Source organism: Stenotrophomonas sp. 116085_Sma (assembly GCF_056479585.1).
Window position 1 is genome coordinate 737902 of the sequence record NZ_CM151057.1, and the last position, 113390, is coordinate 851291.

A 113390-nucleotide genomic window follows, 5' to 3' on the forward strand; every position below is an offset into this window, starting at 1 on the left:
CGAGCGCCGCCTGCCGCAGGATGGGCGCATCATGCTGCGCGTTCAGGGCAAAGAGCTGGACCTGCGCGTGAGCACGGTGCCGACCGCGCACGGCGAGAGCGTGGTGATGCGCCTGCTCGACCGCGAAACGGTAGTGTTCGATTTCCATCGGCTCGGCTTTACCGATGCGTTCCTGCCGCAGTTCCGCAAGGTGCTGGAACAACCGCACGGCATCCTGCTGGTCACCGGCCCGACCGGTTCGGGTAAGACCACCACGCTGTACACCGCGCTGAGCCAGCTCAACACCGCCGACGTCAAGATCATCACGGTGGAAGATCCGGTCGAGTACCAGATCGAGGGCATCAACCAGATCCAGGCCAAGCCGCAGATCGGCCTGGACTTTGCCAACGCACTGCGCAGCATCGTGCGCCAGGACCCGGACATCATCATGATCGGCGAAATGCGCGACCTGGAAACCGCGCGCATCGCGATCCAGTCGGCGCTGACCGGCCACCTGGTGCTGTCCACCCTGCACACCAACAATGCGGCCGGCGGCATCACCCGCCTGCTCGACATGGGTGTGGAGGACTATCTGCTCACTTCCACCATCAACGGCATCCTGGCCCAGCGCCTGGTGCGCCGGCTGGAACCGACGCACGCCGAGCGCTATGAAGCCTCGCCGGAGGAGATCGAGCGTTTCGAGCTGCGCCGTCTGCAACCGGAAGGGCCGATCCACCTGTACCGCCCGAAGCCTTCGGCACTGGCGCCGACCGGCTACCTGGGCCGCACCACCATCATGGAATTCCTGGTAATGAACGACGCGCTGCGGCGTGCGGTGATGCGCCGCGATGGCATGGGCGAGATCGAACGCATCGCCCGCGAAGCCGGCATGCGCACCATGTACGAGGATGGCCTGGCCAAAGCGCTCAGCGGCCAGACCACCATCGAGGAAGTGCTGCGCGTGACCGAGGAAAGCTGATGCGCGCAGGACGCCGGGGCTGACATGCCGAACTACCGCTACAAGGCGCTCAATCCGCACGGCGAGATCTTCGACGGGCAGATGGAAGCAGGCAGCGAGGCCGAACTGATCGCGCGCCTGCAGGATCAGGGCCACCTGCCGATGGAGACCCAGCTGGCCGATGGCGGCGTGGTCGGCGGCAGCAGCTGGCGCACGCTGCTGCGCCAGCGCCCGTTGCAGGGTGCGGCGCTGCTGCAGTTCACCCAGCAGCTGGCGACCCTGCTGGGTGCCGGCCAGCCGCTTGACCGTGCGCTGTCGATCCTGCTCGGCCTGCCGGAAGACGAGCGTTCGCGCCGCGCGATCACCGACATCCGCGACGTGGTGCGCGGTGGTGCGCCGCTGTCGACCGCATTGGAGCGCCAGCACGGCCTGTTCTCGCGCCTGTACGTGAACATGGTGCGTGCCGGCGAGGCGGGTGGCAGCCTGCACGAGACGCTGCAGCGGCTGGCCGACTATCTCGAACGCAGCCGCGCGCTGCAGGGCAAGGTGATCAACGCACTGGTCTATCCGGCCATCCTGCTGGTGGTGGTGGGCGGTGCGCTGCTGTTCCTGCTCGGTTACGTGGTGCCACAGTTCGCGCAGATGTACGAAAGCCTGGACGTGGCGCTGCCGTGGTTCACCAATGCGGTGCTGCAGCTGGGCCTGTTCGTGCGCGACTGGTGGGTGCTGCTGCTGGTGGTGCCTGCAGTGCTGGCACTGTTCTTCGAACGCAAGGTACGGCAGCCGGCGTTCCGGCTGGCGCTGGATGGATGGCTGCTGCAGCGTCGCGGCATCGGCCGCCTGCTGGGCGAACTGGAAACCGCACGGCTGGCGCGCACGCTGGGCACCCTGCTGCGCAATGGCGTGCCGCTGCTCGGGGCGCTGGGCATCGCACGCAACGTGCTGGGCAACCGCGCGCTTGCCGCTGACGTGGAAGCGGCCGCCGATGAAGTGAAGAACGGTGCCGGCCTGTCGCTGGCGCTGTCACGTGGCAAGCGATTCCCGCGCCTGGCGCTGCAGATGATCCAGGTCGGCGAGGAGTCCGGCGCGCTCGATACCATGCTGCTGAAAGCTGCCGACACGTTTGAACAGGACAGCGCCCGTCGCATCGACCGCCTGTTGGCGGCGATGGTGCCGGCGATCACCCTGGTGCTGGCCTCGGTGGTCGGTGCGGTGATCGTGGCCGTGCTGGTGCCGTTGTACGACCTGACCAATGCCATCGGCTGATGATGGCTCCCTACGCAACCTCGACACTCCGCAACTGAAAGGACCGACCATGATTGCTTCCCGTCGACCGATCCGCCTTTCCTTCACCGCCGCGCGCAGCCAGTCGGGCATGAGCCTGCTGGAAATCATCATCGTCATCGTGCTGATCGGCGCGGTGCTGACCCTGGTCGCCAGCCGCGTGCTGGGCGGCGCCGATCGTGGCAAGGCGAACATCGCCAAGGCCCAGGTGCAGACCGTTGCCTCCAAGGTCGACAACTACCAGATCGATACCGGCAAGCTGCCGGGCTCGCTCAACGATCTGGTGACCGCACCGGCCGGTGTCGGCGGCTGGCTGGGCCCGTACGCCAAGCCGGCCGACCTGAATGACCCGTGGGGCCACGCGCTGGAGTACCGCGCGCCGGGCGAAGGCCAGCCGTATGAACTGATCAGCCTGGGCAAGGACGGCAAGGCCGGTGGCAGCAGCGTCGACGCTGACATCCGCTACCAGCCGTAACCGGGCATGACGCATTTCCTGCCGCGCCGGCTGCCTCGCCCGCGCCTGCACGACAGGCGCGCAGCGGGCCTGTCGTTGCTGGAAATGCTGCTGGTGATCGCGCTGATCGCCGCGATCGGCCTGATCACCGCCGCGGGTCTGTCGCGCGGCTTTGCCGGCATGCAGCTGCGCAGCGCCGGCAAGGACATCGCCAACCAGCTGCGCATGGTGCGCGCCCAGGCCATCGCGCGCGGTGAACCGCAGCGCTTCGTGATCGAACCGGCGCGTCGCCACTGGCAAGGTGCGAACCAGCGCCAGGGCGACGTCCCGGCGCAGCTGCAGGTGCAGTTCGAAGGCGCCGCGCAGCTGGCCACCGCACCGGGGCAGGGCGTGATCGAGTTCCATCCCGATGGTGGCTCCAGTGGTGGCCGCATCCGGCTGCAGCGTGAGGGCGCCGAATGGCGCATCGATGTCGGCTGGTTGACCGGCGAGGTCCGCTCCGGCCCGTGGCAGGCGCCATGAAGCGGCGGGCGCGTGGTTTCACCCTGCTGGAAGTGATCATCGCCTTCGCCCTGCTGGGCCTTGCGCTGACACTGCTGCTGGGCAGCCTGTCAGGTGGCGCGAAACAGGTCCGCGAGGCCGAGCTGCGCACGCGTGCGGTGCTGCATGCGCAGTCGTTGCTGGCCGAAGCCGGTGTCGCCTCGCCATTGCAGGTCGGCAGCCAGCAGGGCGACTGGGAACAGGGCCGATACCATTGGGAGCTGCAGGTGCAACCATGGGTCGAGCCGCGTGCCGGCAACGTGGCACAGGTACAGGCGCAATCGCCGGGGGCTCCCTGGCTGGCCGAGCTGCAGCTTCAGGTGCGCTGGGGCGACAGCGAACGCGAACAACTGCGCTGGCGCAGCCTGCGCCTGCTGCCACCGGACCTGGAGAGCGCGCGATGAAGCGACGCGCCGCAGGCTTCACCCTGGTGGAAGTGATGCTGGCCACGGTGCTGTTGGCCGGTGGCCTGGCGTTGGCGTTCGCCAGCGTGCGCTCGGCGATGGCGGTGAGCCAGCGTGGCGAGCAGATTGCCGCCGAGAGCGAACGCATGCGTGCGGTTGAGACCTTGCTGCGGCGACAACTGGCGGGTGCGCTGCGCACGCCGCTGGAAGTGCCCGATCCCACCCGCGAACCGATCTTCTTCCAGGGCGAAGAACAACGCATGCTGTTCGCGGCTGATCTACCCGGTTATCTCGGCCGCGGTGGGGCGTACCTGCATGCATTGCAGGTGGACGGCCGCAGCGGCCAGCAGCGCCTGCTGCTGGACCTGGTGCTGCTGCAGGAAGGCGAGCGCATTGCCGAGAATCCGCCGCGCCCGCCGGAGGTGCTGGTGGAGAACCTCAAATCGGTACAGCTGCGCTACCGCGGCATCGATGCCAGCACCGGCCAGGTCACCGACTGGATGCCGCGCTGGGACGATACCCGGCGCCTGCCGATGCTGGTGGAGATCCAGATCGTGCCCGCCAAGGGCGCCCCCTGGCCTGCACTGGTGGTCGCTCCGCGCGCGGGCGGCAGTGGAGGTGCACGGTGAACCGGGAACGCGGCGCGGCACTGGTGCTGGTGCTGTGGCTGATCGCGCTGATGACGGCGCTGGTGGGGGCGTTCGCGTTGAGCGCGCGGGTCGAGCATCTGCAGCAGCGGGTGCTGGACGATGATGCGCGTGGCCAGGAGCGTGCACGGGCGGGACTGGAGTACGCGCTGACGCGCCTGTCCGCCGATCCGCAGCGAGCGCCCTGGCGCGCCGATGGCCGTGCCTATCGCTGGCAGTTCGATGACGCCAGCATCGAGATCAAGGTGCTGGACGAGAACGGCAAGATCAACCTGAACCTGGCCGACGTGGCCCTGCTGAGCGCCTTCCTCAAGGCGCTGGGTGAAGACGAAATGCAGGCCCGCCAGCTGGCCGGCGCGATCGTCGACTGGCGTGACGAGGACAGCCTGCTGCAGCCCGGCGGTGGTGCCGAAGCGCCCGACTATGCTGCGGCAGGCCTGCCCTATGGCCCTCGCAACAAGCGTTTCGAGACCCTTGGCGAGCTGCAGCGGGTGCTCGGCATGCGTGGGCCGTTGTATCAGAAGATGCTGCCGCACCTGACCCTGTACAGCCGCCAGGCGCGGCCGGATCCGCAGTTCGCCAGTGCGGTGGTGTTGACCGCATTGGGCCTGGACGCCGATACCGTGCTGGCCCAGCGTGCCCAGCAGGAGCGTGATGCCGATTCCGCTGCGGGTGCGTCAACCCTTGCCAGCAGCAGTGGCACCTATAGTATCGAGTCCCGTGTCACCGACGGCAGTGGACGCCGGTCGGTGTTGCAGGCGGTGGTACGCAATGGCTCGGGCGGGGTTCCCGGGCGGTCCTACACAGTGCTTCGCTGGGAGCAGGGAATGACAGCAAGATGACGGCTTGGCAGGACAGTGTGCGGCAGGTGCAGGGCCGGATCGGCCCGGGCGTCGGCCGTTTCCTGCGCTGGTGGCGGCAATCGTTGCTGGCGTGGGTGCCGGCCCGTTGGCAGTGGGCGCTGGGCTGGGCGCAGGCACGCCTGCTGCTGCAGCGTGAAGGCGACCAGCTCCAGGTCTGGCGCGAGGCCGGTGAGCGCCGCGAGCCGGTGGTACGGCTGCCGTGGCCGCTGTCCCCGGCCGAACTGGATCGCGTGCTGGAAGCCCGCCTGCGCAGCTTGCCGCGGGTGTGGCTGCTGCCGGCCGCCGATGTGCTGCGCCGGCAGCTGCGCCTGCCAGTGGCGGCGGCTGACCGCCTGCGTGCGGTGGTCGGCTTCGAGATCGACCGGCAGACGCCGTTCGAATCCAGCCAGGTCAGCTATGACGTGCGTGAACGTGGCGCGGCAGGCGAGGGCCAGCTGCAGGTCGAACTGGTGGCTTGGCCGTTGCGGCAGCTCGAGGCCTGGCGCAGCAATGTGGGCCAATGGGCCGATGTACTGTCCGGTGTCGATGCCATCGATGCGCAGGGCAACATCCTGCAGGTGAACCTGCTGCCGCCCGCGCAGCGTCAGCAGCAGGCCGACCCGATGCGGCGCTGGAACCTTCTGCTGGCGGTGGCCGCGGTGGTGATGCTGGTGCTGGCTGGCCTGCAGCTGCTCGACAACCGCCGCGCGGCAGCTGACGAACTGCGGGCCCAGGTGGAGCGCAGTGCGCGCAGTGCGCGTGGCGTGGCCAGCGAACGTGCGCAGCTGCAGGCGCTGATCGACGGTGCTGCGTTCCTGGAAAAGCAGCGCGGCCAGCGCGCCGGTACGGTGGAGATCTGGAACGAACTGACCCGGCGCCTGCCGGAGGGGACGTACCTGGAAAAACTGGCCATCGAGAACAACAACCTGCAGCTGATCGGGCTCAGCCGCGAGGCATCGCAGCTGGTGCAGCTGCTGCAGGATGCGCCGCAGTGGCGCAAGGTGAACCTGACCGGCGTGCTGCAGGCCGATGGTGCCGCCAGCGGCCGCGACCGCTTCACCATGACCGCTGAACTGCAGCCGTTGCCGACGGCAGCCCCGACCCGGGAGGCGGCCGATGCCGATGCCAAGCGCACGCCGTGACCGCTGGCTGGCACTGGCACTGCTGCTGGCAGTGCTGGGCCTGGCCTATCTGCTGCTGGTGCACCCGTGGTTCACCCAGCCGCTGCGCGAGATCGATGCCGATGTGGCCGCACTGCGCGAGCGCGAATCGCGGGTGCAGGCACAGTTGCAGCAGAAGCCGCAGATCGAGCAGCGCCTGCGCGCCACCCGGGAAGCCCTGCAGCAACGGCCGGGCTTCCTGCGCGAAGCGACCGCCGAAGCGGCTGCCGCTGCGCTTGGCGCCAAGCTGCAGGATGCGGTGGCGATGGCCAGCCCGGGCAACCGCAGCTGCACCATCAGCAACCGCACGCCGCTCACCGACAACCGCCGGGACGCCGAGTTCGTGCGCGTGGCCATGCAGGTGCGCCTGCGCTGTGGCGTGGCCGAGCTGGCCACGGTGCTGCACAGCCTGGAAACCGGCAGCCCGCGCTTGTTCGTCGACAATCTCAACCTGATCGCGCAGCGCTTCCAGCAGTCGCCGAATGAATCCGGGCTTGGCCTGGATGTGTCGTTCGAGCTGGCGGGCTACCTGCTGCCGGGCGCTGCTGCCGATGGCAGTGCCCCGGCACCTGCCGCCGAACCGGTGTCCGCGCCGCAGCCGCCTTCGGCGGCCCCCGCCCCCGCACCGGCTGCGCCGGCCGAGGGACAGGAGGTGGCTGATGAAACTTGAGCAGATCAGCCTGCGCACCGGTTTCCTGCTGGCCCTGGCGGGTTGGGCCGCGGCGGTCTGGTTGGCCACCGGCTTCGGTCTGGGCAGCCAGCTACCCGTTGCAGACGGCGATGCCGATGCGGCGCCTTTGCTGCCGGTGCTGCCGCCGTTGGCCGCAGAACGCATGCCCAGCGCCGACAGCTACAGCGCGATCGGTGAGCATCCACTTTTCGCTGAGGACCGCACGCCGAAGCCCTACCTGCTCGGTGGAAGCGAGCCTGCCGCCAGCGCCGCGCTGCGCTTGACCGGCGTGCTGCTGACCGGCGACTTCGGCATGGCCACCTTCACCACCGAACAGAATCGTTCGCTGCGGCTGCGCCTCAATGGCGAAGCGGTGGAAGGCTGGCAACTGGTGGGGCTGGCGCCGCGCCAGGCCACGGTGATCGGCCCAAGTGGCAGCCAGGTGCTGGAACTGGCCGTGTTCAACGGCCAGGGCGGCGAGCCACCCACCGTACTACGGGGTGCCAATGGCGCGCCGCCGGCGGGTGCGGTCGTTGTGCCGCCGCCGGCGGGCGCACCGCCGATGCCATCCCCACCTCCGGCTGCTGCAACCGCAACCGCGCAGCCGCAGCCCGCCAGCAGCGTGCCACCAGCCGCCGCCGCGGCACCGCCTGCCAACAACAACGGCCCCAGCGAAGCGCAGATGCAGGCCATCCGCGAACGCATCCAGGCCCGTCGCCGCCAGCTGCAGCAACAACAGCAGCAACAACCGTCGCCGCCCCCGGGCGATGGCACCAACCGATAGAGTGAATGCATGAGCCTGCGTTTTCTTCCCTGGTCCTTTGCCCTCGCGCTGCTGGTTGGCTGCAGCACCGTGTCCGCGCCGCATGTGCAACGCAAGGGCAACCTGTCGCCCACTGCCGAGGCCGGCCAGGCGGCCGAGGTCGCCGCCGATGCCGCCCGTGACGCCCAGGGGGCTCCACAGGCCGTGATCCGCCGCGGTACCGGTACCATGATCAACCGCGAAGCCGCACGCGCACCGGCACCGGCGTTGCATGGCGCCAGCACTGGCGAGGCCACCTTCAACTTCGAAGGCGAGTCTGTGCATGCGGTGGTCAAAGCCATCCTGGGTGACATGCTGGGCCAGAACTACGTGATCGCACCGGGCGTGCAGGGAACGGTCACCCTGGCCACGCCCAAGCCGGTGTCGCCGGCACAGGCGTTGAACCTGCTGGAAATGGTGCTGGGCTGGAACAACGCCCGCATGGTCTACAGCGGCGGCCGCTACAACATCGTCGCCGCCGACCAGGCCCTGGCCGGCACCGTCGCGCCGAGTACCGCACCGGCGGCCAGCGCACGTGGCTTCGAAGTGCGGGTGATCCCGCTGCAGTTCATCTCCGCCACGGAAATGAAGAAGGTGCTGGAGCCGTATGCGCGGCCCAACGCCATCGTCAACGTCGACAGCGGCCGCAACGTGATCACCCTCGGTGGCACCCGCGCCGAGCTGGAAAACTACATGCGCACCGTCGAGATCTTCGACGTCGACTGGCTGTCGGGCATGTCGGTGGGCGTGTTCCCGATCCAGTCGGGCAAGGCCGAGCAGGTCGCTGCCGATCTGGAGAAGGTGTTCGGCGAGGAGAGCAAGACCCCCAGTGCGGGCATGTTCCGTTTCCTGCCGCTGGAAAACGCCAACGCGGTGCTGGTGATCACCCCGCAGGTGCGTTACCTGGACCAGATCCAGCAGTGGCTGGACCGTATCGATACGGCTGGTGGCAGCGCCCGCCTGTTCTCCTACGAACTGCGCTACATCAAGGCGCGCGACCTGGCCGAGCGCCTCAGCGAAGCCTTCGCCAGCAGCGGCAATCGTGGCGGCTCCAGCCCCGCATCGCTGGCGCCCGGCGCGATTCCATCGCAGCTGGGCAGCGACGGCGAGCGCGGCATGGACAGCAACAACAGCAGCAGCTTCGGTTCGACCCCGGGCAGCAGTTCCGGCAGCGGCAACAGCGGCAGCATGAACCTGCCGCAGCGCCAGTCCGGCAACGTCAGCGTCAGCCTGGAAGTGGAAGGCGACCGCGTGGGCGTGTCGGCGGTGGAGGAAACCAACACCCTGCTGGTGCGCTCGACCCCGCAGGCCTGGCGCTCGATCCGGGAAGTGATCGAGAAGCTGGATGTGATGCCGTTGCAGGTGCACATCGAAGCGCAGGTGGCCGAAGTCGCGCTGACCGGAGACCTGAAGTACGGCGTCAACTGGTTCTTCGACAATGCCGTGCTCGGGCAGAAGCTGACCGGCGCCCTGGGCGGCGTGACCCTGCCTGCCGCCGCTGGCGGTTCCTGGAGCAGCTTCGCCGGCGCAGTGACCGGTGGCGAAGGCCTGGGCTGGGCGTTCACCGGCCACAACGGCGCGGCGGTGGTGAGCGCGCTGGACAAGGTCACCGACGTACGCCTGCTGCAGACTCCCTCGGTGTTCGTGCGCAACAACGCGGAGGCCACACTCAACGTGGGTGACAAGGTACCGATCAACACCACCACGGTGAACACCGGCCTGGGCACTGGTACCTACAGCTCCGTGCAGTACATCGATACCGGCGTGATCCTGAAGGTGCGCCCGCGCGTGACCCGCGACGGCACGGTGTTCCTGGACATCGTGCAGGAAGTGAGCAGCGCCTCCGAGGTGCCGGAGAACTGCAACCCGACCGAGCGCAACTGCAACCCGCGCATCTCCACCAAGAAGCTGTCGACCGAAGCGGCGGTGCAGAGCGGCGACACCATCATGCTGGCCGGCCTGATCACCGATTCGGCGACCGATGGCAGCAGCGGCATTCCCGGCCTGAGCCGGATTCCGGTGGTGGGCGCCCTGTTCGGGCAGAAGACGCGCACCAGCCGTCGTTCGGAAGTGATCGTACTGCTGACCCCGAGCATCGTGCGCAACGGGCAGGAAGCACGCACGCTGACCGACGAGTACAGCCAGCGCTTCCGCGCGATGGAACCGCTGAACCAGCCGCGCGCGAAGAAGTAAGGGGTATCGGCCGGGCTGCGCCCGGCACCCGCAGAGGCCGGAGCTGGAGCAACAGCAACAGCAACAGCAACAGCAACAGCGGGTTTTACTGAGGGATGGCGGGGCGGTGTGGGTTGGCAGGACACGCCGTAAACCCGTCCCAGGGGGCTCGATGGCGCCATCCATGGCGCCAACGGTCCTGCCAACCCACACCGCCCCGCCTCTGACAGATTCCCGTGGCTGTTGGTAGGTGTCGACCTTGGTCGACACGGTAGATCCACGCCATGCGTGGATGACTGTCTGTCAGATTTCGAAATCAGGAAATGGGGTCAGATCCGTTTTCCGAAGGAAAACGGATCTGACCCCCAGGAGCCATTCCGGCAGATCGCAGAAATCTGTCGAAGGCGGGGTGGGTCCGGTTGCGGGGGCGTGAGCGCCATGGATGGCGCGACCGAGCCTACAGGGACGTATTCACGGCGTCCCCCGCAACCGGACCCACCCCGCCATCCCGCGGATGGCTGGCTTCTGCTGTTGCTTCGGCTTCGGCTTCGGCTCTGGCCTCTGCGGGTGCCGGGTGCAACCCGGCCGATACCCTCCCAGTGCTAGGCTGTGGCCACCGACAACCACGGAGGCGGGATGGGGGCGATCGTGTTGTTGCCGCTGTGCGTGGACGATGCCGCGCTCGACCGCTGCCTGGCTGCACTGGATGCCGGCACCGCGCCGGGCACCGCGGTCTGGTTGGCCGACGATGCGCAGACCGGTCCGCGTGCGCAGGCGGTGGTGGAACACTGGTTGGCGCATACGCCACTGCAGGCCGAATACACCCGCCGCGCGCGGCCGCTGGGGGAAGTGGCGCATCTGGACGAGATGCTGCGCGCCTGCGATGGCATGGACGTGGTCGTGCTGGCCCCGGACAGTGTGCCGGCACCCGGTTGGCTGCAGCAGCTGCAGGATGCCTTTGCCCGCGACGCCGCGATCGCCACTGCAACCCCGTGGTGCAACGCGGGTGAAACTGCGGCCTGGCCGCGCTTGGGCGAGATCAATCCCGAGCCCGATGACGCAGAACTGCTGGCTCACGTCTGTAGCGGGCTGCCGACGCTGCACCCGGAACTGCCATCGGCGGTCACCCATGCGGTGCTGGTGCGTGGCAATGCACGCCGTCGCGCCGGTGGCCTGGATGTGGACAGCTACGCCGGCTGGAACGCGGCCCTGGTCGACCTCAGCCTGCGCATGGCCGGCCTGGGCTGGCGCAACGTGCTGTGCGAGACCGCCTTTGTCAGCCGGGCTGGCGAGGCGGTCAGCCGTGATGGCGACCTTGAGGCGCTGGCTGCGCGTTGGCCCGGCTGGGTGCCGCGCCTGGCAGATTTCCTGATGCACGATCCATTGCACGGGCTGCGCGCCGACCTGCAGCAGCGCATGCGGCAGGCGATAATGCCCAGGGAGCAGGGCGACCTGTTCGTTCCTTCCGCACCGGAGCCCCCCGTTTGAATGCTGCCATCGCCGCCATCGTCGTCACCTACCAGAGTGGCAGCACCATCGATGCCTGCCTCTCGCGCCTGCGCCAGGCGCAGGACGTGGCCGAGATCCGGGTGATCGACAACGGCTCGCTGGATGGCACGCTGGATATCGTGCAACGGCACGCCAGCCACGACCCCCGCGTGCGTTTTGTCGGCAATCCGGACAACCCTGGCTTCGCCGCTGCCAACAACCAGGGGGTGGCCGACTCGCACAGCCCGTGGCTGGCCTTCATCAACCCGGACCTGATGGTGGAGCCCGATACCCTGGCCGAGCTGCGCAGCCGTTCCGAAGGGTTGGGTGATTGCCTGCTGGGTGTTGAGCAGCTGGACGAGCATGGTCATGCCGACGAGGCGGTGCGCCGTCGTGATCCGGATTTTCTGTTGATGCTGCGTTCGCCGGGTAGAGGCTCGAAGCTGGCGGTTCCGCGCGACCCCCAGCAGCCGCTGCAGCGGGTGCCGGCACTGTCCGGTGCGCTGCTGATGATGCCGCGTGCGCTGTTCGACCGCATCGGTGGCTGGGACGCTGGCTACCGCCTGCACGCCGAAGACCTGGACCTGTGCCGGCGCGCACGTGAGGCTGGCGCGGTGGTGGCGATCGCCAACGACCTGCAGGTCACCCATGTGCGTGGTGTCTCCAGCCGCTCACGACCGTTCTTCGTTGAATGGCACAAGCACAAGGGCCTGTGGCGCTATTTCCAGAAGTTCGAAGCGAAGCAGCGTTCGCTGCCGGTGCGGGTGGCGGTGTGGTGCGCGATCTGGGCCCACGCTGTGATGCTGGTGCCGCGCCTGTTGCGCCGGTCCCTGTAGAGCCGAGCCCACGCTCGGCCACACGAGATCCGTCGGTAGATCCACGCCATGCGTGGATGGGGTGCCCGATCGGTAGCGCCGAGCCCGCGCTCGGCTGCATGGATAGGGGCATCCATGCAGGGTGTGGATCCACGGGCGGCGCCCCCGGTTCACCCGTCCGGGCGCATAATCCGCCCCATGCCTATCATCCAGTCCCTGCTCGACACCGACCTGTACAAGTTCACCATGATGCAGGCGGTGCTCCACCAGCACCCCGGCGCGCAGGTGCAGTACCGGTTCAAGTGCCGCACCCCCGGCATCGACCTGGCCCGTTACATCGACCAGATCGACGAAGAGATCAACCACCTGTGCAGCCTGCGCTTCAGTGACGCGGAACTGGACTACATGCGTGGCCTGCGCTTCGTGAAGCCGGACTTCGCCGATTTCCTCGGTCTGTTCCACCTGGACCGCAAGTACATCCAGTTGCGTGCCTCGAAAACCGTGCCCGGCGAGATCGAACTGGACATCACCGGCCCGTGGCTGCACACCATCCTGTTCGAAGTGCCGCTGCTGGCGATCATCAACGAAGTCTGGTTCCGCAATACCACCACGGCTGACTTCGCCGAAGGCGAGCGCCGCCTGCAGGCCAAGGCCGCGCTGCTGCGCGATACCCCCGGTTTCGAACAGTGTCGCATCGCCGACTACGGCAGCCGCCGGCGTTACTCGCGCGACTGGCATGCGCGCCTGCTGCCGCTGCTGCGCGATGCGCTGGGCCCGCAGCTGGTGGGCACCAGCAACGTGCACTTCGCCCGCCTCTACGGCATGACCCCGCACGGCACGATGGCGCACGAGTACCTGCAGGCGTTCCAGGCGCTGGGCCCGCGGCTGCGTGATTCGCAGGTGGCGGCACTCGAGTCGTGGGCGCGCGAGTACCGCGGCGACCTGGGGATCGCGCTGTCCGACGTGGTCGGCCTGGACGCGTTCCTGCGCGATTTCGACATGTACTTCTGCAAGCTGTTCGACGGTGTCCGCCATGACTCCGGCGATCCGTTCGACTGGGGCGACCGCATGCTGGCGCACTTCCAGCAGCGCCGGGTCGACCCGCGCAGCAAGGTACTGGTGTTCAGCGATGGGCTCGACATCGCCAAGGTCATGCGCCTGTACGACTACTTCCGTGGTCGCTGCCAGGTCGCGTTCGGCGTCGGCACCCACCTGACCAATGATCTGGGTCCGACGCCGCTCAACATCGTCATCAAGATGGTCCGCTGCAACGGCCAGCCGGTGGCCAAGCTCAGCGATTCGCCGGGCAAGAGCATGTGCGACGACCCGGGTTACCTGGCTTACCTGCGCCAGGTCTTCGAGCTGCCGCAGCCGGCGTAACCGCGCCGGCCTTCAGTGCTGCTTACAGGTAGTCGACAACGACCAGGTAGGCGCCCTGCAGCGGCTGCTGCTTCGAGGCCTGCACGCTGTAGCGCTCTGAGAAGGCGATATCGCCGGCGCGCATCGCGCTGGCCGACACCGACAGCTTCTGCCCCTGGCGCTTGCCATCGCGCAGCGTTGCGGCCTGGCCATCGGCCAGCGCCTTCACAGCCACCGTCGAGCCCTTGGCCGACGGCGGGCAGGCCGCCAGGCTCAGCTCGCCCTGGGACAGGTTGGTCGTGCAGCCCGGTTCGACGATGCGGCCGCTGAAGCGGATGCTGCCGCTGCTGGCCTGGGCCACGGCACTGATGGACATCAGGGCCACGCACAGCAGAAGGGAGGTTCTCATGACACGTTCTCTGGTTCGGTGTGTCCTAGTTAGCGACAGCTTCGATCAGCCTTTAATAGGACGATTCCGAATCTGCTAGGCCCATCACCAAGAAAGAGTGATGCGCATCAAAGAAGCCGATTTCCACCTGAAAAAGGCCTGTTTCCGTGCATGCCGAACGCGCCACCTGAAGCGTCATCCAAGGTCGTTTCCGACCTGATCCGGCGACCGTCAAATCCCCGCACCTTTGAGGTCATCATTTCGCCTAGCACGTAACATTTGCAGCGTCAATGAATTGACGTTCAGAAAAATAATGAGACGTTCATCACACTTGTGCATATACTTGCGTCACGGATTCAGGGGAACGTATGTCCGAATCCGGCCACAGGTGAGACGCAAGGATGGGTCTTGTTCGCCCGGCAGTGCTCCTTGCTTCCTCCTCTACTTCCATCTCTTCAGTAGGGTTAGGTAAAAGCGAATGCACAAGATCAACCTCATCGCCGCTCTGATGCTGGCCGCCGCTCCGCTGGCCGCCAACGCCGCCGACGGCACCATCACCTTCACCGGCAAGGTGACCGACAAGACCTGCACCATCTCGACCCCGGGCGGCAAGGACTTCGCCGTCAACCTGCCGACCGTGTCGAAGAACACGCTGGCCGCCGCCGGCAACGTTGCGGGCCGTACCCCGTTCGCGATCAACCTGACCAAGTGCAGCGCCGGCAACGTCGCTACCTACTTCGAGCCGGGTTCGACCGTTGACTTCAACACCGGCCGCCTGCTGAACCAGGCCTCGGCCAACGCTGCCACCAACGTGCAGCTGCAGCTGCTGGGCTCGAACAACCAGGTCCTGCCGATCAAGGCTGCAGGTGCTGGCCAGGCCCAGACCAACTCGCAGTGGGTCACCGTCGGCACCGACGGCTCGGCCGACCTGAACTACTACGCCGAGTACTACGCCACTGCCGCCGCCACCCCGGGCGACGTCACCAGCAGCGTCAAGTACACGATCATCTACAACTGATCGCAGCCGTACCCGCATTGGCCGGCGTACGCGCCGGCCAGTGCCTCGCGGCCTCTGGCCCCATACCTCGAGCGTAGTACTTCCGATGAAAGCATTCTTTCCCCGGGCGCTGCTGCTGGCAGCGTTCACGCTGCCCTTCTGCCAGGACGCACTGGCCGGCGTGGTGGTCAATGGCACGCGGGTGATCTATCCGGCGCAGGCGCGCGAAGTCACCGTGCAGGTCGACAACGTCGGCGACTCGCCCGCCCTGGTCCAGGCCTGGATCGACAGTGGCGACGCCAACCAGACCGCCGATACCAGCGACGCCCCGTTCGTACTGACGCCGCCGATCGCGCGCGTTGAACCGGGCCGCAGCCAAGCGCTGCGCGTGATCTTCTCCGGCGCGCAGCTGCCGACCGATCGCGAGTCTGTGTTCTGGCTCAACGTGCTGGACGTTCCGCCGTCGCCGGACAACGCCGACAGTGGCGACCAGAACTACCTGCAGGTTGCGTTCCGTTCGCGCCTGAAGCTTTTCTACCGGCCGCAGGGCCTGAAGGGCGTCGCCAACGACGCGCCGGCAGCGCTGCGCTGGACGCTCGCCGGCGATCGCCTGCGGGTGGAAAACCCGAGCCCCTTCCACGTCACCCTGGCTGAAGTGCACGCCGTGACCGGCGGCACCGAAAAGGCCGTCGAGGACAAGGGCGCAATGGTTGCACCGAAGCAGAGCCTGGAGTTTGCCGCACCGGCGGGCACCAGCCAGGTCCGCTTCATCACCATCAACGACTACGGCGGCCGGGTGGAACACACGATCCGCCTCGGCAGCACCGGGGGCTGAACGCGCCGCGCTGGCCCACGGCCCGCGCATCCCGCCACCGCCGCCGTGCGGCGAACTGAAGGAATGTCAGTGTGATCGGAAACAGATTGACATTGTCGATCCATCAGGCGCTTTGCCTGCTGGTTGCTGGCGTGGCCTGCCCAGGATGGGCGCTGGCTGCTCCGGCCAATCTCGGCGAACAGGCGCTGATGGCGCAGAGTGGTGCGGCCAATGCGCGTGCCCCGGAGTCGGCCCAGTTCAACTCCAGCTTCCTGTCTGGCCAGGCCAAGCAGGTCGATCTGGCGGCCTTCAGCAACGGCAACCCGATGGTGGCCGGCAACTACCGTGTCGACGTCTATGTCAACGGAGCCTGGCAGGGCCGCCGCGACCTGCAGTTCAAGGCCGATGCGCAGGGCCGCGTAGACGCCTGCCTGCCGCTGCCGATGCTGGAAGAAATGGGCGTGGACAGCGAGGCTGTGCTGCTGCAGCAGGACCCGTCCGTGCCGACCGACACGACCAGCTGCGTGCCGGTGCAGCAGCGCATGGCCAATGCCTATGGCATCTATGACAGTGGCAACCTGCGCTACGACCTCAGCATCCCGCAGGTGTTCCTGCGCCGCGAGGCGCGCGGCTACGTCAATCCGTCGCTGTGGGACCGCGGCATCAATGCCGGCTTCGTCGGCTACAGCTTCAATGCCATCGACAGCGACAGCCGCGTCGAAGGCGGCCAGCGCAACCGCAGTGCCTACCTGGGCCTCAACGCTGGCCTCAACCTGGGCGGCTGGCAGTTCCGCCACGATTCGAACCTGACCTGGTCCGAGGGCGACGGCCGTCATTGGCAGAGCATCGCGACCTACGCCCAGCGCGGCATCCCGCAGGTGCGCGGCATGCTCACCATCGGTGAGGCCTACACCACCGGCGAGCTGTTCGACTCGATCGGTTACCGCGGTGCCAGCCTGGCCAGCGACGACCGCATGCTGCCCGATTCGCTGCGCGGTTACGCGCCGGTCGTGCGCGGCATCGCCGAGACCAACGCGCGCATCGAAGTACGCCAGAACCAGCAGCTGATCTATTCCTCGACCGTATCGCCGGGCAGCTTTGTCATCGATGACCTGTACCCGACCGGCTACGGCGGCGACCTGGAAGTGAGCGTGATAGAGGCCGATGGCCGTCGCCGCGAGTTCAAGGTGCCGTTCGGTTCGGTGCCGCAGATGCTGCGCGAAGGCGTGTCGCGTTACTCGCTGACCGCCGGCCAGGTGCGCAACAAGCTGCTGGCCGATGAGCCGTGGCTGGTGCAGGGCACCTACCAGCGTGGTATCGGCAACCAGCTGACCCTGTACGGCGGCAGCGCACTGAGTGACGGCTACCTGTCGCTGCTGTACGGCGTTGGCCTGTCCACGCCGGTCGGCGCGTTCGCCGCCGACGTCACCCATGCGCGTACCTCGTTCGATCACTACGGCAACCACACCGGTGCCAGCGTGCGCCTGAGCTACAGCAACATGATCGGCGAGACCGGGACCAACCTGACCCTGGCCGCCTACCGCTATTCGACTGAAGGCTTCTACAGCCTGCAGGACGCACTGTACGGTCGTGATTCGGACAAGCGTGGCATCGATCCGACCACCCGCGGCCGCCAGCGCAGCCAGTTCCAGGTGACGCTGAACCAGCCGCTGGGTCGTCGCGGCGGCGCGCTCTACCTGACCGGTTCGGTGCGCGACTTCTACGATCGCCCCGGCACCTCCAAGCAGTACCAGGTCGGCTACAACAACGCCTGGCGCTCAGTGAACTATGGCTTCTCTGCGCTGCGTACCGAAGAGGGCGTTCTGGGCCGTTCCGATACCCAGTACCTGCTGTCGATGAGCGTGCCGCTGGGCCGTGGTACCCACCCGGTATCGTTCAGCGCCGACCTCGGCGTGCGCGATCGCGGTGGCTACGACAACAGCCGCGTCGGCATCACCGGTTCGGCCGGCGTCGACAACAACTTCAGCTATGGCGCCGCCCTGTCCGACTCGCGCGAAGGCGGCACCACCGCAGTCGGCAACGTCGAATACCGCAGCCGCTATTCGGCATTGAACGCCACCTACAGCCACTCGCGTGATTTCCGCCAGGCCTCGGTCGGTGCCAACGGCAGCGTGGTCGTGCATCCAGGCGGCTTCACCTTCACCCCGCAGCGTGGCGACACCATGGTGCTGGTGGAAGCGCCGGGCGCACGCGATGCCATCGTCAGCAACGCCCCGGGCCTGCGTGTCGATGGCCGCGGCTACGCGGTGGTCCCGTACGTGTCGCCGTACCGCCTCAACACCGTCACCCTCGACCCGCAGGGCATGGCCCACGACGTCGAACTGGAGAGCACCAGCCAGGCGATCGCACCGTTCGCCGGTGCCATCAGCTACCTGCGCTTTGATACCCGCAAGGGCAACGCGCTGCTGATCCAGGTACGCAACCCCGATGGCCGCAGCATGCCGTTCGGTGCACAGGTCAAGGACGAGCAGGGCCAGCCGGTGGGCATGGTCAGCCAGGGCGGCCGCCTGTACGTGCGCAGTGAAAAGAACCAGGGCCGCCTGCTGGTGGAGTGGGGCGCGGGCGCCGATCAGCGCTGCACCGTCGATTACCAGGTTCCGGCGGACGCCGATGCGTCCAAGACCGGCTTCATCCCGCTGGAGGCAGCATGCCGATGATTTCTTCCCGTGGCCGCAAGGTGCTGGCTGCAATGGCGCTGCTGGGCGGTGTTCTGCTGGCGCAGCAGGCCAGCGCAGCCTGCCGCATCCAGATCAATGGTTTCGTTGCGCAGGACGTGCAGATGGACATGGGGCAGATCGTGATCCTGCCCAGCACCCCGGTGGGTGGCGTGATCAAGGAAATCAGCGTGCCGATCAACCAGCAGAACAGCGTCGCCCGCTGCGACTATTGGTATGGCGGCAGCTCGACCGGCGAGTACGTCAACGCACCACAGAAGCGGCCGGTGGCCGGCTTTGCCAACGTCTACGAGACCGGTGTTGCTGGCGTAGGTATTCGACTGTTCCGCGACTCCGGCGCGATCCAGACCTACTACCCGCATTCCATCAACTTCGGTGCCAACTCCACCATCTCGCTGATCGGTGGCCAGTTCCGCATCCAGCTGATCAAGACCGCCGCGCAGACCGGTTCGGGGGTGATCGCACCCAATGGCCGCTTCACCACCTATTACTTCGATGGTGATGGTCCCAGCCGCCCGGTACTGACCTCGACCTTCAGGGGCTCGGGCACCACCGTGGTCAGCCCGACCTGCGAAGTGCAGGCCGGCAGCCGCAACATCGCGGTCGATTTCGGCAGCGTGGCCAACACCACCTTCACCGGCGTCGGCTCGCGCGCGGTCGACCGTGACTTCGAGATCCGCCTGAACTGCCAGGGCAGCAACGTGGCCGCATACCAGAGCAAGATCGGCATCCGCCTGGATGCCGATCAGGACAGCTCGAACATGCCCGGCGTGCTGAAGCTGAGCGCAGCCACCAACAGCGCTACCCGCATCGGCATCCAGATGGTCCAGCGCGACGGCAGCAGCGAGCGCGAAGTGCGCTTCGGCCAGACCATCAGTGTCGGCACCACCACCACCGGTACCAGTGTCATGAGCCTGCCGCTGCGGGCCCGCTATGTGCAGACCCAGGCCGGCACCGTCGGTGCCGGCACCGCCAACGGGCAGGCGACGTTCACGATCCAGTACGAGTAGTACGCGCTTTCCATTGCTGAGTTTCGAGCCTCACGTCGCCCGTTCCGCGGGCGGCGTTGACTGCGTCTTGATCCCGCAAACGTGAAGATCAGGGCTATCATTGCCGTACAGAAACATGAATGTGATGTACGTCATGAAAGTGACCTCCTTTTCACCGCAGCGCCTCCACTGCCGGGCTTTCCGCCCGGTTGAGGGGCAATGAAAGGATCCGGCGTGCCTGCGACCCACCTTGCCATTGCCGGATTGCCCGCCGAGTTCGTCGAGATGCGCAGCGGAGGCCTGTACTGGGTGGTGGCCGCCGGCAGCGCGCCGACGGACCTGCTCGGTGCCGGCGTGCTGGCCACGGCCGAGGCACTGGATGAAGCCGTGCTGGTCACGCTGGGGCGGGGGGCCGAATCGATGCTGGCGCTGCTGGCTGCCGACCAGGGGCCGGCCCGCCTGCGGCTGTTCCAGCGTTCGCACCATGGCATGCAGCAGGCGCTGCGCGGGCTGACCGGCGATCTGCCGCGCACCGCCTCGGCGCGCACCCGGCTCAGCCTGGTGCAGTTTCCGGTGGCGGCGCTGGACGGCTGGGATGATGCCCGGCTGGCGCGCTGGTGCCAGCAGCTGCAGGAATGTGCCGTGCAGGCGCAGCAGGTGCTGCTGTTGCTGTGCCACGGCGAAGTGGCGACCCTGGCCCCGCGCCTGTTGGCATTGAACCGGATCTGCGCCGGTGTGGCCCAGCTGCATCCGCATCGTGGTGCCCTGCAGCTGCTGCTGCATTACTGGTCCAACAGCCATGGCGTGGTGGCCCAGCGATCGTTCGGCGTCGAGCAGGAAAGCTGCGGGCTGCGCCACCTGGCCGAGGCCGGTGCCGCCGAGACTGGGATCGATGCGACCAGTGGCAGCGACCGCGATGTCTTCCTGGCCCAGGCCGAAGTGCTGGAAGGTGCGCCGCCGTTGTCGGCGGCCTGGCGCCTGTATGACGGCTGGGCCGGATTGCTGCCGGCCGCGCTGCAGGCGCGCGAGGCCACCGTGGTGCTGGCCATCGACGAGAATGCCAAGGTGGATGCACTGGCCCGCCTGCTGCACCGCCTGCGCCGAGAACGTGGCAATGCGCTGAAGCTGGTGGTGCGCGAGCTGCAGCCCTGCCTGCGCTACGCCGATGAGCGGCTGCTGATGCAGTGCGGTTGCAGCCTGGTGGTGCCGTCAGCGACGCCCTTGCCGCGACTGCTGACCCTGCTGGAAACCGTGCAGCGGCAGCGTTGGCAGGGCCAGCTGGCTGAGGATCCGGAGCCGTTGATCCGTGCGCATCGGCCACCATCGGTGAGTGGCCTGGTCAACGCCGCACGCTTCCGCCAGATCGCAGGTGATCGCATCGACCAGGACGGTAGTGCGGTGGAAAGCGCCGTGCTGGCGCTGCAGCCGGTGGCCGGCCTGCGTGCCGAGCAGACCCTGCAGCAGCTGCGCATCCGCCGCCAGGGCGATCTGGCCTGTGTCTACCGCGGGCAGGTGCGCCTGTTCCTGTTTGGTTGCCGGCGTGATGCGGTCGAGCAGGCCCTGGGCAATCTGTTCCGCCTGCCCTGGCGCGAGCTGTTCGATGGCTACCAGCGCCTGGCCGAATATGACATTGCAGCGATGAATGCCCACGGCAGTGATCCTGAGGCCGAGGTGCTGCCCGAAGCACCTGCGGCCCTGCCGGCTGTGGCCCCGGCGCTCGAGGCGCCTGTTTTCACCGCCCCGAAGCCGCTGCGGCTGGGAGATCGCGCATGACCACCGACCAGCAACTCTGGACCCTGATCGTCGCCTGCGCGCTGGTGATGATTCCCTTCGGAGCCATGCTCGGCACGCTGTGGCGCGGGCTGCGCCGCCGTGCCGCACGCTGGCTGCCACCCCGCCATCTGCGCCGCGCCGGTGTACGCCAGCGTGCGCCGCGGAGGGCTGCATGAGTCCGCAGATGGCACCCGCATCTCCCTTCGCCTGGGCCGACCTGCGTGGCTGGAACCTGTACTTCCTGTCCAAGGTGGTACTGGCCTGGATGGGCGCGCTGGATCTGAAGATCCTGCCCAACCTGCTGTTCCTGGGCGCGCTGCTGATTCCGCTGCGCTGGCGCTGGGCACGCATCGCGCGCACCGTCGTCGCGGTACCGGTGGGCGTCGCGCTGTACTACCAGGACACCTGGTGGCCGCCGTTCCGGCGCCTGCTGGTGCAGCCGGGCGTGCTGGACTTCTCGGCCGACTATTGGCTTGAACTGGCCCAGCGCTTCATCAACTGGCAGATGGTGGCGGTGCTGGTGATGCTGGTGCTGGCCTACGTGCTGCTCAAGCCGTGGCTGCGCATCACTACCCTGAGCGTGCTGGGCATGCTTGGCCTGGCCGTGATGGCGATACCGATGCCGGCGGGCTGGAACTGGGGGCAGGGTACCGCCACCGCAGCCACCGCCAGCACCGGAGGCACCTCAGGTGGCGGCCTGCCGCCGGCCAACAACGAGACGCTCAATGCATGGCTGGCCAGCTTCTACCAGCAGCAGGCCAGCCTCAAGACCAGCTTCCCCGCACCGGGCAGCGGCGCGCCGTTCGACGTCATCATCCTCAACATCTGCTCGCTGGCATGGAGCGATCTGGATGAAGTGGGGCTGCGCCAGAACAACCTGCTCGACCACATGGACGTGGTGTTCGACGACTTCAACTCGGCAACCGCCTACAGCGGCCCAGCAGCGATCCGCCTGCTGCGCGCCAGTTGTGGCCAGACCTCGCACACCGCGCTGTTCGATCCGGTGCCGGCCGAGTGCCAGCTGTTCTCGAACCTGCAGCATCTAGGCTTCCAGAGCGAGCTGGCGATGAACCATGACGGTCACTTCGACGACTTCATCGGTGAACTGCACCAGTACGGTGGGCTGCAGGCGCAGCCGATGGACATCAGCGCGTTTCCTAAAGCGCTGGTGGCGTTCGACAAGTCACCGCTGCGCCGCGATGGTGATGTGCTGATGGCGTGGTGGAAACAGCGGCTGGCCGGGACCAGCCAGCAGGTGGCGCTGTTCTACAACACGATCTCGCTGCACGATGGCAACCGCATCGTCGGCGCCGATGGCCGTTCGAATGCCGCCGACTACAAGGCACGTGCGGAAATGGTGCTGGGTGACATGGCCGGTTTCGTCGATGCGGTGGAGAAGAGTGGCCGCCGCGCGATGATCGTGGTGGTGCCTGAGCATGGCGCGGCCCTGCATGGCGACCGCATGCAGATTCCGGGCATGCGTGAGATTCCCAGTCCATCGATCACCCACGTGCCGGTGGGCGTGAAGCTGATCGGCATGGGCGCGCCGGCGGCCGGCGGCCCACGTCATGTGCCCGAACCGAGCAGCTACCTGGCGGTGTCCGAGCTGGTGTCGCGTGTGTACGCGCTCAATGCCCAGTCGCCGCCGAGCGAGCGCAACTGGGACAGCCTGCTGAAGGGGTTGCCGCAGACACCGTCGGTATCGGAGAACGAAGGCGCCAAGGTCATCGAGTACGCCGGCAAGCCCTGGCTGCAGCTGCAGGGCAGCCAGACCTGGAGCCCCTACCCGGAGGAGGCGCGCTGATGCCTGCCGACATTCTTGCCGTGCCGGTCACACTGTCCGTGGAAGAGGATGACATCGACCTGCTGCGCCGCAGCCTGGACATGCCGGGCTTGCCCTACGTGGACTTCTCGGCCCAGCAGGAACGTGCACGGGCGCTGGCGCGCTGGCCGTTGCTGGCCGAACTGGAGCCGCGCCGATGAGCACCGTGTTGTCGCTGCAGGGCATCCATGGCGGAACCGGCGTCACTACGGTGCTTGCCGCGCTGGGCCAGGGCCTGCACGCCCAGGGGCAGCGTGTGCTGCTGGTCGAATGCAGCCCGGACCAGATGCTCGGCCTGCACCTGGGCCTGCCTGCCGACGTGGACAACGGTTGGGCGCGCGCGCAGCTGGACGGTACGGATTGGCGTGATGCCGCCTACGCCGTCGCAGCAGGACTCGCGGTGCTGCCCTACGGTCGTGTCGACGCCGGGGCCGCGATGCACATCGAACAGCAGCTGCAGCAGGCACCGGCCACCTGGGCCGAACGCATTCCGCTGCTGGAGGCCCAGTTCGACTGGATCCTGTTCGACCTGCCGCAGCGCCTGCCGGCGCACGCTGCGGCCATCAACCAGCACGCGCGCTGCACGCTGCCGCTGCGCCTGGCCTGTGTCGATCCGGTCAGCCATGTGTTCCTGCAACGACAGCCGGATGACACTCGCCTGCTGCTGGCCAACCGCTATGACCCGGTCATTCCGGTGCAGCGCGACCTGATGCAGCTGTGGCTGCACGCGCACGGGGCGCGGCTGGTGCCGCAGCCGCTGCACGAGGATGCGCGGGTGCCGTCCGCATTGGCCAGCAAGCAGCCACTGGGCCGCTATGCGACCGATTCGCTGGCTGCTGCCGATGTGGATGGCTTGGTGCTGTGGTGCCTGGCGGAGGCCGCACGGCGCCAGGCCGCGGCGGGAGGACGCTGATGGGTGCCCGCGTCTATTACCTGGACTGGGGACGCCTGCGTGAGCGGGTGCATGCGTCCTGGCCGACGCGGGCAATGCTGTGGCTGCTGCAATGCGTGGGCTGGGCGTTCCTGCGCCTGGAAGGGCCGGCGTGGCAGGCACAGGCCCCGCGCCTGCGCAACGCCTTCCCGCAGATCCAGGGCGACCGTCGCTGGCGCCCGGGCGATCCGTTGCGGTTACTGATCCAGGCCATGTGGCTGTCGGTGGTGCGGTTGGTACCGCAGCCTTCGCTGAGGCGGCAGCGGTTGGCCCAGGCCCGGCGCGAACGCATTGCCGAACTGCGTGGCGCGGCCGGTCGCGGCCGCCTGCGCTATCTGCGCGCCATGCGCGATGCGCCCAGTGAATTCTGGAACAGCCGCGTGGCGGCCTGGTTCGGCCGGAAGGTGGGCAGCCTGTCGCCACGTTCGCGGCACCTGCTGACCCTGCTGGTCGGGTTGGCCACGCTGGGGCTGGCGGCGCTGTGCATCACCCAGCCGTTCACCTATCTCGCACAGTTCGTGTTCGTTGCACTGCTGTGGGCCATCGCGCTGCTGGTGCGGCGCATGCAGGGGCGCTATGCGACGCTGGTGCTGGTGGTGCTGTCGATCACCGTGTCCTGCCGTTACCTGTGGTGGCGCTACACCGCCACGCTGAACTGGAACAGCACCTTCGACCTGGTCTGTGGCGTGGTGCTGCTGGCGGCGGAAACCTATTCGTGGCTGGTGCTGATGCTGGGCTACGTGCAGGTGGCCTGGCCGCTGCGTCGCCGTCCGGCGCCGTTGCCGGCCGATATCCGCCAGTGGCCGACGGTGGATGTGCTGATTCCCACCTACAACGAAGACCTGGCGCTGGTGAGGCACACCGTGTACGCAGCAATGGGCCTGGACTGGCCGGCCGACAAGCTGCGCATCCATATCCTCGATGATGGCAAGCGCGAAGAATTCCGCGCATTCGCCGAGCGTGCCGGGGTCAACTACATCACCCGCGCCGACAACCGCCATGCCAAGGCCGGCAATCTCAACCATGCGTTGACCCTGATCGATGGTGAGCTGGTGGCCATCTTCGACAGCGATCACCTGCCGGTGCGTTCGTTCCTGCAGATCACCTGCGGTTGGTTCCTGCGTGACCCGAAACTGGCGCTGGTGCAGACCCCGCACCACTTCTTCTCGGCCGATCCGTTCGAACGCAACCTGCAGGTGTTCCGCAGCGACCCCAACGAAGGCGAGCTGTTCTACGGTCTGGTGCAGGACGGCAACGACCTATGGAACGCGGCGTTCTTCTGCGGCTCCTGCGCGGTACTGCGGCGCGAGGCCATCGATGCCATCGGCGGGTTTGCCACCGAGACCGTCACCGAAGATGCGCACACCGCGCTGCGCCTGCATCGCAACGGCTGGAACTCGGCCTACCTGCGCATTCCGCAGGCGGCCGGCCTGGCCACCGACAGCCTCGGCGCGCACGTCAACCAGCGCATCCGCTGGGCCCGCGGCATGGTGCAGATCTTCCGCATCGACAACCCGCTGCTGGGCAAGGGCCTGAGCTTGTTCCAGCGCTTCTGCTATGCCAACGCGATGCTGCATTTCCTGGCCGGCATTCCGCGCCTGGTGTTCCTCACCGCGCCGCTGGCGTTCCTGCTGCTGCACGTCTACATCATCTACGCACCGGCACTGGCCATCCTGCTGTTCGTGGTGCCGCACATGGCCCACGCCAGCCTTACCAACGCACGCATCCAGGGCAAGTACCGGCGACCGTTCTGGGGCGAGGTGTACGAGACGGTGCTGGCCTGGTACATCGCACGGCCCACCACCGTGGCACTGTTCAGCCCGGGCCGTGGCAAGTTCAACGTCACCGACAAGGGCGGTACCCAGGCCGGTGATCGTTTCGACTGGCGCGTGGCGCAGCCCTACCTGGTGCTGGCGCTGCTGAACGTGCTGGGCCTGTGCTTTGCCGTGTGGCGCTTCATGCATGGGCCGCTCGACGAACGCGGCACGGTGGTCGTCAGTTCGCTGTGGGTGCTGTACAACCTGCTGATCATCGGTGGGGCGCTGGCGGTGGCCGCTGAAGTGCAGCAGGTGCGGCGCACGCATCGCGTCACCACCCACCTGCCGATGGCGCTGCAGGTACCCGATGGCCGCCGCCTGCGCGGCGTGCTTCAGGATTACTCCAACGATGGCGTGGGCGTCGAGCTCGGCGAAGACGCACAACTGGCCGAAGGCCAGCGCGTGCAGGTGCTGCTGGGGCGCGGCCGCCGCGAGTTCGCGTTCCCGGCGCGCGTGCAGCGCACGGTCGGCCAGCGACTGGGCCTGCTGCTGCTGTTCGAGAACGAACGCCAGCGCGTCGAGTTCGCCCAGTGCACCTTCGCCCGCGCCGATGCCTGGCTCGACTGGCACGCCGGTTACCAACCCAAGAGCCTGCCGCGCAGCCTGTGGAGCGTGCTGGTCCTGGGCTGGCGTGGCTATCGGCGGATGGGTGATTTCGCACCGTTCGACCTTGACCGCCCGGCACACTGGAACCGTCGCCTGCTGCGATGGCTGGCCAGTTTTGCTCCGCAACGTCCGCTTCCTTCCCACCCGGCTGACCCAGCCGCTGATCCAGGGCTTCGTCCATGACCCTTCCGTCCTCTCTGCGTTGGCTGCTGCTGCCCCTGCTGGCCCTGCCCGTGGCGTCAGGCAACAGCGCGCCTGCCCCGGCACCGGCCACTCCTCCCACCACGGCGCCTGCCGCGCCACCGATGCCGAGCGTGCCGGCCGCACCCGCCACCACGCCTGCCGCCGGTACCGAGCCCGCGCTGGCGCAGACCTGGGCGGGCAGCGCCTGGCCCTGGCAGCGGCAGAACACCTTCGCGCAGCTGGGGCGTCGCCAGGACACGCTGCTGTCGGGGGTGCGCAATGCCACCACCTTCGAGTTCCAGGTGCGCCGTGACCGCCTGGTCCGCGATGCGGAACTGGATCTGAGCTTCACGCCTTCACCATCGCTGCTCCCGACCCTGTCGCACCTGCGGGTCTACCTCAACGACGCGATGATGGGCGTGGTGCCGATCAGCAACGACCAGCTCGGCCGCCCGGTGCAGGCCAAGCTGCCGCTGGACGCACGCCTGATCGCCGATTTCAACCAGGTCCGCCTGGAGTTCGTCGGTCACTACACCGACATCTGCGAAGAGCCGACGCACAGCTCGCTGTGGGTCAACCTGTCCAGCAACAGCACGCTGCGCCTGGGTGGCCAGCCACTGGCGATGCAGGACGACCTGGCCAACTTCCCGCTGCCGTTCTTCGACCCGCGCGATACCGCACGCCTGGAACTGCCGGTGGTGTTTGCCGCCGCACCGAGCCTGGCGCAGCAGCGCGCGGCGGCGGTGATGTCCTCGTACTTCGGCAGCCTGTCCGGCTGGTGGCGCCAGGCGCGTTTCCCGGTCAGCTTCGGTGCGCTGCCGGACAAGGGCCACGCGGTGGTGCTGGCGGTCAACGGCAGGTTCCCGCCGGTGATCGCCAACCATGCCCCAGTGAAGGGCCCGATGATCGAACTGATGTCGCTGCCGGAGGATCCGCAGCGCAAGCTGCTGCTGGTGCTGGGCCGCAACGATGAGGATCTGCAGAAGGCGGTGGCCGCGATGGCGGCCGGCAACGTGCTGTTCCGCGGCCGTCAGGTCAGCGTCGACGAGATCAAGCCGCTGGCCCCGCGCAAGCCGTACGACGCACCGAACTGGGTGCGTACCGACCGCGCTGTGCGCCTGGCCGAACTACTCGACTATCCGCAGCAGCTGCACGCCAACGGCGTGTCGCCGCAGCCGATCACGGTCAACCTCAACCTGCCGCCGGACCTGTTCATCTGGCGCAACCAGGGCATTCCGCTGAACCTGCGCTACCGTTACACGCCGCCGTTCGGCAGCGATGAGTCGCGGCTGGGCGTTGCAATCAACGACCAGTTCATCTCCAGCTTCCCGCTGGTGCGCCGCAACGGCAAGCAGGGCCTGGAGGAAATCCGCCTGCCGGTGCTGGCCGGCGATGCCGGTGCCGATGACGGGCGCCTGTTGATTCCGGCGCTCAAGCTGGGCGACCGCAACCAGCTGCGCTTTGATTTCAACTTCGCCAGCGTGATGGGAAGTGCACAGCGCGATCATTGCCAGACCGTGCTGCCGCCCAACCTGCAGGCAGCCATCGAGGAAGACTCGACCATCGACTTCTCCGGGTTCCATCACTACATGGGCCTGCCGGACCTGTCCGCGTTCGCACTCAGCGGTTTCCCCTTCACCCGCATGGCCGATCTGTCCGAGACGGTCGTGCTGGTGCCGCCCGGCGCCAGCGAAGCACAGGTCAGCCTGCTGTTGAACCTGATCGGTGGGCTGGGCGTGCAGAGCGGCTACCCGGCCTATGGCCTGCGCCTGTCCGATGACTGGAAGCAGGCCAGCGCGCTGGATGCGGACCTGCTGATGCTGGGCGCCCTGCCTGCCGAATTGCGCGGCAGCCAGCAGCTGTCGCTGCTGATCGACGACCAGCGCACACGTCTGCTCAACGGCCAGTCGCCGTCGCCGCAGCAGGCGATGGAACAGGCGCGCCGTGGCAGCCGCGATGGCGACCCGGCGGTGACCGAAGTGGCAGTGAGCGCGCAGGCGCCGTTCGCCGCGATCATCGGCATGCAGTCGCCGAGGCATGCGCAGCGCAGCATCGTTTCGCTGGCCGCCAGCAACGCCGCCGACTACGGCCTGCTCGACGATGCACTCAGCGATACCGGCAAGCGCGAAGCCATCGCCGGTTCGGTGGCGATCTTGCGTACCTCGGGCATCCACAGCCAGTTCGTCGGCGATCACTACTACGTCGGCGCGCTGCCGTGGTGGCTGCTGCTGTGGTACCACCTGGCCGACCACCCGGCACTGCTGGCGGTGCTGGCCACGCTGGTGGTGCTGATGGTCGCCTTCCTGTTGTGGCGCACGCTGCGCTGGGTTGCGGCCAAGCGCCTGGACCCGGGGCACTGATGGCACGCACTCGGCATCCGCTGGTCACCGCTTCCGGCCTGGTCCTGTTGGGACTGGCCGGTGCCGGGCCATGCGCGGCGCAGACCTTGTCCGATACACCGGGCGGAACCGTCGCCGAGCAGCGCCAGTGGTTGCTGCAGCAGGTGCGCATCGGTGAGGCCACCGGTCGCCAGAGCCTGATCGAAGACGCGCTGGCGCGGCTGCGTATGCTGGCACCGGATGATCGCGGCACGCTGGTGGCGATCCTGGAAGTGCAGTTGTCGCAGCAGAAGCTGCAGGATGCCGAGGCGACCCTGAAGCGCCTGCGCGAGATCGGCGCGGGTACCCGTGAACTGGCCGCCGGCGAACGCCTCTGGCAGGCCTACCGTGGTGACCTGCAGCAGGACCTGCAGCAGGCGCGTCTGTTCGCTGCCGGTGGTCGCAGCGCCGAAGCGCTGGCGATCTACCGGCGCCTGTTCAACGATGACCCGCCCGGCCTGCAGCTGGGCCTGGAGTACTGGCGCCTGCGCGGCGCCCAGGCGGATGGGCGTACACAGGCGATCCGTGCGCTGAGCGAACTGGACCGCAGCTATCCGGGCAATGTGCCGTTGCTGCAGGCGCTGTCGCAGATGCTGTTCGCGGCCGGCCGCGATGCCGAGGCGCTGGCCGCGCTGCAGCGCATGGGGCGCAATCCGGAAGCGCGCGGCATGGCGGCGGACGCCGAGTGGGCCTACCTGAAGGATCAGCCGGCCGATGACCGCAGCGTACGCAGGCTGCAGGACTTCATCACCCGCAACCCGACGTTCGCCGACATCGCGTTGGTGCGCGAGCGCTACACCGACCAGCACAAGCGGGTCAGCGACCCGGCGTGGCGCTCCGGTCTGCGTGGCCAGCAGTTGCTCGATGCAGGCCGCAATGAAGAGGCCGAGCGCGCCTTCCTGCAGGCCCTGCGCGGTTATCCTCGCGAGCCCGACCTGCTGGGGGGGCTGGGCATGGCGCTGATGCGCCAGGGCCGCCGCGAGCAGGCCATCAACTATTTCCAGCGTGCGGTGCAGGCCACCCCGGCCGGTGACAGCAACGACAAGTGGCGTGACCTGATCGCCAGCACCCGCTACTGGCTGCAGCTGGACCAGGCCGACGCGGCGCTGGCGGCCGGCCGGCTGGACGAAGCCGAGCGCCTGTATGCGCAGGCGCGTCGCCAGCAGCCCCGCGACGTCAATGCTGCACTGGGCCTGGTCGACGTGGCCGTGGCCCGTGGTGATGACGCCGCGGCCGAACGCCAGTTGCAGGTTGCCCGGCGGATGGCCCCCAACGATGCCAACGTGATCCGCAAGCTGGTGCAGCTGTACGGCCGCACCGATCCTCAACGGCTGGAAGCCTTCATCAACGCATTGCCCGCTGCCCAGCGCAGGTTGTATGCCGAAGACCTGCGCCAGCTGCAGATCAGTCGCTTGCGTGAGCGTCGCGAGCAGGCGCTGGCTGATGGGGATGCAGGCACTGCGATCACGCTGGGACAGCAGCTGCGCGGCGAACTGCCGGGCGATGCATGGCTGGCCTATGCGCTGGGCAACGAGCTGCGCGCCGCCGGCCGGCAGGACGAAGCCGACGCGGTGGTGGCCGACATGGCCACGCACAACGACAGTGCCGAAGCGCGCTACGCGCAGGCGCTCTATCTGTCGGGATCCGATCGGCTGCCGCAGGCGCTGGCGGTGCTCGATGCGCTGCCGCAGGCGCAGTGGGACGATGACATCCGCGCGCTGTCGGCGCGCCTGCAGCGGCAGCAGCTGGTCGATCATCTGTGGGATCTGCGTGCGCAGGGCAGGGAGGCCGAAGCCATCGCGCTGCTGCAGCAGCAACCGCCCAGCACCGACAACGATCTGCTGATGGCCGAATGGGCGCGCCTGCGCGGCGACCACGCGCAGGCGCTGCACTACTACCAGCGCGTGCTTGCTGCACAGCCGGGCAACGTGGATGCGCAGCTGGGCCAGGTACAGGCCTGGATCGGCACCGGCGATCTGGCCAGCGCACGCCGTCAGATGCACGACGCACCGCCAGCAGTGGACGATGCCGAGATCGGCCAGCAGCGCCAGCTCGCCACGATCTGGACCGACCTGCGCGAGGACACGAAGGCGCTGGCGATCCTGCGCGCGCTGCTGGCGCGCAAGACCGGGCCCGACGCACAATCCTGGCGTGATGCGGCACGGCTGGTGCGCCGCGATGATCCACAGCAGGCGCTGGACATGTATGCGCAGGCGATGGCCGACAACGGCCTGTTGGCCCCCAGCCAGGCCGCGCCGCGCGACAACCGCGCGCTGACCCTGGCCAGCCGCGAGACGGCCGGCGATGACTGGTTGCGGCGCAGCCTGCGCAGCGACGTGGAGACCCTGTACCAGCAGGAGAATCCCACCCTGACGGTGATGCAGGACACCGGGCGCCGTAGCGACGGAACCCCGGGTATTTCGCGGCTGTCGCGCGATACCCGCATCGCGCATCTCGACGCGCCGTTCGCCGGTGGCCTGGGCTGGGCGCGCATCGAGCAGGTGAGCTTCGATGCCGGCCGCTTCCAGACCGACGGGAACGGGGCCTACGACGAGGATTTCGGTAGCTGCGACCTGGATCTGCTGCAGGCTGACAACAGCCGCCTGCGCGCACCGGGTTGCACCCGTTTCGTGCACCAGCGGCGCACCTCCGGCGCCGGCTTCGCCGTGGGCTGGCGCACCCTGGATGACCGCTGGAACTTCGATATCGGCCACACCCCGTCCAACTACGTGGTCGGCAACTGGCTTGGCGGTATCACCCTCAATGGTGACCTCGGGCGCTTCGGCTGGGGCGCCACGGTGTCGCGGCGGCCAATGACCAATTCGCTGCTGTCGCAGGCCGGTGCGGTTGATCCGCGCAGTGGCATCAGCTGGGGCGGCGTCACCGCCAACGGCGTGACCTTCAGCCTCGGCTACGACCAGGGTGGCCGCGATGGCGTGTGGTCGAACTGGAGCTGGCATCGGCTGACCGGCCACAACGTGGCCGACAATACCCGTGCACGCGCGATGGTGGGCTGGTACCACAAGCTGATCCAGCGCCCCGACATGCGGCTGGATGTGGGCACCACCGCGATGTACTGGCGCTACCAGAAGGACCTGGGCGGTTACTCGCTGGGCCAGGGCGGCTACTACAGCCCGCAGCGCTATGCGTCGCTGAGCCTGCCGGTCAGCTTCGCCTGGCGCAACGACGTGTGGTCGCTGCGCCTGGATGGCTCGGTAAGTGTGTCCAGTGCGCGTACCTCGTCGATCAGCCGTTTCCCCGACCAGGCATTGATCGAGCGCGTGATTGCACAGCTCGAGCCGCAGTATGGCCCCCTGCAGCTGGACGAGGCCGGCCTGTACACCGGCGACAGCAGCAGCACCGGCACCGGCTACCGCCTGTATGGTGCGGTCGAGCGCCGCCTGGGCGACCACTTCGTGCTGGGTGCCGCCGGCACGCTGCAGCGCAGCCGCGATTTCTCGCCGAATTCGTTCCAGCTCTACCTGCGCTACACCTTCAAACCGTGGCAGGGAAACCTGCCATTGCCCGTATCGCCACTGGTGCCGTATGGCGAATTCCGCTGACCTGCGGCGACGTCGCCTGCTGCAGGCGGCCGCCACGCTGCCGCTGCTTGGCTGGTGCAGTGCGCAGGCCGCGCCCGCACCGCGCTGGCCGGCGTGGCAGGTACTGCTCGACAGCAGCCTGAGCCGCGACGGACGCATGATCGATCGCAGCCAGGACGATCAGCGCAGTACCTCCGAAGGCCAGTCCTATGCCTTGTTCTTCGCCCTGGTCGACAACGACCAGGCGCTGTTCGACCGCATCCTGGGCTGGACCCAGGACAACCTCGCCGAAGGCGACATGGGCAAGCGCCTGCCGGCCTGGCTGTGGGGACGCGATGACGCCGGAGCGTGGCGGGTACTGGATGACAACCCGGCCTCGGACTCCGATCTCTGGCTGGCCTATGCGCTGCTGGAAGGCGCGCGGCTGTGGCGCCGTCCCGCGCTGAACGCCATCGCCGAGGGCATGCTCGCCCAGGTGCGGGCACGCGAGATCGTGGACCTGCCCGGGCTCGGCCCGATGCTGTTGCCGGGCCCACAGGGATTCGTCGAAGGGGACGCCACGCGTGTCAACCCCAGTTATCTGCCACTGCCGCTGCTGCGCCGCTTTGCGGTGGAGGATCGCGGTGGGCCGTGGCAGGCACTGGCGCGCAACAGCGTGCAGCTGTTGCAGCAGAGCAGCCCGCACGGGTTCGCACCGGACTGGGCGGCGTGGAAAGGCGATCGCTTCGTCGTCGATCCGGTGCGCGGTGCGGTCGGCGGCTACGATGCGATCCGCTGCTACACCTGGGCAGGCATGACCGCGCCGCGCGATCCGTTGTTCCGCACGCAGCTGGCGGCCCTGTCCGGGCCGCTGCAGCGCCTGCGCAGTGGTGCGCCGATGTGGGAAAAGATCGACACCCGCAGTGGCCAGGGGCAGGGCGAAGGCAACTACGGATTCCGTGCGGCCCTGCTACCGTATCTGATCGCGCAGGGCGACACGGAGCACGCGCAGTCGCTGCGGGCCAGCCTGCCCAGCGCCGAACAGCAGCGTGCTGATGCACCGGCCTATTACTCGCAGATGCTGGCCCTGTTCGGCTTGGGCTGGGCTGAAGGACGCTGGCGTTTCGCCGCCGACGGCCGCCTGCAGCCGCGCTGGTAGCTGCAGTGCTGCGGGGTCGGATCCCATTGCATCGCAATGGGCTCTGACCCCACTCAACGGTCATTCCAGCGCGTAGCGCAGGGTGAACAGCACCGCCACCAGCCACACCGCCGGATGCACTTCGCGCCAGCGCCCGGTGCCGGCCTTCAGCGCGGCATAGGCGATGAAGCCGAACGCCAGGCCGTTGGCAATCGAGTAGGTGAACGGCATCGCCAGCGCACACAGGGCCGCCGGCACCGATTCGGTCAGGTCGCTCCAGTCCACTTCCACCAGCTCGCGCAGCATCAGGCCGGCGACGAACAGCAGCGCCGGTGCGGTGGCATAGCTGGGCACCATCGCTGCCAGCGGCGAGAACAGCAGTGCCGCCAGGAACAGGGCCGACACCACCAAAGCGGTCAGGCCGGTGCGGCCGCCCACCTGCACGCCAGAGGCGCTTTCAGCGAAGGCGGTGGTGCTGCTGGTGCCAAGCAGCGAGCCTGCAACAATCGCGGTGCTGTCGGCCAGCAGCGCGCGGCCGAAACGCTTCTGCGCGCCCGGCAGCTTCAGCAGGCCGGCACGGCCGACCACGCCATACAGCGTGCCGGTGGCATCGAACACTTCCACCAGCACGAACACCAGCACCACCTGCAGCAGCACGGCGATCGGTGCGCCGCCGTCATGGTGCAGCAGGCCCGGCAGGTCCAGCTGCAGGAAGGTCGGGGCCAGGCTCGGCGGCAGCGAAACCAGGCCCTGGTACTGCACGTCGCCCAGCGCCCAGCCCGCGCCGGTCACGGCCAGGATGCCGATCAGGATCGCACCACGGATGCGCCGTGCTTCCAGTACCGCGATCAGCAGGAAGCCGGCCAGCGCCAGCAGCGGCGGCGCCGTGTTCAACGGACCCAGCGCCACCAGCGTGTCTTCATTGCCGACGATCACGCCGGACTTCTGCAGCGCGATGATCGCCAGGAACAGGCCGATACCGGCCACGATGGCCGAGCGCAGCGATGAGGGAATGCCCGACACCAGCCATGCGCGCACACCGGTCAGCGACAGCACCAGGAACACCAGGCCGGAAATGAACACCGCACCGAGCGCCTGCTGCCAGGGCAGGCCGGCGGCGCCGACCACGGTGAAGGCGAAGAACGCGTTCAGGCCCATGCCAGGCGCCATGCCCACCGGGAAGTTGGCGGCCAGCACCATTACCGCCGAACCCAGCGCGGCGGCCAGGCAGGTGGCCACGAACACCGCGCCGGCATCCATGCCGGTGGTGCCGAGGATCTCGGGGTTCACGAAGACGATGTAGGACATCGTCAGGAAGGTGGTGACACCGGCCAGCAGTTCGGTGCGCACGGTGGTGCCGTGCTGCTGCAGCTGGAACAGGCGCTCGAACAGGGACATCGCAGATCTCTCATGCCTGCACACCCTGCCGCCCCTGGGGACCTGCGGGTACGTCGCCAGGCGGTTAGAAGTGGTAGTTCAACTTCAGCGTAACGCTGCTGTAGTCGGTATGGAAGCTGCGACGGGCCGCAGCCGGGTAGTTGGGATCTTCCAGGGTCACCGGGCTGGAACCCAGGTGGGTGTAGCGGTACTCGGCACCGGCCGAGAGGCGGTCGTTGAAGCGGTACAGCACGCCTGCCGTGGCGTGGGCGCCGGTGGACACGTGCGAGGCGCGGGTCTCGGATTCGGCCACGCGGCAGCCGTTGGTGGCCTCCACCAGCGACTTGTCGCAGCCCAGTGTGAATTCCTGCCGGGCCACCGTCACGCCGGCACCGACGTAGGGCAGCCAGCGGCCCATCGCGCGGCCCAGCGTCACATCAACGGCGCCTGCGCGGGTCACTGCATCCTTGCCGTGGTACGGGCTGTACTGGTGCTGCTCGCGGTCCTTCCAGTCGCGCGCGACGTTGCCGAAGGACAGCGAACCTTCCAGGCCCACCACGATGTTGTTGTCGAACTGCCAGCGGCGGCCGCCCTGCACGCCGCCGGTGAAGCCGCGGATGCTCTTCTCCGATGCGTTGGCGTTGCTGCGGTCCTTGCTGTGGCCTTCGCCGTGCGACGCCTGCACGCCGAAGTAGTAGCCTTCCCAGTCGGTGGTTGCGGCCGTGGCGGTGCCCGACAGCAGCAGGGCTGCCGTGGTGATGATCAGTGTTTTCATTGCGGTTTCCTGCGTTGGGGGATGAAGCGGGCGCGTAGGAAAACCGATGTGGGCGAGTGAATACATACAACGAATTGCAAAGCGAGACTGCGACAGGGTTTCACGCCTGTTTGGGCTCGGACGTTCATCAGCGGTTGAATTCCGACCGGCGAAAACACCTTGAAAAACTGGCGACAGGAAGGCCTGAAAGACGAAAGGCCGCGCGAGCGCGGCCTTTCGTTTCCTGCGGTGCGGCTTACTTCAGCGCCTTGAAGCGCAGGCGCTTCGGCGCCGCGTCGTCGCCCATGCGGCGGCGCTTGTCTTCTTCGTACTCGCGGTAGTTGCCCTGGAAGAACTCCACGTGCGAGTCGCCTTCGAACGCCAGGATGTGGGTCGCGATGCGATCCAGGAACCAGCGGTCATGCGAAATGACGAAGGTGTTGCCCGGGAACTCCAGCAGCGCATCTTCCAGCGCACGCAGCGTTTCGATGTCCAAGTCGTTGGACGGTTCGTCGAGCAGCAGCACGTTGCCACCCTGCAGCAGGGTCTTGGCCATGTGCAGGCGGCCACGCTCACCACCGGACAGCGAACCGACCATCTTCTGCTGGTCCTGGCCCTTGAAGTTGAAGCGGCCGATGTAGGCGCGCGACTGGATCTCGATGCCGTTGATGTTGAGGATGTCCAGGCCGCCGGCGATTTCCTGGAAGACGTTGTGGTTGCCTTCCAGCGCGTCGCGGCTCTGGTCCACGTAGGACAGCTTCACGGTCGGGCCGACCACGATCTCGCCGGTATCCGGCTTTTCCTGGCCGGTGATCATCTTGAACAGGGTCGACTTACCGGCACCGTTCGGGCCGATGATGCCGACGATGGCGCCGGCCGGCACCAGGAAGCTCAGGTTGTCGAACAGCAGGCGGTCGCCGAACTTCTTGGAGACGTTCTTGAACTCCATCACCGCATTGCCCAGGCGCTCGCCCGGCGGGATGAAGATTTCATTGGTCTCGTTGCGCTTCTGGTAATCGACCGACTGCAGCTCTTCCAGGCGGGCCAGACGGGCCTTGCCCTTGGTGCGGCCGCCCTTGGCGTTCTGGCGCGACCACTCCAGTTCCTTCTGGATCGCCTTCTGGCGAGCCTTTTCCTGGTTGTCTTCCTGCTTCAGGCGCTCGTCCTTCTGGGTCAGCCAGTCGGTGTAGTTGCCCTTCCACGGAATGCCGCGGCCGCGGTCCAGTTCCAGGATCCACTCGGCGGCGTTGTCCAGGAAGTAGCGGTCATGGGTAACGGCCACCACGGTGCCGGTGTAGCGCGCCAGGAACTGCTCCAGCCATTCCACCGACTCGGCGTCGAGGTGGTTGGTCGGTTCGTCCAGCAGCAGCATGTCCGGCTTCTGCAGCAGCAGGCGGCACAGCGCCACGCGGCGCTTCTCACCACCGGACAGCTTGCCGACGATGGCATCCCACGGCGGCAGGCGCAGCGCATCGGCCGCCACGTCCAGCTGGTTTTCCAGGGTGTGCGCATCGCCGGCGGCCAGGATCGCCTCCAGGCGCTCCTGTTCCTTGGCCAGCGCGTCGAAGTCGGCGCCTTCCTCGGCGTAGGCGGCGTACACCGCTTCCAGCGCGGCCTGGGCCTGCAGCACTTCGCCCACGCCTTCCTCCACCGCTTCACGCACGGTCTTGGTCGGGTCCAGCTCCGGTTCCTGCGCCAGGTAGCCGACCTTGATGCCCGGCTGCGGGCGGGCTTCGCCCTCGAAATCGGTGTCCACGCCGGCCATGATCTTCAGCACGGTGGACTTGCCGGCGCCGTTCAGGCCCAGCAGGCCGATCTTCGCGCCCGGGAAGAAGGACAGCGAGATGTCCTTGATGATCTGCCGCTTGGGCGGGACCACCTTGGACACGCGGTTCATGGTGTAGATGTATTGCGAGGACATGCGGTCTCCGTAGGCGCGGCCCTGCGCCCGGTCCGTCACGGGAAGATCCCGTTGCGGCAGTGGGCACAGACTGAAATGGAATACCGCCAATTATAGCCGGAACCGGTTCCGGGCCGCGCCCGGGTGGCGCCGCCGGGCTGGCTATCGCCTGAATACTCCGTCACAGTCCCGCAGCGGGAAGCGTTTCCAGCCGGAAACGGTTCAGATCGTATGCGCAATATGGGCTCACCACCCACCCGAGCAGAGGTCTGACATGCGCATCAATCGAGTAATGGCCGGCGCCGTGGCCCCGGCCTTCGCCGACAATGACCATCGCGGTCGCGACCATGACCGCCGCGAGTGGCGGGAGGATCGCCGTGAGTGGCGCCAGGACCGCCGTGACTGGGAGCGCGACCGCCGCGAGGCCCGGCGCGACTACCGCCAGGATCGCCGCGAGTGGCACCGCGACCATGACCGCTACTACCGCCCGGCGCCGCCGCGCGTGGTCTATCGTCCGGCACCGCCGCCGCCGCGCTATGGCGGCTACGGCTGGCGGGTCGGTTCCCCCTACCGCGACTACTACCGTGGCCCGGTCTACGTGGTGAACGACTACCCGCGCTACCACCTGCGACGCCCGCCGTACGGGCATCACTGGATCCGCGACGACCGCGGCAACATGCTGCTGGTGGCCATCGCCACCGGCGTGATCGCCCAGTACGTGCTCAGCGGGCGCTGAGGATCGCGGCCGGGGTCGGATCCCTTTCCAACGGAAAGGGCTCTGACCCCACACCATCAATCGAAACCATACGGGGCCGGATTCCTTCGGGGATGCCGGCCCCGTCTGTTTCGGCCCCAGCAGGCCGGTGCGGGGCTACAATCGAGGGCTGAGTCGTACCCCCTTTCCCTGCCTGCTGGAGTACCCGATGTTCCCGCGTGACGTCCGCATCGAATCCTACGATCCCGAACTGGCCAAGGCCATCGCCGCTGAGACCCAGCGCCAGGAAGACCACGTCGAGCTGATCGCCAGCGAGAACTACACCAGCCCGGCGGTGATGGAAGCGCAGGGCAGCCAGCTGACCAACAAGTACGCCGAAGGCTACCCGGGCAAGCGCTACTACGGTGGCTGCGAATACGTGGACATCGCCGAGCAGCTGGCGATTGACCGCCTCAAGCAGCTGTTCGGCGCCGATTACGCCAACGTGCAGCCGCACAGCGGTTCGCAGGCCAACCAGGCCGTGTACTTCGCGCTGCTGCAGCCGGGTGACACCATCCTCGGCATGAGCCTGGCCCACGGCGGCCACCTCACCCACGGTGCCAAGGTGAATGCCTCGGGCAAGCTGTTCAACGCCGTGCAGTACGGCGTGAACGACCAGGGCCTGATCGACTACGACGAAGTCGAGCGCCTGGCCCTGGAGCACAAGCCGAAGATGGTCGTGGCTGGTTTCTCGGCCTACTCGCAGGTGATCGACTGGGCGCGCTTCCGCGCCATCGCCGACAAGGTCGGTGCCTACCTGTTCGTGGACATGGCGCACGTCGCCGGCCTGGTCGCCGCCGGCGTCTACCCGAGCCCGCTGGAACACGCGCACGTGGTCACCTCGACCACCCACAAGACCCTGCGCGGCCCGCGCGGCGGCATCATCGTCGCCAAGGGCGCCGACGAAGACCTGGTCAAGAAGCTGCAGTCGATCGTGTTCCCGGGCATCCAGGGCGGTCCGCTGATGCACGTCATCGCCGGCAAGGCCGTGGCCTTCAAGGAAGCGCTGGAACCGGGCTTCAAGGCCTACCAGCAGCAGGTGGTGAAGAACGCCCAGGCGATGGCCAACACGCTCATCGCGCGCGGCTACAAGATCGTCTCCGGTGGCACCCAGAACCACCTGATGCTGGTCGACATGATCGGCAAGGACGTGTCCGGCAAGGATGCGGAAGCTGCACTGGGCAAGGCGCACATCACCGTCAACAAGAACTCGGTGCCGAACGACCCGCGTTCGCCGTTCGTGACCTCGGGCCTGCGCTTGGGCACCCCGGCGGTGACCACCCGCGGCTACGTGGAACAGGACTGCGTGGACCTGGCCAACTGGATCGCCGATGTGCTCGACGCACCGACCGATGAAGCCGTCATCGCCCGCGTGCGCGATGCGGTCAGCGCGCAGTGCCGCAAGTACCCGGTCTACGGCTGATCGAAGCAGGGGTCAGAGCCCTTTCCATGCGGAAAGGGATCCGACCCCGCAACCCGGATCGACGCAGGGGTCGGATCCCTTCCCGCAGGGAAGGGCTCTGACCCCAGTATCCGATTGATACTTTTTCAGAATAATCGTATGGCTTAGCTGACGGCGGGGTCTCAGGCTCGTGTAATCGCCTCAAGGGTCATGACCATGCGCCATCCACCTGCCAAGCAGTCGATTCTTCTTGCTCTACACTTTTGGCTGTTGTCCGTTCCCCTGGTTCTTTTCAGTTTTTATTTCGCATTCTTGATGACCTGGGGAGCTCTTCTTCGTGGCAGTGTTGTATTTCTGTCAATGATTGCGCTGTGGGCCCTGCTCTCGTTGCTTGCCCTGTCTTTCATTTACAGGCTGATCAATGCGTGGCATGAGCGCGGCACCGCCGGGCTACGGGAAAACTCGGAGCCGCTGAGTGCGATGGGGTTGATATGCGCCATGCAGGCCGGGTGTGCCATGTACATAGTGGTTGGACCGTTTGGCATGCTGTTTCTGCCTGTGTCCATAGCCTTGGGCGCCCCGTGGTTGACCCTTGTCTGCCACCTCCGATGGCTGACAAAGAAGGAGGTGGTGGAGTAAATGGCAGTCTGCGCGGGAACTTGCTCGCAGTCCGCTTCGCAGGCATGGTTGAGGCGTCAGGAGCCACAGCAGCCACGAAGCCCTTGACGTCAGCAAGGAGAGTCGAGCCTATGGATGAGCAGCAGCACAAACGATGGATGGGGATAGCGGGTCTGCTGGTGGGCCTGCCCACCGCGGCGGCGGGCGGCACCGTGGCGGTGCTGGGCCTGATTTTCGTAATGGATGGCAAGTACCTGTCCGGCAACGAGCCCACGGTGATCGTGCTGTGGTCGCTGGCCGGGCTTCTCGGTCTGTTGTCCTGGATGTGGCTGACCGGGCTCTTCCTGTGGCGCGGCCGCGATCGTCTGCGCCAATCCCCGTGTGTTGCATGGATTGGGCTGCTGCTGGGGACCTTCGCCGCGCTGGGCGTGGTCGCCGCCACGCTGTATTTCACCTTCAAGCATGGTGAGATAACGACGCTGGCCTTCTTTGGGCTTGGCCCGCCGTTGCTGGTGATGGCGGGGCACCTGGCGTGGCTGCGCTGGGGACGGTCTGCCCCCTGATGTCGGCAAGGCGGGCTGAGCCTCCCGCCACGCGCGCGCTGGGCGCGCTGCGCAGGCACTTCTGCGCAGACAGCATTTGCTGCTGAACGCCTTCTCAGGTACCTTTGCGACGCTGCCATGACCGTGGCATCTAGGTTGCCCCCTGAGCCAGGCGTTCCATGCATTGCCCCTTCTGCCAACATGCCGATACCCGGGTCATCGACTCGCGCGTCTCTGAAGACGGCGCGACGATTCGCCGTCGGCGTGAGTGCGAAGCCTGCGGCGAGCGTTTCAGCACCATGGAAACGGTCGAGCTGAAGCTGCCTGCGATCGTCAAGAGCGATGGCACCCGCGAGGCGTTCGACCAGCGCAAGGTGCGGGCGGGTTTTGACCGCGCGCTGCAGAAGCGTGCGGTGGCCGAAGACAAGATTGAAGCGGCGGTGCGCGCGGTGGTGCACCAGCTGCGTATCAGTGGCGAGCGCGAAGTGCCTTCGATCAAGGTCGGCGAGTTCGTGATGAACGAACTGCGCAAGCTCGATCACGTGGGCTACGTGCGGTTTGCGTCGGTGTACCGCAGCTTCGAGGACGTAGCTGATTTCCGCGAGGAGATCGAGAAGCTGGAACGTGACCTGCCGTCCAGTACCGAACAGCTGCAGCTGCTGGGCGACGTGATCGCCCTGACCAAGAAGAAGAAGGGCTGACGCCCCGGTAATTGCCAACCTTGGTTGGCGCGGAGACACCCATCCACGCGTGGCGTGGATCTACTTTGCTCTGGTGGGTGCCAACCTTGGTTGGCACTGATGGCGTGGATCTACACCGTCAGCGTTACCATGGTGGCATGAGCACCTCGTTCTCCGTCCTCGACCACCTGCACATGGCCAACGCACTGCGCCTGGCCGAGCTTGCCGCCTACACCACCCGCCCCAATCCGATGGTCGGCTGCGTGATCGCCCATGGCGAACGCGTGGTCGGGCAGGGCTGGCACCAACGCGCGGGCGGCCCGCATGCCGAAGTGTTCGCTCTGCGCGAGGCCGGCAGCGAAGCACGCGGTGCCACCGCCTACGTCACCCTGGAACCCTGTGCGCATTACGGGCGCACGCCGCCCTGCGCGCTGGCGCTGATCGAAGCGGGTGTGTCGCGCGTGGTTGCGGCGATGCGCGATCCGTTCCCGAAGGTCGATGGCGGTGGCTTCGATCTGCTGCGCAACGCCGGCATCGATGTCGACGAAGGGCTGATGGTTGCGCAGGCGCGCGAGCTCAACAAGGGTTACCTGTCGCGCGTGGAGCGCAACCGCCCGTGGCTGCGGGTGAAGCTGGCCGCCAGCCTGGATGGCCGCACCGCGATGGCCGATGGCAGCTCCAAGTGGATTACCGGCCCGGCCGCGCGCGAGGATGTGCAGCACTGGCGTGCTCGCGCCGGCGCGATCCTGACCGGCGCTGACACCGTGCTGGCCGACGACCCGATGCTGACCGTGCGTCTGGCCGATACCGAGGTCATGCCGCCGCTGCGCGTGGTGCTGGATTCGCGCCTGCGTTCGCTGGAATGCAGCCGTGTGCGCGAGGGTGGGGCACCGACGTTGTACCTGCATGACGCAGCAGTAAGCGCACCGGATGCGGCCGACGCCGAATTTGCCAGCGTGCCGGGCAGCGGTGGCAGTTTGGACCTTGGTGCGGTGCTGGTCCTGCTGGCCGAGCGTGGCATCAACGAAGTGCATACCGAGGCTGGAGCCACCCTGGCCGGTGCACTGTTGCGCGGCGGCTGGGTGGATGAGTTGTTGCTCTACCAGGCGCCGACGCTGCTGGGCGATACCGGCCGCCCGCTGCTGGCTGGCCTCGGCATCGAGGCGATGGCCCAGCAGCACCGGCTGCGCGTGGTGGATCAACGCCAGGTGGGTGAGGACATGCGTCTGCTGCTGCGGCCGTAACGCAAGCCGATCATGTCGCGTCGTACCCGCCGGATGTGGCATCAAGGTTGGCGGGGCGAATGATCGCTGCGCATGTTGCAAGGCTCACAGGTCTCCAATGGCCTCCCAGGCATTTGCCGTACGCGTAGTTCATCAGCCCTGACCGCACGTGCACCTTGCCGGGCCCTGTTTCATGGGCATGTCAGGCCGCTGTATTCGAAATGAAGATGGGGCGATACCTGGTTGTTGCAGTAGGTCAATAGCTGGTGCTCATCCATGCCTTTCGCCGCATCCAGTATTTCGGCCTGGAGCGCATTGAAATGACCGATGCGATGCGGTGCCTGCTGGCTCACGCAGTTGCGGAGCCGATGCAGCGGCCAGTCACATGCAACCGATCCTGTGAGCCTGGGCGCTTCCTCCTCCAGCATGCGCCGGTCCCAGCCGTGGTAGGGAATGAAGGCGTCGAGCAGCTTCGCTTCCAGGCTGTTGGCACTGCGGCTGAGCCATGCGCCCTGGCCATGTCGGAAGAACTCCAGATCCCCGGAAATGCTGCGCGATCCTGATCCCCTCAGTATCCTGACCTGGCGACGGAAGATGTCGGCCATCTCGGCGGGAGCCGCAGCCCTGGAACCTGCCTTTGTTGCCTCCCGGTACCTGGCGTACAGTGGAGTCAGGTCGGGGACAGAGCAGCGATAGGACAACGTCGCTGTATTGGCGGTGGGGCCGGCGCGGGTGGATAGTGCGGTACAGGTCACGCGGCCCAGCCTGTCCAGCGATGCAGCGCCGATGCCGGGTGATTCAAAGCCAGCAGGCACCAGGAAGCGTTCGGCGGCCTCGTCATCGCCAATGCGCGCTCGCACTTCCTGCAGCCGATCGAGATAGCCTGGGGGCTGGAACGTACCCTTCCACTGCGCGTCGAGGGTGCGGCGGGCAACCGGGTCGGCAGCGAGCAGAAGCGAAAGATAAAGCTGGAAATTGGCGTCAATACCTGCGGTGATCTCGCCCGACGGCAGCGCATCCGCACGCTGCGTGGATGCATCGGGCGAGGCCAGGGCAGAGAGTGGCGCGCAGGTCAGTACGAGCAGTCGCATCATTTTCATGGGTGGACTCATGGTCGGTGGCGTTCCTGGAGTGCACGGCAGTGCGCGCGAGCCTCGTTGGGTCCCATCCCGCTGACCGTCTCTTCCAGGACATTCTGAAAGGTCGCGTCGTCTGATGAGGGATCGACGGAGTCGTGAATCCGTGCGGCTTTCAGTCGTGCGTCAAGCAGCAGGTCACACGCAGGAATGCCCGTACGGGCAGTGATGGACTCTGCCTCGATGCGCTCATTCCATTCCCGGAACGGCAGCATCTTCTGAAGCAGCGCCAGCCCGAGGAACATCATGTCGGTACTGGCCCAGGGACCGCCTTCGCCAGCACGGAAGAACTCGGCCGTGGTGTCGAACGTGCTGTTGGGAGCTTGGGTCAGCACTTGGGCAAATGCCATTTTCGCGGGTTGGATGGACGCGACTGCATCCACGGCCACGAATTGTTCGCGATGCTCGCGATAGGTCGCGAAGAAGCTGGAGACGTCTGGAACCCCGCAATGGTAGCGGATCGTCACACGATCGGGAGAGCCGCTATCGGCGCGCTCGACCTCTTTGCAATGGATGGAGTGCCACCTGGCTTTGACAGCCATGGCAATGGGGTCATTGCTTCCCAGCGCAGGGCCTTGATGGATATGGAGCGCGTCTACGGTATCCCCGATTCCGGGGAACGCATGTTTACTGGCTGTCTGCAGGCTCTCCCTCAGTGCGGTTCGGGCTCGCTCGTCATCCTGGGTGACTACGCGTACGTACGCGTCAAAGGTCTCTTCCAGCGAGAGTGCGCCCGTGGGCGCGGCGGTCGCCGACAGCGACGTGCCGAGCAATCCGGTGATGATCGGTTTCAGCATGGCATGGCCGCGTCGCGTGGAATGGAACGCGAGGATCCCTGTACGTGGACCCTGGGTCCATGCAAGAAATCCGAAATTCCAGACCCACGGCGCCGGGTTCACGGGGCGCGGACTTTGGCCGTTCGACTCAGCGAGTCGCACTGCCTCCAGAGGACCTTGTTCCTGCGCAGTCGGGATGGCGGTGGACTGCATGCGCGTGCCTTGGTGGCATCGAGGATATCTGGCCGTCCGCGCGCCACCTTCGCCGGCAGGCCCCTCCCAGGCATCGTGAAGGTTGCCCGGACTCTCTGTCACACCATACCGGCACTGCCGCCGAAGGCTGACGGCAGCGGCGTAATGCCGGGCATGGCCCGGCGATATCGCTTACCGCCTCACGCGCATTCGTCAGTCCACATCATCTCGGCGATCGGGCGCAGTGCCTTGCACTCCTGCGTCATCTCCTCGGCCGACTGCACCTGTGCCTTGGCCTTCAGTTCCTCGGCCATCGCATCCACGCCGCTGATCTGGTCCGGCGCGATCTTCGCCACGCAGGCGCGGTGCTGTTGCAGCAGCAGGTCGCAGCCCGGTACGCCGGTTACCTTCGGTGCGCTGGCGGCCTCCACGTCCTGCATCCAGTCCTCGAACGGGGCCAGTGCGCCGGCCACGGTGCCCACCAGGTCATCGAAATTACCGCTGTACCAATAGCCGTTGTCCTTGGCCGGGTACAGGGTGAAGGTGCCGCTGACCGGCACGCGCGCGCCGCTCTGCAGCGCCTGGGTATAGGCATCGGTGAACTGCCTGCGCGAGGCTGGGCTGGCATCGGCGGCCAGGCTGGCAGCAAACAGCGGGCGCACCTTGCCCAGGTCGGGCACCTGGCAGCTGAAGCTGATGCGCGCCAGCTTCTGGTTTTCAACGTATTCGTTGTCTTCGATCACGCTCTTGGTCGCGCGGCACTTCGAATCGCGCAGGGCCTTGGCGTACAGCGCTTCGGTGGCGGCGGCGTCGGTCTTGTCACCGGCGCTGGCCAGCACGGTCTGCCACGGCTCGGCCAGGGCCTTGGCCAGGGCACCCGGGGTCGGGGTCACGGCGTCCTGGCCTTCGAAGGCTGGCTTCAGCGCATCGTTGAGCGTGCGGGTGGCGGCCGCGTCGTCTTCCAGCAGGGTGCGCGCGTACAGGTCGAAGGCCTGTTCGGGCGTCAGCGGGGCCGGGGCGGCACTGGCAAACAGCGGGGCGCACAGCACGGCGCTGGTCAGCAAGCTACGGGTGAGCGTCTTCATGACGGTGGTTTCCTGTTCCAGAGGCGCGCAAGACTAGCGCATCTGCCTGCACTTTCGATGGCGCCACGCGGCCACGTGCCGGTGTGCAGCGGCCAAAAAAAACGGGCCCCTTGCGGGGCCCGTTCGATCGCACGACGAGGAGCGATCGTTGGATCAGAAGCTGGCGCGCACGCCCACCGAGTACTGGGTGACGTCGCGGTAGCCGGAGATCTCGCCCACCAGGCCCCAGGTCTTGGTGAAGTTGATCTGGCCGCCGACGGTACCGACCCAGGTGCCCTTGAAGTTGTTGCCGCCATCCATGTAGCCGGCCTTGGCCCAGGCTTCGGTCATGCGCGACGGCTTGCCGCGGATACCCATGGTGACGCGGCCCAGGTTGGTGTGGTCCTTGCCGTGGTAACGCACGCCGTCATAGCGCAGGGTCGATTCGGCGTTCTGGCGCACCCAGGCGGCATCGGCGGTGAAGTCCACGCGGTCGGACCACGGCATGTGGTAACCAATGCCCAGCTCCGGCTGGTTCAGTTCCAGCTTCAGCGAATCTTCGCCGTAATGGCGGGTCTTGCTGGTACGCGACCAGCCGCCGAAGACGTAGACCTGTTCGGCCAGCGCGACCGAACCACGCAGGTAGCCGCCGTCGACCTTGGGGTCGTCCAGTGCGTTGTCGTCAACCTTGACCTGCGTCCAGCCACCTTCAACGTAGGTGTAGCTCAGGGCGTCGGCCGACGCGGTGAACGGGGCGGCGGCCAGCAGGGCGGCCACAATCAGGATCTTGCGCATGGGAATTCCTGTGAATTTCAGTCCATTGGCGGGCCTGCCCTTGCGGCTGCCCGTGGCGACATCATGTCGTCCGAGGCAGAATTTTAATGAAAGTTTTACAAATTGCGAGCGACGGGCGTCACAGCTGTGGCATCCGACCCCGTTCAGCCCGGGCTGTTACACTGGCTACGCCGGTTCGCCGGTACACAAACGTCTTCAGGGCGGGGTGCAACTCCCCACCGGCGGTAGGTGCGCAAGCACGAGCCCGCGAGCGCCCCGGCCCACGGCCGGGGGTCAGCAGATCCGGTCCAATGCCGGAGCCGACGGTCATAGTCCGGATGAAAGAAGACGGTGCCACAGGGCTCATGCCCTGCGTGCGCCTGTTTGCCTTGCGGCGTTTTTCGCTCACATTCCGCGGAGAACGTTACTTGTTTACTGGAATCATCGAAGGCGTCGGCCGTCTGGCCGCTCGCGAACCCATTGGCGGCGATGTCCGCTTCACTTTCAATGTCGGGACGCTGCCGTTTGACAACGTGCAGATGGGCGAGAGCATTGCCATCAACGGCGTCTGCCTCACCGTCATCGCATTCGACGCCTGCAGCTTCCAGGCTGATGCCTCCACCGAGACCCTGGGCCTGACCACGCTGGGCCAGCTGGGCGAGGGCGCGGTCATCAACCTGGAGCGCGCCATGCGCCCGACCGACCGCCTGGGCGGCCATCTGGTCAGCGGCCACGTCGATGGCCTGGGCCAGGTGCTGTCCATCCACGAAGATGCGCGCGCCCAGCGCTGGCGCTTCGCCGCGCCGGCCTCGCTGCGCCGCTACATCGCCAAGAAGGGCTCGATCTGCGTGGACGGCGTCAGCCTCACCGTCAACGAAGTGGACGATGAAGGCTTCGAAGTCGCCCTCATTCCGCACACCGTGGCCAACACCGCGTTTTCCGCTACCGGCGTGGGCAGCGCGGTGAACCTGGAAATCGATCTGGTCGCTCGGTATGTCGAGCGGTTGTTGGGTGAAGGAGCCCGCGCATGAACTTCGCACCCATCCCCGAAATCCTGGAAGACATCCGCCTGGGCCGCATGGTGGTCATCGTCGATGACGAAGACCGCGAGAACGAAGGCGACCTGATCATGGCCGCCGAGCTGGTGAAGGCCAGCGACATCAATTTCATGGTCACCCACGGCCGTGGCCTGGTGTGCCTGCCGCTCACCCGCACGCGCGCGGCCGATCTGGGCCTGGCGCCGATGGTGCAGGCCAATACCGCGCAGTTCCAGACCAACTTCACCGTCAGCATCGAGGCGGCCGAGGGTGTCACCACCGGCATTTCCGCGCATGACCGTGCGCACACCATCCGCACCGCAGTAAAGCCCAACGCCAAGCCGGCCGACCTGCACCAGCCGGGCCACATCTTCCCGCTGATCGCCCAGCCGGGCGGCGTGCTCACCCGCGCCGGCCACACCGAGGCCGGCGTGGACCTGGCCATGCTGGCCGGGCTGGAACCGGCCGGCGTGCTGGTTGAGATCCTGAACCCCGACGGCAGCATGGCGCGCCGCCCGGAGCTGGAAGTTTTCGCCCGCGAGCACGGCCTGAAGATGGGCTCCATCGCCGACCTGATCGCCTACCGCCTGGCCACCGAAAAGACCGTCGAGCGCGTCGACGAGCGCGACATCGATACCGAATTCGGCCCGTTCAAGCTGGTGACCTACCGCGACCGCATCGCCCACGACCTGCATTTCGCCCTGGTGCGTGGTACCCCGGACGCCGACACCCCCACCCTGGTGCGGGTGCAGGTGGAAAACCCGCTGGCCGACCTGCTGCACTGGCGTCGCGATGATTTCGGCGTGGCCGCCACCGATGCCCTGCGTGCCATCGATGCCGAAGGCAGTGGCGTGATGGTGGTGCTGCAGGCGCCGCGTGATGGCGAGGCCCTGCTGGCCCGCCTGCGCCAGCAGGCGGCGCCGGTAGTGCCGGGCAAGGACAAGGACGTGAGCCAGTGGCGCCGCAACGGTGCCGGCGCGCAGATCCTGTCCGACCTGGGCCTGGGCAAGCTGCGCGTGCTGGGCACCCCGCGCCGCCAGATCGGCCTGGCCGGGTACGGCCTGGAAGTGGTGGAGACGGTGGGCTGCTGAGGCCATGGGGAACCCTTGTAGAGCCGAGCCATGCTCGGCTCATGCGCCCAGCGCGGGGTTCTCCGGTCCGGTGCCAGACAGGGCAGCCGAGCATGGCTCGGCTCTACAGCAGGCCCCCTCAAGGTCCCCGCCAGCCACGGCCGGGGCCCATCCACGCTAGAATTACCCCCTTATCGAGTCCCCCAAGCCGCATATGAGCCACTACGAAGGCGATCTTCGCACTCCCGAATCAGCGCGCTTCGCCATCCTGGCCAGCCGCTGGAACGCCCGCATCACCGATACGCTGGTCGCTGGCGCCCGCCAGAGCCTGGCCGGCAACGGCATCACCGAAGCCAACATCGACGTGATCCGCGTGCCGGGTGCCTGGGAACTGCCGCTGGTGGCCGCGCGCCTGGCCGCCGCCCATGAACACGCCGCCATCCTCACCCTGGGCTGCGTGATCCGTGGCGATACCCGCCACTACGAACACGTGGCCGACCGCTGCGCCGAAGGCCTGATGCGCGTGCAGCTGGACTTCGGCGTGCCGGTGCTGAACGGTGTGCTGGCGGTGGAACGCGTTGAAGACGCCGAGGCCCGCGCAGGCGGCAGCCACGGCAACAAGGGCGAGGAAGTCGCACTCGCCGCATTGGAAATGGTCAATCTTCTGGAGCAGCTGCCATGAACAAGAACACCCAGGGCAAGCCCTCCGGTAAACCCGTCCGCCGCGATGGCGTCGATCCGGTGCTGCGCTCGCGCGCCCGCCGCCGTGCCGTGCAGGCCATCTATGCCTGGCAGATCTCCGGCGGCAACGCCCAGTCGCTGATCGCCCAGTTCGCGCATGAGCAGGCTCGCGAAATCGCCGACCTGGCGTACTTCGAAGCGCTGGTGCATGGCGTGCTCGACAACCGTCGTGACATCGACGAAGCCCTGGCCCCGTACCTGGACCGCGGCATCGAGGAAGTGGACGCGATCGAACGCGCGGTGCTGCGCCTGGCCGCCTATGAGCTGCGTTACCGCCTGGACGTGCCGTACCGCGTGGTGATCAACGAAGCCATCGAATCGGCCAAGCGCTTCGGTTCCGAACACGGCCACACCTACGTCAATGGTGTGCTGGATCGTGCGGCCGTGGAATGGCGCAAGGTCGAATCGGGTCACTGACCCGTTTCTGCTTCTGGTGGATGCCAACCTTGGTTGGCATGGGTGAAAACCCGCTCGACCGTTGCACGATGCGGGAACCTGCTTTGATTTTCGAATGGCGCGGGAACCTGCTTTGGTAGAGTCGACTGTTAGTCGACTGCCTTTCGATCAGCAGTCGCGGTGTCGGACGGGAGAGCAGTCGACTAACAGTCGACTCTACCCCGTCGGATTCCCACCGGTTCCATCCGATCGGTTTCCCATCGGTTGTCCCCCATCGGCACGATCCACCCGCGCCCGCCGCCCATCCATGCAACCCGCCGGAGCGCCCCATGTCCCTGGCCGAATTCGCCCTCATCGACCGCATCCGCGCCCGCACCCTCGAGCGCGACGACATCCTGCTCGGCATCGGTGATGACGCCGCGCTGCTGCAGCCGCGCGCAAACGAACAGCTGGTGGTCACCGCCGATACGCTCAACAGCGGCGTGCATTTCCCGGCCGAAACCCCGGCGTTCGACATCGGCTGGAAGACGCTGGCCGTCAACCTGTCCGACCTCGCTGCGATGGGCGCGCGCCCGGCGTGGTGCACGCTGGCGCTGTCATTGCCCGATGCGAGCGAGGATTGGATCGAAGCCTTCGCCGACGGTTTCTTCGCCCTCGCCGACCAGCACGACATCGCGCTGATCGGTGGCGACACCACGCGCGGCCCGCTGTCGCTGTCGGTCACTGCGATGGGCCAGGTCGGCCGTGGCCAGGCACTGCGCCGCGACCGTGCACAGGTGGGCGACGATATCTGGGTCAGTGGCACGCTGGGCGATGCCGCCGGTGCGCTGCGCCTGTGGCAGCAGGGTGCGCTGAACGTGGCCACCGCCACGCTGCTTGCCGACTACGAAAGCCTGCGCCTGCGCCTGCTGCGACCGATGCCGCGCGTCACCCTCGGCCTGCGCCTGCGGGCGTTCGCGCATGCAGCGGTGGACGTGTCCGATGGCCTGCTGGCCGACCTGGGCCACATCGCCACGCGCAGCGCGGTGGCCGCGCATGTCGATGCCGATCTGCTGCCGATCTCGAATGCGCTGCGTGAGTTGCTGGGCCGCGAAGCCGCCCGAGAATGCGCACTGCGTGGTGGCGACGATTACGAACTGTGCTTCACCGCCGCCGCCGACCAGCGCGACGCGCTGCATTACCTGGCCGAATCGCTGGACCTGCCGCTCACCCGCATCGGCCGCATCGCCGAAGGGCAGGGCGTGCATGTGGATGGCGAAGCCGCCGATGGTGGTTACCAGCACTTCGCCTGAAGCATGGCGGGGTCGGATCCCTTTGCAGCGCAAAGGGCTCTGACCCCAGCTTGGCGTCAGAGCGTTGCCATGGTAGGTGCCAACCTTGGTTGGCACTGATCTGTCAGGCCTCCTTGCCAGCCTCGTGTCGACCAAGGTCGACACCTACCAGAGCGGGGGTGCGACAAACAGAAACGCCGGGCATTGCCCGGCGTAATCGCTTATACGTGCGGCACCGGCGAGCCAAACCGGTTGTCACCCTGCATGCTGGGCAGCAGCATGAACACCAGCACGGCCAAGCCGGCAAACGGCACCAACATCAGCAGCAGCCACCAGCCCGAACGATCGGTGTCGTGTAGCCGGCGAATGGTCACCGCGATCAGTGGCAGTGCCAGTGCCAGCCATACCGCCACTGTCAGCCCGGATGAAACCAACGCCAGCGATGTGGAGTTGATGTGGCCGGCAATGAAGCCCAGCACGTTCAACGGAATCGTAAACATCATCATGAACAACTGGAACCACCAGTACTCGCTGCGGCTGGCGCGGCCGTTGAACTGCGTATAGCGCTTCAACGGGATCATCATCTTGTGCAATATCCTGCTCTCTCTTTGGGAATGAGTTGGTTGTGCCGGGCCCGCTCGGCGCGAAGTGTCAGCCCTGCACGCGCGCCTGTGCATCGCGTGGTGTGCCGTAGTCGTCCAGCCACTGGAAGCTGAGTGAAGCTGGAACCGCAGCACCTTCCGGCAACGGCAGTCGCAACTGCATGCCCGGTGCCACCATGTCCGCCTCTACGGCTCGACCATCGGGCAGCGTCACCCGGCTGAAGGTCACGTGGTAGGCACTCGGGTTGTGTACCTGCAGCGCATCGCCATCGCGCGACCACACCAGAGCATTTGCCGCGTCACGCGCATGTCCGGTCAGCCCGGCGGGGCGATAGAACAGCTTCACCCGTGTGCGCATCGCGAACTGCAGCACGTTGCGGCCCTCCATCGCCTCCGGCTTCGGCGGGATGTCCAGCAGATTGAAGTACAGCAGTGATTCGCGCTCCTGCGGCAGCGCTGTACCGGCCATCGGTGCATAGGTGAGGCGGTAGGCCTGGCTTCGCCCGGCATCGATGCGGCGGGTGGTGGGGGTTACCACGAACGGCACTTTCTGACTGCCGGCCTTTGCATGGATATCACCATCGTCCAGCCAGACCTGGGCCAGTGCCACCTTCTGGCCGCGGTTGGAGGCGGTGACGGTCACCGCGCCCTTGGCGCCGTCGTAGACAACACGGGTGCCCTGCAGCGTGACGGCCGCCGATACGGGTACGGCTGTTGCCATCAGCAGGACCAACAGCGCAAAACGTGTATGGGGTTTCATCGGCTCGCTCGCTGAGGGGAAAGGGAAAAGAGCCGCCCTTCCTTGGGCGGCAGGACAAGGCACTTACTTGTAGACGATGTCCATCTGCGCGCTGGCATGGGCCGTACCGGCCTGCGCAGCGGCTTCAGTCTTGCTGAACCACACGCTGTGCTTGAGCACTTCGCTGCCATCGGCCGGCACATTCACGAATCGGGTCGGTGCGGTGTTGATGCGCAGCTGGGTGTCGGCGTTGTCATAGATCTTGTAGCCCACGCCGACAGCGGAACTGGCAGCAGTCAGCGCCAGGCTGCCGTCGGTGTTGGCCACGCCACTGAAGCGCACGGCCAGCTCCTGCGCCGCGCCGGAGCCCGGGCAGGCGAGCGTGACGTCCAGATCGCGGCGGCCGATGCGGTCGTTGGCATTCAGCTCCACCAGATCCATCTTGCCCATGTCCACGTCCACGTCGCCGGCGATATCAGCCGTGCAGGTGGATTCGACAATCTCACCGGAGATGGTCAGGTCGGCGGCATGGGCGGAGACGGACAACGTTGCAGCAAGCGCGATGGCCAGGATGGAAACAGTGGGGTGCATGGTGATGCTCTCTTGAAGGGTGATGGGGTGGTGCGGGTGCAACGGCATGTGGGGTGAGCCGTGGGCGGCGCCATCCTCGGTGCAGTGCGAAACCGATTCCATACAAAATGTTGCAAACCACTCGGCCGCGCTTGCCTTCGGAGAATGCTGCAGGTTGGATGCAACAGTTTCCAAGTCCGCTTGCAACAAATTGCATGTTTCCGCAGTTGCATTGCCTCTAGTCTGCGTGCGCTTCAACGGGCCCCGGCTACGTTGTCCCCCCAAGCGCACGAAGACATGACATTCCCAACTTCACACACGACGCAAACCGCTGGTTCTACACGCACGCCTGTTGCACGCGCCTTGGTGATGGCCATTGGCGCGGCGCTTGCGGCAGCGATGCCGCAACTGCATGCACGCACCGGCGGCGAAGTCGAGTTCAGCGATGGCTTTGCGGCCGGCCTCACCGGCGTCGATCTGGCGCAGTTCAGCCACGGCAACCCGGTCGAGGCAGGCATCCGTGCTGTCGACATCTGGGTCAACGGTGAGCCATTTGCACGCCGCGACGTCCACTTCGTAGCCACAGATGTGCCGCACGTCGCACGTCCGTGCCTGCCGCGCGCGCTGCTCGATGACATCGGCCTGGGCGATGCCGCACGCGTGGCCGTCGACCAGGACCCGGATCCGACGTGCATCGATCTGTCCGCGCGGATCGACGGCGCTCGCGTGCACTATGACGACAGCCAGCTGCGTCTGATGCTTTCATTGCCGCAGGCTGCGTTGCCACGCCAGGCGCGGGGCTTTGTCGCCCCGGCATTGCGTGACCCCGGCATGACGGCGGCATTCGTCGACTACAACGCCAACAGCTACCGCAGCAACGGCGAAACCAGCAGCTATCTGGGCCTCAATGCGGGCCTCAATCTGGGAGCCTGGCGGCTGCGCCACCGCAGTTCGATCAATCACGATGCCCAGGGAACGCGTAGCAATGTGCTGAGCAGCTACGCGCAGCGCGACCTGCCACGTTGGAACAGCCAGCTGCTGCTGGGCCAGGGCAACACCGGTGGCGAGTTGTTCGACAGTGTGGCCTTCAGCGGCGTGCGCGTAGCCACCGATGAACGCATGCTGCCCGACTCGCTGCGCGGTTATGCGCCGGTAGTGCGCGGCATGGCCCAAAGCAACGCGCGGGTAACGGTGCGACAGAATGGCGGTGTGCTGTATGAAACCACCGTGGCGCCCGGGCCGTTCGTCATCGACGACCTGTTCCCCACCAGCGGAGGCGGCGACCTGCAGGTCACCATCACTGAAACCGATGGTCGCGAGGAAACCTTCAGCGTGGCGTTCTCGGCGGTGCCACAGGCACTGCGTGCGGGAAACCAGCGCTTCAGCACGACCGCCGGCGTGCTGCGTGATACCGGCCTGGCGCAGGATGCGCTGCGCTTCGCCGAAGGAACCTATGCACGCGGCCTCAACAACCGCGTCACCCTGCTCGGCGGCGTGCAGCTTGCCGATGACTTCCATGCCGGCCTGCTCGGCGCGGCGTTCAACACAGCGTTCGGTGCCATTGGCGCCGATGCCACCCACGCCCGCGTGCGCTTGCCAGGTGGGCGTACGCAGGCGGGCAACAGTTACCGCATCAACTACCAGCGCAGCATCACGCGAACGGGTACCAACGTGGGCCTGGCGGCGTACCGCTACAGCACTGCCGGTTACCTCACCCTTGGCGACGTCGCGCGTCTGGCGCACAGCGACTGGCAGTTGAGCGATGACCGCCTGATGCGCACGCGCGAACGCTTCCAGGTGAACTTCTCGCAGCGTGTCGGCCAGCGCAGCCAGCTCTACCTGACCGGTGGCCACGTGGCGTACTGGAACCGTGCCGGCAACCACCGCGATCTGCAGTTCGGTTTCCACAGCAGCGTGCGTTCGGCCAACTACAGCTTTTCGGCTACCCGCTACCGCACGCTGGCCGGCGCACCCGATACGCGGCTGGCGTTCCAGCTGAGCGTGCCATTGGGCCGTGCCGCCGGGGCGCCGCGCGTGAGCGCCAGCGTCAACCACAGCGATGCTGGCCAGCAGCGGCAGCTTGGCGTCAATGGCGCGCTGGGAGAGGACCGCCGCTTCAGCTACAGCCTGTCGGCCGACCAGGGCCGCAGCGGGCAGGGCTACAACGCCTATGCCAGCTACCAGGGCAGCCATGCCGATCTGAGCGGCGGCTACAGCCACTCCAACGGAGGCCGCAGTGCCAATCTGGGGGCGGCCGGCAGTCTGGTGTTGCACGGTGGTGGTCTCAATTTCGGCCCGCCGCTGGGCGAAAGCTTCGCGGTGGTGGAGGCGATCGGGGCTGAAGGTGCGCGCGTCGGCACGGGCCGCCAGGTAACCGTGGCCGGCAACGGCTATGCGGTGCTGCCCTACACCAGCCCCTACCGCTGGAACCGGGTGGAGCTGGATACCGCCGGCCTGCCGCTGGAGGTGGAGGTGGACCACAGCTCGCAGCGCGTGGCACCCACCGCCGGCAGCATCGTCAAGGTGTCCTTCACTGCACGCAACGAGCGCACCCTGCTGCTTGATGCCAGTGACGAGCACGGTGCAGCGTTGCCGTTCGGCGTTGCGGTCAGTCATGACGATGGACGTGCCGCCGGGCATGTGGGCCAGGGCGGGGTCATCGTGCTGCGTGCGGCCCAGCCCATCGGCCGCTTGACCGTGCAGCTGGGTGAGGACACGCGTTGCCGGTTGGACTACCGGACCCCCGAACAGCCCGATGCACACGGCCAGTACTGGGCCCAGGTGCGGTGCCTGCCGTTGCCGCAGGTGTTGCTGGCTACCGACCCATTGGCGCCGGCCGACACCGGCACCGGTTCGTCGCTGTGATTCTTTCCCTTCCCAAGGAGTACCCCATGAGGCTGTTTTCCGTGTCCACCGCTACCGCAGCGGCCCTGGCCCTGCTGACCACCGCGCTGGCGGCCCGTGCTGACACCGCCACCATCACCGTTAGCGGACGCGTACTGCCAGGCACCTGCACCCTCGCGGATCTGACCGTTCCGCTCGATGACATTGAGGCCGGCGATGTGACCGCTGGCCAGGCCAGCGGCCTGAAGCCTGGCGCCCTGAATCTCACCGGCTGCGCGGGTGTGGCGAGCGTGGATCTCAGCTTCGACGGCACCGCCGATGCCGCGCAGGACAATCACTGGCGCAACAGCGCCGCCAGCAGCCCGGCCAGCGGCGTGGCCGTGGCCCTGCTGGAAGGCACCAGCGGCACCACGTATCTGCAGAAAGGCGACACCACCACCGTGACGGTGGGCGGTGCCAGCGCTGCAAAACTGGATGTACGCGCCGGCTATTACCGCAAGAGCGGCACCGCGATGACTGCAGGCGCGGTCAGCACGCAGGTCACCGTGACGGCTGAATACAAGTAACGACGTTTGTGCCCTTTGACAGGTGACGCCCATGCCTTGCAGACACTTCTATAGTTCCCACATCGCAATCGCGCAACGGTTGTCCAGGTCCGCGCGCGTGCGCACCGCGGCCGCACTGCTGATCGCGGTGGCCACCCCGTGGGCCGCCCAAGCGTGCACGAGCGTGTTTCCCGGCCAAGAGGCAAATCTGGTGGTGGACGCCTGGGATGATGCCGAGCCGGATGTGCTGGTGGCGAATTGGCGTAACGTGGGCAACGTCAGCTTCCTGAGCGGCTGCTCCTTTGGGAACATCAGCGTGCCCATCGACGCAACGATGGCTGCGGCGGACCTGGAGTATGTGCGCAATGTAAGCATAGACGGTCATTCGTATCCGGCGTTTGGCCTGCGCAGTCGTCCACGCTCTCCCTTGTTGATCTTTCGCCATACTGCAAGGTCGGCGAATAGCGGTCAGCCCAGCTTGAGTCAACCGTTCGATATCCGGGGAGTCAGCGAGGTCCGTGGCCTTGTCATGAACAACAACACCCGCTGGTCCTATGTGTCCATTGCTGCAGTGTCGCGCGGCGGCGACATGGAAGCGGTACCCCTGATGACGCTGGGCACTGTCACCCACGTATCTCCAGACTTCCCGCACCTGGTGAAGACCGACACGTATCAGTTCACGGCCAACCTGCGCACCAAGACCTGCACGCTGGCTGACAAGCAGGTGACGCTGGATGATGTAACGGCCGCGGAGCTCCCCAATGCCGACAGCACCGCCGCCGATCAGGACTTCAACGTGGTCATGCGCTGCAATGGTGAGTTTCCGGTGGACTTGATGCTGAGCGACGCCACGCAACCCTCCAATTCCGGAAGCCGCCTGCAGCCCACCCCGCGCGCCAGCGCCCAGGGCGTACGCGTGCAGTTGCTGCGCGAAGGGGTGCCGGTGGTGCTGGGTCAAAGCTGGCTGCTGCCAGAGAGCAGCAATGGCGCGCAGAACATTGCATTGGGTGCACGTTACTACCGCGAACCCGGAAGCTTCTCTCCAGGTGTGGTGGAAGGTCAGGCCATTCTCACCGCCACCTATCGCTGATCGCGGTTGCCATACCCGAGCGGTGTGGGCATGTGGATGGCGAAGCCACCGACGGCGGTTACCGGCACTTCGCCTGACGCACGGCGGGGTCGGATCCCTTTGCACGGCAAAAGGCTCTGGCCCCACTCTGGAGCAATCGCGCTGCTGTGGTAGGTGCCAACCTTGGTTGGCACACCGTGTCGTTACGCATGCGGCCTTGCGGCCCCGCCAACCCAGGTTGGCGGCTACCAAAGGCCGGGCAGCGGCCCTGTCTATGCCGCGTGCAATTGCACGTCCACATATTCGGCCAGCCCGCGGCACGCCAGCAGCAACCCCTCGCGCGCGCCGTCGCCCACCTGCTGGCTGATCTCGCCATCCACGCGCACGCGTTCTGTAGCGTGCAACAACTCCAACAAGAACGTCAGCCCGGCATTGGCGCGGTCGATGCGCGCCAGTGCCAGCCGCTGCCCCGGCGTGCGGCCTTTGCCAGGCCACGGCTGTCCATCGGCGGCGTCGCCCTGGCGGATGTGCTGCAGGCAGTGCAGCAGCGTGATGGTGCCGGGCGCTTCGCCTTCCTGCAGTGCGGCGAAGGTGCTTTCGAGCGTGCGCGCCAGGTCGTCAGGCAGGCGCGTGGCGGCCTCGCCCAAGGTGGCAAACAGGTGGGGATAGTGGGAAGTGGTCATGGCGGCGTCCTTGTGTGCGAAGCAAGGGGCCACCCCGCTTAACAGCGAGGGTGGCGGACGGTGCGTGGTTCCAATACCGGTGATTAGTGTCGCCAAATGCCGGCGGGCACGAGGCCCCCACGCACCGCCCGCCAAAGATCCGCGGACAGAATGCCTGCCGACGCCACCCAGGCACGAGGGAAGGCGGTGACGCCGGCAGGCAAGCGTAAACGACACTAATCAAACGGGATTGGAAGCCCGTGCCACCCGTCGTCGGTGGCATCTACATCTTGCGCACGTAGGTGCTGCTGTACCAATGAGGAAAGTTTCAAATTCAAAATTGTTGCAATCTGCATGCAGGCGCAGTGTGGTCGCGCATTGTGAGGCGAATGCGTCAGCATTCGCGCAGCGTCCTTGTGGAGCCGAGCCGATGCTCGGCTCACAGCGCGAAGCGCAGCGTTCTTCGTGATCTGACCGGAAAGCAGCCGAGCATGGCTCGGCTCTACAGAAGGCGGATCGTGCAATGGAGGCTGCGCGGAAGCCCCTTGTAGAGCCGAGCCGATGCTCGGCTTACCGCGCGAAGCGCGGGTGCATCGTGATCAGAACGGAGAGCAGCCGAGCGTGGGCTCGGCTCTACAGTGCGGTGGGCGCAAACGACGGGGTCAGATCCCATCGCAACGGCGATGGGATCTGACCCCGGTGCAATCAGGCATCACACCGGCGGCAACACCTTGCCCGGGTTGAGAATCCCATCCGGGTCCAGCGCGGCCTTGATCGCGCGCATCGTCGCCAGCGTGGCCGGGCTGAACGCCTGCGCCATGAAATCGCGCTTGGCCAGCCCAATGCCATGCTCACCGGACAACGTGCCACCCAGCGCCAACGTCAGTTCGAAGATCTTCGGCAGCGCGGCATGCGCGCGTGCGTTCTCATCGGCATCGTCCGGGTGGTAAAGAATGTTGACGTGCAGGTTGCCGTTGCCGGCATGGCCGAAGGTGACGATGGTCAGCGCGTAGTCGCGCGCCAATGCCTGCACACCGGCCACCAGTTCCGGAATGCGCGACACCGGCACCACCACGTCTTCATTGATCTTGCCGGGCGCGACGGTGCGCAGTGCCGGCGACAAGGCCTTGCGTGCGGCCCACAGCTGGTCGCGCGCGCGGCCTTCCATCGCCACGTCCAGTTCGATCATGCCGTCGCCTTCAGCGGCGCTGGCCAGTGCCTGCAGCAGGTAGGGCAGGGTGTCGTGGTCGCCATCGGCTTCAACCAGCAGCATCGCACCCGCCTCGGGCACGTCGGCACCGTTGAGGCGCAGCAACTGCAGGCTGCGTGCATCCATGAATTCCAGGCGCGTGGGCACCACCGGCTGCGACATCAGGCGTGACACCGCCGCAGCAGCCGCATCGGCATCGCGGTACAGCACGCGCAGGCCGGCCTGGCTGACCGGCAGCGGAGTGAGCTTGAGGGTGGCTTCCACGATCAGCGCCAGCGTGCCTTCGCTGCCCACCAGCAGGTGGGTGAGGTCGTAGCCGGTGGAATCCTTGGTGTAGGCACCACCGCAGCGGATCACCTCGCCGGTGCCGGTGACGGCCACCAGGCCCAGCACGTTGTCGCGGCTGGTGCCGTACTTCACCGCGCGTGGGCCCCCGGCGTTGCAGGCCAGGTTGCCACCCACGCTGCAGATCTCCGCGCTGGACGGGTCCGGTGCCCAGAACAGGCCGTGCGGTGCCAGCGCCTGCTGCAGGGTGCCGTTCAATACGCCCGGCTGCACCACGGTGCAGCGGTCACCGGCACGGATGTCGATGATGCGGTCCATGCGGGTGAACGACAGCACGATGCTGCCGGGCAGCGGCACGGCCGCACCGGTGGTGCCGGTGCCTGCACCGCGCGCGACCAGCGCCACGTGATGTGCACGGCAGGCGCGCACCAGCGCCTGCACCTGTTCGATGTCGGCCGGCAGCGCAACAGCAGCGGGGCGCTGGTGGCGCCACGAGTTGTCCTGTGCGTTCGCCTCCAGCGCGTTGTCATCCATGCGCCAGCCCTCCGCGCCCAGCAGGGCAGACAGTTCGGCAACCAAGGCGGCGGGCAGGGCAGTACTCATGATGGATCTCGCGGGACAGCAGGGGCGGGTTGGATCAGTTTCCAGGCAACAACGGCGCCGGCCAGCGGCAGCCACACCCAGCGCAGTTCAGAGAGCAGGGTGGCCAGGCCGCGCGCGCTGAAGAACTGCGGGGCGAAGGGCGAAACGCGGATCGGCCGCCACGGGGCGAAGAAGCGGTGTTCGCTCCACGGCCAGGCCAGGGCAACGCCAAGGCCGCCGGAGGTCATTGCATCGAGCAGGGGATGGCTGGCCGCGCAGACGAAAACGAAGACAGCGGCTTGTACGGTGGACGCCACCGTTGCCGCCTGTGTGGTGGGTGCCAACCTTGGTTGGCACGAAACCGCCGACCAAGGTCGGCGCCTACCAAAGAACGCCCACACCGCGGCCAATGCCGCCAGCACGGCGGCAAACAACAATGAATGGCTGGCCCCGCGATGGCCGAACGCATCGGCGTAGGGAATGTGCAGGGCAAACGCAAGCACATCGGCATCGGGCATCATCGCCGCGACCACGCCGGCAGCCAGCAGCCACGGCGGAATGCGACCGCGATCAGCAGCGCACCACAGCGCCAGCGGTACAGCGGCATGGGTGATGATCGATGGCATCAGTCACGCACCATGGTCGTGCCGGCCAGGCTGGGCTCTGGCAGGTGGCAACCTTGCTGCGCTCTGGTAGGTGCCAACCTTGGTTGGCACAGAAGCGCCGACCAAGGTCGGTCTCTACCAAAGCGGACGGTACCCATCAGCAATCATCCAACCGGAACGCATCCCGCAGCCAATGCAGCTGCGGCGGTTCACCCGTGGCGTCCACCACGTCGAAACGACAGGGCGCATCGGCCAGCGCAGGGTTGTCCTGCAGGTACAGCAACGCGGCATGGGCCACGCGCCGGCACTTGCGCACGTCCACCGAGGCAGCGCCGCCACCGAAGTCGGATCGCGCGCGGTAACGCACTTCCACGAACACCACGGTGCCGGCGTCGTCCATCACCAGGTCCAGTTCACCGCCGCGATAACGCACGTTGCGCGCGCGCGGCAACAAGCCGGCCTGTTGCAGGTGCTGCTCGGCGGCGGCTTCCACCGCCGAGCCCCGTTGGCTGCGCTCAGCGACCACCGGCGATCGGCATCGGCCGGCCGCCATTGAAGGTGGACCAGGCCGGCTGGCGCAGGATGTTGCCGTTGCTGTCCAGGAACAGGGTGCCGGTGGCGCCGTCCAGGCCGCCCTCGTTGGACAGCTTGTCCAGGTAGGCGGTGATCTTCCAGGCATCGGCGCCGAAAGCGAACAGGCGGCCGGCGGCACCGCGTGCGCTGGGCAGGGTGCTGGCCACCTGGCTGGCCGAGGGCAGGCCGGACACGCTGCGCACGTTCCAGGCTTCGTTCGGGTAGACGATGCCGTCCAGCGCCACGTCTTCTTCCACCTTGCCGCTGCCGACGGTCAGCTGCGAGGTGCCCACGCGGGTGGCACCACCGGCGCCAGCCAGCGCCAGCTGCGGCGCCAGCAGGCGGGCCTGCGGTGCGCGCACGGCCAGGAACACGGCATCGACCTGGCCGGCATTGCGCACCTGCGCGCCGACATCGCCGACCGCATCGCTGACGCCGATCGTGGCCACCACCTGGCCGCCACGCTGGGCGAAGCGCTGGGCGAAGGCGGCGGCGGCACGGCGGCCGGTGTCGTCGGCACTGTTGATCACCAGCGCCTTGCCGCGCTCGCGGCCACGCAGGTATTCGGCAGCGACGATGCCGTCGTCTTCCGGCGCCAGCGAGAAGCCGGCGCTGCCGGCTGGCGGCGCATCCTTGCCACGGTTCAGGGCCAGCACCGGCACCTGCAGCTGCTGGCGGCCATAGACCGCATCCACTTCGTCACGGCCCAGCGGGCCGACCACGAAGTCGGCACCGGAGGCGACGGCCTTGTCATACGCGGCCAGCGCACCGGCCGGGGTACCGGCGGTGTCGATGAAGTTGATGTCCGGGCGGCGGCGGGTCTCGCCGTAGTAGGCGGCGAGCAGGCCATCACGTACGGGCTGCGCGGCGGTGGCCAGGCGGCCGCTGAGCGGCAGCAGCACGGCCAGCTTGGCCGGCGGACGGTAACCGTCGCTCATGGCCGGCGGGCGCTTGCTGGTATCGAACTGTGCGGCGCCATCACGATCGAACGGGCGCGGCAGCGGCAGGCCACGCGCGATCAGTGCGCGGCCGGCGAAGTTGTAAAGCGGGTCGTTGGCCGGCAGCGCGGCGGCACGGCTGCGCAGGGTGGCATCGTCAAGCGTACCGAGCAGGCCGGCAATGGCGGCCTGGTTCTCGCTGCGTGCGCTGCCGGTCAGGCTGGCGTGGGCGCGTGCGCGCTCGGTGGCGGCACCGAAGGCATCGCCGGTGCCCTGCAGGGCAGTGGCGCGGGCCAGGTGCCAGCGCGTGCGCAGGGCCGGCAGTACGTTGTCGCCGCTGTCCTTCAGCAGGGCCAGGGCCTGTGCCGGCTGCTTGTCGGCCAGCGCCAGCTCGGCACCGGTCAGCTGGTAGCGCTGCAGGCTGGCGCCGGTCAGCTGGCGGGCGGTGAGCTGGCCCAGCAGGCTGCGCGCGCGGGCGCTGTCGCCGGCCAGGTTCCAGGCCCAGGCGGCATCGGCCAGGGCATTGGCGCGGGCACCGCCGCGCAGGGTGGCAGCCAGGCCTTCCAGCTGCAGTGCGGCGTCGCGCGGCTTGCCCTGTTCGATCAGCGCCAGCGCCTGGCTCTGGGCCGGCGATTCGGGCGCGCTGGTCAGGCTGGTGGTGGCACAGCCGGCCAGCAGCATCAGCGACAACGACAGGGCGGAGATCCGTGCGGCGGGCTTGTTCATGATCGGGTCCATGCGATGAGGGCAGCGGCCTTGGCCGGGTACACGCTACGATTCTACCCTTGCCCCGTGAGTACCGCTGAAATGAGTGTGCCAACCCTGTACGTCGTCGCCACCCCGATCGGCAACCTGGCCGATCTGAGCCCGCGCGCGCAGGAGGTGCTGCGCTCGGTGGCGGCCATCTGTGCCGAGGACACTCGCCGCAGCGGCCAGTTGCTGTCCCATTTCGGCATCCAGCAGCCGCTGGTGGCCCTGCATGAACACAATGAAGAGGCCCTGTCGCAGCGCCTGGTCTCGCGCCTGCAGGCCGGCGAATCGCTGGCGCTGGTGAGCGATGCTGGCACCCCGCTGGTCAGCGACCCCGGTTTCCGCCTGGTGCGTGCCGCGCGCGCGGCCGGCATCAAGGTCAGCCCGATTCCCGGTGCCTGTGCCGCCATCGCCGCACTGAGCGTGGCCGGCCTGCCCAGCGACCGCTTCAGTTTCGAGGGCTTCCTGCCGGCCAAGGCCAGCGGCCGCCGCGACCGGTTGCAGGCGCTGGCCGGTGAAGTGCGCACGATGGTGTTCTACGAATCCTCGCACCGCATCGCCGAATCGCTGGCCGACATGGCGGCGATTTTCGGCGGCGAGCGCCCGGCGGTGCTGGCGCGCGAGCTGACCAAGCTGTTCGAGACCGTACTGGATGGCGATCTGGCGGGGCTGCTGGCCAAGGTGGAAGCCGACGAGAACCAGCGCAAGGGCGAGTTCGTGGTGATGGTGCAGGGCGCCGGCGATGATGAGGAAGCGCAGCTGGCGCATGGCCGCCGTGTGTACGCCAAGCTGAGCGAGCATCTGCCGCCGTCCACTGCAGCCAAGCTGGCCGCTGAACTGACGGGTGCCCCGCGCAAGGCGTTGTACGGAAGTTGATGGATGGCCGCAGCCACGCATGGCGTGGCTCTACTGTAGATCCACGCCACGCGTGGATGACACACTCCCCGCAGCACGCATCCGCCAGTAGATCCACGCCACGCGTGGATGGATGAACCGCACGTCGCGATCAACGCGGCAGGAACCACCCGCGTGCGCTAGAATGCGCGCTGGCGGAGCCGGCCAGACAGTCGCGTCATCCCTTCGGGGGTGCCGAGGAAAGTCCGGGCTCCATAGGGCAAGGTGCCAGGTAACGCCTGGGCGGCGCAAGCCGACGGAAAGTGCAACAGAAAGATACCGCCTACGTCTTCTTCGGAAGGCCGGTAAGGGTGAAATGGTGCGGTAAGAGCGCACCGCGAGTCTGGCAACAGACCGGCACGGCAAACCCCACCTGGAGCAAGACCAAATAGGGATCCTTTGGCGCGGCCCGCGTTGGATCCGGGTAGGTTGCTTGAGCGTTGCGGTGACGTAACGCCTAGAGGAATGACTGTCCACGACAGAACCCGGCTTATCGGCCGGCTCCGCCTCTTTCTTACGGTAAGCCGAGCATGGCTCGGCTCTACAGTAGAGCCGAGCCATGCTCGGCTGCTCTCCGCCCAGATGCTTGGGATGTTGTTCAACCCGGCGTGCGGTACTGCCCTGCGGAAATGAACTGCTCGAACCTTTCGCACCACACAACCACGGTGGTGTAGTCGTCCACGTTGACGCTCTCAGGCACCTCCACCAGGAACCGGTTGAAGGTCTTCACCTCGCCGATGCGCTGGGCCTGCGCCTTGATCTTCAGGAAATCGGCCTTGTTGTCGACGAAGTCGCGCACCAGGTAGACCTTGTAGTCCGGCCCCGGGCCCATCTTGCCGTCGAACGCGACCTGGCGCGCGCTGACACTGACCTTGCCGTCGGCCCAGTGCACGGCGTCGCTGCCCTTGAGGTCGCGACGGAAGGTGGTGTGGTAACGGGCGTCGTCCATCGCCGCCTGCACCTGCGCGACCGGCGGGTCGTCGGGGGCGATCAGGATCGGCAGCAGGTAGATGCCCAGGCCGAAGCCCAGGCCGAGGGCGAGCAGGTGGGTGACGGCAAGCACGAGGACACGGCGCATCGATGACTCCCTGTGGATCGGTGGGGCGCGCGGCAGGATCGCGCCGGGTCATCGTGTGGCGTGCGTGCAGACATTTATAGACACAGAAAACAGGTACAGGGTCAGAAATCGACCTGGCTCTGGCCGAGGGCGACACCCTGCGGGCCGAAGCGGCGCTCGTGGATCTGGCCGTGGCCATGGGCGTCGATCAACAGCACCGTGCTGGCGCGGGTGCCGTAGTCGTCGCCACGGATGAAGGCCGGGCTCAGCCAGCGCTCGCGCTCCAGGCCGATGCCGGTGTCGGGCAGGTCGCTGTCGGCCGGGCGGTGTTCATCGGCCAGAGCATTCCAGAGCGGGGTCAGATCCCTTTCCTCTTGGGAAAGGGATCTGACCCCGTCTTCCTTCAGCCAGGCGGAAAGCGCAGCCATCAGCCGGCGGGTCTTCGGCCACGGCGCGTCCAGTGCGCCGTTGGACATGCCGTGCACGCCGGGGCCCAGGCGCTGGCGTTCGGCCGGGTGGTTGCCCAGGTACTCCAGGCTGTCGCCATCGGCCAGCAGCAGGTTGAAGGGCGCATATGCGCCCGCCACGATGGCCAGCCGGTCGATATGCACGGCGGCCGGGTCGCGGCCGCGCAGGAAGTCGGCCACCAGCGCCCCCCGGGACGGGCCGGTCTGTGCGGCCAGCGGATCGCGGACATTGGTGACCACGGCCATGCGGCCGCCGGCACCAACGCCGGCCCAGCCACCGCCGGAGCGCAGGTCGCGCCCCCCGATGACGGAGGTCTCATCCTGCCAGGGGGCCAGCGCGGCGGTCGGGCGGGCGTGGAACTCATCACGGTTGCCGGTCATCACCAGCCGCCAGCGCGGGTGGTGCATCCAGCCAAGAGCGAGCAGGCACATGGCCTCATTGTGCATCGTTTGCGCAGTCCGGCGGCGTTTCCGCCCGGTTCCGGATGAATGCGCGGGCGATGTTTCACGCCCTGTCCACAGCCCTGAACTTCCGTTCAATCTCAAAAATTGAGACGGATCAGCAACTTGTGGATAAGCCTTGAACAATTCTCTAAAGGTTGTTGCAAGCCATTGATGCGGCTGGCGATTTCCCCGCTGAAAAGTTGTTGACAACCCTTCGGCCGCTGCTAAGGTGGGCATCAGAGGGAAATCCGGGTGTTTTGTGGGTTTTCGTGGTTCAATGTTTCACCGGGCGAAGGATAGGTGCACGCGTCGTGTTCCAGGGCGAGACGGCCATCACAGTTGACGATAAAGGGCGCATGGCGGTTCCCACCGCTTACCGCGACCTCGTCGCGCGCGCCAGCAACAACCGTCTCGTGCTGACCTACAACCCGTTCGAAGCCGGCTGCCTGTGGCTGTATGCAGAGTCGGAATGGGAGCGGGTCCGCGACGACGTCATGTCCAAGCCCAACACCCAGCGCGTCGTGCGCCTGTTGCAGCAGAAGCTGGTCGGCTCGGCCGCCCATCTGGAGCTGGACGGCAACGGTCGCATCAGCATCCCCGCCAGCCACCGCGGTGCGGTGGGCATTGAGAAGAAGGCGGTATTGCTCGGTATGGGCGACAAGTTCGAATTGTGGAGCGAGCAGGCGCATCGGGCCCTGATCCAGCAGACGTTGTCTGACGAGGATCTGGGTGATGGGTTGCTCGACCTGAAGTTGTGAGCCGGGGTGCCCGGATGCGCCCAGAAGCGCAGGCCGGTCACCTTCCGGTGTCGCAGTCGCCGGCGGTGCACCTGCCGGTCCTGTACACCCAGGTCCTTGAAGGCCTGAGGGTGATCGAAAACGGACGTTATCTGGATGGCACGTTCGGTCGTGGCGGTCATGCACGTGGCGTGCTCACCCAGCTCGGTCCCGAGGGGCGCCTGCTGGTCATGGACAAGGATCCGGAAGCCATCGCCGTTGCCGAGCGCGACTTCGCGCCGGACCCGCGCGTGTCCATCTTCCGTGGCAGCTTCGCCCAGCTGCTGCAGTGGGATGCGACGGCTGAAGGCCTGGACGGCGTGCTGTTCGACCTGGGTGTGTCGTCGCCGCAGCTGGACGTGGCCGAGCGGGGTTTCAGCTTCGGCAAGGACGGCCCGCTGGACATGCGCATGGACCCGGACAGCGGCGAAAGCGCCGCGCAGTGGATCAACCGCGTGGAAGACCGCGAGATCGCTGACGTGCTGTGGACCTATGGCGAAGAACGCCAGAGCCGCCGCATCGCCCGCGCCATCGTGGCGCGCCGCGAGAAGCAGCCGTTCACCCGCACTGCCGAGCTGGCCGAGCTGATCGCCTCGGTGATGCCACGTGGCAAGGACAAGATCCATCCGGCCACGCGCAGCTTCCAGGCCATCCGCATCCACATCAACCGCGAGCTGTCCGATCTGGAAGCCGGCCTCGATGCGGCGGTGGAGCGGCTCAAGCCCGGTGGCCGCCTGGCGGTGATCAGCTTCCATTCGCTGGAAGACCGCATCGTCAAGCAGTACATGAACCGCCTGGCCAAGGCGCCGCCGGCCAACCGCCGCCTGCCCGAGGCGGTCGCGTTCGTGCCGACGCTGGACCTGATCGGCGGTGCCATCAAGGCCACCGACGAGGAACTGGCCGCCAACCCGCGCGCCCGCAGCGCCGTGCTGCGCGTGGCCCAGAAGCGGGAGGCCGACGCATGAGCCGGCTGCTGCTGATCATCCTGTTGGCCTCGACCGTGGCCTCGGCGATCGGCGTCGTGTTCGTGCGTCACCGTCATCGGCAGACGTTCATCGAGCTGTCGCGCGCCGAACGCAAGCGCGATGACATCAACCTGGAATTCGGCCGCCTGCAGCTGGAACAGGCCACGCTGGCCGAAGCCAACCGCGTCGATCGCATCGCCCGCGAAAAGCTCGGCATGAAGTTCCCCGAAGCAGGGGACATCGTGGTGGTGCGGCCATGAGCAAGACCGGCCGCAACCGCCCGCGCAACGCCTTCAACCTGCGCCAGCGCCTGCGCTGGGTCGCGCTGGCGCTTGGCCTGTGCTCGGTGTCGCTGGTCGGTCGTGCCGCCTACGTGCAGATCATCAACAGCGACTTCTACCAGCGCCAGGGCGAGGCCCGTTACCTGCGCGAGCTGCCGATCAAGACCTCGCGCGGGATGATCACCGACCGCAACGGCGAGCCGCTGGCGGTGTCCACCCCGGTCGCGTCGATCTGGGTCAACCCGCAGGACCTGCTGCGTTCGCCCGAGCGCATTCCGGAGCTGGCCCAGGCGGTCGGCATGTCGGTGGATGAGCTGAGCAGCCGCCTGTCGCAGAAGTCGGACAAGGAATTCATGTACCTGCGTCGCCGGATCAATCCGGACGAGGCAGAGAAGGTGGTCGCGCTGAAGATTCCGGGCGTGGCCGCGCAGCGCGAGTTCCGCCGCTTCTACCCACAGGGTGAGGCGATGGCGCACGTGCTGGGCTTCACCAACATCGACGACCGCGGCCAGGAAGGCCTTGAGCTGGCGTTCGACGAATGGCTGCGCGGCAAGGCCGGCGCCAAGCGGGTCATCCGCAATCGCAAGGGCGAGACCGTCGAAAGCGATCTGCTGCGCGCTGCTGAACCGGGTAAGGACCTGACCCTCAGCATCGACCGCCGCATCCAGTACCTGGCGTTCAAGGAACTGCGCAACGCGCTGGTGGCCAACAAGGCGGCCGGCGGTTCGATGGTGATCATGGACGTGACCACCGGCGAGATCCTGGCCATGGTCAACCTGCCGACCTACAACCCGAATTCGCTGACCGGCGCGCTGCCCGATGCGCGCCGCAACCGTGCGGTGACCGACCTGGTCGAGCCGGGTTCGACGATGAAGCCGCTGACCATCGCCACCGCGCTGCAGGCCGGTGCGGTGACCAAGGACACCATCATCGATACCAACCCGGGTTACATGCAGGTAGCCCGCTTCACCATCCGCGACGTGCCACGCAACAACGGCGTGCTGAACGTGACCGGCGTGATCACCCGCAGTTCCAACATCGGCGCGGCCAAGGTTGCGGCGAAGATGCCGGACCAGGTGTTCTACGACGGCGTGCGCCGCTTCGGCTACGGCTCGGTGCCGCACAGCGGCTTCCCGGGTGAATCCGGTGGCGTGGTGCGGCGCCCGGCCAACTGGGACGGTGCCACCAAGACCACCATGTCCTACGGCTACGGCCTGAACGTGACGCCGCTGCAGATCGCCACCGCCTACTCGGCGCTGGCCAATGGCGGCAAGTTGATCGCGCCGACCTTTGTCAAGGGCCAGCGCAACGAAGCGCATCAGATCATCGACGAGAACGTCGCCAGGCAGGTGGTGGCGATGATGGAAACGGTGGTTACCCAGGGTGGCGCCAAGCAGGCAGCGGTGCTGGGTTACCGCGTGGCCGGCAAGACCGGTACCGCGCGCAAGACCGGCCCCGGCGGCTACGAGCGCGGCCACTACAACGCGCTGTTTGCCGGCGTGGTGCCGGCCACCAACCCGCGCTTCGCCACCGTCATCGTCATCAACGACCCGCAGGCCGGCAAGTTCTACGGCGGCCTGGTGTCGGCGCCGGTCTACCACAACGTGATGGAAGGCACCCTGCGCCTGATGGACGTGCCGCTGGACGACCTGCAGTCGTGGCTGGCCGCGCAGCAGTCCGGCAAGGTCGGCCACTCGGCCTCGATCCTGCCTGCGCCGCCGGCCGAAGCCGCGTTGCCGGTGGATGCCGCCGCTGAATTCGATGCTGCGCTGCCCAGCGCGCATGCCCAGACGCCGCCCGCTACGGGAGGCACGCAATGAGTCCTTCGATGTTGCTTTCGCAGTTGCTTCCGGACGTGGCCCTGGCGGGCCATGATCCCGTTCTGACCGGCCTGGTGCTGGACAGCCGCGCCGTGCGCCCCGGCAATGCCTTCGTCGCCATCGCCGGTTTCGGCGCACATGGCCTGGGCTTTGTCGAGCAGGCCCGCGCGGCGGGCGCTGGCGTCATCCTGTTCGAACCGCCGGCACCTGCCGAGCTGCCGGCCCCGGCCGATGCGATTGCGGTGCCGGGCCTGCGCGCGCGCATGGGCGCAATGGCCGACCAGTTCCATGGCGCACCGTCGCGGGCGATGGCGATGGTCGGCGTGACCGGCACCAACGGCAAGACCTCCACCGTGCAGCTGCTGGCCCAGGCCTGGCACCTGCTCGGTACGCCCAGTGGCAGTATCGGCACGCTGGGCGCCGGACTTTATGGTGCGGTTGAACCGACCGGCTTCACCACGCCACTGGTGCTGCAGATGCATGCGCTGCTGGCGCAGCTGCGCGACGCCGGTGCGCGCGCGGTGGCGATGGAAGTCAGCTCGCACGCGCTGGACCAGGGCCGCGTCGATGCCGTGCACTACGACGTGGCGGTGTTCACCAACCTCACCCGCGACCATCTGGACTACCACGGCGACATGGCCAGCTATGGCGCGGCCAAGGCACGGCTGTTCCATCGCCCGGGCCTGAAGGCGGCGGTGATCAACCTGGACGACGCCTTCGGCCGCCAGCTGTTCGCCGGCCTGCCGGCGGGCGTGCAGCCGATCGGCCTGAGCTCGCGTGGTGCCGGCGAGGCCAGCGTGCGCGCCGAGGCGCTGCAGCTGGATGGCCGTGGCATTGCGTTCGAACTGGTCATCGACGGCCAGCGTGCGGCGGTGCAGTCGCCGCTGCTGGGCCGCTTCAACGTGGACAACCTGCTGGCGGTTGCCGGTACCCTGCATGCGCAGGGCCAGCCGCTGCCGCGCATCGCCGAAGTGCTGTCGGCGCTGCAGCCGATCCGTGGCCGCATGAACCGCCTCGGCGGCGAAGACGGCCTGCCGACCGTGGTGGTCGATTACGCACATACCCCGGACGCGCTGGAACAGGCGCTGGACAGCCTGCACGGCCATCTGCAGGGTACGCTGTTCTGCGTGTTCGGCTGCGGTGGCGAGCGTGATACCGGCAAGCGTCCGCAGATGGCTGCGATCGCCGAGCGCCTGGCCAACCAGGTCATCGTCACCGACGACAACCCGCGTGGCGAGGATGGCGACGTGATCGTGGCCGACATCCTGGCCGGCTTCCAGAACGCCGAGGCGGTGACCGTGCAGCGCAGCCGCGCGCGTGCGATCGGCCTGGCGGTGAAGCGCGCCGGTGCCGGCGACATCATCCTGATTGCCGGCAAGGGCCACGAGCCGTACCAGGAGGTCAATGGCGTGCGCCATGACTTCGACGACACCGAAGTGGCGGCCGCTGCGTTGGCTGCCAAGGCCGGTGTTCTGAGCTCGCAGGCCGGGGAGGGCGCCGCATGAAGCGCACCCTGCTTTCGCTGATCGCACATTGGGCCGGCGGCGAGATCCACGGCGACGACGTGGCCATCGATGCGGTCAGCCATGACACCCGCAGCCTTGGCCCGGGCAGCCTGTACGTGGCGCTGCGCGGCGAACGTTTCGATGGCCATGATTTCGCTGCCGACGCGCTGGCCCGTGGTGCCAGCGCGCTGCTGGTCGAGCGCCTGCTGCCCATCGAACTGCCGCAGGTGCTGGTGGCTGACAGCGAACTGGCGCTGGCGAAGATCGCCACCGGCATGCAGCGTGACCGCGGCACCGAGGTGTTCGCGATCACCGGCAGCAACGGCAAGACCAGCGTGAAGAGCCTGCTGCTGTCGATCCTGCAGCAGGTGGCACAGCACGCGCACAAGGTGGTCTACGCCAACCCGGGCAACCGCAACAACGAGATCGGCCTGCCGCTGGCGGTGATCGATGCGCCGGAAGATGCCGACTACGCCGTCTACGAGATGGGCGCCGGCAAGCCGGGCGACATCGCCTACCTCACCGACATCGCCCGCCCGCGCCATGCGCTGGTCAACAACATCGCCCCGGCACACCTGGAACGCATGGGCAGCCTGCTCGGCGTGGCAGTGACCAAGGGGGCAATCTATGCCGCACTGCCGGCTGATGGCGTGGCGGTGATCAATGTCGACGATGCCTACGGCCGCTGGTTCGAACAGCATTTCGTCGGCACCCCGCCGCGTTGCCGCGTGCTGCGCTACGGCCTGGAACATACCGCCGACGTGACCGCGCGCGACATTCGCGCCGGCGCGCAGGGCAGCCAGTTCACCCTGGTTTCGCCAGCCGGCGAAGCCCGCGTGGTGCTCGGCCTGCCGGGCCGCCACAACGTCAGCAACGCGCTGGCCGCGGCCAGCCTGGCGCTGGCCGCGGGCGTCGACCTGGCGCTGATTGCCGCCGGCCTGGCCGAAGCGCAGCCGGTGCCGGGCCGCCAGATCGCCCATCAGCTGCGCAACGGCGCGGTGCTGGTGGATGACAGCTACAACGCCAATCCCGGCTCGCTGGCTGCGGCCATCGATGCCCTGGCCGCCGCCCCGGAAGAGGGCTGGCTGGTGCTGGGCGACATGCGCGAGCTGGGCCCGGATGCCGAGGCGCTGCATGCGCAGGCGGGCATCCGCGCACGCGCTGCCGGGTTGAAGCGGCTGTATGCGCTGGGTCCGCTCAGTGCCGCCGCTGCGGCCGCCTTCGGTGAAGGTGGTCGCCATTTCGCTACCCATGGTGCGCTGTCACAGGCGCTGCAGGATGAGTTGCACGCTGGTGTGCGCTGCCTGGTCAAGGGTTCCCGTGGCAGTGCCATGGACCTGATCGTCAAAGCGCTGCTGGCGCAAGGAGAGGAATCCCCGCATGTTGTATGAACTGGCTCGATGGTTGCAGCAGTTGGAGAGCCTGTTCGGGCTGTTCAACTACCAGACGTTCCGCGCCATCCTTGCCGCGTTGACGGCGCTGTTCCTGTCGCTGTGGCTCGGCCCGGCGATGATCCGCAAGCTTGCCCAGTTCAAGGGTGGCCAGCCGATCCGCAAGGACGGTCCGCAGACCCATTTCTCCAAGGCCGGTACGCCGACCATGGGCGGTTCGCTGATCCTGCTCACCATCACCCTGTCGGTGCTGATGTGGGCCGACCTGCGCAACCGCTACGTGTGGCTGGTGCTGGCGGTGATGCTGTGCTTCGGTGCCATCGGCTGGTATGACGACTGGATCAAGATCGTCCGTCGCGATCCGAACGGCCTGAAGTCGCGCTGGAAGTACCTGCTGCAGTCGATCTTCGGCCTGGCCGCGGGCCTGTTCCTGTTCTACACGGCAGATGTACCGGCAGCGCTGACCTTCTACATCCCGATGTTCAAGTCGATCGCGCTGCCGCTGGCCGGCATCGGCTTCGTGGCTATCGCCTACTTCTGGATCGTCGGCTTCTCCAACGCGGTGAACCTGACCGACGGCCTGGACGGCCTGGCGATCATGCCCACCGTGCTGGTGGCCTGCGCGCTGGGCGTGTTCGCCTATGCCTCGGGCAACGCGGTGTTCGCCAACTACCTGCAGATCCCGCAGATTCCGGGTGCCGGCGAGCTGGTCATCATCTGCGCGGCCATTGCCGGTGCGGGCCTGGGCTTCCTCTGGTTCAACACCTATCCGGCCATGGTCTTCATGGGCGACATCGGTGCGCTGGCGCTGGGCGCGGTGCTGGGCACGATCGCGGTGATCACCCGCCAGGAACTGGTGCTGGTGATCATGGGCGGCGTGTTCGTCATCGAAACGCTGTCGGTGATGATCCAGGTCGCCTCGTTCAAGCTGACCGGCAAGCGCGTGTTCCGCATGGCGCCGATCCACCACCATTTCGAACTGAAGGGCTGGCCGGAGCCGCGCGTGATCGTGCGCTTCTGGATCATCTCCGTCGTGCTCGTGCTGATCGGCCTGGCCACGTTGAAGGTGCGCTGAGATGAACGACCTGTCCCGCCAGGCAACACGCCTTGAAGCCATCGAAGGCAGCTACGACAAGTGGCTGCTGGGCGCGATCATCGCGCTCACCGGCGTGGGCGTGGTGATGGTGGCGTCCAGCTCGATCGCGCTGATGAGCAGTCCGTTCTACTACCTCAACCGCCATCTGATCTTCCTGGCGGTGGGTATCGTGCTGGCGGTCATCGCCGCCCGCACCGAGCTGAAGTCCATCGAGCAGTACAACCAGATGCTGCTGCTGGGCTGCTTCGTGCTGCTGCTGGCAGTGTTCATGCCCGGCCTGGGCAGCACCGTCAACGGTGCGCGCCGCTGGATCAACCTGGGCATCTCCAAGTTCCAGACGGTCGAAGCGGTGAAGGTGCTCTACATCGTGTGGCTGTCCAGCTACCTGGTGCGTTTCCGCGACGAGGTCAACGCGACCTGGCCGGCGATGCTCAAGCCGTTGGGCGTGGCCGGTGCGCTGGTGGTACTGCTGCTGCTGCAGCCCGACTTCGGTTCGTCCACCCTGCTGCTGGCGATCACCGCCGGCATGCTGGTGCTGGGCGGGGTGAACATGCCGCGCATGTCGATGCCGGTGATCATCGGCCTGGTCGGCATGAGCGCGCTGGCGATCATCGAGCCGTACCGCATGCGCCGCATCACCTCCTTCCTGGACCCGTGGGCCGACCAGCAGGGCGACGGCTACCAGCTGTCCAACGCGCTGATGGCCGTGGGCCGTGGCGAGTGGACCGGCGTCGGCCTGGGCAATTCGGTGCAGAAGCTGTACTACCTGCCCGAAGCGCACACCGACTTCATCTTCTCGGTCACCGCCGAGGAATTCGGCTTCCTGGGCACCTGCGTGATCGTGGCCCTGTACGCGCTGCTGGTCGGCCGCACCTTCTGGCTGGGCATGCGCTGCGTGGAAATGAAGCGCCACTTCTCCGGCTACATCGCCTTCGGCATCGGCCTGTGGATCAGCATGCAGACCTTTGTTTCGATCGGCGTGAACCTGGGCATCCTGCCGACCAAGGGCCTCACCCTGCCGTTGATCTCCTCCGGCGGCTCGTCGGTGCTGATGACCTGCGTCGCGATGGGCCTGCTGCTGCGCGTGTCCTATGAACTCAAGCGCGCCGAGCGCCGCCAGGCCGTGCGCATCGGTGGCGCCGAAGACGTTGCTGCCGAGCCGAGCGACGAGCCGGCCGCGCCGGTGGCCGCCAGCGTCCCGATGAGCGCCGAGCCGGTGGCTGCCGCTGCGCCGAACGCTGCGCGTGGCACCAGCCGCCTGCAGTCGCGCATCGAACCGACCTTCGGGAGGCTGTCATGAGCAGCGCTTCCAGCGCCCGCCCGGTGATGATCCTGGCCGGAGGTACCGGCGGTCATATCTTCCCCGGCCTGGCCGTGGCCCGCGTGCTGCGCGAGCGTGGCGTGCCGGTGACCTGGATGGGCGCCGAAGGTGCGATGGAAACCCGCCTGGTGCCGCAGCACGACATCGCGATCGACACGCTGGTCATCACCGGCCTGCGCGGCAAGGGCAAGCTGGCGTTGCTGGCTGCGCCGTGGCGGCTGATGCGTGCGCTGCGCGCGGCTGGCATGATCATCCGCAAGCGCCAGCCGCGTGCAGTGGTGGCCTTCGGTGGCTTTGCCTCCGGCCCCGGTGGCATGGCCACGCGCCTGCATGGCCTGCCGCTGATAGTGCATGAGCAGAACCGCGCAGCGGGCCTGACCAATCGCATCCTGTCGCGCTATGCGCGCCGCCTGCTGACCGGTTTCCCGGGCACCTTCGCCGCGCGCGAGGAGTTCGTCGGCAATCCGGTGCGTGCGGAAATCGCCGCCATCGCACCGCCGGAACAACGCTTCGCCCACCGCCACGGCCCGCTGCGCGTGCTGGTGGTGGGTGGCAGCCAGGGTGCACGTGCACTCAATGCCGGCGTGCCGCAGGCGATTGCCGCGCTGGGCGCCGGCGTGCCGGTGCAGGTGCGCCATCAGAGCGGCGAGAAGATGCATGCCGAGGCGGTCGAGGCGTATGCCAAGGCCGGCGTGCAGGCTGAAATCACGCCGTTCATCGCTGACATGGCCGAGGCCTTCGCCTGGGCCGACCTGGTCGTATGCCGCTCCGGCGCGTCCACGCTGGCCGAGCTGTGCGCGGTCGGTGTCGGCAGCGTGCTGGTGCCATTCCCCGCTGCCGTCGACGATCACCAGACCCGCAATGCGGAGTACCTGGTCGAGCGCGGTGCGGCGGTATTGCTGAAGCAGGACGGAACGCTGGCCGACGGCATTGCCGCACTGCTGCGCGATCTGTCCGAAAATCCCGCCCGCCGCATGCAGATGGCGCAAGCCGCGCGTGCCCTGGCCAAGGTCGATGCCGCCGAGCGCATCGCCGATATCATTCTTGAGGAAGCTGTATGAAGAAGGCATGCCACCGCGCCTGCCCTGCGCGAGGCCGCGCATGATCCGCCGCCTGCACGACACCAACGACCTGGTGCGCGCATTCCCGCGCGTGCATTTCGTCGGCATCGGCGGCACCGGCATGAGCGGTATCGCCGAAGTGATGCTGACGCTGGGCTATGAAGTGTCCGGCTCGGACAACGCCGACAACGTGGCGACCCGCCGCCTGGCCAGCCTGGGGGGGGGCATCAGGGGGGGCCACGCGGGGGCAAAGGGGGGGGGACGGAGGGGGGGGGGGCTCCAGCGCCCGGACAACCCGGAACTGATGGAAGCGCGCAGCCAGCGCATTCCGATCATGCCGCGCGCAGCGATGCTGGCCGAGCTGATGCGTTTCCGCCGTGGCATCGCCGTGGCCGGTACCCATGGCAAGACCACCACCACCAGCCTGACCGCTGCGGTGCTGAGCGAAGGGGGCCTGGACCCGACCTTCGTGATCGGTGGCCAGTTGCTGGCCGCCGGTGCCAACGCCAAGCTGGGCGGTGGGCAGTGGCTGGTGGCCGAGGCCGACGAAAGCGATGGCAGCTTCCTGCGCCTGAACCCGCTGATGTCGATCATCACCAACATCGATGCGGATCATCTGGAGAACTACGGCAACGACTTCGCCCGCGTGCAGGCCGCGTTCGCCGAGTTCCTGCAGCGCCTGCCGTTCTACGGCCTGGCGGTGCTGTGCATCGACGACCCGGAAGTGGCCGCACTGGCCGCCAAGACCCCGCGCCACGTGATGAGCTACGGCATGAGCCCGCAGGCGGATGTGCGCGCGGAGAACGTGGTGCAGGAAGGCTCGCGCATGCGCTTCACCCTGCGCCTGCCGCAGGGCACCAGCCAGGAAGTGGTGCTGGCGCTGCCGGGCAGGCACAACGTGCTGAACGCACTGGCCGCCGCCGCAGTGGGCTGGCAGCTGGGCGTGGCCCCGGATGCCATCGCACGCGCGCTGGAAGCATTTGCCGGTGTCGGCCGTCGCTTCAACGATCTGGGCGAAGTAACCACCGCCAGCGGTGCCAAGGTCCGCATCATCGATGACTACGGTCATCACCCGAGCGAGCTGGAAGCGGTGTTCGCCGCCGCTCGTGGAGGCTGGGCCGACAAGCGCCTGGTGGTGGCCTTCCAGCCGCACCGCTACAGCCGTACCCGCGACCAGTTCGACAAGTTCGCCGCCGTGCTGTCCAGCGTCGATGCACTGGTGCTGAGCGAGGTCTACCCGGCCGGTGAGGAACCGATTGCCGGTGCCGATTCGCACGCGCTGGCCCGTGCCATCCGCGCGCGCGGCCGCAGCGAGCCGGTGGTGGTGGGCAAGGCTGCCGAACTGGCCAGCGTGCTGCCGGACGTGCTGCAGGACGGTGACCTGCTGCTGATGATGGGGGCGGGCGATATTGGTGCCGTCGCGAGCCATATCGCCGTGGAAGGTTTCAAGGCGGAGGGTGAAGCGTGAGCACGCTGACCTTCCCGCCGCTGCGCGTGACCGACCCGGCCGTGTTCGGCCGCGTCGCCGTGCTGCTGGGCGGCAGTTCCAGCGAGCGCGAAGTGTCGTTGGACTCCGGCCGCAACGTGTTGGAAGCGCTGCAGTCGCGCGGCATCGATGCGTTCGCCGTGGACGGCATCCCGGCGCTGGCCAAGGCGCTGGCCGCTGGCGGCATCGACCGCGTGTTCAACATCCTGCACGGCCACAACGGTGGCGGTGAGGACGGCATCGTGCAGGGCCTGATGGACGCCTTCGGCGTGCCGTACACCGGTTCGGACGTGCTGGGCTCGGCGCTGAGCATGGACAAGATCCGCACCAAGCAGGTGTGGCTGTCGCTGGGCCTGCCGACCCCGCAGTACCGGAAGGTCGACGCGTCCAACGTGCATCGGCTGGCGGCCGAACTGGGCCTGCCGGTGGTGGTGAAGCCGGCCAACGAAGGTTCAAGCGTAGGCATCAGCCGGGTGACCGATGATGCCGGTCTGGATGAGGCCGTGGCGCTGGCCGCGCGCTACGACGGCCAGTTGCTGATGGAGCAGATGGTGGTCGGCGACGAACTGACCGTTGCCATCCTCGGCGACGTCGCGCTGCCGTCGATCCGCATCGTGCCCAAGGGCCAGTGGTACGACTACAACGCCAAGTACATCGCCGAGGACACCCAGTACCTGTGCCCGGGCCTGGACGGTGAGGACGAAGAAGAAATCCGGCGCATCGCGCTGGCCGCGTTCCGCGCTGCCGGTTGCCGTGGCTGGGGCCGCGTGGATGTCATGCGTGATCGCAGCAGCGGCCGCTTCTTCCTGCTGGAAGTGAACACCGCGCCGGGCATGACCAGCCATTCGCTGGTACCCAAGGCGGCCGGCCAGGCCGGCATCAGCTTCGAAGAGCTGGTGTGGCGCGTGCTGGAACAGACCCTGGAGGCCTCGCACGCATGAACGCGGTGCTGCGCATCTTCGTCTGGCTGTTGGCGCTGTCGGTGGTTGCACTGCCGGTGGTGGCCGTGGTCAATGGCTGGGTCGGCGCCGAGCGCTGGCCGCTGGCGAAGCTGCGCGTGCATGGTGAGTTCAAGCGTGTACCGGCCGAGCAGCTGCAGCAGGTACTGCTGCCGTATGCGCGCGCCGGGTTCTTCGCGGTCAAGCTGCAGGATGCCCAGGACGCACTGGAAAAGCTGCCGTGGGTGGAAAGCGCGCGGGTACGCAAGCAGTGGCCGGATGTGCTGGAAGTGACCCTGGTCGAGCACAAGCCATTCGCGCGCTGGGGCAGCGATCGCTTGGTCTCCGAGCAGGGCAAGCTGTTCCCCACGCCGAAGAAGCTGGCCGACCTGGCGCTGCCGGAACTGGACGGTCCGGACAGCCAGACCGAAGAAGTGATGAAGCTGTACAGCGACTCGCGTGCATTGTTCGCACCCGCCGGCGTCGATGTGCGCCGGGTGACGATGGATGCACGCGGCAGCTGGTCGCTGGTGCTGAGCAACGGCACCGAAGTGGTGGTGGGCCGTGACGACGCGCGCTCGCGCATGCAGCGCTTCGTCAAGGTGCTGCCGCAGCTGAACCGCCAGGACGCGCCGATCGAGCGCGCCGACCTCCGTTACACCAATGGTTTCACGCTGAGCTGGGGTACCCCGGCCACGCCGGCGAAAACGCCGGTGACCCCGGCCAGCAGGACGCAGGAAAGGACATGAATCGCAAGGGTGACAAATCGCTGATCGTTGGCCTGGACATCGGCACCTCCAAGGTGGTGGCGCTGGTGGGTGAGTATTCGCCGGGCAACCCGATCGAAGTGATCGGCATCGGCTCGCACGAGTCGCGCGGTTTGAAGCGCGGCGTGGTGGTGGACATCGAATCGACCGTGCAGTCGATCCAGCGCGCGGTGGAAGAAGCCGAGCTGATGGCCGGCTGCGAGATCCGCTCGGTGTACGCCTCGATCTCCGGCAACCACGTGCAGTGCAAGAACTCGCCGGGCATCGTGCCGATCCGCGACGGGGAAGTGACCTGGGGCGACCTGGATCGCGTGCTCGATGCGGCCAAGGCGGTGGCGATCCCGGCCGACCAGAAGATCCTGCATGCGATCCCGCGCGAGTACGTGCTGGACGACTCGCAGGAAGGCATCCGCAACCCGGTCGGCATGACCGGCGTGCGCCTGGAGGTGCATGCGCACCTGGTGGTGTGCGCACAGTCGGCCGCGGCGAACATCAGCAAGTGCGTGCAGCGCTGCGGCCTGCAGGTGGACGACCTGGTGCTGTCCTCGCTGGCCTCAAGCGTGGCGGTGCTGACCGCCGACGAGCGCGAGCTGGGCGTGGTGCTGGTCGACATGGGCGCCGGCACCACCGATATCGCCGTGTTCGTGCAGGGCGCGATCTGCCACACCGCCTCGCTGCCGATCGCTGGCGACCACGTGACCAACGACATCGCGCACATGCTGCGCACGCCGACCCCGGAAGCCGAGCAGATCAAGGTGCGCTACGCCTGCGCCCTGGCCCAGCTGGCTACCGCCGAGGAAAGCATCCAGGTGCCGTCGGTGGGCGACCGCCCGCCGCGCCGCATGCCGCGCCATTCGCTGGCGCAGGCGGTGCAGGGCCGTTACGAGGAAATCTTCGAGATGGTGCAGGCCGAACTGCGCCGCTCCGGCTTCGAGGAACTGGTGCGTGCCGGCATGGTGCTGACCGGTGGCGCTTCGAAGATGGAAGGCGTGGTCGAGCTGGCCGAGGAAATGCTGCAGATGCCGGTGCGCGTGGGCATCCCGCAGCACGTCACCGGGCTGGGCGAAGTGGTGGGCAACCCGGTGCATGCCACCGGCGTGGGCCTGCTGTTGATGGGCAGCCAGATCGAGCACCCGCGGCGGCCGTCGCTGCCGACCGGGCGCGCCGGAAGCATGTTCAAGAAACTCAAGACCTGGTTCCGCGGCGAGTTCTGACGCCGAACCTGCAACACCCGGGCATGCCCGGCCGCAGTACCTGCAATAGACGGTAACAACGCAACACACAACCCACACAGCCGCATCGGCAACATGACACGCGAAGGCAGGAGGCCCGACCGTCCATGCCACCGACAAGCGGATACAACGAGGACACGGACATGGCGCATTTTGAACTGATCGAAAAGATGGCACCCAATGCGGTGATCAAGGTGGTTGGCGTGGGCGGCGGCGGCGGCAATGCCGTGGCGCACATGGTCAACTCGGCAGTGGATGGCGTGGAATTCATCACCGCCAACACCGACTCGCAGGCCATCAAGAATTGCGGTGCCAAGCTGCAGCTGCAGCTGGGTACCAACGTGACCAAGGGCCTGGGCGCAGGCGCGAACCCGGAAGTCGGCCGCCAGGCCGCGCTGGAAGACCGTGAGCGCATCATGGACGCCCTGCAGGGTGCGGACATGGTGTTCATCACCGCCGGCATGGGCGGCGGCACCGGCACCGGTGCTGCACCGGTGGTGGCGCAGCTGGCCAAGGAAATGGGCATCCTGACCGTGGCCGTGGTCACCAAGCCGTTCCCGTTCGAAGGCCGTCGCCGCATGCAGGTGGCGCTGAAGGGCATCGAGGAACTGAGCCAGCACTGCGACTCGCTGATCACCATCCCGAACGAGAAGCTGATCACCGTGCTGGGCCGCAACGCGACCATGATCCAGGCCTTCCGTGCCGCCAACGACGTGCTGCAGGGCGCCGTGCAGGGCATCGCCGACCTGATCGTGCGTCCGGGCCTGATCAACGTCGACTTCGCCGACGTGCGCACCGTCATGTCCGAAATGGGCCTGGCGATGATGGGTACCGGCACCGCCCGTGGCGATGACCGCGCCCAGGCCGCGGCCGAATCGGCCATCCAGAACCCGCTGCTGGACGATGTGAACCTGGCCGGTGCCAACGGCATCCTGGTCAACATCACCGCTGGCGCCGACTTCACCATGGCCGAGTTCGACGAGATCGGCCGCACCATCGACGGCTTTGCTTCGGAAGACGCCACCGTCGTGGTCGGCACCGTGCTCGACCCGGACATGCAGGACGAAGTGCGCGTGACCGTGGTTGCCACCGGCCTGAACCGCGTGTCGGCCAGCAAGACCCAGCGTCCGGGCGAACGTGCGCCGATCAAGCTGGTGCGCAACGCCACCACCGGCCAGCCGGAATTCGGCGACTTCGACAACGGCGGCGACGCCGTGTCCAAGGCCGTGGGCGGCATGGGCCTGGGCCTGCGTCGTGCCAGCAGCGACACCGCTTCCGCTTCTGCGCCGTCGGCTCCGGCCGCTTCGGCTCCGGCGGCCGCTGAACTGCCCAACGATTACCTGGACATCCCGGCGTTCCTGCGACGCCAGGCGGACTAAGCGGCCCGGGCCCGGGGTTGTCCTCCCCGGGTTGCGCCACCATGTCCTGAAAACGCGGGCGCCGGGCCAGGATGGGCCCGGCCGCCCCGCTTCATGTGCGTCCCATTGGCGCGCCGGTGTGTCCTGCCTGCCTTTCAGCCGGGGTAGGGGACCGTGCGTGTTAATCTAATGCGTCACTTCCGGTCCATCCCCCATGATCCAGCAACGCACCCTCAAGAACACGATCCGCGCCACTGGCGTTGGCCTGCACAGCGGTGACAAGGTCTACATGACCCTGCGCCCGGCACCGGTCAACCATGGCATCGTGTTCCGCCGCGTGGACCTGGACCCGGTCGTGGAAGTGCCCGCCAAGGCCGAGCTGGTCACCGAAGTGACCCTGTGCACCGGCCTGACCTGCAACGACGCCAAGATCCAGACCGTCGAACACCTGATGTCGGCACTGGCCGGCCTGGGTGTGGACAACATCATCGTCGAACTGTCTTCGGCCGAGCTGCCGATCATGGACGGTTCGGCCGGCCCGTTCGTGTTCCTGCTGCAGTCGGCGGGCATCGTGGAACAGGATGCGCCCAAGCGCTTCATCCGCGTGCTGAAGACCGTGGAAGTGACCGAGGGTGACAAGGTGGCCCGCTTCACCCCCTATGAGGGCTACAAGCTGGGCTTCACCATCCAGTTCGACCACCCGATGATCCCGGCCAAGCAGTCGCGCCAGGAAATCGAGTTCTCGACGCTGGCCTATACCAAGGAAATCTCCCGCGCGCGCACCTTCGGCTTCATGCGCGACCTGGAATACATGCGTGAGCGCAACCTGGGCCTGGGCGGTTCGATGGACAACGCCATCGTGCTGGACGAGTTCCGCGTGCTCAACGAAGACGGCCTGCGCTACGCCGACGAATTCGTGCGCCACAAGATCCTCGACGCGATCGGCGACCTCTATCTGGCCGGTGGCCAGGTGCTGGGCGCCTACGAGGGCTTCAAGTCCGGCCATGCGCTCAACAACAAGCTGGTGCGGGCACTGATGGCCGACGCCACCGCCTGGGAATGGGTCAGCTTCGACTCGCCGGCCACGCCGGATCCGGTCGAGTACGCCACGCCGGCCTACGCCTGATTCCTGCAGGCTGTTGAATTTAAAGACAAAAGCGCCGCCCGGAAGGGCGGCGTTGTCGTTTCCGCAACCCACATCGCATTCAGCATGCTTGACGGCCATCAAGGCCGGTTCGAGGTCACGGTTTTGTGAACCTGTTGGATCGGAAGCCTGAATTTAACGCGGTTTTAACAACAATCTAACGACAGGCCCCCGGATGGCAGCTAGGATGCGACCCGGCCCCCGAAATGTTTCACGCCGTGGTGACACGCGCGACGGGGAGCGGAGCCGGATGCTCCGTTGTCGTCAGGACCGCTTCTTCGGCTTCGAAGGAACGTCCTGCAGGCAAGCCAAGGCGTCGCGTAGCCCTTTGTGCGTGGCGGCTGAAACTGCGTGGGGGCCATTCCGGTTGTCGATCGCTGGGGAGCGTGAGGGAGTGGTGGACGCAGTCTTGATGGTCACCCTGGTGGCCTTCAGCCCGATGGAACGGGCCGCGTCGAGCAACTGGGCCTCGGCAAGCCGCAACTTGGCATGCCAGACCGGGGATTCGACGAGAAAAACGAGGTGTTCCCCGTCCACATTGGCCAGCCGGCAACGGCTGCGCAGAGGTGGCGGCAACTGGGGGCGCAACTGACGGTCCAGCGCGTCGAGCCACAAGGCACGCCGCAGCGGGTTCCCGCTTTTGTCCGCCATCACCGCATCCAGCGCCGGTTTCGGCACTGACGCGGGGCGAACGCTGGATTTCGGCTCAGACATGAAAACTCACTGATGGCATTCAAAAAGATCGTAATCAAAACGCGTGAAGGACAGGCCAAGTCGTCGCCGATCGCGCGTTTGCGGTTCTATTTCGAGGACCGCCCCCGTGCCCTGCTGGGCAGCGTGCTCGGGGTAGGCTGCATTATCGGCCTTGCTGGCGGCATTGGCGCCAGCGCGCTGAATGATTCCCGGCTGCAGGCCAAGGTCGAGCGCCAGGATGCGGAACTGGCCAAGGTCAAGCGCGATGCGCAGACCCAGGTCAACGCACTGGCGGCCCGCCTCGGCGAGCTGCAGGCGCAGGCCACCCGCCTGAACGCCCTGGGCGAACGGCTGACCCAGATGGGCAAGCTGGAAGACGGCGAATTCGACTTCAACGAGACCCCTGGCCTCGGTGATGGCGATGCCGGCGGCCCGACCAGCGACATCCCGGTCAAGGACGTCAACGCCGACTTACAGGTGCTGGAGCAGCGCTTCGCTGCTTCAGGCCGCCAGCTGTCGGTGATGGAATCGCTGATGTTCGACCACCAGCTGCAGCAGAACGCCGTGCCCTCGCGCATGCCGATCCGCAACAGCTACGTGACCTCCGGCTTCGGCACCCGCGCCGACCCGTTCGGCCGCGGTGCCGCCACCCACAAGGGCATGGACTTCCACGCCAGGGTCGGTGACCCGGTGATGGCCGTGGCCGAGGGCGTGGTCAGCTTCGCCGGTGTGAAGGGCGGCTACGGCAACGTGGTCGACGTCGACCACGGTAATGGCTACGTCACCCGCTACGCGCACAATTCGCGCCTGGTGGTGAAGGCCGGTGACCTGGTCCGTGCGGGCCAGGAAGTGGCCAAGGCCGGTTCCACCGGCCGTTCGACCGGCGCCCACGTGCACTTCGAGGTGTGGGAGAACGGCAACGTGGTCAACCCGCGCAAGTTCCTCGGCGACGGCGGCAACACGCCGGTCGGGCGCATCAGCCGCGGTTGATCCCAGGCCTGGGGTCAGAGCCCATTGGCCATGGCGAATGGGATCCGACCCCGATCCCGCACGGGGTCGGATCCCTTCCGCAGCGCGGAAGGGCTCTGACCCCATCGCCAAAGGGTTGAAACCTCAGCCGCCCGTCCCAAGCTACAATGGGTGTTGCCATCGACAGGGCGCCAGGCGCCCTGTTTCGTTTGCGGCGGACGGATCCCAAGGGGGAGGCCGGGCGTCGTGTCCATCCAACCCGGTTCCTTCAATGATCAACAGCCTGCTTACCCGCGTATTTGGCAGTCGTAACGAACGACAGCTGCGCCAGCTCAACCGCATCGTCGCCAAGATCAATGCGCTGGAGCCGGAGATCGAGAAGCTTTCCGACGAGCAGCTTCAGGCCAAGACGCCGGAGTTCAAGCAGCGCATCGCCGACGGTGAAGCCCTGGACAAGGTGCTGCCGGAAGCCTTCGCGGTCTGCCGCGAAGCCGGCCGCCGCGTGCTGGGCATGCGCCACTACGACGTGCAGCTGATCGGCGGCATGGTGCTTCACCTGGGCAAGATCGCAGAAATGCGCACCGGTGAAGGCAAGACCCTGGTGGCGACCCTGCCGGTGTACCTCAACGCGCTGGAAGGCAAGGGCGTGCATGTGGTCACCGTGAACGACTACCTGGCCCGCCGCGACGCCGCGCAGATGGGCAAGCTGTACAACTGGCTGGGCCTGAGCGTGGGCGTGGTGTACCCGGGCATGCCGCACAGCGACAAGCGCGAAGCCTATGCCGCCGACATCACCTACGGCACCAACAACGAATTCGGTTTCGACTACCTGCGCGACAACATGGCGCTGTCCAAGGCCGACCGCTACCAGCGCGGCCTGCACTACGCCATCGTCGACGAAGTCGACTCCATCCTGATCGACGAAGCGCGTACTCCGCTGATCATCTCCGGCCCGGCCGATGACTCCCCGGAGCTGTACATCCGTGTGAACCGCGTCGTGCCGAACCTGGTCAAGCAGGAAGCGGAAGACGGCGAAGGCGACTTCTGGGTCGACGAGAAGGGCAAGCAGGTGCACCTGTCCGAAGCAGGCATGGAGCACGCCGAGCAGCTGCTGGTCGAAGCCGGCATCCTCGATGGCGAGACCGAAGGCCTGTACGCGGCGCAGAACCTGACCGTCGTGCACCACCTCAATGCCGCGCTGCGCGCGCACGCCATCTACCAGCGTGACGTGGACTACATCGTGCGCGACGGCGAAGTGGTCATCGTCGACGAATTCACCGGCCGTACCCTGGCCGGCCGCCGCTGGTCCGACGGCCTGCACCAGGCGGTGGAAGCGAAGGAAGGCGTGCCGGTCCAGCGCGAGAACCAGACGCTGGCCAGCATCACCTTCCAGAACCTGTTCCGCATGTACAAGAAGCTGTCCGGCATGACCGGTACGGCCGATACCGAAGCGTTCGAATTCCAGAGCATCTACGGCCTGGAAGTGGTGGTGATCCCGACCAACCGCCCGACCATCCGCAAGGACAGCCCGGACCAGGTCTTCCTCAACCGCAAGGGCAAGTTCAACGCGGTGCTGGCCGACATCGAAGAGTGCGCCAAGCGCGGCCAGCCGGTGCTGGTGGGTACCACCTCGATCGAAACCTCGGAAATGCTGTCCGAGCACCTGAGCAAGGCCGGCGTGAAGCACGAGGTGCTCAACGCCAAGCAGCACGACCGCGAAGCGACCATTGTCGCCAATGCCGGTCGTCCGGCCGCCGTGACCATCGCCACCAACATGGCCGGTCGTGGTACCGACATCGTGCTGGGTGGTTCGCTGGAAGCCGAGATCCACGCCCTGGGCGAGGACGCGACCGACGAGCAGAAGGCCGCGGTCAAGGCCGAATGGCAGAAGCGCCACGATGCGGTGAAGGCTGCTGGCGGCCTGCACATCGTCGGTACCGAGCGCCACGAGTCGCGCCGTATCGACAACCAGCTGCGTGGCCGTTCGGGCCGCCAGGGTGACCCGGGTTCGTCGCGCTTCTACCTGTCGCTGGAAGACAACCTGATGCGCATCTTCGCCTCCGACTGGGTGCAGAAGGCCATGCGCATGATGGGCATGAAGGAAGACGACGTCATCGAGGACCGCCTGGTCAGCCGCCAGATCGAAAAGGCGCAGCGCAAGGTCGAGGCCCACAACTTCGACATCCGCAAGAACCTGCTGGACTTCGACGACGTCAACAATGACCAGCGCAAGGTGATCTACGCCCAGCGCGACGAGCTGCTGGATGCCGAGTCGGTGAAGGCCAACGTCGATGGCATCCGCGATGACGTGATCTTCGATGTGGTCGCCCGCTTCGTGCCGCCGAACTCGATCGACGAGCAGTGGGACCTGCGCGGCCTGGAAGCGACCCTGGAGTCGGACTTCGGCCTGCAGATGTCGCTGACCGGCCTGGTCAAGGAACACGAGGAACTGGACGCCGAGGCGATTGCCGCCAAGGTGCAGGAACGCGTGAACCAGCACTTCGCCGAGAAGGAAGCCGGCGTGGGCGAAGAGACCATGCGTGCGCTGGAGAAGCACGTGATGCTGACCGTGCTGGACCAGAGCTGGAAGGAGCACCTGGCCCGCATGGATTACCTGCGCCAGGGTATCTACCTGCGTGGTTATGCGCAGAAGCAGCCGAAGCAGGAATACAAGAAGGAAGCCTTCGAGCTGTTCTCGGACATGCTGGAAAACGTCAAGCGCGAAGTGGTGACCCTGCTGTCGCGCGTGCGCATCCGCAGCGACGAGGAAGTGCAGGCGCTGGAAGCGGCCGAGCGCCAGCAGGTGGAAGCCCGCCTGCGCCAGTCGCAGTTCCAGCACCAGGACATGGGTGGCTACAGCGCCGACGAGGAAGCCGCGCAGGTACAGGCCGCCCAGCAGGGCGTGGCGCAGCTGCAGCGCGACGAGCCGAAGATCGGCCGCAATGATCCGTGCCCGTGCGGCAGTGGCAAGAAGTACAAGCACTGCCACGGCCAGCTGAGCTGATCCCGAAGAGCCCCGCGAAAGCGGGGCTTTTCTTTTGCGGCGCATGATCCTGGCCAGATCCGAGATTGCGCGGGCCGCCCTGTTCTGGGCATGCTTCCCCCATGCCTTCCCCCACCCGATCGATCCATGTCGTGGCCGCCGTCATCACCGACGCGCGTGGCCGCGTGCTGCTCAACCGCCGAACCGAGAACCGCGACATGGCCGGCCTGTGGGAGTTCCCGGGCGGCAAGCGCGAATCCGGGGAGACCTCCGAACAGGCGCTGGTGCGCGAGCTGCGCGAAGAACTGGGCATCGAGGCCGATGTCGGCGAGTGGCTGATGGACGTGCCGCAGCGCTACCCGGACAAGCACCTGACCCTGGAAGTGCGCCATGTGCGCAGCTGGAAGGGCACGCCACGCGGGCGCGAGGGCCAGGCGATCACCTGGGTGGCACCGGACAAGCTGGGCCGCTATTCGATGCCGCCGGCTGATCTGCCGGTGGTGGCCGCCCTGCGCCAGCCCGACCGCTACCTGATCACCCCGGCGCCTGCCGACAATGATGGCGGCGTGCAGCACTGGCATGAGCAGCTGCAGCGTGCGGTAGCGGGTGGCCAGCAGCGCATCCAGCTGCGCCTGCCGCCGGCGCATCCGCAGCGGCAGGCGATGGTCGAGCAGGCTGTGCGTGTGCATCGCCGCAGCGGCGTGCAGTGGCTGCTCAACCGCGATATCGAACTGGCGCGTGCGTTGGGCGTGGGCGTACACCTGGGCAGCGAACAGCTGCTGGAACTGTCGCAGCGTCCACTCCCCGGTGGCCAGCTGGTGGCCGCATCCTGCCACGACCTGCAGCAGCTGCAGGCCGCACAGCAGCTGGGCTGCGACTTCGCGGTGCTTGGCCCGGTGCAGGCCACCGCCAGCCATCCCGATGCCTCGCCGCTGGGTTGGGATGCCTTTGCCGAACTGCGCGCGCAGGTATCGCTGCCGATCTACGCCCTGGGCGGCATGGGCAGCGGCCACATCACCGAAGCACGTCGCCACGGCGCGCAGGGCATCGCCGCCATTCGTGGGTTGTGGCCGGCGTGAACCGGCACGCGGGGTCGGATCCCTGCGCAGCAGGGCTCTGACCCCATCGCGGCAATCCGGGGTCAGAGCCCTTTCCACTGGAAAGGGATCCGACCCCTCCCGATCACAACGTGATCCAGAAACACCCGTACTGCCGCCGCAATCCCAGCACCGTCGAGGCGCGCGCAACGCTGCCCGGCAACGTCTGCTCCAGGCGCAGGCCGACCGGATGCCGCGCGGCCGGCGGCTCAGGGTCGGACCCCTGCGCAGCAGGGCTCTGACCCTCCTCCGGCACTGCGATCTGGTCCTGCCGCGGATACACCGGCACCACGTCCACCAGCGGCCGCCGTGCCAGCGATTCCAGTTGGCCGAGAATGCGCTGCGCCCCCGCGTCGGACACCGCACCCCACAGGTACAGCGAAGAGAGCCGGTTCACATCGTTGCTGAGGATGCCGTTGCGCAATGCGTCCACGAGCTCGCTCAGCCGGCGTGGGCAGCGCGCACCCAATGTGTCGCGCGGTGCGGTGTTGCCGGTGGGGGCGGGCGGCGGCAGCCGTGACCGTGCGCCCACGCTGTCACAGGGGCGGTCGGTGTAGACGCTCTGGCCCTGCACATCGGTGCAGCGGTTCAGGCGCGGGGACTGCGCATGGGCAACAGGGGCCATCGCGCACAGCGGCAACAGCACCAGCAGGAGGGAAAGGCGGATCATCCAGAAAGGGTAGCGCTGATCAGGTCCGCATGGCGTGCTTTCAGCCCCGCAGCAGTTTCAGCACTGAAGTGGTCGGCTTGGCCAAGTTCAAGGTGTAGAAATGCAGGCCGGGTGCGCCGCCTTCGATCAGGCGCTGGCACAGCCGGGCCACCACTTCGGTGCCGAATGCACGCACCGATTCGGCGTCATCGCCGTAGGCCTGCATCTTGCGGCTGATCCAGCGCGGAATTTCCGCGCCGCACTGTTCGGAGAAGCGGCGCAGCTGGCTGAAGTTGGCGATCGGCATGATGCCCGGCGTGATCGGCACCTGCACGCCGAGCCGGCGCACTTCATCGACGAAGTGGAAGTAGGCATCCGGGTTGAAGAAGTACTGGGTGATCGCCGCATCGGCACCGGCATCGATCTTGGCTTTGAAGTGCTTCAGGTCGGCCAGCGCATCGCTCGCCTGCGGGTGCGTCTCCGGATACGCGCCCACTTCGATGTGGAACGCATCGCCGTGCTCGGCGCGGATGAAGGCGATCAGCTCGGCGGCATAACGCATGTCGCCGGGGAAGCCCATGCCCGAGGGCAGGTCACCGCGCAGCGCGACCAGGCGGCGGCAGCCGATGGCGCGGTACAGCTTGAGCAGCTCGCGGATTTCCTGGCGGGTGCCGCCGACACAGGACAGGTGCGGCGCGGCATCGAAGCCGTGATGCTGGTTGAGGTGGCGCACGGTCTCGGAGGTATAGCTCAGGGTTGAGCCACCGGCGCCGAAGGTACACGACACGTATTGGGGATCGTAGTCCTTCAACTTGGCCGCGGCACGGTCCAGCTGGCTGCGCTGTTCGTCGGTCTTGGGCGGATAGAACTCGAAGCTGATGGCGGTCATGGCGCGGGCGGCGGCGGTTGGTGCGGAGCAGTATATCTCTTCATCAAGATGGATGTTTGAAGATCGTGTGAGGGCCCGCCATCCCCAGCCTGCGACCGTTCGCCCCGCCGTCCGGCCGCTGCTCCGAAATCGCAACCGGTATGTGTCGGCCGGGCCCACGCTGCTCCCATCCCGGCAACACCGACCCGATGAAGGAGCAGACGATGAAGATCTTCCTGGCACTATGGTACGCAATGAAGGCGCTGGCCCGGTTGGCGATGATCGGCATGGCGATGGCCGTGCTTGGCTCCGGTTCGGCCCATGCGGCGGCCGCCACAGGCACCGGCAAGGTGCAGGTCGAGGTGGTCGGCAAGGGCCGTCCGCTGCTGATGATTCCCGGTCTCAACAGCAGCGCCGAGGTCTGGCGCGAGACCTGCCTGGCGCTGAAGGACGTGCAGTGCCATCTGGCGCAGCTGCCGGGCTTTGCCGGCGCTACGCCCGCCGACCCGCGCCCGGCCGACTTCCTGCCGGCGATGCGTGGGCAGCTGCTGGCCTACCTGCATGACCGGCAGCTGGGCCCGGTGGTGGTGGTCGGGCACAGCCTGGGCGGCCTGCTGGGCCTGCAGATGGCGCAGCAGGCCGCCCAGCCGAAGGCGGTCAGCGCCCTGGTGGTGGTTGATGCATTGCCGTTCCTACCGGCGGCGCGCGACCCGAACGCCACCGCGAACAGCGTGCGGCCGATGGCCGACCAGCTGCGCAAGGGCATGCTCGCCGCCGACGCCGCGCAATGGCAGGCACAGTTGAAGGCGGGCCTGCCGGGCATGACCCGCGATCCGCAGCGGCAGGCCGAGCTGGGCGGCTGGGGCGAGAGCAGTGATCGCCAGACCACCGCCGACGCCATGCACGCGGTGATGACCACCGACCTGCGTGACAGCATCGCCTCGATCAGCGCGCCGACGCTGGTGCTGGGCAGCTGGGCCGGCTACCAGCCGATGGGGGGTACCGAGGAAAGCACCCGCGCCGTATTCCAGGCCCAGTACGCGAAACTGCAGGGCGTGCAGGTCGCGATGAGCGCGCAGGGGTTCCACTTCCTGATGTGGGATGATCCGCGCTGGCTGCAGGAGCAGGTGCAGGCCTTCCTCGACCGCCACCCCTGAGTTTCAACACGTCTCGGAATGGACATGCGGGATTCCTCTTCGTCGGTACGCTTCTGGCTGCTCAATGCACTGGTGTGGGCGCTCTACGGCGCTGCGGGCCTTGGCTTGCGGCATGCCTATCTCGCCGACGCCGGAAGTGCCGGTGTACTGATCACGGTCGGCCTGGCGGTGACCCTGTTCGGGTGCAGCGGCGGCATCCGCGCCTTGGCCCTGCGCGCCGGCTGGTGGTCGCGCGGTACCGTCGGGTTGCTGCTGCGACTGGCGCTGTCAGTGGCCGTGGGGGCCGCGCTGGCGCAGGCGTTGGTGAACATCGCGCTGCACGCAGCGCTGGCTTGGGGATGGGTAGGCATCGGGCGCCAGGTGGCCGACTTCAGCCCCAAGGCGCTGCTGCTCTACTGGTACACCACGGCGGTGATGCTGGCACTGTGGACCGCACTCTGGGCGAGCCTGCACAGCCTTCGCCGCATTCGCGGTGCCGAACTGGCGCGCCTGCGTGCCGAAGCCGAACGCAGTGCGCTGGAACGTGATGCGCTGCGTGCGCGGCTCAATCCGCACTTCATGTTCAATGCGCTGAACAATCTGCGCGCGCTGATCCTGGAGGATCCCGAACGCGCGCGCGACATGGTCACGCGGTTGTCGCGGACGCTGCGCCAGGCGCTGGCGCACAATCGCAGCGAGCAGGTCACGCTGGCCGAAGAACTGGCGGTGGTGGATGACTATCTGGCGATCGAGGGCATCCACTTCGAGCAGCGCCTGCAGGTAGCTCGGCACATCGATGCCGACGCCCTGCAGGCGCAGTTGCCGGCGATGGCGCTGCAGTTGCTGGTGGAAAATGCGATCAAGCACGGCATCGCCAGTCGTCCCGGCGGTGGCGGGATAGAGATCCGGGCCACGTTGGACGACGACGTGTTGCGCCTTCAGGTGGACAACCCGCTGGGCAACGCCAGCGAGCCCACCCACGGGCATGGTGTGGGTCTGGCCTATCTGCGTGCGCAGCTCGGTTCGCGTGGCCGTTTCACCCTGCAGCCGGTCGGCGACCGCATGCAGGCCCTGCTGGAGATTCCGCAATGAGTCGCGTACTGCGCGTGTTGATCGTCGATGATGCACGGTTGGCGCGGCAGGAGCTTCGCACGCTGTTGTCGGCGTTGCCCTGGGTGCAGTGCGTGGGCGAAGCCGACGATGTGCCCGCCGCGCGCGAGGCGATCGCCACGCTGGCGCCGGACCTGGTGCTGCTGGACGTGCAGATGCCCTCCGGCAGCGGTTTCGATGTGCTGGACGGTCTGGAAACGGTGCCGGCGGTGGTGTTCGTCACCGCCTACGACACCTATGCCGTGCGCGCGTTCCAGGCCAACGCGCTGGACTACCTGGTGAAGCCGGTGGAGGCGCCGCGGTTGCTCGAGGCGCTGGAGCGGGCACGTCAGCGCGAAGTGGCTTCAGCCGAGGCGCCAGAGTCGCGCGGCACGCTGGGCGCGCAGGACCAGGTGTTCGTGCGCGAGGGCGAACGCTGCTGGTTCGTCGCGGTCTCTGAGATCCGCCGGCTGGTGGTGGATGGCAACTACACGCGGCTGTGGTTCCGTGACCAGAACGCCTTGCTGCCCCGCAGCCTGAGCGCGCTGGAAGCACGCCTGCCGCAGGATCTGTTCTTCCGTGCCAACCGCAACACCCTGGTCAACCTGCGCCGCATCCGTGGCGTGACGCCAAGCATTGCCGATGGCTACGACCTGACGCTGGACGACGGCAGTGAAGTGGACGTGTCGCGGCGGCAGGCGCGGGAACTGCGCGAGCGGATGGCGTTGTAGCGGTCGCTACAGCTCGGCGCTGACCGGGCTGGTGAGGAAGCCCCACAGCAGGCGTGCCATCATTGCTGGAGAACGCGCCTGCGAACGCGCATACACCAGCAACGCATCCAGCCGCGGGCGGTCGTAGAGATGGCCGGCCAGCAGCACCGCGTGGATGCGACGGGTGTTTGCGCTGTCCTGCAGCGGGTCGCCATCGAGGAGGACCAGATCGGCGGCCTTGCCGACCTCGACGCTGCCATGTGATGCCTGCAGCTGCAGATGGCGCGCGGCCTGCAGCGTGGCGGCACGCAGTACGTCGGCCCGGCTCATGCCGGCATGCCGCAGCCACTGCAGTTCATCGTGGTAGCGGAAGCCGCCCAGTCCGGTATCGGTGCCGACCAGCACGGTGACGCCGGCACGATGCGCGGCGCCGGTGAGCGCCAAGCCATGCGCGAAGTAGGCCTTCAGCGCGTCTTCGCCGCGCAACCCGGGGTAGCGACTTGCGGTTGCCTCCAGGTCGTCACGCCAGGCCCAGCGTGACAGTGGATCCAGGTAGGCCAGGCGTGGATCGTTGATGAAGGCGGGATCGCGTGCGCGCGCATCCTCCTCCCGGGTGACATGGGTCGGCACGAATGCTGCGCCGCTGGCCTGCATCAGGCCGAACGCTTCGTCGCAGAGCGCGGGCTGATGACCACTGACCATCCGTTCGGCCAGAGCGGTCGGGTCGTCGCCGTCGAGGGTGCCACCACGCCAGGCGGCTGCATGGTCGAAGCAATGCCGCACGAACAGATGGGCATGTTCGAAGCTGCGCTGGCCTGCCTGTACCGCGTCTTCCAGAGGCACCGCCCTTGGCAGGTGACCAACCAGTGGACGGTGAAGCTGCCGTGCTTCGGTGGCCAGCCGCTGGTAGGTATCCGCACGCAGCCGGTTGTAGACCTTCAGCGCGTGGACACCACGCGCGCTGTACGTGCGTGCCCGCAACGCGGCAGCCTCCGGCGAGAGCGACGGGTCCTCGAAATAGAAGCTGGCGACCTGTACGAAGCGTGGTGCGGCCTGTTGCCCTGCGATGGCCTGCCCGGTCCAGCGGCGCTTGTCGGCCACGCAGGCGATCAGCGGGTCGGTAGCCTGCGGGCAGTCCATCATGTCGCGGGTGCCGGTAATGCCATTGGCCAGCATCAGCGGGAACTGCAGTTGCGGTGACAGCTGCAGTGCATGGGTATGCATGTCCCAGAAGCCCGGCACCAGCCAGCGGCCGCCGGCATCGAGGATAGGCAGCGTCGTGTCGTGTGCATCATTGCCGATGGCGGTGATGATGCCGTTGCGCAGGGTGACGCTGGTCGGCTCGCCGGCAATGCCGTTGTGCACGTCCACCACCCGTACGTTGACGATCACGCGGCTGTTGCCGGGTTCGGGTAGCGGCGGTGCCGACAGTGGCCAGAGCAGGGCAGAGGCGAACAGCAATGGCGGCGCCGGCAGGAGGATGGCCAGTACGATCGGCCACCGCCGACGGCGGGCGGAACGGGGCAACGCGCGTGCTGCATCCATGAGCCGGCGATCCTTGTAATGGGTCGTCCGCAGGGTGCTGCAAGCTGGACGCGGGCGCCAGTGACCATCGGCATCCGGCCCGGCCTGCCTCCGTGGCGGTTACCCTGTGCGGTGGAACCCCTGATCACGCCCTGCCATGTCCATCGTCCTCACCGACTTCGCCCGTCCCCGCCTGTTCCCGCGCGTGCCGCGCGGCAACACCATCCAGGACTGCACTGCCGAGCAGTTCGAAGCCCACCTCAACGCGCATGCGCCGCTGAAGGTGCTCGATGGCTACGCACCCTTCTGCAAGCTGTTCGTCTACGAGAACTGGACCAGCACGCGCTGCCTGACGGTGCCGATCACTGAGGCCAACCGCCACCAGCTGCGCAGTGGCTACGAGGCGCGCAATCGTGACGAGCTGCCGGTGCTGGTGCGCTGGTTCGAAGGCGTGGAGTCCCCGCGTGCAAACTATCTGGTGGTGATCCTGTACAGCGCCGAGCAGCTGGCGAAGGAAGGTTCACCGATCGAAGCCGACTGGGGTATTGTCGGCTGCATCTACACCGCGGAACCGGAAGAAGTGCCGATGGCGCCGATCACGATGATGCGCAATGCGCTGGGGGTGGAGGAGGGCGGATCCGGCGTGCCGCTGGACCGCGAGGCCTACCGGCGCTCGGTCGCGTTCTGGGAGAGCAACGCCAACTGGCGGCCGTGATTGCGGGGGATGCACATCCACGCGGAGGGTCAGTAGAGCCACGCCATGCGTGGCTGCTTCACCGGCCGCTGGTCTTCCACTCCCACCACGGGTAGTGATACTCGCGGTCGATGGCCTGCCAGTGCTGGCCGCACTGGGTGCAGGCAACGGTATGGCAATCGCCCCAACCATCCTCGGCCTCCTGCAACGAGATCAGCTGCACCTGCCCTTGTTCGATCAGGCGACGCGGATCGAAGAACGGGTAGCCGGGATTGAGCACACACAGGCAGCCCTCGCGTGCCTGCCAGTAGCGCAATCGTTGCAGCGCGGCCTTGAGGTGGGCCTGGTTGCTGATCAGCATGCCGCCGAGCGCGATGCCTTGGCAGTGCTGTTCGATCAGGTCCGTATGCGCGGCCAATGCATCCAGCGAGGACGCGGTGAACAGCCGTGCGACCGTACGGGCGGCATCGGTGATGCGCTTGCCGTCGCGCGACAGCAGGTCCTGCAGCAACACGTCAGCCTGGGCATCCTCAAGCCGGAGCGACGGCGTTGCGGACCACGGCCAGCGCATCAACGCACCTTTCCGATTGCCGCGTAGTGGCCGGCGGTCAGCCGCAGCAGATCGGTGGGTGCCAGTTCGACTTCCAACCCACGGCGTCCGGCGCTGACATGCAGTGCGGGCAGCGCTTCGGCACTGGCATCCAGGAACGTGCGCAGGCGCTTCTTCTGCCCGAGTGGGCTGATGCCACCGACCAGGTAACCGGTCGCGCGCTGTGCGGCATCGGCGGCGGCCATCTCGCACTTCTTGCAGCCGGCCGCTTCGGCCAATGCCTTCAGGTCCAGCTGACCGGCTACCGGCACGATCGCCACCAGCAGTTCGTGCGCCTCGGTGCTGGCCAGCAGGGTCTTGAACACCTGGGCCGGGTCGAGGCCGAGCTTGTCGACGGCTTCGCCGCCATACGATTCGGCGTGGGCGTCGTGCACATAGCTGCGCACGGTGTGGGCGATCTTCTCGCGCTTGAGGAGGTTGATGGCCGGGGTCATGGGGGCATCGTAGCGCGTGCGGAACGCGGTGCCTTGACCGAGGCTACTGGGTGGATGGGTGATATGCGGTGGCACGCCAACGCAGAACGGGCGCCCGAAGGCGCCCGTTCCGTGTGCATCCGTTGCTGGGGTCAGAGCCCTTTCCTGCTGAAAGGGATCCGACCCCGGCACGATCAGTAGCGGTAGTGGTCCGGCTTGAACGGGCCTTCCACCGGCACGCCGATGTAGTCGGCCTGTTCCTGGCTCAGGGTGGTCAGCTTCACGCCGATCTTTTCCAGGTGCAGGCGGGCCACTTCTTCGTCCAGCTTCTTCGGCAGCAGGTAGACCTTCTTCTCGTAGCTGTCCTTGTTCGCCCACAGGTCGATCTGTGCCAGGGTCTGGTTGGCGAAGCTGTTGGACATCACGAAGCTCGGGTGGCCGGTGGCGCAGCCCAGGTTCACCAGGCGGCCTTCGGCCAGCAGGAAGATCGCATTGCCGTTCGGGAAGATGTACTTGTCCACCTGCGGCTTGATGTTGACGTGCTTGATGCCGGTGAACGACACCAGCGCATCGACCTGGATCTCGTTGTCGAAGTGGCCGATGTTGCAGACGATGGCCTGGTCCTTCATCGCGCTGAGGTGCTCGATGCGGATGATGTCCTTGTTGCCGGTGGTGGTGACGTACAGGTCGGCACGGCCCAGGGTCGATTCGATGGTGTTGACTTCATAGCCTTCCATCGCCGCCTGCAGGGCGCAGATCGGGTCGATCTCGGTGACGATCACGCGCGCGCCATAGGCACGCAGCGAGGCGGCGCAGCCCTTGCCCACGTCACCGTAGCCGCAGACCACGGCCACCTTGCCGGCCAGCATCACGTCCATCGCGCGCTTCAGGCCGTCGGCCAGCGACTCGCGGCAGCCGTACAGGTTGTCGAACTTGCTCTTGGTGACCGAGTCGTTGACGTTGATCGCCGGGATCAGCAGGGTGCCGGCCTGGGCCAGCTGGTACAGGCGGTGCACGCCGGTGGTGGTCTCTTCGGAGACGCCCTTCCAGTCCTTGACCACGCGGCCCCAGTAACCCGGGCGTTCCTTGGCGACGCGCTTGAGCAGGTTCTTGATGACCTGTTCTTCGTGCGAGGACGATGCGGTGTTGACCCAGTCGCTGCCGTTTTCCAGCTCGTAGCCCTTGTGGATCAGCAGGGTCACGTCACCGCCGTCGTCGACCACCAGCTCCGGGCCGGTCAGGGTGCCGTCGGCCAGGGTGAAGGTCAGCGCGTCCAGGGTGCAGTCCCAGTACTCTTCCAGGGTCTCGCCCTTCCAGGCGAAAACCGGCGTGCCGGTGGCGGCGATGGCCGCGGCAGCGTGGTCCTGGGTCGAGAAGATGTTGCACGAGGCCCAGCGCACGTCGGCGCCGATGTCCTTCAGGGTCTCGATCAGCACGGCGGTCTGGATGGTCATGTGCAGCGAGCCGGTCACGCGCACGCCCTTCAGCGGCAGGCTGGCGGCGTGCTTGCGACGGATCGACATCAGGCCCGGCATTTCGTGCTCGGCGATGTCCAGTTCCTTGCGGCCCCAGTCGGCCAGCGTGATGTCGCGGATCTTGTAATCACCTTCGGTGGAGAAGGTCTTGGCAACAGCGTTCATTCGTGTGCTCCGGTTGTGGGCGAGCGGATGCTCGCATCTAGCCGGGCGCCGTTGTTACAAAGCCACCTTACCGAGCCTGGCCGGGCCTCGTGGGATCCGGTCGCAGCGCCCCTCGGCAGGGGAGAACCCCCATTATATCGCGGCCCCGCCATGACATCGGAACGACCCAACCATCGGCAGATGGGATCGCGTGCACAGGCTGTTAAGGTCGGTGTTTTCACGCATCACACAGGTGGAACGATGAGCATGCACGCGCGCCGCACTCGGCGCTGGACCGGCCTGGTCCTGTCGATGGGACTGCTGGCGGTGGCCCCGCTGGCCTGGGCGGCGGCCCCGCAGCCTGCGGCGGCACAGTCCCAGGGCGTCAACGGCTACGAGCTGCCTTCGGCCGCGCTGCAGGCGGTGGTCGATGCTCCGCGCGCGCCCTCGCTGTTCCTGTCACCGCGCCGCGACGTGGCCGCGCTGATGCAGATGCCGTCGCTGCCGTCGATCCAGGTGGTGGCGCAGCCGGAGCTGAAGCTGGCCGGCCTGCGCATCAACCCGCGCACGTTCTCCGACAGCCGCTTCAGCTTCGGCGAGAAGCTGTGGCTGATGAACGTGGCCGACGGCAAGGAACGGCCGATCAGCGGCCTGCCGGCCAAGCTGTCGATCGCCAGCGTGATGTGGTCGCCGGACCAGAAGTGGCTGGCCTTCAACCACGTCGACGCCGCCAGCGGCGCCAATGAACTGTGGCTGGTGGATGTGGCCGGTAGCAGTGCCCGCCGCCTGGTCGCCGGCCTGAATACGGTGATCGGTAGCGGCTACCAGTGGCTGCCGGACAGCCGCGGACTGGTGGTGTTCACCCGCCCGGCCAACCTGGGTGCGGCGCCGGCCGCAGACGGCATCCCGACCGGCCCGGCCGTGCAGCAGACCAGCCAGGGCGGCGGCGTGGTGTCGATCCGCACCTACCAGGACCTGCTGAAGAACGAGGCCGACGCGCGTCAGTTCGATTACTACGCCACCACCCAGCCGATGGAAGTCACTCTGGATGGCAAGACCCGCGCGATCGGCGCAGCCGGCATCTTCATGGGCTTCTCGCTGTCGCCGGATGGCCGCTTCGTGCTGCGCCAGCCGGTGCAGCGGCCGTATTCCTACGTGGTGCCGGTGAGCAGTTTCCCGCGCCGCATCGAAGTGATCGACCGGGCCAGCGGCAAGCTGGTGCACACCGTGGCCGTGCGTCCGCTGGTGGAAGGTCTACCGACCGGCAACGACGCCGAAGTGACCGGCGTGCGCGACATCCGCTGGCGCGGTGATGCCGATGCCACCCTGGTCTGGGCCGAAGCGCAGGACGGCGGCGATCCGAACCGGGAGGCCAAGGTGCGCGATGCGGTGTTGATGCAGGCCGCGCCGTTCGACAAGCCGCCGGTGACCCTGGCCCAGCTCGGCAGCCGTCTGGTGGGTATCAACTGGGGCCGTGGCGACCTGGCCCTGCTGACTGAGTCGTGGTGGAAGACGCGCAAGACCAGGACCTGGCTGATTGCCCCGGACAATGCCGGTGCCGAGCCGCGCCTGCTGTGGGATCGTGACGCGCAGGACCGCTATTCCGATCCGGGCCGTCCGCTGTTGTCCAGCGACGACCGCGGGCGCTCGCTGCTGCAGACCACCGCCGATGGCAGCAGCCTGTACCTGGCCGGTGCCGGTGCATCGCCGGAGGGCGACCGCCCGTTCGTGGACCGCTTCGACATCTCCACGGGCAAGGCCACCCGCCTGTTCCACTCGCAGGCGCCCAGCTACGCCGCGCCGGTGGCGCTGCTGGACGACCAGGGCAGCTCGCTGCTGCTGAGCCGTGAGAGCCCGGACGAGCCGGCCAATTTCTACGTGCGGTCGCTGGCCGATGCCAGCACCGCGCCGCGCGCACTGACCCATTTCGCCCATCCGCTGCCGCAGCTGAAGGGCGTGCAGAAGGAGCAGATCCGCTACAAGCGCAAGGACGGCGTCGACCTGACCGCGACCCTGCTGCTGCCGCCGGGTTACGACCCGAAGCGCGACGGCCCGCGGCCGCTGCTGATGTGGGCCTACCCGGGTGAGTTCAAGAGCGCGGCTGCCGCCAGCCAGGTGACCGATTCGCCGTACCGCTTCAACGCGGTCAGCTACTGGGGCCCGCAGGCGTTCCTGGCCAAGGGCTACGTGGTGCTGGCCAGCCCGTCGATGCCGATCATCGGCGAGGGCGACAAGGAACCGAACGACACCTACATCGAACAGCTGGTGGCCAATGCACAGGCGGCGGTGGATGAAGTGGTGCGCCGTGGCGTGACCGATCGCGAGCACATCGCCATCGGTGGCCATTCCTACGGTGCGTTCATGACCGCCAACCTGCTGGCGCACACGCGCCTGTTCAAGGCCGGCATCGCGCGCAGTGGCGCCTACAACCGCACGCTCACTCCGTTCGGTTTCCAGGCCGAGGAACGCAACTACTGGCAGGCGCAGGATGTCTACCAGAAGATGGCCCCGTTCAACTACGCCGACAAGATCAAGGATCCGATCCTTTTCATCCACGGCGTGGACGACAACAACTCCGGCACCTTCCCGATCCAGAGCGAGCGCATGTTTGCCGCGGTGAAGGGCCTGGGTGGCACCGCGCGGCTGGTGATGCTGCCCAACGAATCGCACGCCTACCGCGCACGCGAATCGATCATGACGATGCTGGCCGAAAGCGAGCGCTGGCTGGAGCAGACCATCGGCCCGGCCGAGCAGGGCACGGCTAAGAAGAAGCGCTGATACCTGCATGAGGGCGGCCCCTGCAACGGGGGCCGCCTGTGCGGCTGCGCCGCCGCACGAGCATGGGCTCGGGCGCTACACGGGGTCACGCGCCATGATGGTTGCAGAGCCGAGCCCATGCTCGGCTGCGTCTGCCGTGGATACGTGCAGATGAAACCATTTTTGCATCGCAGCACGAGGCCCGATCTGGGATAGGCTTGGGGTCAGGATCCGTTGACCGAGGCCCGTGCGTCGCCGATGAACGAGTACCGCAGCAGCATCGAATTCGCTTCCCCCGATCTTCCCCTTCGCGATGACGTGCGCCGGCTTGGCGCGCTGGTCGGTGACCTGTTGGTCGAACAGGTGTCGGCCGCGTTTCTTGATGACGTCGAGGACGTGCGCACCCGCGCCATCGCCCGCCGCGAGAACCAGGCGCCGCTGTCCGAACTGGCGGAAGGCCTGGCCGGGCGCACTCCTCAGCAGGCCGAGACCATGGTGCGTGCATTCAGCACCTACTTCCAGGTGGTCAACATCGCCGAGCGCGTGCATCGCATCCGCCGCCGCCGCGACTACCAGCGTGCCGGTACCGCAGGGGCACAGCCCGATGGCCTGCAGGATGCGCTGCAGCACCTGAAGGCGCAGGGCGTGGGCCTGGACGAACTGGCGCAGTGGTTGCCGCGCATCGACATCGAACCGGTATTCACCGCGCACCCGACCGAAGCGGTGCGCCGCGCGCTGCTGGAGAAAGAGCAGTTGATGGTGGCCAGCCTGGTCGACAACCTCGACGGCCAGCGCACGCCGGGTGAGGCCGCCGCTGATGCCGCGCGCTTCCGCATGGCGCTGACCGCTTCGTGGCAGACCACCGATTCCTCGCCGGTGCGGCCCACCGTGGACGACGAACGCGAGCACGTCGGGTTCTATCTGGTGCAGGTGCTGTACCGGGTGATCCCGGTGCTGTACGAATCGCTGCAGCAGGCGCTGCGCGATACCTATGGGGAAGAACTGCCGTTGCCGCGCCTGCTGCGTTTCGGTACGTGGGTGGGCGGCGACATGGACGGCAATCCGAATGTGGATGCCCACACCATCCGCAACACGCTGGATGCGCAGCGGCAGGCCGTGCTGGGGCGCTACCAGAAGGAACTGCTGCAGCTGGCCAGCCTGCTCAGCCAGTCCACCGAGCGGGTGGGTGTCAGTGATGCGCTGCAGGCACGCGTGACGCATTACCAGCAGCTGCTGCCGCAGGTGCAGTCGCGGCCACGCCATGCCGACATGCCGTACCGCCTGCTCAACGACCGCATGCGCGCGCGCCTTCAGGCCACGCTGGATGATGGCGAAGGCAACTACGCTGGCCCGGACGAGCTGATCGAGGATCTGCAGCTGATCCTCGACAGCCTGCGTGCGAACCGTGGCGAACATGCCGGCGGCTTCGCCGTGCAGCGCCTGCTGTGGCGGGTGAAGACCTTCGGCTTCCATCTGGCGCGGCTGGATGTGCGCCAGGAGTCGAGCGTGCATGCGCGCGCGCTTGCCGCCGTGCTGGGCGGCGAGGAGGCCTGGCAGGCGCTGGATGCGGTGGGCCGTGCGCGGCTGCTGGGCCCGCATGCCAGCGGTGAAGCGGCATTGCCCAACAGCGGCGACGAGGGCAACCAGCGGCTGGATGCGGTGTTCGCCGCACTGGCCGATGCCCGTGCGCGGCATGGTGGGGACGCACTGGGCAGCTACATCATCTCGATGGCACACGACCGCAGCGATGTATTGGCCGTGCTTGCGCTGGCACGCCGTGGCGGCCTGGTGGAAGAGAGTGGGGCGGTGCCGTTGGACATCGCCCCACTGTTCGAGACCGTGGATGACCTCAAGCGCGGCACCGCGACCCTGCGTGACCTGCTGGCCGACCCGATCTATCGCGCGCACCTGCAAGCACGCGACGACGTGCAGATGGTGATGCTGGGCTATTCGGACAGCAGCAAGGATGGTGGCATTGCCGCTTCGCGCTGGGGCCTGCAGCGTGCGCAGGTGGAACTGCTGGAGGTGGCGGCCGAGGCGGGCATCCGATTGACCTTCTTCCATGGCCGTGGCGGCTCGATCAGCCGTGGTGGTGGCAAGACCACGCACGCTGTCGATGCATCGCCGCGCGGCAGCATCGATGGTCGCCTGCGGGTGACCGAACAGGGCGAGGTGATCCACCGCAAGTACGGTATCCGTGCGCTGGCCCTGCGCTCGCTGGAACAGGCCACCGGTGCAGTGCTGCGCGCCAGCCTGCGCCCGCGTGCCGCCGAGCCGCGCGAGGATGAGTGGCGACCGGTGATGGACGTGGTGGCTGCGGCCAGCAGCGAGGTCTACCGTGGCTTCGTCGGCCAGGCCGGCTTCATGGACTACTTCCGCACCGCCACGCCGATTGATGTGATCGAGCGGATGACACTGGGCTCGCGGCCGTCGCGCCGGCTCGGCCAGGACGCGGCGCTGGGCAACCTGCGCGCGATTCCCTGGGTATTTGCCTGGAGCCAGGCGCGCGCGGTCATCCCCGGCTGGTACGGCGTGGGCAGTGGCCTGCAGGCGGCGGTTGATGCCGGCCACGAACAGACCCTGCGCGATATGGCGCGTGACTGGCCGTTCTTCCGCACCTTCCTGGACGACATCGCGATGGTGCTGTCCAAGGGTGATATCACCATTGCCGAGCAGTTCTCGCTGTTGTCGGGTGAACTGCACGGGCGCTTCTTCCTGCAGGTGCAGCGCGAACTGGAACTCACCCGGCACTGGCTGCTGGCGTTGATGGACCAGAAGACGCTGCTGGACCACGATGCGCGATTGGCGCTGTCGATCCGCCTGCGCAATCCCTACGTCGATCCGATCAGCGTGCTGCAGGTGGACCTGCTGCAACGTTGGCGGGCCAGCGGGCGCGAAGACGAGGACCTGCTGCGCGCGCTGGTGGCGTGCGTGAACGGCGTTTCGCAGGGCGTGCAGAACACGGGGTGACCTGACGTTGGTAGTGCCGGCCGCTGGCCGGCAACGTCATGATGTTCGGCAGCACACGGGGCGTTGCCGGCCAGCGGCCGGCACTACCTCATTCCTCCGGCGAAGGCGGGTTCGACGCCAGCAGTTCCAGATGGCGCTGTTCCATTTCCTGGCGCAGCTGGCGGCGGATCTGCGCGGCGGCCTGGCGGCGCTTCTCGTCGGAGGTGGCCGGCTGCAGGGGCGGTACCGACGTCGGCCGGCCTTCCTCGTCCACCGCCACCATCGTGAAGAAGCAGCTGTTGGCATGGCGCACGCTGCGCTTGAGGATGTCCTCGGCCACCACCTTGATGCCGATCTCCATCGACGAGGTGCCCGTGTAGTTCACCGAGGCCAGGAAGGTGACCAGCTCGCCCACTGCGATGGGCTGGCGGAACATCACCTGGTCCACCGACAGGGTGACCACGTAGCTGCCGGCATAGCGGCTGGCACAGGCGTAGGCCACCTGGTCGAGCAGGCGCAGGATGGCGCCGCCGTGGACCTTGCCGGAGAAATTGGCCATCTCCGGCGACATCAGCACGGTCATGGACAGCTGGTGGGTTTTCAGTTCGGTCGACATGCACCGATTGTATCGGCGTGGCGTAGCTCTTGTAGAGCCGAGCCCATGCTCGGCTGCTCTTGGCGCAGGCAAAGGAAAGCCGAGCATGGGCTCGGCTCTACAAAAAGCAGAAGGGCCGCTTGCGCGGCCCTTCGTCTGTCTTACTTCAGCTTCGCGTCGGCGCGCAGGGCGGCGGCGCGGTCGGTCTTCTCCCAGGAGAAGGCCGTGGCGTTGACGGTCTCGCCTTCGCCGTTGAGGTAGCTGAATTCCTTCGGCTTGCGGCCGAAGTGGCCGTAGGCCGCGGTCTGCTGGTACATCGGGTGCACCAGGTCGAGCATCTTGATGATGCCGTACGGGCGCAGGTCGAAGTGCTTGCGGATCAGCTTCTCGATCTTGTCGTCGCTGATCTTGCCGGTGCCGAAGGTGGTGACCGAGATCGAGGTCGGCTCAGCCACGCCGATGGCGTAGGAAACCTGCACTTCGCAGCGGTCGGCCAGGCCGGCGGCAACCACGTTCTTGGCGACGTAGCGGGCCGCGTAGGCAGCCGAACGGTCGACCTTGGACGGGTCCTTGCCGGAGAAGGCGCCACCACCGTGACGGGCCCAGCCGCCGTAGGTGTCGACGATGATCTTGCGGCCGGTCAGGCCGCAGTCGCCCACCGGGCCACCGATCTCGAACTTGCCGGTCGGGTTGATGTGGAACTTGGTGCCCTTGTGCAGCCACTTGGCCGGCAGCACCGGCTTGATGATCTCTTCGCGGACGGCCTCGATGAGGTCCTTCTGCTTGATGCCCGGGGCATGCTGGGTCGACAGCACCACGGCGTCGATGGCCGAGACCACGCCGTTTTCATAGCGCAGGGTGACCTGGCTCTTGGCGTCCGGACGCAGCCACGACAGCGGCGAGTTCTTCTTCTTGCGGATCTTGGCCTGCTGCTCGACCAGGCGGTGCGACAGGTGGATCGCGGCCGGCATGTAGCTGTCGGTCTCGTTGGTGGCATAGCCGAACATCAGGCCCTGGTCGCCCGCGCCCATTTCTTCCGGCTTCTTGCGATCCACGCCCTGGGCGATGTGCGGCGACTGCTTGCCGATCAGGTTCAGCACGCCGCAGGTGGCGCCGTCGAAGCCGACGTCGGAGCTGTCGTAGCCGATGTCCGTGATGACCTTGCGGGTCAGCGCTTCCAGGTCGATCCAGGCGCTGGTGGTGATTTCACCGGCAACAATGGCAACACCGGTCTTGACCATGGTCTCGCAGGCCACGCGGGCGCGCTGGTCCTGGGTCAGGATCGCGTCCAGCACCGCATCGGAGATCTGGTCGGCAACCTTGTCCGGATGGCCTTCGGAGACCGACTCGGAGGTGAAGAGATAGCTGGACATCAGGCGTAATATCCCTTGATTCGGATGGAAAGATGGGCGCGCATGATACACGGGGTGCGCCGCCTGTGCATTGTGAACCTGTACCGGTTGCCGGTGGTTAAGCCCGCGTAGGCCCGGCAAGGGCCGTCCTGACGGGATTGGGCCCCAGCCTCGAGGCCCAGTGTTCCACCAGCGTGACAACGGGCGGGGTGGCCCGGGGGCCGGTTGCGGCCCCACCCCGGGCGGATCGACCGTCATCGTTCTGCCCCAGAACCGCCATCTGGCTGCCGTCTGCCGGGCGCAGGCTGTCGGCCAATCCGGCCGCCGGGCATGAGTGGATCTGCCATGCAGGAACTTGAACAGCGTCTCCAGCAACGCTTTCCCGATTGGTTCCATGGCCGTCGTGGCCAGCTGGCGCGGCCATTGCTGCGCAGCGTCGGGCGCTGGTCGCGGTTGGACCAGATCGAAGCTTTCCTGCAGCGCAGTGCAGGATTGCGCGGATTCGGCTTCGTTGCTGCCGGGCTGGAGTTCATCGATGGCCAGTACCAGGTGGATCCGGCCGCGCTGGCGAAGATCCCGGCCACGGGCCGCCTGCTGATTGTTGCCAATCATCCGTCCGGGGCGCTGGATGCACTGGCGCTGCTGGACGCGGTCGGCCGCATCCGCCGCGATGTTCGGATCGTGGCCAACGACCTGCTGGGAGCCATCGCGCCGCTGCAGGATCTGCTGCTGCCGGTGCGCATCCTTGGCGGCAAGGCCCAGCGTGGCAGCCTGCACGCCGTGGAGGAGGCGCTGGCGGCCGAGCAGTGCGTGATCGTATTCCCGGCTGGCGAGGTCTCACGCCTCTCGCTGCGCGGCATCCGCGACGGTCGCTGGCAGCGGGGGTTCGTGCGCTTTGCCCGCGCCGCCGGTGCGCCGGTGCTGCCGGTGCGGGTGGAGGCGCGCAACTCGGCACTGTTCTATGGCGCCTCGACCCTGTTCAAGCCGGCCGGTACCGCGCTGCTGGCGCGCGAGATGTTCACCCGCCGTGGCCGTCCGCTGCGCCTGTGCATCGGTGAGCCGATGCAGCTGGGCAAGGGCGGTGACCCGGGCGCGCAGCTGTTGGCCGTGCGCCGCGCGCTGTATGCGCTGGGCCGTAATGGGGCGGCGGGCGATGCCGCTGCTGTTGCAGGTCCGGAGCCGCTGGCGTCGCCGGTACCACCTTCGCAGGTTGCCGCCGGCATTGCCGCAGCCACCCAGCTGGGCCAGACCGCTGACGGCAAGCAGATCCTGCTGGCGACCTGCAGCGCCGATTCACCGCTGCTGCTGGAACTGGGCCGCCTGCGCGAGCTGACCTTCCGCCAGGTAGGCGAGGGCACAGGGCGCAGCCGCGACCTGGACGATTACGATCCGCGGTACGAACACATCGTGATCTGGGACGCAGCCGCGCAGCGCATCGCCGGCGCCTACCGCATCATGCGCGGCGCCCAGGCACTGGCCCGGCACGGCCTGTCCGGGCTCTACAGCGCATCGTTGTTCCGCTATTCCGACGACGCCATCACCCACATCGCCGAAGGCCTGGAACTGGGCCGCAGCTTCGTGGTGCCCGATTACTGGGGCAGCCGCAGCCTGGACTACCTATGGCAGGGCATCGGCGCCTACCTGCAGTGCCGGCCCGGCATCCGCTACCTGTTCGGTGCGGTGTCGATCAGCGCGGCCCTGCCACGCGATGCACGCGAGCAGCTGGTGGCCTACTACCAGCGCTACTACAGCGGTAACGCCGGCCTGGCCGAATCGAACCGGCCGTTCCAGTACTTCGCCGCGCCGCCGAGTTTCGGCGAACTGGATGCCGGTGCTGCGTTCGATGTACTGAAAGCCAACCTGGCCGCACTCGGCACCGGTGTGCCCACGCTTTACCGCCAGTACACCGATCTGTGTGAACCGGGGGGCGCACGCTTCCTCGCCTTCGGCGTGGATCCGGACTTCAGCGATTCGATCGATGGCCTGATCGAAGTGGACCTGTGCGCGATCCGGCCGAACAAGCGCAAACGCTACCTGCGCGACGCGGGGACGCCGGCATGAGCACGCTGGCGAACCTGTCGCCACACCGGCGCGCAGTGTTCGTCTCCGACGTGCACCTGGGGTCACGTCACTGCCATGCCACCGAATTGGCACGGTTTCTCTCGCAGCTGCGCTGTGAACGGCTGTATCTGGTCGGCGACATCATCGATCTGTGGTGGATGGCCCATCGCCGTGCCAACTGGCGGCAGTCGCACAGCGAAGTCATCCAGGCCCTGCACGCGCTGCGCCGTGCAGGCACCGAGATCATCTATATCCCCGGCAACCACGATGCCTCGCTGCGCCAGGTGTGCGGGCTGATGCTGCCGGCGATGCAGGTGCGCCGCCGCGCCATCCACGTGACCGCCGATGGCCGCCGGCTGCTGGTCGCGCATGGCGACGACTACGACGGCGTGACCCACTTCGGCGGCCTGCAGGAAAAGTTCGGTGACTGGCTGTACTACCGCATCCTCACCGGCAACCAGGCGCTGAATGCAGTGCGGCGTCGGCTGGGCATGCGCTACTGGTCGCTGTCGGAGTTCCTGAAAAAGCGCAGTGGTGCGGCCGAACGCTACATCGAGCGCTTCGTGCAGGCCGGGCTGGACGACGTGCGCCGGCGTGGCCTGGATGGCGTCGTCTGTGGCCATATCCACCGCGCCGCGCTGGTCGAACGCGACGGCCTGGTCTATGCGAACGATGGCGACTGGGTGGAAAGCTTGACCGCGCTGGTCGAAGACCACGACGGCGCGCTGCGCCTGCTGGACCACAACGGCCAGACGCTGGTGGCGTTGCCGGGCGCACGCCTGTCGCAGGCGGCGTAACCCGCGTCTGTCCTCTTGTAGAGCCGGGCCCATGCTCGGCTGCCGTTGCACGCAACGAAGAGCAGCCGAGGGCTCGGCTCTACATGCACCGCCCGCAAGCCGCTAGCATCGGGCCATGGATTCCCTGACCCAGATCGTACTCGGCGGCGCCGTCGCTGCTGCCATCGCTCCGCCCGGCCATCGCCGTGCGGCCCTGCTGGCCGGTGCCGCGCTCGGCACCCTGCCGGACCTCGACGCGCTGTGGCTCGGCTTCACCGCCACCGACCCGGTGGCGAACATGGTCGAGCACCGCAGTTTCAGCCATTCGTTGCTGGTGCTGCCCTGGGTGGCGGCGCTGATCTGGTGGTTGTTCAAGCGCTTTGGCAATGGCAGGGTCGCGCAGTCACCGGCGCGCTGGTTCTGGGCGATCCAGCTGGCGCTGGTGACCCACCCGGTGCTGGATGCGTTCACTGTCTACGGCACCCAGCTGTGGTGGCCGCTGCGGCCGCATCCAACCATGGGCTCCAGCGTCTTCATCATCGACCCTGCATACACGGTGTGGCTGCTGCTGGGCTGCGTGCTGGCCTGGTTCGGTCGTGCGCGCCCCTGGGTCGGCAAGGTGCTGGGGGCATCACTGCTGGTCAGCAGCGCATACCTGGGCTGGGGTCTGGTGGCCAAGGCGCAGGTCGACCGTGCCGCGCAGCAGAGCCTGGCCGCGATGGGCCTGGCCGATGCGCCGCGCTTCTCGGTGCCGATGCCGTTCAACACGCTGCTGTGGCGGGTGGTGGCGATGACGCCGAACGGCTACGTAGTGGGCGACCGCTCGCTGGTGGCCGATCATGGGCCGATGCAGTTCGAAGGCCATCCCTCCAACGTGCAGGCACTGCGCGAGGCGCAGGCGATTCCCGCGGTACAGCGCCTGCAGTGGTTCAATCGCGGCTTCATGCGTGCGCAGGTCGTTGACGGGCGCTTGGTGCTCAGTGATCTGCGCATGGGCCTGGAGCCGGATTACACCTTCAACTTCGTGGTGGCCGAGCAGGTGGACGGGCAGTGGCGGCCGATCGTGCCCGAACAGGTGCGTGCGGACTACAGCAGCCCGGGAGCACGCGCCGACGCCGGGCGCCGGCTTGCCGCGATGTGGCAGCGCATCTGGCATGAGCCGGCGGCTGCCGCGAGCGGTTCCGCGCACCCGTAGATCCGCGCCATGCGTGGATGGTGCGAACAACAGCCACGCATCGCGTGGCTCTACTGAGGAAGGCGGTTGAGCTTGATCGAACGGTTCAGTACCTGGCGCGGCACGTTGGCGATGTCAAAGCCAACGAACGCCAGCAGGAACTGCAGCCCCGAGATCAGCGCGACCATGGTGATCATGATCGTCCCTACCGGCGTGGCGACATCGGCCTGGGCCGACCGCACCCAGTGGTACATCCCGAACAGCCCCCCGAAGGCGAGCAGGCTGCTGCCGGCGATCAGCTCCAGCGACGCGATGCTGAGGTCGCGCAGGAAATAGTTGTAGGCAATGCGCTTGAGCGTGTTGCGCACGTGCTTGAAGGTGAACTCACCCAGGATGCGACCGATGCGCAGGTTGCTGGTTTCGTCGCCGTAGTGGGCATCCATCGCCACATCCTGCACGACCGCGCGCACGGTGTTCAGTCGGAACAGCATGTCGGTCTCGAAGAAATAGCGGTCGCTGACCGCCTCGAGCTTCAGGTGGCTGGCGACCTTGGCATGGATGGCGGTGTAGCCGTTGGTCGGATCGAACACCTGCCAGTACCCGGACGAAGCCTTGGTCATGAAGGACAGCAGCAGGTTGCCCAGGCGCCGCACTGGAGGCATGCGGCGGATGTGGGTCAGGTTCCAGAATCGGTTGCCCTTGGTGTAGTCGGCATGGCCGTCGGCGATCGGCGCGACGAAGTCCATCAGCAGCGCTGGGTCCATCTGCCCATCGCCATCGACCTTGACCAGAATGTCCATGCCATCGGCGATGGCCGCGCGGTACCCGGTCTTGATCGCGCCGCCGACGCCGAGGTTGTGCTGATGGAACAGCACGGTGATCCGCGGGTCGTTGGCTTCGGCCTGGATCAGGCGGCCGCTGCCGTCGGGGCACGCATCGTCCACGCAGTAGATCGCCGTTACCGCATCATCGATCGCCGCCAGCACGGACAGCACGTGGCGGGTCACTTTGTAGCAGGGGATGATCACGGCGATCCGAGCCGGCGTGGATGCGGAGGGCGAAGTGGTGGTCATCTGATTCATGGGGCTGGGTGGGCCAGCAGGGGTTTTGCCGGCAGTTCCACCAGATCCCCCTGGAGCACCCGTGGTGTGTCGCCCTCAGGCGCTACGGTGATGTGGTGGTAGCGGTTGAAGGTGAAGTTGAACTGCTCGTCGGGCAGGGACGGGAAGTAGCGGCGGAAGTAATCCATCTGTGGCAGGTACAGCACATGGTTCACGGCGGGAATGCCAACACCCGGCAGGAGGGCCCCGAACCCACCGGGAGCCACCAGCGCGCCTTCGGTCGTGGTGGCTGAGCCGCGGGCCTGCAGGGAGTGCAGGACGGCGGTGCGGTCCATTGCGAAGATCGGGCCGGCCGGCTGCACGGGATTGAACAGGCCGTTGCCCAGCAGGTTGGCCAGCGCGGCCGTGGCCAGCACCAGGCTCGCGGCGTGAACCGACAACTGCGGGCGCCGCGCGGCGACGGCGAGTGCGGCCAGGCACAGGTAGGGAATGGCGTCGGCAGCGCTGTGCAGGCGACTGAACTGGCCTTCACCGAACAGGAACTTGGCCAGGCTGCCGACCATCAGCAGCGCCGCCAGAAGCAGCAGGCGCCAGCGCTGCAGGCGCACGCCGCAGTGCACCAGGATCATCGCGCAGGCGATGTTGAGCAACAGGCCGAAGGCCAGCAGTGCGCGAGCGGGGGGCACCATCGACAGGGTGGTCAGTTTGCCAACCACGGCAGGCACAGGCAGGAAGATCCAGCAGGCGATGAACAGCAGGCCGGCGGCCAGGATCAGCAGGGAGCTGCGATGGCTTTTCGCCCATTCACGCAGCCGTGCGCCATCGGCCAGCACCAGGGTGAACAGCGGCAGCAGGCTGCCCAGCACCGCGATTTCGCAATCGTTGGATGCCTTGAACAACGGCAGCGGGGCGAACCGGTAGGTCATCAGGTTCGGGAAGAGGTGCGCGAGCAGGCTGGTCAGGCCGACACCGCCACCGGCGCTCTGGCGCTGGCCGGGGTACACCGTGTTGCGCACGATCGGGATGATGTCGTGGAAGTAGCCGACGAACACCGCCAGTGCGATCGCGCCTGCGATGGCGGCATCGACCAGACGTACAACGGTGATGGCATCGCGCCGGACCGCCAGCACCAGCACCGCCAGGGCCAGCACCGAGGAAATGATGAAAGGCGGGTAGGACACCGCGATCAGCCATGCCGCCAGTGCATAGGCGCAGGCCACGATGCGCAGCGCGCGATGGCCGATGCCCAGCCATGCCACCGCAACCCAGGGTGCCAGCGCGAAGGCACCGGCATTACTGGTCCACCAGACCTGCACGAACGGCGCGAAGAACAGCGTGGTCGAAACCAGTACTGCGGCTAGTGCCGGCATCCGCAGTTGGCGCAGGAGCAGGGCCCATCCGCTCAGGAAGGCCATGGCCATGAACATGAAGAAGAACGAATAGGCGTTCGCTGCAGGCAGCATGAAGAACGCCCAGTGGTACGGCTTGAACAGCAGCCCCCAGTCCTGCAGCGGCAGCGCCTGGAAGGTGCGCAGTGACTCGTGGTATGCCGAGTGCGCATTGAACTGCCCGAAGTCGTTGTTGACCGCGATCTGGATGTACGGCGTGAACACCATCCATTCGTCGGTGCGGATGTAGCGGGCGGTACCGAGCAGCGGCTGCTGCGGGGTCAGGCCGAGGTACTCGTAGGCCAGCGAGTAGGAAGAAGGCGTCAGTGCGAGCGCGACATACAGGATGCACAGCAGCGCCATGATCCCGGCAAGCAGGCGAACCTGGCCAAGGCGAAGTCCGCCCGTCTGGCCCGGGTCCTGGGCAGGGAAAGGCGTTCGGCCGTTGTCGTTCATCATGCTCCCGCAGGTCAGGTCCATCCGCGCGCGACAGGCTCACGCACCGATGCTCTGCTGCCGCACGGGGAGAGGCCCCGGCACGCGCCGTTCCGAGGCCGGGACTGCGGGATTCTAGCCGGTTGCTGCCGGAGCCGCAGGCCACCCTGTGGCGAGGACCGGCCTCAATACACCGTCGCGCGGCCCTGCACGAACGAATAGAAGAACACCGCGTTCGGATCGTTCTGCACCAGCCGGAATTCGCGGCGCATGCCTTCCACGGTTTCCTCGTCCACCGAGCCGGCCTGCAACAACTGGTCTGCCGCCGACAGCAGCAGCTGTTCCCAGAACGCGATCATTGTCTTGCGACGTGCCGGTTCACGGTTATCCAGGTGGATGGTCTTGATCTCGGTGTGCACGTCGCGGAAGCCACCGGCCAGCAGCAGGTTGCCCAGCTTGGCGCCGACGAACGGGTCG

The 113390-nt window shown here is 67.1% G+C and carries 99 protein-coding genes, 1 other RNA gene and 2 riboswitches (2 of these 102 only partly in view); of the genes, 70 read left to right on the forward strand and 30 right to left on the reverse strand.

Annotation, left to right across the window (positions count from 1 at the left end):
• The 14 genes from gspE to pncB form a co-directional block, all read left to right on the forward strand.
• On the forward strand, positions 1-958 hold the 3' portion of the coding sequence (gene gspE / locus ACZK0Z_RS03295; RefSeq protein ID WP_049428792.1) for a type II secretion system ATPase GspE. 764 nt of this gene lie to the left of the window's left edge; 958 of the gene's 1722 nt are visible here — the last part of the coding sequence; its start codon lies beyond the left edge, outside the window; its stop codon occupies positions 956-958.
• A gap of 24 nt (positions 959-982) precedes the next feature.
• Positions 983-2203 carry a type II secretion system protein XpsF gene (gene xpsF / locus ACZK0Z_RS03300; RefSeq protein ID WP_049428794.1) on the forward strand — a complete coding sequence of 407 codons (1221 nt, stop codon included), beginning with the start codon at positions 983-985 and terminating at the stop codon, positions 2201-2203.
• Between the two features lie 49 nt (positions 2204-2252).
• Complete coding sequence (gspG, locus tag ACZK0Z_RS03305; protein ID WP_049428795.1) at positions 2253-2696, forward strand: type II secretion system major pseudopilin GspG; 444 nt, start codon at positions 2253-2255, stop codon at positions 2694-2696.
• Positions 2697-2702: 6 nt separating this feature from the next.
• Entirely contained in the window at positions 2703-3197 is a 495-nt protein-coding gene (gene xpsH / locus ACZK0Z_RS03310) for a type II secretion system protein XpsH (RefSeq protein ID WP_049428797.1), read from the forward strand.
• Positions 3194-3619 (forward strand): type II secretion system protein XpsI, encoded by a 426-nt coding sequence (gene xpsI, locus ACZK0Z_RS03315; RefSeq protein ID WP_049428798.1) that lies wholly within the window; start codon positions 3194-3196, stop codon positions 3617-3619. The genes xpsH and xpsI overlap by 4 nt, the downstream gene beginning before the upstream one ends.
• Entirely contained in the window at positions 3616-4248 is a 633-nt protein-coding gene (locus ACZK0Z_RS03320; protein WP_049428801.1) for a type II secretion system protein J, read from the forward strand. Before xpsI ends, ACZK0Z_RS03320 begins: the two co-directional genes overlap by 4 nt.
• Positions 4245-5108: a type II secretion system minor pseudopilin gene (locus tag ACZK0Z_RS03325; protein WP_049428803.1), complete on the forward strand. Its 864-nt coding sequence runs from the start codon at positions 4245-4247 to the stop codon at positions 5106-5108. Before ACZK0Z_RS03320 ends, ACZK0Z_RS03325 begins: the two co-directional genes overlap by 4 nt.
• Positions 5105-6250 carry a PilN domain-containing protein gene (locus tag ACZK0Z_RS03330; protein WP_197633578.1) on the forward strand — a complete coding sequence of 382 codons (1146 nt, stop codon included), beginning with the start codon at positions 5105-5107 and terminating at the stop codon, positions 6248-6250. Before ACZK0Z_RS03325 ends, ACZK0Z_RS03330 begins: the two co-directional genes overlap by 4 nt.
• Entirely contained in the window at positions 6225-6938 is a 714-nt protein-coding gene (gene gspM / locus ACZK0Z_RS03335) for a type II secretion system protein GspM (RefSeq protein ID WP_049428806.1), read from the forward strand. The genes ACZK0Z_RS03330 and gspM overlap by 26 nt, the downstream gene beginning before the upstream one ends.
• Positions 6928-7722: a general secretion pathway protein GspN gene (locus ACZK0Z_RS03340; RefSeq protein WP_197633577.1), complete on the forward strand. Its 795-nt coding sequence runs from the start codon at positions 6928-6930 to the stop codon at positions 7720-7722. The genes gspM and ACZK0Z_RS03340 overlap by 11 nt, the downstream gene beginning before the upstream one ends.
• 9 nt (positions 7723-7731) lie before the next feature.
• A complete protein-coding gene (gspD, locus tag ACZK0Z_RS03345) occupies positions 7732-9933 on the forward strand; it encodes a type II secretion system secretin GspD (RefSeq protein ID WP_049428809.1) in 2202 nt (733 codons plus the stop codon).
• Positions 9934-10548: 615 nt separating this feature from the next.
• The gene (locus ACZK0Z_RS03350) at positions 10549-11400 is read left to right on the forward strand and encodes a glycosyltransferase family 2 protein (protein WP_049429475.1); all 852 of its coding nucleotides are present in this window, start codon (positions 10549-10551) and stop codon (positions 11398-11400) included.
• Complete coding sequence (locus ACZK0Z_RS03355; RefSeq protein WP_336339812.1) at positions 11397-12236, forward strand: glycosyltransferase family 2 protein; 840 nt, start codon at positions 11397-11399, stop codon at positions 12234-12236. Before ACZK0Z_RS03350 ends, ACZK0Z_RS03355 begins: the two co-directional genes overlap by 4 nt.
• Before the next feature lie 177 nt (positions 12237-12413).
• Entirely contained in the window at positions 12414-13595 is a 1182-nt protein-coding gene (gene pncB / locus ACZK0Z_RS03360; RefSeq protein WP_049429477.1) for a nicotinate phosphoribosyltransferase, read from the forward strand.
• Between the two features lie 22 nt (positions 13596-13617).
• Here the strand turns inward: pncB and ACZK0Z_RS03365 are convergent, their stop codons facing one another.
• Positions 13618-13983: a hypothetical protein gene (locus ACZK0Z_RS03365; protein ID WP_197632459.1), complete on the reverse strand. Its 366-nt coding sequence runs from the start codon at positions 13981-13983 to the stop codon at positions 13618-13620.
• Positions 13984-14440: 457 nt separating this feature from the next.
• Between ACZK0Z_RS03365 and ACZK0Z_RS03370 the strand changes: the two genes are divergently transcribed.
• From ACZK0Z_RS03370 to bcsZ, 13 genes are all read left to right on the forward strand, one after another.
• Positions 14441-14980 carry a fimbrial protein gene (locus ACZK0Z_RS03370; protein WP_033834853.1) on the forward strand — a complete coding sequence of 180 codons (540 nt, stop codon included), beginning with the start codon at positions 14441-14443 and terminating at the stop codon, positions 14978-14980.
• 85 nt (positions 14981-15065) lie between these two features.
• Positions 15066-15794, forward strand: a complete 729-nt coding sequence (locus ACZK0Z_RS03375) for a fimbrial biogenesis chaperone (protein ID WP_049429478.1) — start codon at positions 15066-15068, stop codon at positions 15792-15794.
• A gap of 92 nt (positions 15795-15886) precedes the next feature.
• Positions 15887-18451, forward strand: a complete 2565-nt coding sequence (locus tag ACZK0Z_RS03380) for a fimbria/pilus outer membrane usher protein (RefSeq protein WP_197632462.1) — start codon at positions 15887-15889, stop codon at positions 18449-18451.
• Positions 18442-19479, forward strand: a complete 1038-nt coding sequence (locus tag ACZK0Z_RS03385) for a fimbrial protein (protein WP_197619723.1) — start codon at positions 18442-18444, stop codon at positions 19477-19479. The genes ACZK0Z_RS03380 and ACZK0Z_RS03385 overlap by 10 nt, the downstream gene beginning before the upstream one ends.
• A gap of 213 nt (positions 19480-19692) precedes the next feature.
• Positions 19693-21231: a BcsE family c-di-GMP-binding protein gene (locus ACZK0Z_RS03390; RefSeq protein ID WP_049429481.1), complete on the forward strand. Its 1539-nt coding sequence runs from the start codon at positions 19693-19695 to the stop codon at positions 21229-21231.
• Positions 21228-21407, forward strand: a complete 180-nt coding sequence (bcsF, locus tag ACZK0Z_RS03395; RefSeq protein WP_049429482.1) for a cellulose biosynthesis protein BcsF — start codon at positions 21228-21230, stop codon at positions 21405-21407. The genes ACZK0Z_RS03390 and bcsF overlap by 4 nt, the downstream gene beginning before the upstream one ends.
• Positions 21404-23035 carry a cellulose biosynthesis protein BcsG gene (gene bcsG / locus ACZK0Z_RS03400; protein ID WP_049429483.1) on the forward strand — a complete coding sequence of 544 codons (1632 nt, stop codon included), beginning with the start codon at positions 21404-21406 and terminating at the stop codon, positions 23033-23035. The genes bcsF and bcsG overlap by 4 nt, the downstream gene beginning before the upstream one ends.
• Complete coding sequence (gene bcsR, locus ACZK0Z_RS03405; RefSeq protein WP_049402398.1) at positions 23035-23214, forward strand: cellulose biosynthesis protein BcsR; 180 nt, start codon at positions 23035-23037, stop codon at positions 23212-23214. Before bcsG ends, bcsR begins: the two co-directional genes overlap by 1 nt.
• A complete protein-coding gene (gene bcsQ / locus ACZK0Z_RS03410; RefSeq protein WP_197632458.1) occupies positions 23211-23966 on the forward strand; it encodes a cellulose biosynthesis protein BcsQ in 756 nt (251 codons plus the stop codon). Before bcsR ends, bcsQ begins: the two co-directional genes overlap by 4 nt.
• Positions 23966-26590 (forward strand): UDP-forming cellulose synthase catalytic subunit, encoded by a 2625-nt coding sequence (gene bcsA / locus ACZK0Z_RS03415; protein ID WP_197619727.1) that lies wholly within the window; start codon positions 23966-23968, stop codon positions 26588-26590. The genes bcsQ and bcsA overlap by 1 nt, the downstream gene beginning before the upstream one ends.
• The gene (gene bcsB / locus ACZK0Z_RS03420) at positions 26587-28950 is read left to right on the forward strand and encodes a cellulose biosynthesis cyclic di-GMP-binding regulatory protein BcsB (RefSeq protein WP_336339813.1); all 2364 of its coding nucleotides are present in this window, start codon (positions 26587-26589) and stop codon (positions 28948-28950) included. The genes bcsA and bcsB overlap by 4 nt, the downstream gene beginning before the upstream one ends.
• On the forward strand, positions 28950-32531 hold the full coding sequence (gene bcsC, locus ACZK0Z_RS03425) for a cellulose synthase complex outer membrane protein BcsC (RefSeq protein ID WP_197632457.1): 3582 nt from the start codon (positions 28950-28952) through the stop codon (positions 32529-32531). The genes bcsB and bcsC overlap by 1 nt, the downstream gene beginning before the upstream one ends.
• Positions 32515-33648, forward strand: a complete 1134-nt coding sequence (bcsZ, locus tag ACZK0Z_RS03430) for a cellulose synthase complex periplasmic endoglucanase BcsZ (protein ID WP_049429487.1) — start codon at positions 32515-32517, stop codon at positions 33646-33648. The genes bcsC and bcsZ overlap by 17 nt, the downstream gene beginning before the upstream one ends.
• 60 nt (positions 33649-33708) lie before the next feature.
• Here the strand turns inward: bcsZ and ACZK0Z_RS03435 are convergent, their stop codons facing one another.
• From ACZK0Z_RS03435 to ettA, 3 genes are all read right to left on the reverse strand, one after another.
• Positions 33709-35025, reverse strand: a complete 1317-nt coding sequence (locus ACZK0Z_RS03435) for an NCS2 family permease (protein WP_197632456.1) — start codon at positions 35023-35025, stop codon at positions 33709-33711.
• Between the two features lie 64 nt (positions 35026-35089).
• Positions 35090-35779 carry an outer membrane beta-barrel protein gene (locus tag ACZK0Z_RS03440; protein WP_197632455.1) on the reverse strand — a complete coding sequence of 230 codons (690 nt, stop codon included), beginning with the start codon at positions 35777-35779 and terminating at the stop codon, positions 35090-35092.
• Positions 35780-36014: 235 nt separating this feature from the next.
• Positions 36015-37679, reverse strand: coding sequence for an energy-dependent translational throttle protein EttA (ettA, locus tag ACZK0Z_RS03445; protein WP_005408049.1), 1665 nt, complete (start codon positions 37677-37679; stop codon positions 36015-36017).
• A 253-nt stretch (positions 37680-37932) separates the two neighbouring features.
• Here ettA and ACZK0Z_RS03450 point away from each other — a divergent pair, with 253 nt between their 5' ends.
• The 6 genes from ACZK0Z_RS03450 to ribD all read left to right on the forward strand — a co-directional run bounded on the left by ACZK0Z_RS03450 (position 37933) and on the right by ribD (position 42898).
• Positions 37933-38394 (forward strand): RcnB family protein, encoded by a 462-nt coding sequence (locus ACZK0Z_RS03450; protein ID WP_279923869.1) that lies wholly within the window; start codon positions 37933-37935, stop codon positions 38392-38394.
• Between the two features lie 187 nt (positions 38395-38581).
• Positions 38582-39835 carry a serine hydroxymethyltransferase gene (gene glyA / locus ACZK0Z_RS03455; RefSeq protein ID WP_049429491.1) on the forward strand — a complete coding sequence of 418 codons (1254 nt, stop codon included), beginning with the start codon at positions 38582-38584 and terminating at the stop codon, positions 39833-39835.
• A 189-nt stretch (positions 39836-40024) separates the two neighbouring features.
• Positions 40025-40453: a hypothetical protein gene (locus tag ACZK0Z_RS03460; protein WP_049429492.1), complete on the forward strand. Its 429-nt coding sequence runs from the start codon at positions 40025-40027 to the stop codon at positions 40451-40453.
• Positions 40454-40563: 110 nt separating this feature from the next.
• Positions 40564-40995, forward strand: a complete 432-nt coding sequence (locus ACZK0Z_RS03465; RefSeq protein ID WP_295547739.1) for a hypothetical protein — start codon at positions 40564-40566, stop codon at positions 40993-40995.
• Between the two features lie 158 nt (positions 40996-41153).
• The gene (gene nrdR, locus ACZK0Z_RS03470) at positions 41154-41675 is read left to right on the forward strand and encodes a transcriptional regulator NrdR (protein ID WP_004143350.1); all 522 of its coding nucleotides are present in this window, start codon (positions 41154-41156) and stop codon (positions 41673-41675) included.
• A gap of 137 nt (positions 41676-41812) precedes the next feature.
• Positions 41813-42898: a bifunctional diaminohydroxyphosphoribosylaminopyrimidine deaminase/5-amino-6-(5-phosphoribosylamino)uracil reductase RibD gene (gene ribD, locus ACZK0Z_RS03475; protein WP_197632453.1), complete on the forward strand. Its 1086-nt coding sequence runs from the start codon at positions 41813-41815 to the stop codon at positions 42896-42898.
• 170 nt (positions 42899-43068) lie between these two features.
• Here ribD and ACZK0Z_RS03480 read toward each other — a convergent pair whose 3' ends face one another.
• The 4 genes from ACZK0Z_RS03480 to ACZK0Z_RS03495 all read right to left on the reverse strand — a co-directional run bounded on the left by ACZK0Z_RS03480 (position 43069) and on the right by ACZK0Z_RS03495 (position 46840).
• Positions 43069-43977 (reverse strand): hypothetical protein, encoded by a 909-nt coding sequence (locus ACZK0Z_RS03480; protein WP_049429495.1) that lies wholly within the window; start codon positions 43975-43977, stop codon positions 43069-43071.
• Positions 43978-43985: 8 nt separating this feature from the next.
• Positions 43986-45002: a hypothetical protein gene (locus ACZK0Z_RS03485; protein ID WP_197632452.1), complete on the reverse strand. Its 1017-nt coding sequence runs from the start codon at positions 45000-45002 to the stop codon at positions 43986-43988.
• Between the two features lie 179 nt (positions 45003-45181).
• On the reverse strand, positions 45182-46066 hold the full coding sequence (locus ACZK0Z_RS03490; protein WP_197632451.1) for a hypothetical protein: 885 nt from the start codon (positions 46064-46066) through the stop codon (positions 45182-45184).
• Between the two features lie 153 nt (positions 46067-46219).
• A complete protein-coding gene (locus tag ACZK0Z_RS03495; RefSeq protein ID WP_049429498.1) occupies positions 46220-46840 on the reverse strand; it encodes an outer membrane beta-barrel protein in 621 nt (206 codons plus the stop codon).
• Between the two features lie 187 nt (positions 46841-47027).
• Positions 47028-47173: riboswitch (FMN riboswitch) on the forward strand.
• A 74-nt stretch (positions 47174-47247) separates the two neighbouring features.
• On the opposite strand from ACZK0Z_RS03495, the gene ACZK0Z_RS03500 reads away from it, so the two are divergent.
• From ACZK0Z_RS03500 to thiL, 5 genes are all read left to right on the forward strand, one after another.
• Entirely contained in the window at positions 47248-47850 is a 603-nt protein-coding gene (locus tag ACZK0Z_RS03500; RefSeq protein ID WP_197632450.1) for a riboflavin synthase, read from the forward strand.
• Positions 47847-48947, forward strand: a complete 1101-nt coding sequence (gene ribB, locus ACZK0Z_RS03505; RefSeq protein WP_049429499.1) for a 3,4-dihydroxy-2-butanone-4-phosphate synthase — start codon at positions 47847-47849, stop codon at positions 48945-48947. Before ACZK0Z_RS03500 ends, ribB begins: the two co-directional genes overlap by 4 nt.
• Positions 48948-49140: 193 nt before the next feature.
• A complete protein-coding gene (gene ribH, locus ACZK0Z_RS03510) occupies positions 49141-49608 on the forward strand; it encodes a 6,7-dimethyl-8-ribityllumazine synthase (protein ID WP_010481977.1) in 468 nt (155 codons plus the stop codon).
• Positions 49605-50084, forward strand: a complete 480-nt coding sequence (gene nusB / locus ACZK0Z_RS03515) for a transcription antitermination factor NusB (protein ID WP_049429500.1) — start codon at positions 49605-49607, stop codon at positions 50082-50084. Before ribH ends, nusB begins: the two co-directional genes overlap by 4 nt.
• Before the next feature lie 308 nt (positions 50085-50392).
• Entirely contained in the window at positions 50393-51355 is a 963-nt protein-coding gene (gene thiL, locus ACZK0Z_RS03520; protein ID WP_197632449.1) for a thiamine-phosphate kinase, read from the forward strand.
• Positions 51356-51555: 200 nt separating this feature from the next.
• Here the strand turns inward: thiL and ACZK0Z_RS03525 are convergent, their stop codons facing one another.
• The 3 genes from ACZK0Z_RS03525 to ACZK0Z_RS03535 all read right to left on the reverse strand — a co-directional run bounded on the left by ACZK0Z_RS03525 (position 51556) and on the right by ACZK0Z_RS03535 (position 53266).
• On the reverse strand, positions 51556-51918 hold the full coding sequence (locus ACZK0Z_RS03525; RefSeq protein ID WP_336339815.1) for a DUF805 domain-containing protein: 363 nt from the start codon (positions 51916-51918) through the stop codon (positions 51556-51558).
• 67 nt (positions 51919-51985) lie between these two features.
• Entirely contained in the window at positions 51986-52696 is a 711-nt protein-coding gene (locus ACZK0Z_RS03530; protein WP_197632447.1) for a fimbria/pilus periplasmic chaperone, read from the reverse strand.
• Positions 52697-52759: 63 nt separating this feature from the next.
• Positions 52760-53266, reverse strand: coding sequence for a fimbrial protein (locus ACZK0Z_RS03535; RefSeq protein WP_197632446.1), 507 nt, complete (start codon positions 53264-53266; stop codon positions 52760-52762).
• Between the two features lie 378 nt (positions 53267-53644).
• Between ACZK0Z_RS03535 and ACZK0Z_RS03540 the strand changes: the two genes are divergently transcribed.
• From ACZK0Z_RS03540 to ACZK0Z_RS03550, 3 genes are all read left to right on the forward strand, one after another.
• Complete coding sequence (locus tag ACZK0Z_RS03540) at positions 53645-56110, forward strand: fimbria/pilus outer membrane usher protein (protein WP_197632445.1); 2466 nt, start codon at positions 53645-53647, stop codon at positions 56108-56110.
• A gap of 26 nt (positions 56111-56136) precedes the next feature.
• The gene (locus tag ACZK0Z_RS03545) at positions 56137-56655 is read left to right on the forward strand and encodes a fimbrial protein (protein ID WP_197632444.1); all 519 of its coding nucleotides are present in this window, start codon (positions 56137-56139) and stop codon (positions 56653-56655) included.
• A 97-nt stretch (positions 56656-56752) separates the two neighbouring features.
• Positions 56753-57724: a fimbrial protein gene (locus tag ACZK0Z_RS03550; RefSeq protein ID WP_197632443.1), complete on the forward strand. Its 972-nt coding sequence runs from the start codon at positions 56753-56755 to the stop codon at positions 57722-57724.
• A gap of 251 nt (positions 57725-57975) precedes the next feature.
• On the opposite strand, the gene ACZK0Z_RS03555 is transcribed toward ACZK0Z_RS03550, so the two are convergent.
• The 5 genes from ACZK0Z_RS03555 to ACZK0Z_RS03575 form a co-directional block, all read right to left on the reverse strand.
• Positions 57976-58386 carry a hypothetical protein gene (locus ACZK0Z_RS03555; protein WP_197632442.1) on the reverse strand — a complete coding sequence of 137 codons (411 nt, stop codon included), beginning with the start codon at positions 58384-58386 and terminating at the stop codon, positions 57976-57978.
• Between the two features lie 691 nt (positions 58387-59077).
• Positions 59078-60463: an FAD-linked oxidase C-terminal domain-containing protein gene (locus ACZK0Z_RS03560; protein ID WP_197632441.1), complete on the reverse strand. Its 1386-nt coding sequence runs from the start codon at positions 60461-60463 to the stop codon at positions 59078-59080.
• The gene (locus ACZK0Z_RS03565; protein WP_197632440.1) at positions 60460-61068 is read right to left on the reverse strand and encodes a metal-dependent hydrolase; all 609 of its coding nucleotides are present in this window, start codon (positions 61066-61068) and stop codon (positions 60460-60462) included. The genes ACZK0Z_RS03560 and ACZK0Z_RS03565 overlap by 4 nt, the downstream gene beginning before the upstream one ends.
• 136 nt (positions 61069-61204) lie before the next feature.
• Positions 61205-61573, reverse strand: a complete 369-nt coding sequence (locus tag ACZK0Z_RS03570; protein WP_197632439.1) for a YraN family protein — start codon at positions 61571-61573, stop codon at positions 61205-61207.
• Complete coding sequence (locus tag ACZK0Z_RS03575; protein WP_197632438.1) at positions 61563-63284, reverse strand: penicillin-binding protein activator; 1722 nt, start codon at positions 63282-63284, stop codon at positions 61563-61565. The genes ACZK0Z_RS03570 and ACZK0Z_RS03575 overlap by 11 nt, the downstream gene beginning before the upstream one ends.
• A gap of 81 nt (positions 63285-63365) precedes the next feature.
• On the opposite strand from ACZK0Z_RS03575, the gene rsmI reads away from it, so the two are divergent.
• Together rsmI and rnpB are read left to right on the forward strand one after the other, a co-directional pair.
• A complete protein-coding gene (gene rsmI, locus ACZK0Z_RS03580; protein ID WP_005408070.1) occupies positions 63366-64184 on the forward strand; it encodes a 16S rRNA (cytidine(1402)-2'-O)-methyltransferase in 819 nt (272 codons plus the stop codon).
• Between the two features lie 175 nt (positions 64185-64359).
• Positions 64360-64711: RNase P RNA component class A (gene rnpB / locus ACZK0Z_RS03585), an RNA gene on the forward strand.
• Between the two features lie 89 nt (positions 64712-64800).
• Here the strand turns inward: rnpB and ACZK0Z_RS03590 are convergent.
• Positions 64801-65280 (reverse strand): DM13 domain-containing protein, encoded by a 480-nt coding sequence (locus ACZK0Z_RS03590; RefSeq protein ID WP_197619747.1) that lies wholly within the window; start codon positions 65278-65280, stop codon positions 64801-64803.
• 101 nt (positions 65281-65381) lie between these two features.
• A complete protein-coding gene (locus tag ACZK0Z_RS03595) occupies positions 65382-66158 on the reverse strand; it encodes an NRDE family protein (RefSeq protein ID WP_049428922.1) in 777 nt (258 codons plus the stop codon).
• Positions 66159-66526: 368 nt separating this feature from the next.
• Between ACZK0Z_RS03595 and ACZK0Z_RS03600 the strand changes: the two genes are divergently transcribed.
• The 15 genes from ACZK0Z_RS03600 to lpxC all read left to right on the forward strand — a co-directional run bounded on the left by ACZK0Z_RS03600 (position 66527) and on the right by lpxC (position 83293).
• Entirely contained in the window at positions 66527-66928 is a 402-nt protein-coding gene (locus ACZK0Z_RS03600; RefSeq protein ID WP_008266948.1) for a division/cell wall cluster transcriptional repressor MraZ, read from the forward strand.
• Positions 66929-66942: 14 nt separating this feature from the next.
• Positions 66943-67911: a 16S rRNA (cytosine(1402)-N(4))-methyltransferase RsmH gene (gene rsmH, locus ACZK0Z_RS03605; RefSeq protein ID WP_197632437.1), complete on the forward strand. Its 969-nt coding sequence runs from the start codon at positions 66943-66945 to the stop codon at positions 67909-67911.
• Positions 67908-68171, forward strand: a complete 264-nt coding sequence (ftsL, locus tag ACZK0Z_RS03610) for a cell division protein FtsL (RefSeq protein WP_005408074.1) — start codon at positions 67908-67910, stop codon at positions 68169-68171. Before rsmH ends, ftsL begins: the two co-directional genes overlap by 4 nt.
• On the forward strand, positions 68168-70012 hold the full coding sequence (locus ACZK0Z_RS03615) for a peptidoglycan D,D-transpeptidase FtsI family protein (protein ID WP_049428907.1): 1845 nt from the start codon (positions 68168-68170) through the stop codon (positions 70010-70012). The genes ftsL and ACZK0Z_RS03615 overlap by 4 nt, the downstream gene beginning before the upstream one ends.
• Positions 70009-71517, forward strand: a complete 1509-nt coding sequence (locus ACZK0Z_RS03620; RefSeq protein WP_049428906.1) for a UDP-N-acetylmuramoyl-L-alanyl-D-glutamate--2,6-diaminopimelate ligase — start codon at positions 70009-70011, stop codon at positions 71515-71517. The genes ACZK0Z_RS03615 and ACZK0Z_RS03620 overlap by 4 nt, the downstream gene beginning before the upstream one ends.
• Complete coding sequence (locus ACZK0Z_RS03625) at positions 71514-72908, forward strand: UDP-N-acetylmuramoyl-tripeptide--D-alanyl-D-alanine ligase (RefSeq protein WP_197632436.1); 1395 nt, start codon at positions 71514-71516, stop codon at positions 72906-72908. Before ACZK0Z_RS03620 ends, ACZK0Z_RS03625 begins: the two co-directional genes overlap by 4 nt.
• A complete protein-coding gene (gene mraY, locus ACZK0Z_RS03630) occupies positions 72898-73983 on the forward strand; it encodes a phospho-N-acetylmuramoyl-pentapeptide-transferase (protein WP_049428904.1) in 1086 nt (361 codons plus the stop codon). The genes ACZK0Z_RS03625 and mraY overlap by 11 nt, the downstream gene beginning before the upstream one ends.
• A 1-nt stretch (position 73984) precedes the next feature.
• Positions 73985-75304 carry a putative lipid II flippase FtsW gene (gene ftsW / locus ACZK0Z_RS03635; RefSeq protein ID WP_049428903.1) on the forward strand — a complete coding sequence of 440 codons (1320 nt, stop codon included), beginning with the start codon at positions 73985-73987 and terminating at the stop codon, positions 75302-75304.
• A complete protein-coding gene (murG, locus tag ACZK0Z_RS03640; protein WP_197632435.1) occupies positions 75301-76386 on the forward strand; it encodes an undecaprenyldiphospho-muramoylpentapeptide beta-N-acetylglucosaminyltransferase in 1086 nt (361 codons plus the stop codon). The genes ftsW and murG overlap by 4 nt, the downstream gene beginning before the upstream one ends.
• 40 nt (positions 76387-76426) lie before the next feature.
• Positions 76427-77854, forward strand: coding sequence for a UDP-N-acetylmuramate--L-alanine ligase (murC, locus tag ACZK0Z_RS03645; RefSeq protein WP_478449439.1), 1428 nt, complete (start codon positions 76427-76429; stop codon positions 77852-77854).
• Positions 77851-78813: a D-alanine--D-alanine ligase gene (locus tag ACZK0Z_RS03650; protein WP_049428900.1), complete on the forward strand. Its 963-nt coding sequence runs from the start codon at positions 77851-77853 to the stop codon at positions 78811-78813. The genes murC and ACZK0Z_RS03650 overlap by 4 nt, the downstream gene beginning before the upstream one ends.
• Complete coding sequence (locus ACZK0Z_RS03655; RefSeq protein ID WP_197632434.1) at positions 78810-79559, forward strand: cell division protein FtsQ/DivIB; 750 nt, start codon at positions 78810-78812, stop codon at positions 79557-79559. The genes ACZK0Z_RS03650 and ACZK0Z_RS03655 overlap by 4 nt, the downstream gene beginning before the upstream one ends.
• Entirely contained in the window at positions 79556-80791 is a 1236-nt protein-coding gene (ftsA, locus tag ACZK0Z_RS03660) for a cell division protein FtsA (RefSeq protein WP_005408083.1), read from the forward strand. Before ACZK0Z_RS03655 ends, ftsA begins: the two co-directional genes overlap by 4 nt.
• Before the next feature lie 161 nt (positions 80792-80952).
• Positions 80953-82188, forward strand: a complete 1236-nt coding sequence (gene ftsZ, locus ACZK0Z_RS03665) for a cell division protein FtsZ (protein ID WP_049428898.1) — start codon at positions 80953-80955, stop codon at positions 82186-82188.
• 193 nt (positions 82189-82381) lie between these two features.
• Positions 82382-83293, forward strand: a complete 912-nt coding sequence (gene lpxC, locus ACZK0Z_RS03670; protein WP_004143722.1) for a UDP-3-O-acyl-N-acetylglucosamine deacetylase — start codon at positions 82382-82384, stop codon at positions 83291-83293.
• Between the two features lie 282 nt (positions 83294-83575).
• Here lpxC and ACZK0Z_RS03675 read toward each other — a convergent pair whose 3' ends face one another.
• Positions 83576-84025, reverse strand: coding sequence for a DciA family protein (locus ACZK0Z_RS03675; RefSeq protein ID WP_032956682.1), 450 nt, complete (start codon positions 84023-84025; stop codon positions 83576-83578).
• A gap of 12 nt (positions 84026-84037) precedes the next feature.
• On the opposite strand from ACZK0Z_RS03675, the gene ACZK0Z_RS03680 reads away from it, so the two are divergent.
• From ACZK0Z_RS03680 to ACZK0Z_RS03690, 3 genes are all read left to right on the forward strand, one after another.
• Positions 84038-84994 (forward strand): M23 family metallopeptidase, encoded by a 957-nt coding sequence (locus ACZK0Z_RS03680; RefSeq protein ID WP_049428897.1) that lies wholly within the window; start codon positions 84038-84040, stop codon positions 84992-84994.
• 250 nt (positions 84995-85244) lie between these two features.
• Positions 85245-87977 (forward strand): preprotein translocase subunit SecA, encoded by a 2733-nt coding sequence (gene secA / locus ACZK0Z_RS03685; protein ID WP_049428896.1) that lies wholly within the window; start codon positions 85245-85247, stop codon positions 87975-87977.
• 101 nt (positions 87978-88078) lie between these two features.
• Complete coding sequence (locus tag ACZK0Z_RS03690) at positions 88079-89035, forward strand: Nudix family hydrolase (protein WP_049428895.1); 957 nt, start codon at positions 88079-88081, stop codon at positions 89033-89035.
• Positions 89036-89138: 103 nt separating this feature from the next.
• Here ACZK0Z_RS03690 and ACZK0Z_RS03695 read toward each other — a convergent pair whose 3' ends face one another.
• Positions 89139-89723: a DUF4124 domain-containing protein gene (locus ACZK0Z_RS03695; RefSeq protein ID WP_049428894.1), complete on the reverse strand. Its 585-nt coding sequence runs from the start codon at positions 89721-89723 to the stop codon at positions 89139-89141.
• Positions 89724-89763: 40 nt separating this feature from the next.
• On the reverse strand, positions 89764-90591 hold the full coding sequence (metF, locus tag ACZK0Z_RS03700; protein ID WP_049428893.1) for a methylenetetrahydrofolate reductase [NAD(P)H]: 828 nt from the start codon (positions 90589-90591) through the stop codon (positions 89764-89766).
• A 203-nt stretch (positions 90592-90794) separates the two neighbouring features.
• Between metF and ACZK0Z_RS03705 the strand changes: the two genes are divergently transcribed.
• From ACZK0Z_RS03705 to ACZK0Z_RS03715, 3 genes are read left to right on the forward strand one after another with little or no spacing between them, the layout of a single operon-like run.
• Positions 90795-91727, forward strand: a complete 933-nt coding sequence (locus ACZK0Z_RS03705; RefSeq protein WP_197632432.1) for an alpha/beta fold hydrolase — start codon at positions 90795-90797, stop codon at positions 91725-91727.
• 24 nt (positions 91728-91751) lie between these two features.
• Positions 91752-92798 (forward strand): sensor histidine kinase, encoded by a 1047-nt coding sequence (locus tag ACZK0Z_RS03710; protein ID WP_049428921.1) that lies wholly within the window; start codon positions 91752-91754, stop codon positions 92796-92798.
• Entirely contained in the window at positions 92795-93526 is a 732-nt protein-coding gene (locus tag ACZK0Z_RS03715) for a response regulator (protein WP_197632431.1), read from the forward strand. The genes ACZK0Z_RS03710 and ACZK0Z_RS03715 overlap by 4 nt, the downstream gene beginning before the upstream one ends.
• Before the next feature lie 6 nt (positions 93527-93532).
• Here the strand turns inward: ACZK0Z_RS03715 and ACZK0Z_RS03720 are convergent, their stop codons facing one another.
• On the reverse strand, positions 93533-95050 hold the full coding sequence (locus ACZK0Z_RS03720) for an amidohydrolase family protein (protein ID WP_197632430.1): 1518 nt from the start codon (positions 95048-95050) through the stop codon (positions 93533-93535).
• Between the two features lie 136 nt (positions 95051-95186).
• Here ACZK0Z_RS03720 and ACZK0Z_RS03725 point away from each other — a divergent pair, with 136 nt between their 5' ends.
• On the forward strand, positions 95187-95744 hold the full coding sequence (locus ACZK0Z_RS03725) for a DUF3228 family protein (RefSeq protein ID WP_100443767.1): 558 nt from the start codon (positions 95187-95189) through the stop codon (positions 95742-95744).
• Between the two features lie 58 nt (positions 95745-95802).
• Here the strand turns inward: ACZK0Z_RS03725 and ACZK0Z_RS03730 are convergent, their stop codons facing one another.
• The 3 genes from ACZK0Z_RS03730 to ahcY all read right to left on the reverse strand — a co-directional run bounded on the left by ACZK0Z_RS03730 (position 95803) and on the right by ahcY (position 98386).
• Positions 95803-96294, reverse strand: coding sequence for a hypothetical protein (locus ACZK0Z_RS03730; RefSeq protein ID WP_049428888.1), 492 nt, complete (start codon positions 96292-96294; stop codon positions 95803-95805).
• On the reverse strand, positions 96294-96767 hold the full coding sequence (gene ybaK / locus ACZK0Z_RS03735; protein ID WP_049428887.1) for a Cys-tRNA(Pro) deacylase: 474 nt from the start codon (positions 96765-96767) through the stop codon (positions 96294-96296). Before ybaK ends, ACZK0Z_RS03730 begins: the two co-directional genes overlap by 1 nt.
• A gap of 173 nt (positions 96768-96940) precedes the next feature.
• Positions 96941-98386, reverse strand: coding sequence for an adenosylhomocysteinase (gene ahcY, locus ACZK0Z_RS03740; protein WP_197632428.1), 1446 nt, complete (start codon positions 98384-98386; stop codon positions 96941-96943).
• A gap of 36 nt (positions 98387-98422) precedes the next feature.
• Positions 98423-98506, reverse strand: a riboswitch (S-adenosyl-L-homocysteine riboswitch).
• 120 nt (positions 98507-98626) lie between these two features.
• Here ahcY and ACZK0Z_RS03745 point away from each other — a divergent pair.
• Entirely contained in the window at positions 98627-101143 is a 2517-nt protein-coding gene (locus tag ACZK0Z_RS03745; RefSeq protein ID WP_197632427.1) for a S9 family peptidase, read from the forward strand.
• 237 nt (positions 101144-101380) lie between these two features.
• Positions 101381-104092 (forward strand): phosphoenolpyruvate carboxylase, encoded by a 2712-nt coding sequence (gene ppc, locus ACZK0Z_RS03750; protein WP_197632461.1) that lies wholly within the window; start codon positions 101381-101383, stop codon positions 104090-104092.
• An 88-nt stretch (positions 104093-104180) separates the two neighbouring features.
• On the opposite strand, the gene ACZK0Z_RS03755 is transcribed toward ppc, so the two are convergent.
• Positions 104181-104687 carry an acyl-CoA thioesterase gene (locus ACZK0Z_RS03755; protein WP_336339818.1) on the reverse strand — a complete coding sequence of 169 codons (507 nt, stop codon included), beginning with the start codon at positions 104685-104687 and terminating at the stop codon, positions 104181-104183.
• Positions 104688-104827: 140 nt separating this feature from the next.
• A complete protein-coding gene (gene metK, locus ACZK0Z_RS03760; protein ID WP_010481882.1) occupies positions 104828-106039 on the reverse strand; it encodes a methionine adenosyltransferase in 1212 nt (403 codons plus the stop codon).
• Between the two features lie 324 nt (positions 106040-106363).
• On the opposite strand from metK, the gene olsF reads away from it, so the two are divergent.
• The 3 genes from olsF (at position 106364) to ACZK0Z_RS03775 (ending at position 110050) form a co-directional block, all read left to right on the forward strand.
• Complete coding sequence (gene olsF / locus ACZK0Z_RS03765; RefSeq protein WP_197633532.1) at positions 106364-108079, forward strand: bifunctional ornithine lipid synthase OlsF; 1716 nt, start codon at positions 106364-106366, stop codon at positions 108077-108079.
• Complete coding sequence (locus ACZK0Z_RS03770) at positions 108076-108876, forward strand: metallophosphoesterase (protein ID WP_197633531.1); 801 nt, start codon at positions 108076-108078, stop codon at positions 108874-108876. Before olsF ends, ACZK0Z_RS03770 begins: the two co-directional genes overlap by 4 nt.
• 115 nt (positions 108877-108991) lie before the next feature.
• On the forward strand, positions 108992-110050 hold the full coding sequence (locus ACZK0Z_RS03775; RefSeq protein WP_197633530.1) for a metal-dependent hydrolase: 1059 nt from the start codon (positions 108992-108994) through the stop codon (positions 110048-110050).
• 50 nt (positions 110051-110100) lie between these two features.
• On the opposite strand, the gene ACZK0Z_RS03780 is transcribed toward ACZK0Z_RS03775, so the two are convergent.
• From ACZK0Z_RS03780 to ACZK0Z_RS03790, 3 genes are all read right to left on the reverse strand, one after another.
• Positions 110101-111111, reverse strand: a complete 1011-nt coding sequence (locus ACZK0Z_RS03780) for a glycosyltransferase (protein ID WP_197633529.1) — start codon at positions 111109-111111, stop codon at positions 110101-110103.
• The gene (locus ACZK0Z_RS03785; protein ID WP_336339819.1) at positions 111108-112934 is read right to left on the reverse strand and encodes a DUF7657 domain-containing protein; all 1827 of its coding nucleotides are present in this window, start codon (positions 112932-112934) and stop codon (positions 111108-111110) included. Before ACZK0Z_RS03785 ends, ACZK0Z_RS03780 begins: the two co-directional genes overlap by 4 nt.
• A gap of 164 nt (positions 112935-113098) precedes the next feature.
• Positions 113099-113390 carry the end of a class I SAM-dependent methyltransferase gene (locus tag ACZK0Z_RS03790; RefSeq protein ID WP_049428873.1) on the reverse strand. 536 nt of this gene lie beyond the right edge of the window, so the window shows 292 of its 828 coding nt (coding positions 537-828); the start codon falls outside the window, past its right edge — the gene reads right to left on this strand; the stop codon is at positions 113099-113101.

Coding starts and splice junctions, on each gene's coding strand:
- ACZK0Z_RS03330 (WP_197633578.1), top strand. CDS start 5,105: ATGACGGCTTGGCAGGACAGTGTGCGGCAGGTGCAGGGCCGGATCGGC.
- ACZK0Z_RS03770 (WP_197633531.1), top strand. CDS start 108,076: ATGAGCACGCTGGCGAACCTGTCGCCACACCGGCGCGCAGTGTTCGTC.
- ACZK0Z_RS03745 (WP_197632427.1), top strand. CDS start 98,627: ATGAGCATGCACGCGCGCCGCACTCGGCGCTGGACCGGCCTGGTCCTG.
- ACZK0Z_RS03575 (WP_197632438.1), bottom strand. CDS start 63,284: ATGAACAAGCCCGCCGCACGGATCTCCGCCCTGTCGTTGTCGCTGATG.
- bcsB (WP_336339813.1), top strand. CDS start 26,587: ATGACCCTTCCGTCCTCTCTGCGTTGGCTGCTGCTGCCCCTGCTGGCC.
- nusB (WP_049429500.1), top strand. CDS start 49,605: ATGAACAAGAACACCCAGGGCAAGCCCTCCGGTAAACCCGTCCGCCGC.
- murG (WP_197632435.1), top strand. CDS start 75,301: ATGAGCAGCGCTTCCAGCGCCCGCCCGGTGATGATCCTGGCCGGAGGT.
- ACZK0Z_RS03625 (WP_197632436.1), top strand. CDS start 71,514: ATGAAGCGCACCCTGCTTTCGCTGATCGCACATTGGGCCGGCGGCGAG.
- ACZK0Z_RS03340 (WP_197633577.1), top strand. CDS start 6,928: ATGAAACTTGAGCAGATCAGCCTGCGCACCGGTTTCCTGCTGGCCCTG.
- mraY (WP_049428904.1), top strand. CDS start 72,898: ATGTTGTATGAACTGGCTCGATGGTTGCAGCAGTTGGAGAGCCTGTTC.
- pncB (WP_049429477.1), top strand. CDS start 12,414: ATGCCTATCATCCAGTCCCTGCTCGACACCGACCTGTACAAGTTCACC.
- ACZK0Z_RS03370 (WP_033834853.1), top strand. CDS start 14,441: ATGCACAAGATCAACCTCATCGCCGCTCTGATGCTGGCCGCCGCTCCG.
- ACZK0Z_RS03560 (WP_197632441.1), bottom strand. CDS start 60,463: ATGAGTACTGCCCTGCCCGCCGCCTTGGTTGCCGAACTGTCTGCCCTG.
- bcsG (WP_049429483.1), top strand. CDS start 21,404: ATGAGTCCGCAGATGGCACCCGCATCTCCCTTCGCCTGGGCCGACCTG.
- ACZK0Z_RS03460 (WP_049429492.1), top strand. CDS start 40,025: ATGACCATGCGCCATCCACCTGCCAAGCAGTCGATTCTTCTTGCTCTA.
- ACZK0Z_RS03785 (WP_336339819.1), bottom strand. CDS start 112,934: ATGAACGACAACGGCCGAACGCCTTTCCCTGCCCAGGACCCGGGCCAG.
- ACZK0Z_RS03730 (WP_049428888.1), bottom strand. CDS start 96,294: ATGCGCTGGCCGTGGTCCGCAACGCCGTCGCTCCGGCTTGAGGATGCC.
- metF (WP_049428893.1), bottom strand. CDS start 90,591: ATGACCGCCATCAGCTTCGAGTTCTATCCGCCCAAGACCGACGAACAG.
- bcsA (WP_197619727.1), top strand. CDS start 23,966: ATGGGTGCCCGCGTCTATTACCTGGACTGGGGACGCCTGCGTGAGCGG.
- ACZK0Z_RS03720 (WP_197632430.1), bottom strand. CDS start 95,050: ATGGATGCAGCACGCGCGTTGCCCCGTTCCGCCCGCCGTCGGCGGTGG.
- ACZK0Z_RS03555 (WP_197632442.1), bottom strand. CDS start 58,386: ATGACCACTTCCCACTATCCCCACCTGTTTGCCACCTTGGGCGAGGCC.
- ACZK0Z_RS03675 (WP_032956682.1), bottom strand. CDS start 84,025: ATGTCTGAGCCGAAATCCAGCGTTCGCCCCGCGTCAGTGCCGAAACCG.
- gspM (WP_049428806.1), top strand. CDS start 6,225: ATGCCGATGCCAAGCGCACGCCGTGACCGCTGGCTGGCACTGGCACTG.
- ACZK0Z_RS03480 (WP_049429495.1), bottom strand. CDS start 43,977: ATGAAAATGATGCGACTGCTCGTACTGACCTGCGCGCCACTCTCTGCC.
- ftsW (WP_049428903.1), top strand. CDS start 73,985: ATGAACGACCTGTCCCGCCAGGCAACACGCCTTGAAGCCATCGAAGGC.
- ACZK0Z_RS03725 (WP_100443767.1), top strand. CDS start 95,187: ATGTCCATCGTCCTCACCGACTTCGCCCGTCCCCGCCTGTTCCCGCGC.
- ACZK0Z_RS03385 (WP_197619723.1), top strand. CDS start 18,442: ATGCCGATGATTTCTTCCCGTGGCCGCAAGGTGCTGGCTGCAATGGCG.
- ACZK0Z_RS03320 (WP_049428801.1), top strand. CDS start 3,616: ATGAAGCGACGCGCCGCAGGCTTCACCCTGGTGGAAGTGATGCTGGCC.
- gspG (WP_049428795.1), top strand. CDS start 2,253: ATGATTGCTTCCCGTCGACCGATCCGCCTTTCCTTCACCGCCGCGCGC.
- ribD (WP_197632453.1), top strand. CDS start 41,813: ATGAGCACCTCGTTCTCCGTCCTCGACCACCTGCACATGGCCAACGCA.
- ribB (WP_049429499.1), top strand. CDS start 47,847: ATGAACTTCGCACCCATCCCCGAAATCCTGGAAGACATCCGCCTGGGC.
- lpxC (WP_004143722.1), top strand. CDS start 82,382: ATGATCCAGCAACGCACCCTCAAGAACACGATCCGCGCCACTGGCGTT.
- ACZK0Z_RS03705 (WP_197632432.1), top strand. CDS start 90,795: ATGAAGATCTTCCTGGCACTATGGTACGCAATGAAGGCGCTGGCCCGG.
- ACZK0Z_RS03655 (WP_197632434.1), top strand. CDS start 78,810: ATGAACGCGGTGCTGCGCATCTTCGTCTGGCTGTTGGCGCTGTCGGTG.
- ftsA (WP_005408083.1), top strand. CDS start 79,556: ATGAATCGCAAGGGTGACAAATCGCTGATCGTTGGCCTGGACATCGGC.
- ACZK0Z_RS03620 (WP_049428906.1), top strand. CDS start 70,009: ATGAGTCCTTCGATGTTGCTTTCGCAGTTGCTTCCGGACGTGGCCCTG.
- ACZK0Z_RS03535 (WP_197632446.1), bottom strand. CDS start 53,266: ATGCACCCCACTGTTTCCATCCTGGCCATCGCGCTTGCTGCAACGTTG.
- ACZK0Z_RS03450 (WP_279923869.1), top strand. CDS start 37,933: ATGCGCATCAATCGAGTAATGGCCGGCGCCGTGGCCCCGGCCTTCGCC.
- ACZK0Z_RS03365 (WP_197632459.1), bottom strand. CDS start 13,983: ATGAGAACCTCCCTTCTGCTGTGCGTGGCCCTGATGTCCATCAGTGCC.
- ftsL (WP_005408074.1), top strand. CDS start 67,908: ATGAGCCGGCTGCTGCTGATCATCCTGTTGGCCTCGACCGTGGCCTCG.
- ACZK0Z_RS03485 (WP_197632452.1), bottom strand. CDS start 45,002: ATGCAGTCCACCGCCATCCCGACTGCGCAGGAACAAGGTCCTCTGGAG.
- thiL (WP_197632449.1), top strand. CDS start 50,393: ATGTCCCTGGCCGAATTCGCCCTCATCGACCGCATCCGCGCCCGCACC.
- ACZK0Z_RS03465 (WP_295547739.1), top strand. CDS start 40,564: ATGGATGAGCAGCAGCACAAACGATGGATGGGGATAGCGGGTCTGCTG.
- ybaK (WP_049428887.1), bottom strand. CDS start 96,767: ATGACCCCGGCCATCAACCTCCTCAAGCGCGAGAAGATCGCCCACACC.
- murC (WP_478449439.1), top strand. CDS start 76,427: ATGATCCGCCGCCTGCACGACACCAACGACCTGGTGCGCGCATTCCCG.
- secA (WP_049428896.1), top strand. CDS start 85,245: ATGATCAACAGCCTGCTTACCCGCGTATTTGGCAGTCGTAACGAACGA.
- ACZK0Z_RS03525 (WP_336339815.1), bottom strand. CDS start 51,918: ATGATGATCCCGTTGAAGCGCTATACGCAGTTCAACGGCCGCGCCAGC.
- ftsZ (WP_049428898.1), top strand. CDS start 80,953: ATGGCGCATTTTGAACTGATCGAAAAGATGGCACCCAATGCGGTGATC.
- ACZK0Z_RS03680 (WP_049428897.1), top strand. CDS start 84,038: ATGGCATTCAAAAAGATCGTAATCAAAACGCGTGAAGGACAGGCCAAG.
- bcsZ (WP_049429487.1), top strand. CDS start 32,515: ATGGCGAATTCCGCTGACCTGCGGCGACGTCGCCTGCTGCAGGCGGCC.
- ACZK0Z_RS03595 (WP_049428922.1), bottom strand. CDS start 66,158: ATGTGCCTGCTCGCTCTTGGCTGGATGCACCACCCGCGCTGGCGGCTG.
- ahcY (WP_197632428.1), bottom strand. CDS start 98,386: ATGAACGCTGTTGCCAAGACCTTCTCCACCGAAGGTGATTACAAGATC.
- ettA (WP_005408049.1), bottom strand. CDS start 37,679: ATGTCCTCGCAATACATCTACACCATGAACCGCGTGTCCAAGGTGGTC.
- ACZK0Z_RS03590 (WP_197619747.1), bottom strand. CDS start 65,280: ATGCGCCGTGTCCTCGTGCTTGCCGTCACCCACCTGCTCGCCCTCGGC.
- bcsR (WP_049402398.1), top strand. CDS start 23,035: ATGCCTGCCGACATTCTTGCCGTGCCGGTCACACTGTCCGTGGAAGAG.
- ACZK0Z_RS03495 (WP_049429498.1), bottom strand. CDS start 46,840: ATGCGCAAGATCCTGATTGTGGCCGCCCTGCTGGCCGCCGCCCCGTTC.
- ACZK0Z_RS03755 (WP_336339818.1), bottom strand. CDS start 104,687: ATGTCGACCGAACTGAAAACCCACCAGCTGTCCATGACCGTGCTGATG.
- ACZK0Z_RS03530 (WP_197632447.1), bottom strand. CDS start 52,696: ATGAAACCCCATACACGTTTTGCGCTGTTGGTCCTGCTGATGGCAACA.
- ACZK0Z_RS03775 (WP_197633530.1), top strand. CDS start 108,992: ATGGATTCCCTGACCCAGATCGTACTCGGCGGCGCCGTCGCTGCTGCC.
- ACZK0Z_RS03540 (WP_197632445.1), top strand. CDS start 53,645: ATGCCGCAACTGCATGCACGCACCGGCGGCGAAGTCGAGTTCAGCGAT.
- ACZK0Z_RS03615 (WP_049428907.1), top strand. CDS start 68,168: ATGAGCAAGACCGGCCGCAACCGCCCGCGCAACGCCTTCAACCTGCGC.
- ppc (WP_197632461.1), top strand. CDS start 101,381: ATGAACGAGTACCGCAGCAGCATCGAATTCGCTTCCCCCGATCTTCCC.
- metK (WP_010481882.1), bottom strand. CDS start 106,039: ATGTCCAGCTATCTCTTCACCTCCGAGTCGGTCTCCGAAGGCCATCCG.
- bcsQ (WP_197632458.1), top strand. CDS start 23,211: ATGAGCACCGTGTTGTCGCTGCAGGGCATCCATGGCGGAACCGGCGTC.
- ACZK0Z_RS03715 (WP_197632431.1), top strand. CDS start 92,795: ATGAGTCGCGTACTGCGCGTGTTGATCGTCGATGATGCACGGTTGGCG.
- rsmI (WP_005408070.1), top strand. CDS start 63,366: ATGAGTGTGCCAACCCTGTACGTCGTCGCCACCCCGATCGGCAACCTG.
- nrdR (WP_004143350.1), top strand. CDS start 41,154: ATGCATTGCCCCTTCTGCCAACATGCCGATACCCGGGTCATCGACTCG.
- ACZK0Z_RS03690 (WP_049428895.1), top strand. CDS start 88,079: ATGCCTTCCCCCACCCGATCGATCCATGTCGTGGCCGCCGTCATCACC.
- ACZK0Z_RS03565 (WP_197632440.1), bottom strand. CDS start 61,068: ATGCCATCGATCATCACCCATGCCGCTGTACCGCTGGCGCTGTGGTGC.
- xpsF (WP_049428794.1), top strand. CDS start 983: ATGCCGAACTACCGCTACAAGGCGCTCAATCCGCACGGCGAGATCTTC.
- xpsI (WP_049428798.1), top strand. CDS start 3,194: ATGAAGCGGCGGGCGCGTGGTTTCACCCTGCTGGAAGTGATCATCGCC.
- ACZK0Z_RS03545 (WP_197632444.1), top strand. CDS start 56,137: ATGAGGCTGTTTTCCGTGTCCACCGCTACCGCAGCGGCCCTGGCCCTG.
- ACZK0Z_RS03435 (WP_197632456.1), bottom strand. CDS start 35,025: ATGTCCCTGTTCGAGCGCCTGTTCCAGCTGCAGCAGCACGGCACCACC.
- ACZK0Z_RS03600 (WP_008266948.1), top strand. CDS start 66,527: ATGGCGGTTCCCACCGCTTACCGCGACCTCGTCGCGCGCGCCAGCAAC.
- ACZK0Z_RS03780 (WP_197633529.1), bottom strand. CDS start 111,111: ATGAATCAGATGACCACCACTTCGCCCTCCGCATCCACGCCGGCTCGG.
- olsF (WP_197633532.1), top strand. CDS start 106,364: ATGCAGGAACTTGAACAGCGTCTCCAGCAACGCTTTCCCGATTGGTTC.
- ACZK0Z_RS03490 (WP_197632451.1), bottom strand. CDS start 46,066: ATGAAGACGCTCACCCGTAGCTTGCTGACCAGCGCCGTGCTGTGCGCC.
- ribH (WP_010481977.1), top strand. CDS start 49,141: ATGAGCCACTACGAAGGCGATCTTCGCACTCCCGAATCAGCGCGCTTC.
- ACZK0Z_RS03710 (WP_049428921.1), top strand. CDS start 91,752: ATGCGGGATTCCTCTTCGTCGGTACGCTTCTGGCTGCTCAATGCACTG.
- ACZK0Z_RS03375 (WP_049429478.1), top strand. CDS start 15,066: ATGAAAGCATTCTTTCCCCGGGCGCTGCTGCTGGCAGCGTTCACGCTG.
- ACZK0Z_RS03695 (WP_049428894.1), bottom strand. CDS start 89,723: ATGATCCGCCTTTCCCTCCTGCTGGTGCTGTTGCCGCTGTGCGCGATG.
- xpsH (WP_049428797.1), top strand. CDS start 2,703: ATGACGCATTTCCTGCCGCGCCGGCTGCCTCGCCCGCGCCTGCACGAC.
- ACZK0Z_RS03440 (WP_197632455.1), bottom strand. CDS start 35,779: ATGAAAACACTGATCATCACCACGGCAGCCCTGCTGCTGTCGGGCACC.
- ACZK0Z_RS03350 (WP_049429475.1), top strand. CDS start 10,549: ATGGGGGCGATCGTGTTGTTGCCGCTGTGCGTGGACGATGCCGCGCTC.
- bcsC (WP_197632457.1), top strand. CDS start 28,950: ATGGCACGCACTCGGCATCCGCTGGTCACCGCTTCCGGCCTGGTCCTG.
- rsmH (WP_197632437.1), top strand. CDS start 66,943: ATGCGCCCAGAAGCGCAGGCCGGTCACCTTCCGGTGTCGCAGTCGCCG.
- bcsF (WP_049429482.1), top strand. CDS start 21,228: ATGACCACCGACCAGCAACTCTGGACCCTGATCGTCGCCTGCGCGCTG.
- gspD (WP_049428809.1), top strand. CDS start 7,732: ATGAGCCTGCGTTTTCTTCCCTGGTCCTTTGCCCTCGCGCTGCTGGTT.
- glyA (WP_049429491.1), top strand. CDS start 38,582: ATGTTCCCGCGTGACGTCCGCATCGAATCCTACGATCCCGAACTGGCC.